A 115343-nucleotide genomic window follows, 5' to 3' on the forward strand; every position below is an offset into this window, starting at 1 on the left:
TCCTCTAACCCCTGAATTCCTTCTCTTTTATAGTGAGCTATCCACCTTTGCACAGTTGTATATCCAATCCCTAACTCTTTGGAAATTGATCTAATCCCCATATCTTCGTTTTCATATAAATGAATCGCTTTTAGCTTAATCTCTTTTGTATATGTTGTTCTAATTTTCCCCATGAAAAAATCCCCTCCATAGAAGACAGTACAATCCTTTCTTTTTACTGTCTACTATAAGGGGATAATAACAATTTGAAGATCCTTGGTAGTATTACTATAATAATTAATCAAAATAGACAGATTCTTGTGGATTATGTAAATGCTTAAAGGCTAATTTGATTTGTGATTCTGTATTTCGAGGTATTGATAATGATGGCAGTTCATTTTCAGCAAAAAACTCAACTGCACTAGTTTCTATTCCTTTTTTGGCTTGCCCACCGATTATTTCACATTGGATAAACATTTTATAAACGTGATAAGGAGAAGGAGGATGTGGATGACACTTCTTATCTAGTACCCCTAATAATTTAATCGCTTTTACATCAAATCCTGATTCTTCTTTCACTTCTTTGACTGCAACTTCACTTGGGGTTAATCCAATATCACCCCAACCGCCTGGTAACGACCAATCTCCGTCAGTATTTTCTCTAACCATTAAGATTTTATTATCTTTAAAAACAACAGACCTAATATCTACCTTAGGAGTTGCATAACCAGTTTCATTGGCAAACAGATTGTTTATAATGGTCTTGTCAATATCTGTTTGTTGTGACATTATTTCAACGCTAATATTTCTTATCAATTCAAATCGTTCCAAGTCATATACATCTTTTGAATAAGTTAATCCTGCTTGAGCAATTGATTGAAGTTGTTTTGCCCATTCAAGCCATTTAGGTTCCACTTATCATCACCACCAATTCTGTTATACCTCCAATTATCACATGAATACTCTATACAAATCTAGTTTACATAAAGTCAATTTTCGGAAGTTCCGAAACATAAAACCCCTTGGTGGTCAAGGGGTTCCGAATGGTCCATTTTTATCGGTTATACATGATTTTATACATGGTTGATGAATCAACATTTTCGGCTTCTGAAGAAGCCTGGTAGCTACATAAAAAAGGGGTGTTTTATGCAAATTCTTCTTTCACTAAAGCCCCCGATAGTTTAAGTGAAATACTTCACATACCGAATCCGATACAAATAAGGGGAGTAGTCCATCTTTAGTCCAAAACCAGAATAAGGATAAAAGGGTACCTTCCTTTTCAAAAGCAAGTCTTCCCCTTAAAGAGATCTTTCATTGAGATTTATAACAAGTTGAATAAAATTAATCCCCATCGTTACTTCCAAAGACAACATTTTATGAAGCATTTAACATGAATTAGGCTTTTAAATCAGTAACAGTCACCTAAAAGTAAGCATATTTTGTTGAAGAGAGTACACGTAGTATATCTTAATTACACATAACTGACAAAATTTCTTCCTTCAAATCTCTTGTTAGATGTCTGTTTAACCTATTTTTCTTAAATAAACAGGGGAGGTAAAAATGCTCAAAATGAACTTCAAACTTTAGGAATGGATAATTTTCAAGTTGGTCAGTTAATTCCTATGGGTCCTCAGAGTCAGGATCCGAGAATATTTGGCGGTATGCGTTGTATGCGTTGCGGTGGCATGATGTGCGGCGGTATGCGTTGTGGTGGATTCCGATGTTTCGGTTGCTTCGGCTGTGGTGGTGGTTGTGGTTGTGGTGGTTGTTATAGCGGCTACAACGATTACGACGATTGGTACAATTACTAATTCACAAAAGAAAGAATGGATATCTATTGAAATAAAGTGCCCATGCATAATTTGCGGGCAAGGGCACTTCTTTACTGATTTTCATTTTGGACAAAAAATCGTACACTAACTGATAGGGCACAATCGTAACGATCTAATAAGAATTGGGATTCCCACAGCAACCCCACTGTTCAACTAAAGCACCCATTAGTTTAATAACAAAGTATCAAACTTTATTTCATGTCACACAAACAACATTTCCTGTATCTTATGGTATTCTGGCTCGTAGCGTTTGTGAACGTGCTAGTTATGTCAGTAAACTTCGCTTCTTTTCTGGAAAAATGGGCAGTGGTAAAGTTCAATTATAGTAAATTATACAAAAAAGATTTAGATATTAATTTATTTTAGAAACTTTTCATATAAAATGCTACCCATTGAGAATGAGTAGCAAGTAATACAAGTTATTTGAAAATAATTTGTAGTTTTCCATTTACTTTGCCAGAGGAATATCCATCTTTCACATCAACATAAAATTTACCTATTTTCATACCTGTGAATAATGTCTTTCCACCTGTTAAGCTATGATAGCCTGTGCACTTTCCGGTACTAGCATTGCAGAGACGAGCCCGTAAGTTACTATAATTAGTCAATAACTTACTTCCAGACGAGGTCTTTAAATAGATTGGGGGAACTAGTTCTACCTCTAAGTCACTACCTTTGTTAGGATTTCCAATTTCACCATCCCATTTTCCATCTTCTGTTTGAAAAGAATACTGAGGAACACTTGCTTGAGCAGAAGAAGTACTTAATACCATTCCACCTACCAGAACTAACACAAAGGTACTTAAGATTGAAAATAAGCTTTTTATGTTATTTCCTCCTCCAATCTTTATCCCTTTTATAATATCAGAATAAACTGATTATTAAAATAGTTAAAAATGACCAAAGCTTCTTAGGTTCAAACATCTTTTGGTTGCGTCATCTTCATCAACCTTACTTAAATAAAGTTCATGAACCGAAAACATCTGTAATTTCGGTTTTTTCTTATTTAAGCTAAAAGGCGGTACCTCCAAAATTTATCTTATGAACAGAAAAGAAATCTTGTTGAAGGGGAGTGACTTTTGAACTTTCATAAGGACTTCTTAACCTCCCCACAAACTCTACTAAATCTTCTAAACCGATATACTTATAATCTTTGTTTACTTCCCCTAAGTAGGTGAAAAAATGTTTTAAGGAATAACAATATGTTTTTTGAGTATTAGGACTTTTTCCCGTCTTATCTAAATACTTTAAATAGTTCATAACTGGCATCACTGGAAGTCCCTTTTGATTGAGTAATATGTATCTCTTATTGTTACTCTCTAAGATAACTTCTTGAACTCTAATAGAACTTCACCTCCCGAAATATGGTAACAATCATTCTAAAGATTTCACTATGTCTCCCGTTGTGAGCTACATCCTCCCAACCCCCAAAAGAAGAACGTATGTTTTTAATTATTTTATACATAGTAGACTATAACAATATCTAATTAATAAATCTAATTTGTATGGAAAAAGAGGATATATGTCATATATTGAACATAATATCCTCTTATTATTTTAGTCTATTTAATAAAATTGTAGAAAGGCTCTTTTAAGATGTATAAATTTAAATCAATCGAAATGTGATTGTTTCAGAAATGGATAATAGAGTTGTTAATTCGTTAGACAAATCTATAAAGAATGTCCTGATATGTAATATTATTCTATTTCAATCTCAATATTTTTTACAAAAACAGCCGTACCTGAAATAGAGATGTTTAGCTGCTCTTCTTCTCCATTTACATGTACATATACTCGTCCATCTTTATTGATTTCATGTCCTTGCTCAACAATAAGTGTTGCAGGTAAACTAATATCTTTATTTACAAACTTTTTATAATACGCGCCCATCACGCCTGAAGCTGTTCCTGTAATGGCATCTTCAATTGTCCCCGAATAAGGAGATGAAAAATGACGAGCATGCATATCGTTTTCATGATCGCGCACTTCAAAACAGATAGGGTGTACAGAAACTCTTGGCATCTCTAATAAAACCTTCGGAAATGCTTCGGTGTTTGGTGTCATTTTTGAAAAGCTTGATAACTGTTTAATTGGGATAATTAATGTCCAAATGCCTGTACTTCCATAAACAATTGGAAATTCTGAATGTAAATCTTCTTCTCGTATTCCAATGGAAGCTGCTAAATCGGATTTTGAACCGCTAAATGAGTGGAACTGTGGTTTTGCATGTTGCATAGTTATAAGTAATTGATTATTTTCTTCACGAATTTGTATCGGCAATACACCTGCATTGGTTTCAATTGTGAAATTTGATTTTTCTAGTATTCCATCCATTCTTAAAGCATAAACCGTTCCCATCGTCGCATGACCGCATAAATTCATTTCGTGTCCAGGTGTGAAATATCGAATGCGAAAATCAGCAATATCCGAAGGAACAACAAAAGCTGTTTCATTAAATCCAACTGCTGCAGCAATAGCGAGCATTTGTTTTTCAGAATAATCCTCACCATTCAATACGACGCCAGCTGGGTTTCCTTTCTCTGGAATAGAACTAAAAGCATCAATATGCCTAATCTTTACTTTTGGCAAAATACGTACCTCCTTCCATCATTATCTTTGATCATACAATCGGGCGAATATGGAACAAAGGTAATCACCTTTTCTTAATAAAGTAATACAGTTTAGTTGAAGAAGGTGATAGGGATATACTAACCATCAGTGGGTGATAAAAACCACTAATGGAAGTCTTACTTTATCGATTACTTTTTACCAGCTATCCATTTCATTCCCCAACCATAAGCACGATCCATATCAGGGTGTCCATTGAAATATTCAATCAGACGCTCCACTTTAAACGTTTCGTCATTCACATTCTCAATCAAAGCTATAGCACACATAACTTTTCCGTTGCGATGTTCATCTAATTTTACTTCAATGTCAGGGCCTGCGGGATATTTCAATGTTACGATTCCATCTGTTTGTGATCAATTTGCAACCCCTTCATATATAAATGAGTAAACAAGAACTCGTTTAATATCTGAAATCTTATTTCCGTTAATACGTAGGTTTTCTCCACCAACAGCTGAACCAGTGCGGTCATCTGCATCCAATTGCATATATGGTCTATTGTTAAAATTCCCAAATGCATTCCCTAGAGCTTGAACACAGCCCTTTTCGCCGTTTTTCAGCTCATATAAACATCCTAAATCAAGATCGACATGATTGGATTTTCCTAAAAGAGCAGATAAGAACCCGCCTGATTTCTTTCCTCCGCTTTGTTGATTCCAATTCAAGTTTACTAGGATTTCACCAATTGACTGATTACTTGTTTTAGTTAGATTTATCCCGCATTAACGGGCAGTAAAACCTCTTCTCAAGGCTTAGAGGAATCGAGGAATAACTGCCCGTAAAAGCCCGATTGGTGAGATACAGTGAAACTTGCCGATGCGTGAGCAGAGGTCTAGTTGAACCAATCGGGTTCGTAGTATCGCTTTATCTCCGCGGTAGCGGGGATATTAGCGATAGTAGAACGGGACTAACAAACAGTGGGGGATGAAGAAAACCCCACTGTTGAAGTTTCACTTTATCGCTTGTCCTTTTTTCTTCAATTCAATTTTGTTCAGATTCACCATAAAAAATCACTCCCTATTCTGATAAGTATTTTCATTATAAATGAATCCTAAAAATTAGGAATAGTGAGTTTAATAGCCGCCTATAAAAAGTGGTTTTTTACAAGATCACAGAACTATTGTGTTGTAGGATCTGACTCTGTGGATGGGACATACTGTATGTCTTTTGATAATGAAATTTATGATTTTGTTACTGCAATATATTACCTATAAAAAAAAGAATCGATAGTTGTGTTTTCGAAATAAGTATGATAAATTAAATGTGTAATCGGTTACATGGTGTGAGGTGAGGCTATATGGCAACAATAAAGGATGTCGCTAAACAAGCAGGAGTCTCAGTAGCGACTGTTTCAAGAGTGTTAAATGATAATGGGTATGTTCATGAAGATACAAGAAAACTAGTAATCGAAGCCATTCAACAGCTAAGCTATAAACCTAATGAAGTTGCTCGATCACTTTTTAAAAAGAAATCTAGATTGATTGGTTTATTGCTCCCGGATATTCGAAATCCATTCTTTCCTGAGCTAGCACGCGGGATAGAGGATGAGATACAAGAGCAGGGCTATCAATTAATAATTGGCAATATAGACGAGAAATATCCGAAAGAAATGGATTATATACAAACATTTGAACAAAATAATGTAACCGGCATCATTACGGCAACGAATCTTACTGGTCGAAGCCATTATGATGATCTTTCATCACCAGTGGTTTTCCTTGACCGAACCTTTAATGACCATCCATCTGTATTTGTAGATGGAATCGAAGGTGGACGCATGGCTGCCTCGGAGTTAGTGAAAAGGGGGAGCAAACGGATTACCATTCTTAAAGGACCTGCACAATTGCAGACTGCACAAGATCGATTTAATGGAGCAATAGCAGAGCTTCGTTCCGCAAACGTAGATTTTTCTGTGATTGAGACTAGTTCATTTTCTTTTTCAGATGCAGAGATATGGGCAGAGGAATTATTTGAAAAGTATCCTGATACAGATGGTATACTTGCGAGTAACGATGTGGTTGCGGCTGCGGTTATGCATGAAGCCCTTCGATTGGGGAAGGCGATACCGGAAGATCTTCAGCTGATCGGATTTGATGACATCCCGCTCAGCAGACTGCTATTTCCACCGCTATCTACGATTAGACAGCCTGCGTATGATATGGGAAAAGAAGCGGCAAAGCTGCTTATAAGATTGATCAATAAGGAAACACATTTTGAAAAAAACATACAAATGCCTGTTATGTTTATCGAAAGGCAGACGACAAGAAAGGTTGAGGAAAATGGTTAAAATAACAGTAATCGGAAGTTCATCGATGGACTTGGTCGTAACAGCGCAGAAACGACCTGATAAAGGAGAAACGATTCTTGGAGAGTCTTTCAAAACAGTGCCAGGTGGAAAAGGGGCCAACCAAGCTGTAGCAGCTAGCCGTCTTGGAGCAGAAGTGACGATGATCGGCCGAGTTGGCGATGATGATTTTGGGAAAGAGATTATTAAGAATTTCTCAAAAAATAATGTGCTAACACAGTGTGTGGAACGGGTTACAGGTATGGAAAGCGGGACCGCTCACATAACGCTTGCTGATGGTGACAACAGCATTATCGTTGTCAAAGCTGCAAACGACATGGTAACGGCGGAGTTTATAGAACAGAAGCTAGAGGTTATTCGAGAATCCGATATCGTGCTCATTCAACAAGAGATTCCAGAAGAAACAGTAGAGTTTGTTAGTGAAACATGTTATAGCCTGGGGATTCCACTTCTATTAAATCCTGCGCCTGCAAGGCCATTAAGCCAAAAAGTAATAGAAAGAGCCACTTATATTACGCCGAATGAACTTGAAGCAGCCGTGCTATTCGGGAGCGACGATATTCATGCCGCTTTAAAGAAGTATCCAAATAAGGTTTTTATCACAGAAGGCAAAAATGGTGTGCGGTATCATGATGGGGAAAAGGAAGTTCTCATTCCATCTTATCAAGTTGAAGTTGTGGATACGACAGGTGCAGGAGATACGTTCAATGCTGCCTTTGCCGTTGCTTTAGCAGAAGGTAAAGGATTTAGTGATAGTGTTCGTTTTGCGAACAGAGCAGCCTCTCTTTCGGTTACTAAGTTTGGAGCTCAAGGTGGCATGCCAACAAGAGAAGCTGTCGAAGGGAGTCTTTAAATTGAAAAGGACCGGGATTTTAAACAGCCACATTTCAAAGATTTTAAGTGACCTCGGTCATACGGATATGATTGTAATAGCAGACGCTGGCTTGCCGGTACCGGATGGGGTCGTAAAGGTCGACCTTGCTTTAAAACGGGGGACCCCATCTTTCAAAGAAGTTGTTGATGTGATAAGAGAGGCCATGATCATTGAAAAAGTGATCATGGCCTCTGAACTTGTAGACAGAAATCCAAAAACCTTTGAATATTTGAACAAAACCTTTCTTAACACGAATGTGGAACAGGTTACACATGAACAATTTAAGACATTAACATCTCCAGCAACGAGTTCAAAGTCAACACCAGTAAGAACTTGATTCGACAATAGTAAGGGCGGAGAAATGGCAGCTGAATATATAGTAGATAAGCTTGGAAAAGATGCAGTAGTAGCTGAGCTTGAAGGGGTACCTGGTGCTTCGGCAACTCGAGAAAGAGGGAAGGGATTCCATACGATTGCCGATACGAATCTTCAGGTAATCGCTAAGCAATCAGCAGACTTCGACCGGACAAAAGGGTTAACAGTTATGGAAAACATCATTCAAGCAAATCCAACGATAAAAGCCGTGTTTGCTCATAATGATGAAATGGCATTAGGTGCCATTGAAGCAATCAATAGTTCAGGTAGAGATATTATGGTGATTGGCTTTGATGGAAATGAAGATGCCCTCAATGCGATTAAAGCAGGAAAACTTGAGGCAACTGTTGCCCAACAGCCAGATTTAATTGGAAAACTTGCTGTTGATGCTGGACGTGATGTGTTAAGTGGAAAAAAAGTTGAGAAAAATATTCCTGCTCCACTAAAGCTTGTAATAAAAGAATAACATGTAGAAGCTTAAATGGGTTCTAATGGGTAACGAAAGAGAGTAACCGCTTTATCCTGCATAAACGGGCAGCAAAGCATGAAGCAAGTTTCACCAAAAATGATGAAAATGTGTTTTTCAAGGGAGTAGAGCGGGACTAACAATCAGTGGGGGATGAAGAAATCCCCCACTGATTGAAGTTTCACTTTAATTGAAGGATTAACTGTAATTTCGATAATTAAGCCATGTATAAATTTTTGTTCTATTGGAGGTACCATAGGAAGCATATCAAGGCGTTCGTAGCTTCTCTCTTATGCTGATTTCTTTTGTTTTTGGTCTAAGCGATAACTTAGGAAAGTTAGAAGACTTGCAAAGATAGCAATAAGCCCACCGACCAAAGTCACATTCATTAAATTCCCCTGATGGTAAACAATTCCTCCTAATGCAGAACCAAATGCGATTCCGACATTGCTTGCCACCGGCATTAGTGAAGCTGCTAGTCCTGTAGCTTTTGGTTGATAAATACCGGCAAGGTCTATTAAATAAAGCTGGGTAGATGTTGTTAAAAGAATAGCCATTAAGGACATTAAGCTAATATTTACCAATCCAAAGATAAAATTATTTGTCGTCCAATATAAACTGATCAGAACCATTGCTTGCACAAGGAAAACAAACCGGAGGCGGCCGATAGCGTTGTAGCTGGCAATTTTACCAGCGAGTATGTTGCTGAAAATGGAAATAAAACCGTAGCCAAACAAGATCCAACTGATTGAACTACTTGGTGCCTCCATGCTTTTCAGGATCGGAACAAGATACGTATAAACGGCATATGTCGCTCCAAATCCAAGAGATGGAATGAAAAAAGCCATTAGGATTCGAGGGTGTGTTAACAAAGAAAATTGTTCACGCATCGAACTGCGAAATGGACTGTGCAAAGTAGGCAAAATGAAGAACGATGCCAAAAACGCAATTCCACCGAGAATAGTCGTTAACAGGAAGGTTGCATTCCAGTTGTACCATTCAGCGATGACAGTGCCTATTGGTACACCAATCACGTTTGCAAGAGTAAAACCACCGAAAACGAATGATATGGCAAGTCCACGTTTTGCGATCGGCATAGTTTCACTTGCAACAATCATGGCAAGAGAAATTAAAACTCCTGTTACAATCGCAGTCACCATCCGTAGTGCTAGGAGCATGATGTAGCTTGTCGAAATCACGCACAAAGCATTCAGAATGATGAACGAACCTATCAAAAACAACATCCATTTACGCTTTGGAAAATGACTTGTTGCCGACATCACTAGTGGTGTGGCAATGGCAAACGTAATCGCAAATGCAGAAACGAGTGTGCCTGCTTTTGCATTTGTCATATGGAGACTCGTGGAAATATCGGTTAAGATCCCAATGATAACAAATTCGCTTGTCCCGAGTACAAAAGTTAATAAAGTAAGTGTTAAGATGAGTAACCAATGTCGCTTGGTCAATTCTGTAGTGTGCATAAGTACCTCTTTTCTCAGATGAATGTAAATGTGTCACAAGGTAGAAAAACAATCTAACTATCATACCATAATACATTTTTACGAGGATACCCTTGCTTAGTTATAGTTAAATATTTCTATAAAAATTGATTAACGTTAAAAAGTACATTTTATAGAAACATCATTAAATAAAACTCAAACCTGGTTAATTACTTTGGCTGTTTTCACATACTTTGTTGCTTTTCAATCATTTTTACACTAATAACCCGGGTTGATTTCCGTTGTAGAGGCGGTCTCAGAAGCCTCCTCAGTGCTTTGCACTTGCGGGGTCTCCCTCAACACGCTTTTCCCGCAGGAGTCTCGCACCTGTAACGAAGATCAACATCTGTTCGAATTGGTTTCTTGCTAAAAACAACAATCTTTACGAAAAGAGCCATTACTTTAAAAGGAATTAACTAAATAACAAAACGTACTTATTTCAAGATACTTTTGTCGTGTAAGATAAACAATGAAGAACCGTATCATAAGTAAATGAGATATTGATTAGATAGTTAATTCATATAGTATTGACTATTATTTTAATATTGTCGAAAGCATGGATCATTATTTTAAAATATTATAATTCAGAATATAAGAGAAAATATAATGATATATAGTTTTATAAATGCTATGGTGTGTTATCGCATTATTAGTGAGCACTGCCAAAAAGAGAAAAAGTATGATTATAAATATGTTTGCTCTAGAAAGAATAACTATATATAGCTAACGATTTATCTGGAGCAATAGGCAATATCTGACTCGTTGTCATGTTCCGAGACTCCGGAAAAACACTAATTATCATATTCGGTCATACTCAATAAAAATTGAGCTTGTTCTTCACTGCTCCTGCTCGTTAAACGTGTATTTATCCAAAATTCCTACTAATTCCCTGTAATTCTCTTCCTCCAAAACTGCAGAATCTACATAACGATTATAAGGCAACTGTACTCTTATGCCTTCATTTTTTTCTTTCCTGCTCATAATTCATTTTCTTCTTCATGAAAATAATAATGCAGTTGTAAATAGCTTTTTCCCTTACCCATTTATTATGTAATAATTGTGCCAACAGCTTACATGACTGATTTAAAGTGATCCTTAAGTATGTAGGATATTTATTAATCATTCGAACTTAATCATGTTCAGGTGATTTTTTTTGAATCAGACAAATGTTCGTTTGTTGCTTTTGCTAGGAATGAAACCAACATAAAAAAATCCAGTTCTCCAATTAAGGAGACCGGATTTTTTTAAAAGTGAACGAAGAAGTTGTAAAATGCCTATTGCTTGCTTTACCTTTGTGCCATTCGGGTCCAGCGTTGATCCACTCTATTTTTCAACATTCTATAGCACACTAAATTTTTCGTCCCGCACATCACTAATAAACATATGGCCAGGGGCATGAGTAATCATAAGTGATGGTTTGCTTTGTAAGGCAACCGCTTGAGGGGTCACGCCACAAGCCCAGAAAACAGGAATCTCTCCTTCTTTGATAGTGACGGCATCGCCAAAATCAGGTTTTGAAATATCAGCAATTCCAATTTTACATGGATCACCGATATGAATCGGTGATCCATGTACTGAAGGGAAGCGACTAGTAATTTGGATAGCACGAATCGCATCTTCATGCGACATTGGACGCATACTTACAACCGTTGGCCCTTCGAATACCCCCGCTTTTTCACAAGGAATATTTGTTTTATACATGGGAACGTTGCGGTTCTCATCAATGTGTCGAACCGGGATTCCACTATCAAGAAGCGATGTTTCAAACGTAAAACTACAACCTAGTAAGAAACCTACCATATCGTCTTCCCAATATTCGGTAATATCTGTCGTTTCTTCTGTGAAAATGCCATCTTTGTAAATGCGATATTTAGGGATATCCTTTCGAATATCAGCTTCTTTAGCGATTTTACTCGGGTTAAAAGATCCAGGCTCAGTGACATCTAATAAGGGACATGGCTTCGGATTTCTCTGGCAGAATAGCAAGAAATCAAAGGCATATTCTTTCTTTAATATGACCAAATTTGCTTGTGTGAATCCTTTTGACATACCTGCAGTGGGTCCCGTAATTTCTTGTGTACGAATAAGCTCCCTTATTTCTTTTGGATCCATATATTCATAGTTTATCATGTGCCATCTCTCCTTCCGCAACAATTACTTTTTACTTAAATACTTGCGGCAGTTGTTCAATTAATGTCACAACTCCTAAATATCCCATGATGACGACGACGATTCCACCTGAAATCGTTAACCATAAAGGATGTTTGTAATTCCCCATAATATCTTTCTTATTAGCAGCTATTAATAACGTGCCTAATGCGATTGGTAAAATAAGAGCATTCAAAGCACCAACGATTAATAAAATAGTAACAGGTCGTCCAACTAATGCAAATGTTACAGTGGATACTACAATAAATAAGATAATAATCCAGTTATGATATTTTTCTATGACCGGACTGAATGAACGGATAAATGAAACAGATGTATACGCTGCACCAACTACTGACGTAATAGCAGCTGCCCACATAATCACCCCAAACATTCGTAAGCCAACTTCACCTGCAGCAAGTTGGAATACTGATGCTGGAGGATTGGATGGATCAATTGCAAGACCTTGAGAAACAACTCCAAGAACAGCTAAGAATAAAGCGACACGCATGACACCTGTAACTGAAATGCCTATTATTGAACTTTTTGTCACTTCAGGTATTGATTCAACCCCTTTTATTCCCGCATCTAATAGGCGATGACCACCAGCGAATGTGATATATCCTCCAACTGTTCCACCAACTAGTGTCACGATGGCAAATATACTAATTTTTTCTGGTACAAATGTATTTACTATGGCTTCTCCAACAGGTGGAGAAGTAATGAATGCAACATATACCATTAAGAGAATCATAACAAAACCGGCAATTTGAGCCACTTTGTCCATAGCTTTACCAGCTTCTTTAACTAGGAAAATAAAGATCGCAAATGCAGCACTAATAATTGCACCTGTTATCGGATCTAATCCGATCATTGCATTTAACCCAAGACCTGCACCTGCGACATTTCCAATATTAAAGGCAAGTCCACCTAATACAATGAGAAATGCTAGAAACACACCTAGTCCAGGTAAAACTTTATTTGCAATTTCTTGACCACGCAGGCCTGAAACAGTAATGATTCTCCATATATTCAATTGAGCAAAAACATCTAATAGTAATGAAATAAAAATAACAAATGCAAAGCTAGCTGCTAATTGCTGTGTGAATACCGTCGTTTGTGTTAAAAAGCCGGGTCCTATCGATGATGTCGCCATTAAAAAAGCAGCACCGAGCAGGATACTTGTACTAACTTTCTTTTTAGGCTGGGCATTTTCTATTTCTGCTTTTTTCGGTATCATTTAGTGTCCTCCCATTCTAGTTGTTTATTGATGAAACAATAATATTGTTTTTTTCTAATACTTCTTTTATATAACTTGCAAAAGCAAGGGCATGTACCCCATCTCCGTGAATGCAAACGGTGTCTGCTTTTAAAGAAACTTCAGTATTCTGCTGAGATGTGACTTTTCCTTCTGTCACCATTTTTATCACTTGTGATACTGAATGTTCTTGATCTGTTATTAAAGCATCAGATTGAGATCGTGAAGTTAACGTACCATCGGATTGATAGGTACGATCAGAAAAAACTTCATGTGCTGTACGTAAGCCAATCTTTTCTCCTGCTTTCGTCAACTCACTTCCGGCAAGTCCAAATAAAACTAATGATGGAGAGATGTCATATACCGCTTGAGCAATCGCTTCAGCAAGCTTAGGGTCTTTTGCAGACATATTGTACAAAGCTCCGTGCGGTTTAACGTGTTGCATCGTCTCATTACATGTTGATAAGAACCCTTGAAGTGCACCAATTTGATATACAACCATATCATAAGCCTCTTGGGGTGTAATTTTCATTTCGCGGCGTCCGAATCCATTCAAATCAGGCAGGCCAGGATGGGCACCAATTTTCACACCATTTTCAATAGCAAGCTTGACCGTTTCCCTCATCACGCTTGGATCTCCTGCATGAAAACCACACGCAATATTCGCTGATGTTACATATTTCAATATTTCTTGTTGTTCACTAAGTTTATATCGACCAAAACTTTCTCCTAAATCACAATTCAAATCTACTTTAAACATTCTTTTCTCTCCTTCGCTATTTATCTATCATGTTTACCCTAGAAAAAAAGTAAGCGTTTTCAGTGCGCAATATACATTTTTTTGTTCCGAATTAAGGAATATTAGTTTTGAAATGTAGATTTATTCTATCACAAAAGGAAATGTCTGAATAGACGTTAACTGAAAATACTGAAATGGTAAAAATTTAGAATTTATAAACTTGTTTTTTTATTTTTTGATAATTATAATTTAAGTAATCCGTTTTTAAGAACATTAGTCCCGAATTTAGAAACTACTGGAGGTGTGGAAATGAGTCATTGTTTCTCCAACGCTATCATCAAACCTTTAGGTGATTCCGCACTGATTGTACAGCTTGGTGAGGGAATAAGCCCAGCTATACATCAAAAAATTCAAGCCTTGTCATCCCTGTTAAATACTTATCCTTTTGATGGTTTCATTGAGTCCGTACCGGCTTTTAATACTATTACAATCTATTACAACCCAGTCGTTGTGCATCATGCTCAAATAAATAATCTTAGCAATCATCATTCATCATTAACCCCTTTTCAAACAGTTAGTTCAAATGTGAATAAATTAACTCAACACATTGATGAAATCCAAAGTTTGGAAGCAAGGTTAGTTGAGATACCTGTCCTATATGGCGGAGAATACGGTCCTGATTTAGATTATGTAGCATCGTATCATCAGATATCGGCAGAAGAGGTGATTCGAATACATACCCAAAGTGAATGTTTAGTATATATGATAGGATTTGCTCCGGGATTTCCATTTATGGGGGGAATGGATGAGAGAATTGCAACGCCGCGCAGACAGACTCCTAGGTTATCAATTGTACCAGGATCAGTTGGAATCGCTGGAAAACAAACGGGTGTTTATCCGTTAGAAACACCTGGAGGCTGGCAGATTATCGGACGTACTCCATTAGATTTATTCCGCCCAGATCTTTCGCCTCCGACATTGCTGCAAGCTGGAGACAAAATTAAATTTGTCCAAATTTCTCCTGAAGAATATTATAGGGATAAGGAGAGAAATCGATGACTGTTAAAGTACTTAATCAAGGACTGTTAACAAGTGTACAAGACTTAGGAAGATACGGTTCTCAACAATATGGGGTCATTGTTAGCGGAGCGATGGATAAGTATTCGCTAAGAGTTGCTAATTTACTAGTAGGGAATAAAGAAAATGAAGGTGCTTTAGAAATTACCTTGTTGGGTACGACCCTTCAATTTGAAAGAGATAGGTTGATTGCTATAACTGGCGGAGATTTACTCGCTACGATTGATGGAAAAAAAGCAGTAACATGGCGGCCTCTTTTAGTAAGAAAAGGCTCCGTATTACAATTCAAATCTCCATTAAAAGGATGCCGAGCATATATAGCTTTCGCTGGAGGGATTGCTATTCCAGAAGTAATGGGAAGCAAAAGCACCTACCTTCGTGCGGGAATCGGCGGGTTTAAAGGCAGAGCTTTGAAAAAAGAGGATGTACTCGAATTCGATGAAATGAATGAATTCAACACATCATTATTTCAGCAATTAGATCAGAGAAATGACGACTTTACGTGGACAGTAAAGTATGATGCACTTATCAATTTAGAGCAAACTCAAACGATCCGTGTCATCAAAGGTCCCGAGTTTGATAGATTTGATGAAAAAAGTAAAAAAACACTTTTTAGTGAACCATATGTATTAACCACTCAAGCCGATCGGATGGGGTATCGAATGGAAGGTCCTCCGCTCTCGTTAGCAAAGGAATTTGAATTACTGTCTGAAGGCGTCACATACGGAACCATTCAAGTACCGCCAGACGGAAATCCAATTATTTTAATGGCAGACCGTCAAACAACAGGTGGTTATCCAAAAATCGGTCAAATTATTTCCGCGGATTTACCAAGTATGGGACAGTTACAACCGAATGCCAAAATTCATTTCAAAGAAATTTCACATGAAGAAGCAGTGATGGAGTTATTAATGAAAGAACAAATTATAAATGAGATCAAAATAGGTATCCAATTTAAAGGAAGTTACTTATGAGCGGTAACTTTATTACGAATTTTCTTAAAACACATAGTTTAGATATAAAATTAATTAAAACCATCCCTATTCATTCCTGAAAAAACAGGTGAATAGAGGATGGTTATTTATGCTTTGGTGTATCCTAATTTTTCAGAAATTCGCTCAGCCGCCCACTTGATTTTTTCTGCAAAAATAGGCACATTTTCATTTTGGTAATTAGCTTCAATGCCAGCGATGCTAATACCAGCAATCACATCACCTTTATGATCGAAGATAGGAGCGGCGATCGCAGATGTATAATTCTCTAATTCAGAATGACTAATTGTGTAACCATCTTTTTGAGCTTGGTGAATCGCTTTATATAAATCTACCTTATCAGTGATCGTTCCCATCGCAAAAGGTTTTAATTCAACGGATTCAATATATTTCTCAATTTCAATAGCTGGTAAGAAAGATAAGATGACCCGAGAACAGGCCCCAGCGTATAAAGGACTTCTTCTGCCAATTGCCGTATATAAGCGAACCTTTTGATTGATATCGATTTTTTCAATATACATGGCTTCATTCCCTTGTTTAACAATTAAGTTAATGGCTTCATCTACATCATCATGCAACTCTTGCATAATGGGTAAAGCAAATTGCCGAATATCAAGCCTTGAAGAAACGAGTTGACCAAAATTAAGAAATATGAGACCTAATCGATATTTTGAATCCGTTCCCTTCTCTAAGAACCCCAGTTCCTCTAAAGAAGTTAACATGCGATAGACAGATGTTTTCGGAATGCCAGATAAATCTATAATTTCTTGGAAAGTTAATTGGGCATGATCTATAAATAAATTTAAAATATCCATAGAACGGACAACCGTTTTATTCTTACTATACATGATTTGTCTCCTTTATGTAGATATTCCTTCACCTATTGATAATTTAAAAATGAACCACTATCAAACTATCTACATAGGAAGTGGAAAAATACTCAATATAGTTTACTCCTATCATATCAAATTTTTAACAGAACAAAGTCAAAAATTATTAAACTTTTAAAAAGGAAATGGGGAAAAACTCTGTTGATTTTGGATTAAATAAAGAACGTTTATTCATGTTGATTGGAGTGGCTTTAAGGGAATTGATAGCGGAGATTAAAAAGGTGAATTCGCAGGAACAACATCGTTTAAAAGGTAGAAGAAATTAATATTTTCTTTGATAATCTAAAAGATTTAAAATCGCCTTAATGGTTTGTAAAAACTTATTGCAAAGAGGGTATTGATTTCTTATGAATTCTCTTAATTTATGGTTATGATTTCTTGGCTAAGGCTTTAATAATGGCTAAGGCTAAAAAAATAATTAATATAAAAACACTGCCTGGAACAGATGAAGAAGTACTGAACTTCTTGAGATTATCCAACTACAAAGATGTTAAAAATCTTTTAAATCACATACAACGAAGTGTAATTGTTAAAGAAGATAAGGTTGAATATGATTTGCATCGCAAAATAAAACGAGGCTTATCGACCCGTACTCTATGATGAGCAACTTATACTTTCATCATGAATTATCAAAGAAAATTAAAAAGATGAACGAAAACGCTAAGAGAAAAGAATGTATGTAAAAATTATTTCAAAAAAGAAAAGTAACAAGGAATTTCAAGTAAGAAATCCCGAAATATTCAAGAAAAAAACAACAATAAAGTTTAACATAGCCTTTAAAAAAGTGTACCTATAAATAAGTTTAGAGACATTTTGATTAATATTTTTTTCAAAAAACAGTCTCTTACTAAATCAAGAAGTATAGGCTCGATCAATAAAGCTTTATTTTTAACCTACAATTTGGCAAAGAAATATAAAAAGTGGGTGTCCCATTAAGGTCTGGCCTCGCACTCTAAATCAGTATGTAGTGTTTCATACACGTATCTTATACTGAATGTAGTTGCTGGGGGGCTGACCTTTTGCTATTGGGAGACCCTTATTGATTCAAGAATTATGAGTTTCAATTCGAGTTATCGACTTTGAAAAGCTACTTTTAAACCAAGCCCGAGATAGATCGCTCCGACGATTTTACCGCTAAAGCGACCGAGCCAAGATATCCGTTTAACCAGTCGTCCAAGTGGACGGATGCTTAAGGCAATCAGTGTCGTATATATCACACCTAAGAATACAAAGATTAGGCCGAGTGACAAGAATTGGAGAACAGATGTCCCGTGTTCAGGATGAACAAACTGTGGCAAAAATGCTAAAAAGAAGAGCGCTGTTTTTGGGTTAAGAACCTCTGTTAAAATTGCCTGTCCATACGTACTTAGAGACGAAACCGGAGAAACCTTTGGCAGCTTTGGATCGGTTGGCTTTTCTAATATCGCACGAATGCCGAGATAAATTAAGTAAGCAGCACCTGCAAACTTTACAATATTAAAAGCGAGTGCAGATGTCATTAAAATGGCAGAAAGTCCAACCGCGGCAAATATAGTGTGAATCAAATCGCCAGTTGCGAGTCCAATACCTGCAATCACACCAGCCTTACGCCCTCCTTGAACAGTACGAGTGGCTGTTAGAAGTACAGCTGGACCCGGAATTAAAAAGAGCCCAATTACGACTGCAATGAACGCGCCTAATGTAGATAATTCAAACATTGGATTTCCTCCCATTCCTTCAATATCGTCAAGTATAGTGGAGGATGTATTGTAAATCAACAACTGTTTAACATTTTTAAACAATGTTAGGATAGTATCAATTGTCTAAAAGAGAATAAGTTTAACCGTGCATAGATGCTATTTTACCGCAAAATGGTATCCATTTTTTAGAGGGAATGATTGCGCCAATTCGGTAGTATGAATATAAAGAATAGTAAGAGGAAAGTGTTGAAAGGTAAAATTCTGATCCATGTATTATTTCTATTTTTTATATTGGGAGCTTGTTCATGATAAGAGAGACTAATCTTTACGGACAAAGTGAAGCTTTAATCAATGGGGGGACTTCATCCCCGCTGATTGTACGTCCTGTTCTACTGTCGCTAAGATTCAATGAATACTAAGGACGCCGTGTCCTTTACTCTTTTGTTTGTGAGACCCACATTCTGTGGGCGCATAACTAGCCACAGGGTAAGTAGAATCACAGGTTTATAAGGAGTATTGAGGTGAAGAAGAATGGAAACGAACGTGATCATTTGTGCGGCATTGGCTTGTTGATATGGCTAAACAAATGAGTTAGAAAAACAATCATGCGCTAATGACAATCTGATCTTATATATGCTTGATATGGCTTGGCATTCACCGTTCATCTGAAGGGTTGACCCATTAAATAGAAGGTGTATATAAACAACAATTCTTGTTATCGAAAGAAATTGGTTAATAAAGAAAAAAGCTAGGGAGGGTTTGTTGATGAGTACTTTAAAAGTAGGTGTTATCGGATGTGGAAGTATATCTTACTATCGTCATTTACCCGAATATCATGCTAATAAGGAGGTTGAAATCGCTGCTGTTTGTGATATCGATGCAGAACGAGCTGAAAAAGTGGCCACGCAATATGGTGCTAAAGCATTTTCCGATTATAAAGAAGTATTGAATCTAGCCGAAATTGATGCAGTTAGCGTCTGCTTACCTAACTATTTACATGCACCTATTTCTATTGAAGCGTTGAATGCTGGAAAACATGTGCTTTGTGAGAAGCCGATGGCGACGTCAAAGGAAGAAGCAGAAGCAATGATTCGAGCTGCAAAAACAAATGGAAAAACGCTGATGATCGCACATAACCAACGATTTGTAGCCTCCCATCAAACGGCAAAAGAAATCATCGATTCAGGCAAGCTCGGAAAAATTTATAGTTTTAAAACAACATTTGGCCATCCAGGACCAGAGGAATGGAGTGCAGACGGTGCCGATAGCTGGTTTTTTAATAAAAAACAGGCTTTTATCGGTGCGATGGGCGACCTTGGCGTCCATAAATCAGATTTAATGCGTTATTTACTTGGAGAGTTTACTGAAGTTGGTGCATTCATTGAAACAAGTGCGAAGAACAATACAGAAGTGGATGACAATGCCATCTGTATTTTACGTACGAAAAGCGGAATTATCGGCACGCTTACAGCAAGCTGGGCTTATGTAACAGGTGGAGACAATTCTACGATAATCTATGGAGAAAAGGGCAATTTGCGATTAGAAGCCGACCCAGAATATTCATTAATTGAAGAATACCAGGATGGCAAAGTGATTCAGCATAAGCTTGATAAAATCCAGACGAATGAAGAGGCCGGCCAGACCAATTCACATGTTATCGACCATTTTGTAGACTGTATTTTGGAAAATAAAGAGCCACTAATCACTGGTGAAGAAGGATTGAAATCACTAAAAATCATTCTAGCTGCAATTGAGTCACAAAAAACGAAAAAAATTATTTCGTTGGACTAAGAGTGTTTGTGAGATGTGGTGGGCATAATAGTGTGCTTAGTTGAAATGAGGCAAATTGCCCCTCTTTTTTGCTGTTAAAACAGTTAGTTAGCACAATCTCTGCCGATACGATCGTTTGTCCGGGTAATAAGGAGAAGCTGAGGATCATTGGGCTATGGTTGCCTGTTAAACAGGGATAAAAATCTTCATTATGGTCATTTTGGAATATAATTTAAGTGCACATAAGTTTAAGGAGGGAAACTAATGTCTTTTAGCTTTACAGGCATTCATCATGTTCAATTGGCTGCACCACCAGGTTCTGAGGAAGTAGCAAGGAAGTTTTTTGTGGGAATATTAGGAATGGAAGAAATTGAACAGCCTGAGCCAATGAAAAACCGCGGTGGCGTCTGGTTCGGTTTTGGCAATTATCATCTACATATCGGCATTGAAAAGCCGTTCTCGCCTGCCAAAAAAGCACATCCAGCCTTCGAGGTTAAAAATTTAGAAGCTCTTAAAACCCATTTAATGAAAAATGATGTGCCGTTTAATGTGGATTATGATTACCCAGGAGTAAATAGAATTTATATCGAAGACCCTTGGGGGAATCGGGTTGAAATCTTAGAGGTGATGTAATATTGGACGACATTCTTTGTTTTGCCACTTCGAAGTGTTTGTTGCTACATTAAAAAGAAGAGCTAGACCACAACTTTTGATAATAGAAGATGTGGTCTGGCTCTTGGCTTCGCACTTTTTATAACTACATTGCCAGAGTCTAAGCATACCGTAAAAAAATTTTCTGAACCAATCGCCATTTTTTATCTAGAGGACGAAAGATTTATATAATCGGTTACTTGTATAAATGAAGTTGCGTTACAAATCATGCAATTCATTGATGTTCCCTCACATGTCATAATTCATCATTTTATCACGTTGTTCAGAAAGTAGTGCTTTATTAAAGTCAAATAATCGGCCCGCCAAGTTTCTCGATATTAGCAGAAACCTTAGAGAATTTTTTGAAATTGACTTTGAATTTCTCAGCAAGCTCGGTCGCTGTTTTTGTGTAAGCTGCTTGGTTCGACCAAGTTTTAATGGGTTGAAGAACTTCGTCTGGAACTCCTGGTACATGTAGTGGAATTTCTAGACCAAAGATATCATCTTTGATGGTTTCGATATGATTCAATTCGCCCTCAAGTGCTGCTTGAATCATCGCCCGTGTGTACGCGAGCTTCATCCGGCTACCTGTTCCATATTCTCCGCCTGTCCATCCTGTGTTTACAAGGAAGACCCTAGAGTTGTTCTCATCGATTTTTTTGCCGAGCATTTCTGCATAGCGTGTCGCTGGTAATGGTAGAAATGGTGATCCGAAACATGTTGAGAATGTTGCTTCAGGTGTTGTAACACCTCGTTCTGTTCCAGCCAATTTACTCGTGTAACCACTTAAGAAATGATACATAGCTTGTTCTTTTGAAAGCTTCGAGATTGGTGGCAGCACACCAGAGGCATCTGCTGTTAAGAAAATGATGGCATTCGGATGACCCGCTACACTCGGATGAACAATATTGCCGATTGCTTGTAGTTGGTATGCAGCGCGTGTATTTTCCGTTAATGTCCGATCATCATAATCCGCTATACGTGTGTCTGGATTCACGACCACATTTTCCAAAACAGCACCAAAGCGAATGGCATCAAAAATTTGTGGTTCTTTTTCACGTGATAGGTTGATTGTTTTGGCATAGCAGCCACCCTCGATGTTGAAAACACCATTAGAAGACCAGCCATGCTCATCATCGCCAATTAATTTTCGACTTGGATCAGCGGATAAAGTGGTTTTACCTGTTCCAGACAAACCAAAGAACAGAGCAACATCCCCTTCTCTACCGACGTTTGCTGAACAGTGCATCGGAAGAATTCCTGCTTCGGGGAGCAAGTAATTCATAATGGAAAAAACAGATTTTTTCATTTCTCCGGCATATTCAGTCCCACCGATTAGTACGGTACGTCGTTCAAATGAAATAATGATGAATGTTTCTGATCTTGTTCCGTCAACGATAGGATCCGCTTTGAAGCCAGGAGCAGAAATGACCGTAAATTCTGCTTGATGACCGAGTAACTCCTCATTATTCGGACGCACAAACAATTGATGGGCAAACAAGTTGTGCCAAGCATACTCATTGATGACCTGAATAGGAAGGCGGTGCTGAGCATCTGCGCCAGCGAATCCTTTGAATACAAAAATCTCATCTTTTTGTTTTAAATAGTTCATTACTTTATTGTAAAGGTTTGCAAAAGCATCTTCAGAAATAGGTTGATTCACCGGACCCCAGTCTATTTTGTCATTGAATGCTAATTCTTCCACTATATACTTATCTTTAGGAGACCGTCCTGTATATTTTCCGGTTTCTGCGCTAACTGCACCAGTTGATGTAAGAATGCCTTCATTTCGTTTAAGAACCTTCTCAACTAATTGAGGTACAGAAAGCTGTACGTTTACATTTGATCCGGCTAATAATTGATGTAACTCATTTGAAATGCCCACTGTATTCATATATGAGATACCTTCCTTTACTGTTATTTATAGAAGTAGTATAACACATTAGGTTTAATAGTCTATACTAATTGTAGTGTTAAACTCATTTTTTTCAGAAATAGGTAATTTACCCCGTATTATGGGCTGTAGCTCCTAACTTAAGGCTAAAAGGAATTGAAAAAGCGTATCGCATGTATTTGCGACACTAGACGGGACTAATATTCAGTGGGAATGAAGTAAAACTCCACTGATTGAAATAAAGGACCCATGGTCTCTCTTAATGGTTCCTAAGATTAAGGAAAAAATTCTTGACACTTTTCCGTGTATTACGTTATTATTTTAAATTGTACGGATTCTCTTATCCCGAGTTGGTGGAGGGACAGGCCCTAAGAAACCCAGCAACCTGCCGAAGTGTAGAAAGTTTGAGAAAGATTTATTGCAAGTAAGCAATTTTTCTTTTAATAATTTTGGCGTTGGTGCTAACCTGAGCAAGGTAAAAGACCCTTGAACGATAAGAGTGAAAGGATAGATTCAGTTAATAAACCTTTCCTCAATGACAGGGAAGGTTTTTATGTTTTTCGGGAACACTGATGAACAATGCTGAGAAGTTCTGCATCTATTATAGAAACCAATAAGGGAACGAGCTCCGTCAAAAAAAGGTGGATGAAATGGATGGGGTAAAATCCTCCGTTTGCGTACCTAACACATATTTTCAATATTTAAGGAGGAATTAAGATGTCAACAAAACGTCGTCTTTTTACTTCTGAGTCTGTTACAGAAGGCCATCCGGATAAGATTTGTGATCAGATTTCAGATTCAATTTTAGATGCTATTCTTGAAAAGGATGCTAATGCGCGTGTTGCATGTGAAACTTCAGTAACTACTGGTCTTGTATTAGTAGCTGGTGAAATTACAACATCTGCATATGTAGATATCCCGAAAATCGTTCGTGAAACAATTGCAGGAATTGGCTATACTCGTGCAAAATTTGGTTTCGATGCTGAGACATGTGCTGTTTTAAGTTCAATTGATGAGCAATCAGCAGATATCGCTTTAGGTGTTGACCAAGCGCTTGAAGCACGTGAAGGTACAATGAGCGATGCTGAAATCGAAGCAATCGGTGCAGGGGACCAAGGTTTAATGTTCGGATTTGCTTGTAATGAAACAGAAGAGCTTATGCCACTTCCGATTTCATTGGCACACAAACTTTCTCACCGTTTGACTGCTGTTCGTAAAGATGGCACGCTAGCTTACTTACGTCCAGATGGAAAAACACAAGTAACGATCGAATATGATGAGAACAATCAACCGGTTCGTGTTGATACAATCGTTATTTCAACACAACATGATGAAGAAACAACATTAGAACAAATTCAAGCAGACTTAAAAGAACATGTAATCAAAGCAGTCGTTCCTGCTGAATTAATCGATGCTGATACGAAGTACTTCATTAACCCAACGGGTCGCTTTGTTATCGGTGGACCACAAGGTGATGCTGGTCTTACAGGACGTAAAATTATCGTTGACACATACGGCGGATATGCACGTCACGGCGGTGGCGCATTCTCTGGTAAGGATGCAACGAAAGTTGACCGCTCTGCAGCCTATGCTGCTCGTTATGTTGCGAAAAACATCGTAGCTGCAGGACTTGCTGATAAAGCAGAAGTGCAATTGGCGTATGCAATTGGTGTAGCGCAACCAGTGTCAATCGCAATTGATACATTTGGAACTGGAAAAGTGAGCGAAGAGGTATTAGTTGACTTGGTGCGTGCTAACTTCGACCTACGTCCAGCTGGTATTATCAATATGCTTGACTTACGTCGCCCAATTTACAAACAAACAGCGGCTTATGGACATTTCGGCCGTACGGACATTGATCTTCCTTGGGAACGCACAGACAAAGCAGCAACATTGAAAGAACAAGCTCAATAATATCCAAAAAAAGAGGAATCCACATTGTGGGTTTCTTTTTTTTGGATAATTTACTAAGAAATACTGGGAGGTATGAGTTATTATAGAAGAGACTAGGAGAGCGTGTAAATGCGTTAAGCGATTTTCTAATTGTGAGGAGCGAGTCAATTTAAGAATAAATATGTGTAAAAGGGTGAAGGTCAGATCTCACATCTAAAAGCACTTGAACATAATATGCGATGAATAGAATATGAGGTCAGACGCACCCTTTTAATAAGATCAATCTAGAATTCGTTTCTCATTCTTGTAGTACTGCCCTTTTTCTGCGTATTCGCGGACGATGCGTTTCATGTCTTCCCGATCTGCATCGTTCAGTTCCCGCACGACTTTAGCGGGGCGCCCGAAAGCGAGTGTATGGGGTGGAATAACTTTCCCTTGTGGCACGAGGCTTCCAGCACCGATAAATGCTCCCTCGCCGATTTCTGCTTCGTCCAGAATGATTGACCCCATCCCGATAAGTGCTCCTTTGCGTAGTTTGCAACTATGTAGGGTGACTTGATGACCAACTGTCACTTCATCTTCAATAATGAGCGGGTTGTTTGGGCTTTGATGAAGAACGCTGTTATCTTGAATGTTCACTTTGTTACCAATAATGGTTGGCGCTACATCGCCGCGAATAACAGAATTGAACCAGATTGTTGTTTCCTCGCCAATCATGACATCGCCCGTTACGACAGCGTTATCAGCGAGATAGGCACTCGGTGCAATTTCTGGTTTTTTTCCTTTATAGGCGTAAAGAATCATTAATCCATCATATCCTTTCCGTTTCGTTATTTTTACTATACAATAGTTCGAGGTATTTCGTTATAATAGATTCAATCTTTATGCGATAATTAGACTGAAGTCTTAATCCGTGTACGAACAATTTTTGTAAATAGTATTATAGCCTGATAATCCGGGATAAAATAAAGAATAGCAAAGTGTAAATAAAGATTTAGCATCTTGAGGAATAGTAGGAGGAGATTTTCATATGTGGAAATGGGAGGCAGACGTTACCCCAAAAGGAGTCATCGTCATCGTTCATGGTGCTATGGAGCATCACGGACGCTATAAATGGCTATCACAAATGTGGCGGTCCGCCGGTTACCATGTGATTATGGGAGATCTTCCAGGGCAGGGTATGACAACTCGTGCATATAGAGGACATATTCAATCCTTTGATCAATATTTACTTGAAGTAAAAAAATGGATCGAGGAAGCATATCAATATTCCCTTCCGGTTTTTTTACTTGGTCACAGTATGGGTGGTTTAATTGCAATTAGACTACTCCAGCAAGAAGAGTTGGATTTAGCAGGGGTTATTCTTTCATCCCCTTGTTTAGGGTTAGTGAAACACCCATCTAAGCTAATGACTGCGATTTCGTTAGGATTGAATGTGACGTATCCGACGTTCAGAGTGGACTCAGGTTTAACCCCTGAGCTTGTCACAAGAAATAAAGAAGTAAGGGAGTCGGATTTAAACGATTCTTTATACGTAACGAAGGTTTCGGTTAGGTGGTATCGTGAGCTTACGAAAAACATGAAAGAAGCGTTTGAAGATATCCCTGAATTTCAGGATATTCCCTTGTTGTTGATGCAGGGAGGCGATGACCTCGTTGTCGATAAACGCCCAGTTCGCGAATGGTTTAATTATAATCTTTGTAGTGAAAAACAATACAAAGAATGGCCGCATTTATATCATGAAATATTTAATGAGCCGGAACGCGATGATGTATTTCAATATGCGCTAGGTTTTGTGGAAACGAGATTAAAGACGCTCGGGTATGTCCTCTGACGAAAGGATCACCCTCTTTTTTTGGCAACCATAATGAAATGTAAAAATAAAAGAATAATAAGAGTCAGGAGTAGCAGCACATGAAAAACGCAGAATTTTGGATCGAGAACTTAGCGATGATTCCTCATAAAGAAGGGGGATATTTTAAAGAAATGCTTCGCTCAGAGGGAGAAATAGTCACGGAAACTTCTAAAAAGAGACCGTATTACACGAGCATTTATTTCTTACTCCGTGCAGGAAATCCTTCTCATTTCCATCGTTTACAATCGGATGAAGTATGGTATTTCCATACTGGAGACCCATTGAATATACATATCATTCATCCAAATGGTGAATATAAAAAAGTGAAGCTCGGACTTAATGTGGAACAAGGAGAAGTTTTGCAAGCCGTTGTTCCAAAGGGAGCTATATTTGGGTCGGATGTAGCTGAAACTGCAGATTATTCATTAGTAAGTTGCATGGTCTCCCCTGGGTTCGACTATCAGGATTTTGAGTTATTTACCCAGCGTGAATTACTAGCAGATTATCCTAGTCATGAACAAATCATTAAGAAACTTGCTTATGAAGAGTTACCTGAATAAGATGTGAACGAGATTGGTTTAAAACGAGCCAATCTCGTTTTAAACCAATCCCGTTCGTATTGACTCCGTTTATTTAGTTTTCCCTTTTTCGGGTAAACCCGAGATATCTGTCACTTGAAAGTGTAAATCACCAAAATCCCCTTCGATTAATTCAAATGTAATGTAATAATGATTATAGGCCCTCTTTTCCCCTTCGCCGTGTATACTAGTTCTTTTGGCAACAACTTTAGCTGGGACCGTTAATCTAGGAGCATCATTATTGCTGCTCCAAGTTGAAATCCCCTTAATCATCGCAATGATTATAATTCCGAAAATAATGACAAAAACTATGATAAAAAAATAGGTGCGATTTCGAACAGAAAATCACTTTGTGCTCCATACATGGTGCTCGCCCCTTTAGTATTATTTTATATATACGATGGCGATTGGTAGCAGTTTCAGAAATAAGGAAATTTCCTATAAATAAAGTGCCAGACCTTACACAACATTAGAGTGTGAGGTCTGGCACTTTAAGGTACTCTATATTTTAAGATTTTACTTTCTTTTTTCAATAGCAACAATAAACGGCGGCTTATTCACCTGATTGATGAAACCGTATTGTAGAACATGAGCTTTGTCCTGGGGTAGCGACGTGGCATAATCGAGCAAGGCATTACGTTCGATTGCACCTTCTGTGTGACCATGGTAGATGACAAGAACGATGATTCCGTTGGGTGCCATGATCTCAAGTAGCTGTTCAATCGCAGCAATGGTTGTATCAGCACCGGTGACGATGGACTTGTCGCCACCTGGAAGATACCCTAAATTGAAAATGGCAGCTTTCACTTGACCATATTTGTGCTCTGGCACATTGGCTTTTATATGCTCATGCCCAGTATGAAAAAGCGTACATTGCTGCAGCAGATTTTCCGTTTGTAATTTTTCTTTCGTATTTGCTATTGCTTCCGGTTGAATATCGAAACCATACACATGTCCAGTTTCACCAACGAGTTGTGCCAGATATGCTGTATCATGTCCATTGCCACAAGTCCCATCTATTGCAATGTCACCCGGCTCAATTGTCTTCTCAAGCAGAAACCGAGCGAAGGGAAGAATTTTCATAAGTTTCATCGTTTTTCACTTCCAGTGTCATTGTTAAATTTATCCCGCTTTAACGGACAGTAAGACCCCACTTTAAAGCTAAGAGGAATCGGAGAAGCATAGGTGGGGGACAACTGTCCGTAAAAGCCCGATTGGTTCAACTAACAATCAGTTGGGGTGAAGAAAAACCCCACTGATTGAAGTTTCACTTTATCCCGCTTTAACGGGCAGTAAGACCCCTTAATGTGTCAAAGTCAAAAAATATACGTCGAATTTAAGATTTATGCTTCAAATCAGATTTGATAAAATTTCCCTTGCCAGCTGTCCCGTTTTCTTAGCTCTGCATCAATTGAATTCAACACATCCCATTTATTTACGCTCCACATTGGTCCGATCATCAAATCGATCGGACCGTCACCAGTAATTCGGTGAACAATCATTTCAGGGGGGATGATCTCCAATTGATCGACAACAAGGTTCACATAATCTTCTTGTGTTAAAAATTCGAGCATGCCTTTTTCATATTGCTTGACCATTGGCGTTCCTTTTAGTAGATGAAGTAGGTGAATCTTGATTCCTTGAACGTCCAATTTCGCTACTTCACGAGCTGTTTCCATCATCATGTCATAGTTTTCGAGTGGTAGACCGTTAATGATGTGTGTACAAACGCGGATCCCATGTTTTCTAAGCTTGGCAACGCCTTCTTGATACATTTTGTAGTCGTGAGCACGGTTAATGAGTAACGCTGTTCGTTCATGGACGGTTTGCAGCCCAAGCTCGACCCATAAATAAGTTCGTTCGTTCAGCTCAACCAAATAGTCGACAACATCGTCAGGAAGACAGTCAGGTCGGGTCGCGATCGATAATCCAACTACACCATCCTGACTTAGTACGCTTTCGTATTTTGCCCGTAATTCAGAAACAGGGGCGTGAGTGTTTGTATACGCTTGGAAGTAGGCCATATATTTTCCGTTTTTCCATTTTTGATGCATTTTTTCACTGATTTTCTTAAATTGAACATCCAACGGCTCAACTCGATCTCCAGCAAAATCACCTGAACCAGCAGCACTACAAAATGTGCAGCCACCATGTGCCACTGTGCCATCACGGTTCGGGCAGTCAAAACCGCCATCCAGTGCTACTTTAAAAACTTTATGTCCAAAATGCTTTCGCAAATGATAATTCCAAGTATGATATCGTTTATTGTCCATCGCATACATAAACGGCTTTGTTTGATTCAAATCAAAAACCTCCTAAAGCTAAGCTTTGCTTGATTATTATACTACAGTCAAGCGTTTCGAAAAGAGGAAATGGTGTAGTGATGTATTTTTGTATGAAGGACATGAGGGCGGGGCTTCGCAACTTATTAAAATAACCACTACTTAGTTTATTATAGAATGTCACTAAATCCAGCTTCACACCGCCACCATTATGATTTGGTGAGTATATTGTACTACTTGCTTGATCATTCATGATAATGACGCTTTAACGACATATTAGTTTTGTACCAAAATTACTTAGAAAATGGCATAGATAAAAATAACCTGAAACTAGTTATATTGTGGTTTTTCATGCAATTCATCTCTCCACTTCTTTTTATCCCGCAATAACGGGCAGTATAACCTCCACCTCTATAACTTAGAGGAATCGAGGAAGCTTAGGTGGGAGGGAACTGCCCGTAAAAGCCGGATTGGTGAGATACAGTGGAACTTGCCGATGCGTGAGCAAAGGTTTAGTTGAGGCCCACAGGATGTGGCGTACTTAGTCTGTGATTCATTGATCGGGTTCGTAGTTTCACTTTATCGTGATATTTGTTTCATACCGTGCATATATTCAATAGAGTAAAAAATGTGAGGTGTAGAAATGGATCAACAACGAGAGATGTTTACTCCGATGAAATCATATGTTCCTTTTCGTGGCTTATTCGATCCTTGTCCACCAATCGGAAAAAAGTATTACAGTACTCCGCCTAATTTGTATTTAGGATTTCAGCCACCAAATCTTGAACAGTTCACTCCGCAAGAGGCTTTGAGAAAAGGGACGCTTTGGAAGGTGTTCTACGATTACTATGACAATCCTTATAGGCGGGGAGGAGATAGCGGACATGGCTAATACGATGCCGATTGAGTATTATCAGCAATTGGAAGAGATCCAAGCCATTGATTTTGTCATTGATGAATTGGTGCTATACCTAGATACACATCCCACTGACCAGAATGCCATCCAACAATATAATCACTTTGCCCTATACAGCAAACAAATTAAACAGAAATTTGAAGAGTGTTATGGTCCTTTGCAAAAAGGAAGTGTGAATAATCGGCAGGATTACTGGGAATGGAGTGGTCCTTGGCCATGGCAAGTTTAAGCAGAAAGAGGTGGGGAAATCTTGTGGATTTATGAAAAAAAACTACAATATCCAGTGAAAGTAAGTACGTGTAACCCAACACTTGCTAAGTATTTAGTGGAGCAATATGGAGGGGCAGATGGTGAGCTTGCCGCTGCCCTCCGCTACTTAAATCAACGGTATACGATTCCTGATAAAGTTATTGGACTGTTAACAGACATTGGTACAGAGGAATTTGCCCATCTTGAAATGATTGCAACGATGATTTATAAACTAACGAAGGATGCGACACCTCAACAATTAAAGGAAGCAGGTCTTGGGGAACATTATGTACAACATGATAGCGCACTATTCTATAATAACTCAGCAGGTGTTCCTTTTTCTGCTACTTATTTTCAGGCGAAAGGAGACCCAATTGCTGATCTTTATGAAGATATTGCAGCAGAAGAGAAGGCAAGAGCTACTTACCAATGGATTATCGATATGTCTGATGACCCAGATTTGAATGACTCTTTACGTTATTTGAGGGAAAGAGAGATTGTACATTCCCAGCGGTTTAGAGAAGCGGTAGAAATACTGAAAGACGAAAGAGATCGCCAGAAGTTTTTTTAGGAAAAAGACGATTCTTCCGCAATTAGGAAGGTCGTTTTTTTGATGAAATGGGTGTTTAGTTCTGAACGATTCTAGTTAGATACAAAATTTCTATAGTTGAATGATATTGACAATATTAGGAATAGAAAGTATAGTTAAATCAATTTTAATACCAACTAATCCAATGTGAATAATTTAATCGTGCTTATTATTTTTTGAATAAGAAAAAATCTATTGTGAGTACTATGCCGAATCTAGCTATCGTTAGGTTTAAGGGGTAACAAAAATTCTTCTTACAGCAAGTAATGAAATAAAGTGAAACTTCATTCAGAGGAATTGTACTGCCCGTTAATAGGGGATAAGATCCAAATCCATTAAAGAAAAAGGGGAAGATGAGATGACAAATGAAAATGAATTGAAATTCGATACGATTGCACTGCATGGAGGACAAGAGATTGATCCTGTTTCACGTTCAAGAGCGGTACCAATCTATCAAACTACGTCTTACGCATTTGATGATACCGATCATGCTGCATCGCTTTTTCAAATGCAGGAAGAAGGGTACATCTATTCGAGGAACGCCAATCCAACGAATGCAGTATTGGAAAAAAGATTAGCGCAATTAGAAGGCGGTGTCGGGGCATTTGCAGTCTCCTCTGGACAAGCGGCTATTTCCATTGCGTTATTAACACTTGCAAAATCTGGTGACGAAATCGTTGCGACCAATGCTTTATATGGGGGAACTTATAATTTGTTCTCGAAAACATTGCCGCGTTTTGGAGTTACCGTTCGGTTTGTAGATGGAACGGATTTTCATGAAGTTGCGAAAGCGATAAATGAAAAAACAAAAGCTATATTTACAGAAACGATTGGGAACCCAGGATTGCAAATTGCTGATTTGAAAGTTCTTAGTAGAATCGCTCATGAACATGGTGTGCCACTAGTCGTTGATAATACATTTACGACGCCTTATTTAACAAGGCCGATTGAGTTTGGCGCTGATATTGTCGTTCATTCAATAACTAAATTTATCGGTGGTCATGGTACATCGATTGGGGGAGCTATTGTAGACTCAGGGAAATTTCCGTGGGATAACGGTAAATTTCCAGAGTTTACGAAAAGGCAAGCTAGTTTGAATCATCATTCTTTTGTGGAGCTTGGAAAGGAGCGAGCATTTATTTCTAAAGCACGATTTGAACTTGGCCATGATCTAGGTTCCTCTTTATCTCCTTTCAATAGCTGGTTATTTATTCAAGGACTAGAATCATTATCTTTACGCGTGAAACAGCATGTGAAAAATGCTGAAAAAGTTGCCGAGTATTTATCACGGCATGAGCAAGTTGAATGGGTGAATTATCCGACGCTTAAAGATGATCCGCAATACGAACTAGCCAACACTTATCTACCTAAAGGCGCCGGATCTATTTTCACGTTTGGAATAAAAGGCGGTCTAACATCAGCTAAAGCGTTTATTAACTCTGTAAAGCTTTTGTCGCATGTTGCTAATATTGGTGATTCAAAAACGCTTGTCATCCATCCTGCAAGCACGACTCATTCAAGATTGTCACCGGATGAACAGCTTGATTCTGGTGTAACCCCGGAGCAAATTCGCTTATCGATTGGTTTGGAAGATGTGGATGATATTATTGCCGATATAAATCAGGCCCTACAGGCAAGTAGAGAAAAACAAGTTAATTAAGAAAAGAGATAGTGGATTGTTTTGTTAATACAGGGCAATCTGCTATTTTTTTAAAGCCGTGAGGAGGGAAAGTAGCAATGGATTTAAGGACGATTAAAACGTTTCAAACGATTGTGAAATACGGAAGCTTCCAACGAGCAGCAGAGGAATTAAAATATGCTCAATCCACTGTTACAACTCAGATCAAAAACCTCGAATCAGCTTTAGGAGTTACTCTGCTTGAAAGAGGGAAAAATCTGCAGCTCACCGAAGCAGGCAAGTTATTAAATGAGAAAGGAGATCTCTTATTAAAAGGATTTGAAAATCTCCAGAGCGCAATGGAAGACCTAGTTAATGGGGAGTCAGGCATAATCAGAATCGGTGTGATGGAACCCACAGCTAGTTTTCGATTTCCGCAAATCTTACCTCCGTTTAAGAAAAAATTCCCAAAAATTCAATTAAGTATTCAAATACATAGTGTAAAGATTTTAAGCGAAATGGTAAAAAAGGACGAAGTGGATTTAGCGATATGCACAGCACCGGAGCAGGCATTAGGTACAATATTTGAGCCGCTTTTTACAGAAGAAGTAGCTCTTCTGACACCGGATTCTCATTATCTAAGCGAAAAGGAAACGATTTGTTTGAAGGATTTAGAAAATGAACAGTTATTGGCGACCTCATCATTCTGTCCTTTTCGGAAGAATTTAGAAAAGCAACTGATAGAAGCTGGTATTAATCCGAACTACGGAATAGAAGTGAGTAATATGTTGGCATTAAAACACTTCGTTCAAACGGATTTTGGGATAGCAGTTGTCCCAGTTATTGCGATAACACCTTTATTAGAAGGGACCGTCATTAAGCCAATTATGGATTTTGATAAGGGATTAACAGTCGGGATCATGAGAAATGAGGAGCGATCTTATCAAGGAAAAGCTATGGAGTATTTATTAGAATTACTCCACCAAGGATTAAAAAAGCCTGTAAACAGTCTAACCGAGTAGCTAAACTTGCTTATTCATTATTTTTGAATTTTCTCTTCAATTTTTTCAATTATACAAAAATTATGAACTGCGTTATAGTTAAAAATATATTAATCATATAAGTTAACTGAGGATTAAGAATAAGATTCGGAGAGGGGAACTTTTATGTTAGTCGCTGCTGTAATTGATTTGGAGGAAACGATTGTCCCATTTATAGATGGAACGGTGATACGAATTTATGATACAGAAACTGCACAATACGAGGATTTCAGAAATCCCGCCATTGATGTAAAAGAAGGACGGAGGGGAGCGGTTTTACAATTTGCTGAGGAAAAAGGAGTAACCGCATTTGTCGCACCGCCTCAAACGTTTTGTGAATTATCCTATAAGAAAGCTCAAGCGGATAAGGTGAAATTCTATCATTTAACAGCAAACGTTAAATTTGAAACGTTTCAAAAGTTATTAGTCCATCAACTAGTAAAGGTGCAGGATGCCCTTTCAGCAGATGAAATAGCTCCGAGTTATGTACCAGTAAAAAACGAAATATAGTCAAGAGTTAAAAAATGAAATCGTTACGGGGTGAATAACATGAGTGTAGAGAAAAATGGGGTTCACATAAGTATCCAACATTTAGAAAAATCATTTGGCGATATAGAGGTTTTACGAGACATTCATTTAGAAATCCAGCCTGGTGAATTTGTTGCAATCGTTGGAAAGAGCGGTTGTGGCAAAAGTACATTGCTTAGGCATGTTGCTGGGTTAGAAGTAGTGAGTGCAGGAGAAATCAAACAAGATTATCACCGAATTAATGGATTGAACCAAACAGCCAGAATCATGTTCCAAGATGCACGCTTATTACCCTGGGAAACGGTTTTAACGAATGTTGGGATAGGAATTGGGTTGAAAAAGAATTGGAAAGAACAAGCGAAGAAAGCATTGCAACAAGTGGGGTTGGAGGAACGTGCAAATGATTGGCCTTCCATCTTATCTGGCGGACAAAAACAACGGATTGCTTTAGCGAGGGCTTTGGCTGCACAGCCAAGATTGTTATTGCTAGATGAACCATTGGGTGCTTTAGATGCGTTAACAAGAATTGACATGCAAGAACTCATTACAGACCTATGGCAACAGAAAAAATTCACGGCACTTTTAGTTACACATGATGTTAGTGAAGCCATTATGTTAGCGGATCGTGTCGTACTTATTGAAAAAGGAAAGGTGCATATGGACATTCAAGTTCCGCTGCCTCGTCCTCGTAATCGTTCCAGTGCTGTCTTTGCTGAATTGGAAGAAAAAGTTCTGGCAGAAGTTTTAGGTAAGAAGGTGGGTAAAAAAGATTCCGGACAATTAAAAAGAGTCGCCAATGAATAAAGGAGGGATTTTTTATGGTTGAATTTATTACAATGGCTCCGACTTCAGGAGACGGACAGTATGTTGGCAATTCAAATGTTAATTCGCAAAGAATGGATAGTTGGACAGGAACGGATGAAAGTGCGGAACGGCTCCCTACATTGGAATATATAAAGGCAATAGCTCAGGCAGCTGAAAAAGGCGGCTTTACATCATTACTGCTACCCACTGGGGGAAATTGCCTTGATTCTTTGGTCGTTGCCTCCAACCTTATTGCACATACAGAACGTTTAAAATTTTTATTTGCTGTTCGCCCAGGTTTTACAGCACCTGCCACATTTGCGAAACAGTTTGCGACCGTTGATTATTGGTCAGGCGGCAGAGCTTTGATCAATATCGTAACAGGGGGTTCCCCTAAAGATTTAGCTAGTGATGGTGATTTCTTAGATCATGATACGAGATATAGGCGTACAAGAGAATTCATCCAAGTCTTGAAAAAATTATTTACCGAAGATTATTTTGATTACGAAGGTGAATTTTATCAGTTGGAGAATGCCTCGCTATTTCCAAAACCGGCACAAACACCGCAAATTTATTTTGGAGGAGCTTCAGAAATCGGCAAACAAGTTGCAGCTGAAGAATCCGACGTCTATATGATGTGGGGAGAAACGTATGAAAATACGAAGAAACGGATCGATGAAATAAAGGAATTAACAGCAAGGAAACAACGAGAATTAAGTTACAGTGTATCCTTTCAAGTTGTTCTCGGGAACACAGAAGAAGAGGCGTGGGAGAACGCAAACAAACTGATTAGCAAAATAGCTCCTAAAGTTTTGGAACATAAAAATGAACAAAGTGCGAACGGAGATTCTGAAGGCGTTAAACGGCTTCATCAATTGATGAAAAGCGGGAAAGATAATCAATTCAAAATTGGTCCGAATTTGTGGGCGGGGTTAACCCAAGTTCTTTCTGGCAATTCAATTGCACTAGTTGGGACTCCTGATCAAGTAGCGGATCGAATCGTCGAGTTTGTTGATCTTGGCTTTGATAAAGTACTTTTAAGAGGCTTTCCTCATCTAGAAACGATTGAACAAGTGGGAGAATTGGTTATACCGAGAGTGCGGGCAAGACTAGCTCAAAAACAGCCGATATAAAACTGTTTGATAGAGAAAAGTGAAAGATTATTAGAATCTAACGTATGATTGGAGAATCTAAATGAAACATATAAAACTAGGAAAAAGATCTTATTTGTTCATCAGCCTGATGATTGCCGTGCTGTTATTAACGGCATGCGGAAAAGTTACTGGATCAAATGCAACGAGTAAGGAACTTCGAATCGGCTACCAAAAGAATGGCACGACTTTAATGCTGAAACAAAAAAAACAATTGGAAAAGGATTTAGAGGAGTCTGGTTATAAAGTAACATGGTCCGAATTTAACACAGGATCTTCGATACTAGAAGCATTGAATGCTGGCAGTATTGACATTGCAGGAGCGGGCGATATTCCTTCGATCTTTGCCCTTTCTAAAGGCAGTGATTTCAAATATATTGCCAGTGAACCTTCTTCTCCTAAGACGGAGGGGATTTTGGTTAGTAAGGACTCTTCGATTAAATCGTTAAAGGATCTGAAAGGGAAAAAGATTGCTTTTAATAAAGCTTCAATTGCCCAGTATTTGTTAAATCAAGCTCTAGCATCTGTTGGATTAACTCTGAATGATATTGAGCCGATGTATCTTAATCCGCCTGATGCAAGTATTGCATTTGAACAAGGTCAAGTTGATGCTTGGGTCGTATGGGATCCTTATATGACGGTCTCTGAAAGTAAAGGCAATATTATTTTACAAGATGCCCAAGGGATCGTTCCTTTGAGATCGTTTTATTTTAGCAGTTCCAAGCTTGCTGAAAAAAATCCAGAAATCGTCGAGAAAATCGTCCAACATATTGCGGATACAGGAAATGGAATAAATGAAAACCCAACCGAAGCAGCTACATTATTAGAAAAAGAAACGAATATTCCACATGCAACATGGGAAAAGGTGTTAGGTAGAAAAAAATCTGATGTCCATTTTATGGATCAACAAGCAGTTAACGATTTACAGGCCGAAGCCGATGATTTATTGAAACTTAAACTAATCGATCAAGAAGTTAAAATCGCAGAACATGTATGGGATCCAGAAAAGAAGAAATGAAGGAAGACTTACGTGGGGAAGGAGTAGGAAATGAAAAAGAAAAATTGGGCAAAATCATACGATAAAGCGACTCCTTGGCTCCTGCCATTTTTATTATTAGTACTATGGCAATGGTTATCCAGTGCCGGCTGGATTTCTTCAAAAGTATTGCCGACGCCCATTGAGGTAATAGCAGCTGGAATTCAACTCTCAGCAAATGGAGAGTTGGCGGGAAATATTGGCGTAAGTTTTACACGTGCATTTATTGGCTTCATGATCGGTGGTGGAATTGGCTTGTTTTTGGGGCTTTTGAATGGTATTTTTCCAGTTGCAGAACGGTATTTAGATGCGACGATTCAGATGCTCAGAAACATTCCACACTTAGCTTTAATACCGATAGTTATTCTATGGTTTGGAGTTGGCGAAGAGGCTAAGATTTTCCTAGTGATAATCGGTGTGTTTTTCCCGATTTATATTAATACTTATCATGGGATTCGCTCTGTTGATAGAGGGTTAATCGAGATGGGGAAAGTGTATAGTCTTTCAAAGTGGAAGTTATTTTCAAAGATTATTATCAAAGGAGCATTACCTTCTATTTTGGTAGGTTTGCGCTACGCCTTAGGAGTTATGTGGTTAACCTTAATTGTAGCTGAAACGGTTGCTGCAAGTTCTGGGATTGGTTATATGGCCATGAATGCTCGGGAATTTATGCAATTAGATATTGTGGTATTAGCAATTGTTTTGTACGCATTGCTTGGTAAACTTGCCGATTCATTGGCTAAACTACTTGAAAGATATTTACTAAAATGGAATCCAGTTTATTGGAAAAAATAAAAAATATGGAAGTGTCACAAGTAAAGGAGAGTTGGTAATGGGGCAGAACATAAAATTAGGTGTATTTCTTATGGGACCCGGCCATCATATTGCATCATGGAGGCATCCCGATGTTCAAGCGGATGCCAGTGAAGATTTCCTACATTATCAAGAGATTGCTAAGATTGCAGAAAGTGGAAAGTTGGATATGCTTTTCTTAAGTGATGGGCTATCCTTTAACGGCTTATCCCATCCGGCTGAACTTGTAAGATTCGAACCGTTTACTTTGTTAGCGGCGCTTTCTGTAGTTACCACACATATTGGCTTGGCCGCAACTGCCACGACGACCTATAATGAACCGTTTCATATAGCACGGAAATTTGCTTCACTCGATCATTTAAGCCACGGACGGTCTGCATGGAATGTTGTAACCTCTTATTATCAAACAGAAGCAAGCAATTTTAATCAACAAAGCCATTTAAGTCACGGGCTTCGTTATGATCGTGCCAAAGAATTTGTCGAGGTTGTTAAAGGACTCTGGGATAGTTGGGAAGAAGATGCGCTTGTCAGGGATAAGGCATCAGGTGTCTACTTTGATCCAGATAAATTACATGCCCTCCATCATCAAGGGAACTATTTTTCTGTAAAGGGGCCGCTAAATGCTTCCCGAACACCTCAAGGACGACCGGTTATTATCCAGGCAGGGTCATCTGAAGAAGGAATCAACTTAGCGGCACAAACAGCAGATGTTATTTTTACAGCTCAACAAACGTTAGAAGAGGCACAAGCGTTTTATAAAAAGGTAAAAGAAAAAGTAATCGAGTACGGTAGATCACCAGATGATGTAAAAATTATGCCGGGTCTGTCCCCTTTTGTCGGTCACACAGAACAGGAAGCTAGAGAAAAATATCAGAAGCTTCAGGAATTAATCGTCCCTGAAGTTGGGCTAGATCTTCTATCTGAATACTTGGGCGGATTTGATCTTTCTGGCTATCCATTAGACCAGCCATTACCAGAAAATATCCCCGAAACGAATGGAAATCGGAGCCGGCGAGAACTGCTAATCAATCTCGCGAGAAGAGAGAAACTTACAATTAGGGAACTTTACAAGCATGTTGCTGGGTCTAGAGGACATCGAATCATCTATGGAGACCCGGAAGGAATTGCTGATCAGCTAGAGGAATGGGTTGCGAATAAAGGAGCCGATGGTTTTAATCTTATGCTGCCAAGCTTCCCGAACAGCCTTGCTGATTTTGTAGAATTAGTTATCCCAGTATTACAGCAAAGAGGTTTATTTAGAACGGAGTATGAAGGTAAAACATTACGAGAAAATCTCGGTTTGCCTGAACCTAAGGCCCGATATGATAAATGGCAGATCAGAGTATAGTTATGGCTTTCATATGCTGCTGGCTATTAACGTTATAGAAGCTCGGATTCTCTTTGTACAGGATGGTGAATACAATTCAATGAAGTGTGGATGTAAAATAAAGTTTGATAATTTATAACAAAGTCTGGTTGTTAATAATAATGATTGATAACTTTGAAAAGAGTTTGATCAAATCCTGTATTGATAATACAGGGTTTTCTTATTCTTATTGCACTAAAACTGCAGGGGAGCTTGGGAGGATTTCCTATCCATTAGGTAGAATATGCTAAATAAAAAAGTGTTTGATAGACTAGGCTAGAACCTGGAAATATGATTTGCTTTTGAAAAGTGCAGAAATCCAATGTAATAGTTTATTGGCACATGCTATCACAGCTACTTTTAAGGGCTTTCCTTATTCACGCTTCGTATCATAAACCTCTCATAATCTCTTGTTGCAATGAGAGGTTATGATAATACTTCAAATAAAATAACAACCAAACATACAGTTACAAATAGGCAAATCTCTACTCCTCATTGAACATGGTCACATTCCCTAATTTGAAGCAATTTAGGGAGGAGATATAAAATGGATAGACAAATAGTTGGAAATTATGTTGTGAACCTGCCAAAGATACTTGGAGTTGCGGATCCGTACATTGATACAAATGTAGATATAGGAACCATTCTTGCAATGGGGAAAGGTTTGATTGCAGGGAATTCTAAACAAATGGAAAGCTTAAGAATACCTATTAAAGATTCTTATGTTAATGAACGGGTTAACGTAGGATCCGTTCTAAAAATTGATTATGAGAAAAACAGACAAGCTTTAAAAGCGTTTTTGTCACAGGACAATGAAAGGCCCACTAGTCAAGAAAAAAAAGAATAGAGTAGTAAGTTTGTCTAATTTCATAGCGTTAGCTCGCTGAGGAATCATGGGTCAGATTTTTGTATTTCAAGGAATAATATGGGTTACTCAATAAAAATTGTTGAAGAGGCAAAAAGAGAATTCCATTTAAGTTTCTTTTTTATATACATATTTTTACGGTGTTGTGGAGATCAAGAAAATTGATGGTAAATGGGACCTAAGGGGGGGAAATTAATAGTAACAAGGGGTGTTACTGGTTACTAACCAAGGAGTTCATAAAGACTAAATTCCGACTTGAACACTTGATTCCATAGATAAGTTAGGACTTTTAGGATGGAAAACTCTTGGTTTTGGAAGTTGAGAGAAATTCGCACATGTTATTTTTCACGCATCTCATAAAGGATAATTAATCATTAACAAAAATCCTATTTATGTAGGTGATAAAGCAGTTCAATAAACTATTTGACCGCTTATAAGATACTTTATATGGTGGCTTCAGAAAGGCGTGGCAATTTATTTTGGAAGATAAAACCCTTAATGTAATTGAACATTTGGAGGAGTTGCGAAGAAGGATCATTATTTCTGCTTTATCATTCTTAGTGTTTTTGATAATAGGGCTTTTTTTTGTGAAAAAAATATATTTATTTTTTATGGGGAGTTTTGATGATCCGTTACTTATTTTAGGACCAGGGGATATTATGTGGATTTTCTTCCATATTGCTTGTGTTTTCGCTTTTGCTGGGACCACTCCAATTGTCGCTTACCAATTATGGATGTTTGTAAAGCCTGGTTTACAGCCGCAAGAAAGACGAGTAACTCTAGCGTATATACCGGGATTATTCATCCTTTTTATTGCTGGATTAGGGTTCGGCTATTATTTCGTGTTTCCTAACCTCTTGAATTTTCTAATAAATTTAGGTAAGGATATGATGGTTACTTCTTTTACAGCTGAAAAATACTTTGACTTTTTAATAAAAACCACTTTGCCATTTGGGATTGCTTTCGAATTACCTCTCGTCATGATGTTTTTAACATCAATTGGTGTTCTTAATCCACATAGCTTAACAAAGTTAAGAAAATATGCTTATTTCATTTTGGTGATTATTGCTTCTATGATCTCACCACCTGAGTTTATTTCTCATATTTCTGTAGCTGTACCTTTAATTCTCATATATGAAATTAGTATTATCCTATCAAAAGTTGTTTTCAATAGAAGAAGAAAGAGGCAAAGAGATATCAATATGAAAGGGAAATCCATATAATCTAGAAGGTAAATGACTGTCGGTATGTGTAATTCATATAGATTCCTCATCAGATTAGGAAAGCTATTGTTTATATTAAGGACACCCCGAAAGAGCCAGAGCACCTTTCCCAATTATGTTTCCTACAATATTTTTATAACTTACCTAACGTAGCACTATAATGTCTCGACCTTCTTCACCGGCCGTTCAAACAATATGGACTTTTTCTCTGTGGTGTAACGGGGGCGTGGGACTGTAATCCCATAAATAAACTGTCCGCCCCTATTTATATAAAACAGTTTTCACCTATTTAAGGAAATCAAAGAAAGAGATGATTGTATGAATTACGAATTATTTAAAAGCATCCATAATTTATCTGGTCATAGTTATGCATTGGATAATCTTATGGTCTTTATAACAAATAAAGCGATTTACATTTTTGCGTTGGCACTTTTGATTCTTTGGATATTTGGTAGTAAATCCATGAAACGTGCTGTATTATATGCCGGTGGAACAGGAGTTCTCGCGTTGATCGTAAATGTACTGATTGCGTACATTTACTTTGAGCCACGTCCATTTGTTACACATGACATCCAAACCTTGATTCCTCATGCTGCGGACTCTTCTTTTCCTAGTGATCATTCAACAGGAGCTTTTACGATTGCAATTGCTATGTGGTTCCGATATAAAAAAATCGGTATCCCTCTATTTATTTTAGCCCTATTAACTGGCTTTTCCCGCATTTGGGCGGGGCTTCATTATCCGTTTGACGTAGTAGGCAGTTTAATTGTGGCCATTGTTGTCTCGTATGTGATTGTAAAATTATCAAGATTGTTCGATCCAATTGTAAACTGGATTATTTCTATCTATGACTCGATTTTTGACAGAAGTAGCAGATCTAATAAATCTTCGCGAACTTAAAACTTCTTTTGGGAGTGCGCTATCTGCAAATTAGGGTGTCAGAGGTGACCCGGAATCTTTTGTGTAAGATGTATTAAAAAGTTCTAATGCTATTCTAATTATCATTTTACGAGTCTTTCATCTTGATTTTATTTCTCTAGGGTAAGATTCATACTATAGTAAATAATGAATAATAAAATAAAGAGTTTATTCTTTTCAACATTAGTAGCTCATGTTGTAATCGGGGGCAGTTATAGTATTGTTGCCACTGCCCAAACAAAAAGCTTCTGTTGAAACAGAAGTAAACGACACTTAAAACAAATTGCACTTTCCAGAAACAAGTAATGATTAGCAGTATATTTATTCTTATGATTGGTACTAGTAGGATCTATCTGGGTGTACACTATCCGAGCGATATTATCGGAGGGTATTTCGCCAGCGGCTTATGGCTTGCCGCCTCTATTTGGTTTTTTCAAAGATACAAAGAGAAGCAATTTGAAAGAATACATTTCTCTGAGAACAAAGGATAATATGTTGACGAGATTTTAAACAATATGGAAAGGTGTTTTTATAGAATATCTATACAGAACGAGGAGCGTTAAAATGGAAAATTGGATAACCGAAGTCATGAATACGTATGGATATATAGGAATTCTTCTCTTGATTGCTTTAGAGAATATTTTCCCACCTATTCCATCTGAGGTGATTCTAACATTTGGAGGCTTTATGACCACCACATCAACTATGAGTATTTTCGGGGTGATTGCCGTTTCAACGATTGGTTCAGTAGTTGGGGCGATTGTTCTTTATGGTATAGGTTTACTTATTGACGTAAATCGATTGGAAAAAATCGTTGATAAGTGGGGACATATTTTGCGCTTAACCTCAAAAGACATTAATAAAGCAAATGCATGGTTTCATAAATTCGGAGTTTGGGCAGTTTTCCTTGGCAGGCTTGTTCCGTTAGTTAGAAGTTTAATTTCTATTCCAGCTGGTATGGCTCATATGAATTTTGGGGTATTTTTACTGTTTACTACTGTCGGTTCCTTAATTTGGAATAGTATTTTAGTATGTGTTGGAGCGGCAGTGGGGGATTCATGGGGTACGATTGTCGGGTATATGGATACGTATTCTAATATGGTCTTACTCCTTTTGGTTGTGCTTTTTGTAGTATTTATTTTACTTTTTATTAAAAATAGAAAGAATAGAATCAACAGGCACAGTAAGTGAAACCTGCTGAAAAACTCATAGTGTTGATAAGAATTTTTCCCCCGTTCGTTAAAGTAAAAATTTACGAACGGGTTATTTTTGCTTTAAATCAGCTGTTTTTTGCGTTCGTAAAGCTCGAAAAATCATTTGCGAACGTTCGTTTATCAAGGGTGATTTATAAATAGAAGTGAGCAGAAACCATTATATTGTTAAGTATTCGTATGAAGGCGTTTAGAATTAATTGGGCTGAGCCGTATCATAAGTAAATGAGGTTTATAATATTAAATAAACTCTAACTTATACATGTTTTGTACAAATGCTAAAGATAATACAGTTATTGAAACCTATCCAAAGGGAATAGCGGGTTTTCGTCGTTATTTGGATTTGCTAAGCACTGCACCTGATGAGAAAGATAATCTAAATGCTATGGATGTTAAACATTTAAATGGAGACATTGAATACAAAGATGTAACATTCGGTTATGAAGGAAAAGGAACAGTCCTCAGTAATATTAACTTTAACGTAAAGAGAGGAGAAACAATTGCACTTGTTGGCCCATCTGAGGATAGAACAAGGAACACATAATGAGCTGATTGAAGTTGGAGGAACATATAACAAACTTCATAATACACAGTTTCAAATTTCATAACTATGTAAGGACAAAAAGGTTTCTTTTTTTAGATGGTAACCAATTCGTAAAGGCTGGTCGCCATTCAGGAGTGTTAAAGAATTGATCAACTGTTTGAGTTTCGGAATGCTAAACTATAAATAGGTTAAGCTGGGTAACTCCTCATGCCCAAATTCCGTTATTTTGGTTGAATACATTCATGATAAGGTCAATGTACCAATTAGAATGACCCAATCACTGAAACGATTGGGCCAGTTTTCCTTTGTCTATTTTTTTAAAAGCTTTATAATGATAAAGGATGTATTTTAGTTAGTATTCTCTCTTAAGGCGTTTTTATCTATCGGTTTAAGAGAAAGCTTGAAGTATAGAAGGCGGGCGGAAATTAAATGAAAAAAGTTGGATTTGATTCGGAGAAATATTTGCAAGAACAATCTGCCTACATCCTAGAACGGGTGCAGCAGTATGATAAACTTTACTTGGAATTTGGCGGAAAATTGATAGGCGACAAACATGCCAAGCGTGTCTTGCCTGGATTTGATGAAGATGCCAAGATCAAATTATTGAATACGCTGAAAGAAAATGCGGAAATCATCATCTGTGTGTACGCTGGAGACATCGAGCGGAACAAAGTCCGTGAAGATTACGGTATCACTTATGACCAAGATGTCTTGCGCTTAATTGATGAATACCGGGCATATGGCATTTCTGTCAACAGTGTCTTGCTCACTCGTTATCAAGGACAGCCAACAGCCAAAGTATTTATGACCAAGCTTGAGAGAAGCGGAATTAGCGTCTGCACCCACAGTGAAATCAAAGGGTATCCCACAAATGTGGACGCGGTCATTGGCGAGGGAGGATTTGCGATGAATCCCTATATTAAAACGACAAAGCCAATCGTGGTAGTAACGGCACCTGGCCCGGCCAGTGGAAAGCTTGCAACCTGCCTTAACCAAATGTACCATGAGAATAAACTGGGGAATAAAGTCGGCTATGCCAAGTTTGAGACTTTTCCGGTTTGGAACTTGCCGTTAAAGCACCCGGTAAACATCGCTTATGAAGCGGCTACCGTCGATTTGAAAGACGTGAATATGATTGACAATTATCACTATGAAGCATACGGGAAAGTAGCGATCAATTACAATCGTGATATTGAGACGTTTCCTGTCATCAAACGGATTATTGAAAGGATTACTGGTAAAGAGTCTGTTTACCGCTCACCGACCGATATGGGTGTTAATCGTCTGAAATCGGGTATCACCGACGATATGGTCGTGCAGGAAGCTGCCAGGCAGGAAATCATTCGGCGCAGTTTCGTCGTAGAGAACGACTATAAAAAAGGGCTTGCCGATGAAGATAGTGTGCGCCATATGCAAGTGATTTTGGAAGAGACTGACTTAAAGAAAGAGGATCGGGCACCTGTATTGCCGGCCCGTAATTATGCGAAAGCAATCCAAGAGAGAATTGACAGCACGAATTTGCAAGCCGTAATTGCGATAGAACTGCCAAATGGCGAGATGATCACCGGTCGAACGACAACTTTGATGGATGCTTCGGCAGCTGCGATTCTGAATGGGTTGAAGAAATTGGCCAATATTGCCGATGAAATTGATTTGTTGTCACCGATGATTTTGCAGACGATTCAACGGTTGAAAACCGATGATTTGAACAGCCGAGTCCCGACACTAAGCGCCAATGAAGTGCTGATTGCACTGGCAATCAGTGCGGTCACCAACCCTACTTCTGAGCTGGCTTATAAGCAACTGCCGAATTTAAAAGACACACAAGCTCATTCTACGGTTATATTGAATAGGGAAAACGAACAGACCTTTAAGAAGCTTGGAATCGACATCACCAATGATCCAGTATATCCGACTGAGAACCTGTATTACAATTAGGTTTTGGAAAACGCCTGCCTTTTTCTTCTTACATGGAAGCCTAAGGCAGATGTTTTTTCGTTTATAGAGTTTACTAAAAAGGTGTAGTCTTCTCCAAATGAGAAGACTACACCTTTTTGGATTAATGGATTAACTGCCGGAATGTCTGTTGGAACCTATTAAGGACAAGCATTAGCATACTGGAGGTCAAGCACGGGAATGAAGCCTTTTTCTAGCAGTATTGTTTTCAGCTATGATTGGAAGATATTCTAATGCTTTTCCTAATCCATAGAGAGGCATATTGCCATAAATAGATTCATAAGCACCTTTTTTTACTTGATACGTTTCATGATATATCCCAACTGCACTATTGTTCCCAACCTTTTGAGGACTTTTTCCAAGCAGTTAAATGCTTTTCATTTTTTGCATATACGAGTAAATCATCCAACGAACGCCAATAAAAGCATATGGCAAAAATCCAGCTATCACTGTTGAAAGTATAGAGATCCCTGATCCTAAACAAGGTGAAGCACTGGTAAGAATTCATGCTGCCCGGCTTTATCCCTTTGCGCTTAAAATGGCTAAAGAGGAACTGGGGCACTTCTAGCAACAATCCTTAATAGACCAAAACAACAGCCGGAACATGGACCAGATGATGAATCAAAAAGAACGAATGCCACAATGATGGCAGGGCAATAGATAGAAAAATAGATGATCTTGTCTCGATAACGAGAAAAGGTCATTTTTCATTTAGGCTATTACTAGCAGTATCTACCATATCACGTGTGTTGATCAACTAAAATTATACAATGTTAAATAGATTCAGCTGCCGATGAAATTCCAATATCTTTTCACGCTAATCCTCCATTCCAAAGGCAAGGCATCACAAAGAAAGAAACAAGCGTGTAGTCGTTTGTCAGTGAACAAATGAACTGATAAATGGACCGATACTACAAAGTTTGGACCGATTCTGGACCGATAAATGACTGATACTATAATATTCAGATTGATAGTTGTCTAATAATATAGGGGCTTAGGTCGATATTAAATTAAATAAAAACCTCATTTAGATACATTACGGTGAACCTTATCATAAGTAAATGGTGGTTTTAGTAAGAACCTTAATTATCTAATAAAATAATTACACCATCTTAAAGACAGGCGTTGATTATGACTGCCTGTCTTTAAAGGGTTATTTCAATGTTAACAAATACTTTATCAAAGCGTCTTGTTCTTGTTGAGAAAAACCTGTTGAAGCATCTACCCAATATTCATGCCCTTCCCCTGTTACATTTGATTTCCTTAGGCTTTCTGCAGATTGATTGGCTTTTATGACTTGATTTCTTAAGTTTTTGTCAACTAATGCGCGTAAACTGTTATATGGATCCGGTAAAATACTTTTATTTAATGTTCCTTCTATTCCTAATTCACTTTTAGTGTTTGCTCCAACTGCGACACCACCGTCATGGAGATATGGCGCAGACCAATAAAGGCCAATAAGACTAGGGACCTTGTAGCCCCCCATTGTATTTCCAATTCCAAATGCAAGATTAATTTGCCCAGGGTCTAATCCTTGAGTCGGAACTTTTAACAATAGCGAGCCTTTTGGTACAGGAACAGGTGTATCAGGTGAATAAATAACGGGGTCTGTCAAAAACTCGCCAACTTTTCTTAAACCAATCGCTCGTGTTGGTTCCGTACCAATTTTTTTCACAGATATAATTTGATTATTGGTATAAAACCTACCTGCATGACACGATATACAGGACCCGTTTGCAAATACCTGTTTGCCTAATTGCTTTTCCTCATCTGTTATCTTAATCGGTGTTTTCGGAGGAACAAGGGTATTTTGAAACGCTGACATTCCGTTATTTTGTTCCTCGACATTAGTTCCTGGCGAGCTGACGATTAGCCCATTCGGTGATATAAGTGAAGATCTCGGATAGGAAGGTAATGTAATCGCGTTGTTTACGCCAGGAGCATCCGGGGTAGGATCGACTTGTGCAAAAAATTCTGAAGGCTTTTTCCCTTTAGCCGGATCAAACCGATACTTAGGATTCGCCGCATTCTGCAAAATAGTTCCTAAATATACCTCTTTGTCGATTCCAAAAAGAGCTTGACTGGCTTCGGCAATTGTCGTCAAATCAGAACCTTGGGCATGAACAGCATTATTTAACGTACTTAACCCTTTAAACGGTCCAGCCATTGCAAAGCCACTCCAGCTGTAAGGATGATCCCCTAAAGTGAACGAATCCGGAATCTGCGTGGGATTACTAATAAAATCACTGGTAATATCAAAGTTTCCCTTTGGCCATTTGATTACACTTTCATCAACAGCCGCTTCCAACGCCTTGGAATCCGGTAAGGGTTCCTTTTTACCTTCACTCGTTACAACAGTTTTCTCTAAGTTTTTCACATAATCCTTTAAAGATGCGATTTCAGTTCGTGCAAAATAAGCTGCTGTGTTAGTACCTAAAGCAAGAAGAAGTCCGAAATTAGCATCCGTATTAACAGCCCCTTCGATTACTTTTTGATTAATAGGATCAACAGTGGCATGGCATGCTACACAGCTAAGTCCTACTTTTAACTTTCCCTCTGATTTTACAATCGGCAAACCAAGAACTTCATTAGAACCTTTTACCACATCAAATCCGGTATCCACTTTTGTTCCTTTTTTATATGTTTTTCCCCCGATCGTTACTGTTTCTGCTAATTCGACCTGTAAATTCGTTGTGCCCTTACCGTTTAACTCTTTTATTGCTTTCTGAAAATTTTCAATTGTGAGCGGTCCGTTAAAAGCACCAAGAATATCGGATAAAAAGACTTCATTTCCAAATGTTTCTTCGTAAAATGACTTTCTACCTAAATCTAATAGAGCTTGATCAATTTTTACAGCACCATTCTTAGGAGATAATAGCTCTCTTCCCTTGGCTGTTTGCATTAAATTATGGGCCTCTTTATGTGAGAAGGTTCTTCCCCAGAGGTCAAATGCAGGTTGATCCTGGTCCTTCTGCCATGTCACCTTATCAGGTTTTACAATTTGGTCTTCAGATGGAATAAAAGCATACACCGGTTTATTTAAAGCTAAAATGAACGCTAGAATGGCACCCAAACAAAACATCCATTTTTTTGTTTTCACCCCAACGTCCTCCTCTATGGAAATGAATTGTTAAAAGTCACCTTTATTTTCCACCTATTCAAAAAAAATATACCCTATCGAATCACTGTTTCTTTTCAACTTTAGTATTGAATCAAAAGTTCAAAAACAGTAAGACTATAAGGCATACACCTATAATCCCTTTAAGAATATGCTAAATAACACAAAACCGAAGGAGGCTTTATTATGTATCATCATTTTGGGTATGTAAAAAAGTGCGAAACAGTACCTGTTACATATCCCCCACAATTCCAGCCCCAGCAGCCAGGTATTGAATCTTTGATGATTCCAAGACCTATCTCCGAAAATTCTTATTATACTGGAAGCAACAAACTATTGAATAAAACCGCCATCATTACTGGAGGAGACAGCGGTATCGGCCGGGCTGTTGCCATTTCTTTTGCAAAAGAAGGGGCGGATGTTGTTATTGTTTATTTAAATGAGCATGGGGATGCATTCGAAACAAAAGACAGAGTTAACCAATTGGGAAGACAATGCTTGACAATCGCGGGAGATATTGGGGATGAGGAGTTTTGTCATTATGTCGTTCAGAATACAATGGATGCATTTGGCCATTTTGAAATCCTAGTCAATAATGCAGGGGAAGCACATTCACAAGCAAGTATCAGCGACATATCAGTAATGCAGCTTAAACGTACTTTTCAAACAAACATATTTTCATATTTTTATCTTACACAAGCAGCTATTCCCTATCTAAAAAAAGGAAGCTCCATTATCAATACGACCTCAATCGCTGCATACACCGGACATGAATACGCTATCGATTATGCCGCTTCCAAGGGAGCAATCGTTTCATTCACCCGCTCGTTAGCATTATCGGCCATTAATCAAGGAATTCGGGTCAATGGCGTTGCTCCAGGACCTGTATGGACCCCTCTTATCCCATCAAGCGGTCCGCCAGAAACTTATGCAACATTTGGAAGTGACACTCCAATGAAACGTGCTGCACAACCTTTTGAACTGGCACCTGCTTATGTTTATTTGGCGTCGGACGACTCCTCGTATGTAACAGGACAAATTCTTCATGTAAACGGTGGAATTATAATAAATGGATAAAAAGTGAAACTTCCATCTAATGATTTTAGCCCCTTGTTGGCTATCGATTCAATTATTCGTCTACTACCTATAGTTTAAAAATCTTAATTATTTACCATGTATATAACCCTGAAAGGATATCTACTAGTTAAAAAGGAGGGGATATAACATATCACGTGTCCTGAATATTAGTATAATTTGGTAAAGTAGAGATAATATAATCTCATTTTAAACTTGGGAGGCATTAAATTGAAAAATTATAGTTTTATTGGACCTTTAATAGCAGTTGCCTTACCGTTTGTCATATTTGAATTTTTTAGAAGTGGACTTTTTGAGAACCCTTTTTTTATAAGTAAACGTCAAGTAGCCCCAAATACACGATTAAAATTGTGTTTTCGGGACTATTTTTTTGTTTGCTTCCCTTTTTCCCGGTACCTTGCATATGGAAGGTACATCCGTTGACCGAGGTAAGACTTTGTCTAATTCTTCTTTATTCGTTACATCCATATTTGGTAGCGTTTCAAATAAATAGCGAAGATAATGATAAGGACTTAAACCGTACTCTTTTGCCGTTCCAACCACACTATACATGATGGCGCTCCCTCTGGCACCTCGCTGGGTATTCGAGAACATCCAATTTTTTCTCCCAATCACAAACGGTTCAATGAAACGTTCACTTCTATTATTATCGATTTCTAAATGGCCATCCAATAAAAAAGCTTCAAGATGATTCCATTGATTCAAACAATAAGTGATGGCTTTTCCTAGAGCCCTTTTGGGTAGAACACGATCTTTTTGTTCATTAAGCCGTTCTGAAAAAAGATCTAGAATGGGCCTGCTTTTTTCAAGTCGCTGTTGATACCGTGCCATAGAATCGACATGCTTGAGCTTTCTTTCAATTGAATTTTGGATTTTATGGAGAGTTAGAGATAAAATCTTTGAGTTATTATCCCATGTGATTGTATTAGGTTGCGGTGGAGTGTACGAGGAAAGTATAAGGGGAATTTTTCATGAACTCTCACCACTTAATCATTTGTTTACGGATCAGCTATTTTACTCTTTTCCAAGTGAACAATCATTAATGGCTCTTGTGATTTACGGGTTTGTTGTTTTTATTTTAGTACGTACAACAGGAAAAGTTTGGATTAATACATTTGTTCCTATAGCTGGACTAGTTATTTTATTTCTCACAGCGACCAGCCGTTTATTTTTGGAAGTTCAACTCCCAAGTGATGTTGCGGCAGGGTAGGTATTTGGCGGAGTATGGTTAGGAATAAATATTCTTCTGTTGGTTATTTTATGTTTAATGAGAAGCGTGGATAATCACTCGAATAGGCAGCTAGTGTAAAAGGAGAGCTATAAACAAAAGAATCACTCATCTAATTTACGCAGTTTGCTTAGAATGAGAGGACAATCTGGACCTATTGGTTGTGGGCAGATGGGATACCTAGGTGAAAAGTTTGTTTCAACCCCAACCTAGGTAGAATTCTTAAGTGATTTTAATCGTATTTTCATTAAAGTTTCATTTAAATATTGTATGATGAATTTCATTTCAGAATACTAAAGCAGGACGTTTGTTGAAATTGATTACCCGTTTTAAGTAAAAAAAGGAGATGAATTCATTGGCAAAAAATCCATCTGTTTCTGATGTAGACGTGGCTTCCCCTTCAAGAGGTCGACAAATGTTGAACAAAGTCCCAGAAGTCACGATTTTCTTCTGGATTATCAAGATTATGGCAACCACTGTGGGTGAGACGGCTGCAGACTTTCTAAACTTTAACTTGCATTGGGGATTAACTAAAACGACCTATCTCATGGCTTTTCTCTTTCTTATCACGCTATTTTTTCAGTTCAGGGCGAAGAAGTATGTGCCATGGATCTACTGGCTCACAGTCGTGCTTATAAGCGTTGTCGGTACACTAGTTACGGATAACCTTGTGGACAACTATGGGGTCGCACTGATGACGACCACCATCATCTTCGGGCTCGCGATGCTAGCAACTTTTGCGGCTTGGTACGCAAGTGAAAAGACCTTGTCCATTCACTCTATCTATACGACCAAGAGGGAAGCTTTCTACTGGTTGGCCATCCTGTTCACCTTTGCCTTGGGGACTGCAGCCGGTGACCTTATAGCAGAGGGACTCAACTTAGGTTACTTGATTTCAGCGCTAATGTTCGCTGCAGTAATCGGGTTGGTGACCATTGCCTACTACTTTTTTAAGATGAATGCAGTGCTGGCCTTCTGGATTGCCTACATCTTGACCCGTCCTTTTGGTGCCTCTCTTGGCGACTACCTGTCACAATCTCGCCATGCGGGTGGTCTTGGTCTGGGTACGACGGGAACTAGCGCAATCTTCCTCGTAGTCATCCTCATTTTGGTCATCTACTTGACCAAAACTAGAATCGACGAGAACTCGCGCTCCAGATCAGAAGACTAAAGAACAAGCTAACGTTTATAATGGTCTTTTTTATAAGAGGTTGATTCAAACAAGGATCAACTCTTTTTTATATGCGTCCAACATGGGTGCAGTCTATAAGGTGTAAATCTCAATCTATGAAGGCATAAATATTAGGTTTCATGCAAGTTTGTCCACGGTGTCTCGGAATCTGAGGTGACTGATCGGAAAACCACTAGTCTGAGGTACACAAACATCATAAAAGGATAATGATCATTAAATAAGTTTGCGTACAAAACAAATTGGTCGTTAAAACTTGACCATTTACCATGTATTTTTGTCATGTAAATAAATACCTAACAAAATGTCTCTTTATATCCTTATTAGAATTCTTAAGATTTTCACACTGTATATTCAGATTTGTTGGACACAATATACTTTGTCGGCATACAAAGAGGGGGATCTATATGAACGTCTTTCGTTTCATTCAACAATATTTCAAACATCCGCGTTTCGTAGGAGCTATGATTCCAAGTTCTAAAGAATTGGCAAAGCAGATGGTAGCACCTATCTGCTTTGAAAAAGCAACGTGTATCATTGAGTATGGACCGGGGACTGGTGTATTTACAGAAGAGATTATTAAGAATAAACATCCAGAAACGATCCTTTTAGTTATTGAGGTAAACGAATCATTTTATAGGATACTAAAAGATAAATATAAACACATGGACAAGGTGTTTATTGTTCATGGATCTGCAGAAGATGTGGCACATATCAAGGAACAGTATGCGATCTCTAAAGTGGACTATATAGTATCAGGACTACCTTTTACAAGCCTCCCCCTAATGATATCCCGCAATATTTTACAACAGACGAATAAAATCTTAACGAAAGAAGGTAAATTTATCACGTTTCAATATTCAAAAGTGAAACAAAACTTCTTCCTTACCTTTTTCGGTAACATTCAAATTAAAAAGGTATATTGGAATGTTCCACCAGCCTTTGTATTTACTTGCAGTTTCTAGTGTTTCATGAGGATTTCAAAAATAGGAAGTATAGACATAGCTGTATACATATTAGAAATTTTTAATTTTTTTATTAATCTACTTTAACTATTTTTGAAGGGGAAATTAAGAAATATGGAGTATTATTGGTTTTGTAAAGAGGACATGGGGCGGGGCTTCGCGACCTACTAATATAGACAATCTAATTAGCGTAGCGTGCTTCAGGATTAGGCCTTCATGTTAGATGGTGGAGTTTTAACGCCATTCAGGTTTTGTAAGTAGCAAGACATGCTATATAAAATGAGGAGGAAGAATAAATGATTGGAACAAAATTGTTAGCATCTGTATTAGCTTTAGGAGTTGTGGGTGGAGGAGCTGTTGGGGTACACGCAATTCAACCAACTTCAACCGTAAGCCATGAGGATACAGAAGTAGCAGAGAAGCAAGATATAAATGAACAAGCAAAATTACAAAAAGAAGCTTCTATCACTCAAGATGAAGCGACAAAAACAGTTTTGGATCAATACCAAGGTGGCACTGTAAAGCAGGTCGAATTAGAAGATGAAGATGGTTCTGTTGTATATGGTGTTGATGTAGTTTCAAAGGACGGCAAAAACTATGATGTGAAAGTGGATGCCAAAACTGGTAAAATTACAAAATCCGAAAACGATAATGAAAATGGCGACGAAGCCGAAGATCATGATAAAGAAGTCAATGATGATAACATTGACGAAAATAACTAAATTTAAATGTTAGGGTTCAAAGGTTTATTATGAATATTTGTTATCCATAATTGATCATAAGAAAGGATGTCCCATAAGTAAGGGTCAGACTATGCAACTACAAAATACAGTTTAAATAAAGTGTAAGTAGCGGTTTAAACTGTGTGGTGAGTGCTGAGTCAGATTCCCCATTAGGACATCCTCTTCATGATTTCATTTGATGAAAAAGCCTCCATGAATTTAAGGATATCAAATAAAGGATGATTATATGAATTACGAATTTTTTAAAAGCATCCATAATCTTTCTGGCCATAATCATGCATTAGATAACTTTATGGTATTTATAACGAATAATGCTATTTACATTTTTGCGTTGGCACTTTTGATTCTTTGGATATTTGGTAGTAAATCCATGAAACGTGCTGTATTATATGCCGGTGGAACAGGAGTTCTCGCGTTGATCGTAAATGTTCTGATTGCACACATTTACTTTGAGCCACGTCCATTTGTTACACATGACATTCAAACCTTGATTCCTCATGCTGCGGACTCTTCTTTTCCTAGTGATCATTCAACAGGAGCTTTTACGATTGCAATTGCTATGTGGTTCCGATATAAAAAAATCGGTATCCCCCTATTTATTTTAGCCCTATTAACTGGCTTTTCCCGCATTTGGGCGGGACTTCATTATCCATTTGACGTAGTAGGCAGTTTAATTGTGGCTATTGTTGTCTCATATGTGATTGTAAAATTATCAAGATCGTTTAATCCGTTTGTAAACTGGATTATTTCTCTCTATAAGTCGATTTTTAACAAAATGAAGCAAAACAAATAAATCTAACTCTTCTCGAAACTTCTAATGATGTGCCTGGAATGGAAGTCTAAAGGGGTATGGGGGAATCTAGTATCCTGGTAATCAAGTTTGATTGAAATAAAAAAAACTCATATTTGATTATAACGAGTTCCGTTTAGGGAGAGAAAATGGTAAAAAACACATCTATTCGTCCATCAAATCTAACCCAAAATGACACTAAAATTAGCACAAAAAAACGCTTGGTAATACAAGCTTCCTCAGTTGTTAATTTCTTATTATTTACTGTACAAAAAATCCCACTTCTTTATTATTCAAGAAATGGGATTAATCCTAGATATTTAATTGTTACTGTTAATTAATCATTTATTTTCATTTCAAAAACCAATATTCTCTTTCATAACGGAACCCGGTAATAATATATTGGTGGTTTTATTCTTAAGCTAACTATCACCGTTAAGAGGTAACGTCAGGAATTGACAATTTACAGCGTTAAGGAAAAAATAATATAAAAAAGTCCAATTTCTTAATTTAATGCTGAGAAATTGGACTTTTTTTCGTTACTCAAGAAAAGCGCCCGATTTTTGAAGTTCGTACAACAATAATTTTTAACTGAATTGCCCACAAGATAACATAATAAAAAAGTTTACAAATAAAGATGTATTGTATGTGTGTTTTTCAAAGGAGGGTGAAACAGTGGTTAAACAAGGACATCATGACATGGAATCAAAAAACCAAATGTTAATTGCTCCTGAAACTTTTGCAGCACCACCTGAATCATTAACGGAACAACTATTTATTGAGCGATCATTAGTTGAGAACAAATTTTGGTTACGAATTATGAAAGAGCATTCCTATTTTTTGGGTGAAGGGTTTAGTCGGCATGACAAGCATCTTATCCAGCAAACCGATCGTTTTTACCACTATTTTGAGGAACAGGAAAAAAGAGCGTATCAAACCCCCAATAATGTAACAGCAGTCCGTAAGTTAAATGAAGATTCAATACAGCTTGTTTTAGGATTACGGAATTTTAAACGAAATTTGCTCATCCTTATAATCAATTGTAAAGTTATGGGCTTTAACTTCCCTCTCCTTGTCGATCATACAGCACGTGAGGCTGAATATTTTATGAGGACGTTAAAAAAATTTAATGAAGGGATTTTGGACCCTATCCAGGATGCGATTATCAAGGAAAATGTATTTTGGCTAAAAATTATGATGGAGCATTCGCGATTTATCGCATCGCTGCTTGATCAATCGGAACGGAATTTAGTGAAAACTGCTTTAAAATTTGGGGATGATTTTGAAGTTCTTCTCAACCAGGCAAGGGATGTTGAATCGATGCTATATAAGAAACAACCGACCTATCCCATCATTGGAAAGCTTAATAAGGATAGTGAGAACGCAACACATGAGCTTAGGGATTTTAAACAGGCCGGGTTAGATTTCATAAAGACCTGTCAAATCAGAAATGTCATCGACCCGTTGCTGGCTGACCATGTAGTAAGAGAAGCAGATCATTTCCTTCAAATGGTCCATGTTTTAGAGGAGAGGTTAAGAGTAAAGCAACAGGAAGAAATGATGATGTAAGAGAGAAGAAGAGACTTATTCTGTAATTTTAATATCTTGTTCATAAGGGGACCTCAAAATAATGTCTTTACTATATATTCCATATAAATTAAATTTCCCTTTTTCACTACCTCAATACACAATAAGTCTTACTCCATTAAACGTTGATGTAACAATAAAAAGGCAGACCAACTCGCCATGCGAATTAGTCTGCTAGTTAAGATTCTAATTATACGGTTCCTCTCGCTTATCGGAACCCGTTAATTTAATTACCCTATATTTATAAACGATCGACAAGAGGTGGAGTAAGACGATTAGCGTTTGAATACATTAATTGTCTTGCTTTGTTGTTCTGCAGCAGGTGGGTTTTTGTTTACATAACCGATATTTTGAATTGGATTAGATAGGGGAAAACTGAATGAATGTTTCCGTATTTATCCAACTGTTATTTTAAAGCTACACTAACACAAATATATCCAAAAAATGTCTGTATTCAAAATCTCTCCATAGTATAATATGTTATAGATGAACGGTTGTAGTAAATGTTGGTTTGCCCTTTTTATTATGGGTCAACCTCATAGTTATAATAAATCTATTTTTTAGAATTTAATTGACATTTTGAATATTAAGTTATATATTAAATAAAATAAATTAATATATGGATACATTCTTATCAAGAGATGTGGAGGGACTTGGCCCTATGATACCTCGGCAACAGGTTTTTACTTTTGTAAAAATACTGTGCTAAATCCAACGAACGTAAGTTTGAAAGATAAGAAGAAGCCTTTACTAGATAATTAATAGAAGTGTATTCTTTTTTATTTGTCTAAGTAAGCCTCTTCTGTCTAATGATGGAAGAGGCTTTTTCGTGTTACAGCTTTGAAAAGAAACAACATGGGGGAGAGTAGATGATTGAATTTCAAAATGTAAAAAAGATGTATGAATCAAAGAAACAAACCGTCGAAGCTTTGAAAGGGATCGATTTAGTCGTTGAAAAAGGCGATATTTTCGGTGTTGTCGGCTATAGCGGCGCCGGAAAAAGTACGTTAATCCGGTTGGTCAATTTACTCGAGCGCCCGTCAGAAGGGCAGGTATTGGTGAATGGCAAAGCGTTGACTTCGTTAAAGCCGAAAGATTTACGAGCAGAGAAAAAGAAAATTGGGATGATTTTTCAACATTTTAATTTGCTTAACTCGAAGACGGTTTTTGATAATGTAGCGATGCCGCTCATCTTATCGGGTACACCTGCAAAAGAAATTCATACACGAGTTAATGAATTATTGGAATTTGTTGGTCTTTTGGGGAAGGCGAAAAATTATCCAGAGCAATTGTCTGGTGGTCAAAAGCAGCGAATCGGCATTGCACGTGCTCTAGCAACGAATCCTTCGATTCTGTTATGCGATGAAGCAACATCGGCGCTCGATCCACAAACGACAAGTGCTGTTTTACAGCTATTAAAGAAAGTAAACAGGGAATATAATATCACCATCTTGCTAATTACCCATGAAATGTCGGTCATTCGCGAAATTTGTAATAAGGTGGCGGTTATGGAAGGTGGGCGGATTGTTGAGCAAGGTTCTGTGTTTGACGTATTTGCCAAGCCGCAAACAGAGATTGCTCAAAACTTTGTCCGAACAGTAATTCATGACGAAATTCCGCAAAGCTATATAAGCCAGTCGGAAGGGAATCCGATTATCTGGAAAATTAATTTTATTGGAGCCAATTCAGGTAAGCCTTTATTATCAACAGTTGCTAAACGATTTGATGTTGATTTAAATGTTTTATCAGCAAATATTTCGGAAATACAGGAAACACCTTTTGGTAATTTAATTATTGAAGTGACAGGCGAAAAAAGCGAGATTAGGAAAGCATTTGACTATATTCAAGCTGAAAATATTCTTGTGCAGGAGGTGAGGATACATGAGTAACACATTGTGGGGTATGGAAATTACTGCTGATCAGCTGTTAACTGGTTTTGGCGATACGCTTTATATGGTTGCCTTATCACTATTATTTTCAGTTGTGATTGGACTTCCACTGGGAATCTTACTAGTAATAACTAGGAATGGTCACATTTTAGAGAATAAGTGGGTATTTAACGTATTAAACCCAGTTATTAATATTTTACGGTCTGTCCCGTTCATTATTTTACTAGTTGCACTGATTCCATTTACTAGATTCGTAGTCGGTACAGCAATTGGCACAAATGCAGCGATTGTTCCCTTGATTTTTTATGCGGCGCCTTATATTGCACGACTTGTGGAAAATTCACTCTTGGAAGTAGACAAAGGAATTATTGAAGCTGCGGAAGCTATGGGAGCGACGACATGGCAAATTATTTTTCGCTTTTTAATTCCGGAAGGACTTAGCTCATTGGTACTTACGTTTACAACAGCTACAATCGGTCTTGTCGGCGCTTCAGCGATGGCCGGTGCGGTTGGTGCAGGAGGAGTTGGTGACCTTGCTTTAAGTTATGGGTATCAACGTTTCGATACGATGACGATGATTGTCACGGTTGCAGCACTAGTGGTTATTGTTCAATTACTGCAATCAACTGGAAATATCGTTTCAAAAAAAATCAGAAGAAGATAATTGGAGGAATAAAAAATGAAGAAATTATTAATTGCAGTCCTAGTACTGGCACTTGCTGTCTTGTCAGCATGTGGAAAAAATGAAGTAAAAGGCAGTGCAGATGGTGAAAAAACAGTGAAAGTCGGCGTTAGTAGTGGGGATACAAGAACATGGGATTATATTGTTGACATCGCTAAAGAAGAAGGGTTGAAGATCGAGCTTGTTAAATTTAATGATTATATCCAGCCGAATCTTGCTTTAGCTGAAGGAGAAATTGATGCCAATTCTTTTCAAACGATTTCTTATTTTGACGAATTTATTAAAAAGCAAAATTTGGATTTAGAAGCAATCGGTGCGACGGTTATTGCTCCAATGGGGTTGTATTCAAAAAAATATAAGAAGCTTGAGGAACTGCCAGAAGGTGCAACAATTGCTGTACCAAATGAAGGAACGAACTTTGGACGTGCCTTGTTACTTTTACAAGAAGCGGGTTTGATTACGTTAGTTGAGGATTTTGATGGAAACGGTGCATTAAATAAAATTGCAACCAATCCGACGAACTTGAAATTTGAAGCAGTAGCAGCTGGTAATACACCGCGATTCTTAGATGATGTGGATGCGTCTGTTATTAATAATAACTTTGCCGTGGAGGCAGGCTTAAAATTAGAGGATTCTTTATTCCATGAAAATGCTACAGCTAAACCATATATTAATATTATTGCTGTGAAAAAAGGGAATGCAGACCGGCCGGAATTACAGAAATTAGTGGAGCTTTATCATTCCAAAAAGGTAGAACAATTCATAGATGATACGTATAAAGGAAGCCAGATTCCGGCATACGTTTCAGTAGACGAGCTGGTTAATTATAAAGATGCTTGGACGAAACCTGCTGCTAAATAATTTGATACAAAATAAAAGTCGAAGCCGGATAGAGATAACGAAACTTTATCTGGCTTTTTCTAATTAGAAGGGGGCAAGAAACTATGACCATTGTTAAGGACGTTCACTTGCAAATCATTGAAGAAGATCTTGAACTTCGTGCAAATACATATGTTGAAACAAGCCAAAAGATTCATGCAAAACCTGAAATAGGCAACCAAGAATATTTTGCTTCGGACACGCTAACGGCTTTACTAGCCGAAGCTGGCTTTAATGTGGAGCGAGATATCGCTGGTCATGAGACAGGTTTTATTGCGAGAAAAAAATCTTCTAAAGAAGGTCCAACAATCGCTTTTCTAGCCGAGTATGATGCATTGCCAGGGCTCGGCCATGCTTGCGGTCACAATATCATTGGTACAACAAGTGTCGCGGCTGGTATTTCACTTGCAAAGGTTCTCGATGAGACAGGTGGAGAAGTGATTGTATTTGGTACCCCGGCAGAGGAAGGCGGGCCAAATGGAAGTGCAAAAGGAAGCTATGTCAAACAAGGCTTGTTTGATGGTGTCGATGCAGCAATCATGATCCATCCGTCAGGAGAAACAGGTGTGACGAACCCATTTCTTGCTGTCGATCCGCTGGAATTTCATTTTTACGGAAAAGCAGCTCATGCAGCCGCTTCACCGGATCAAGGAATTAATGCGCTCGATAGCGTCATTCAATTGTTTAATGGCATTGGTGCTCTCAGGCAACAATTGCCCACCGATGTAAAAATTCATGGCATTATTACAAACGGTGGCGATGCCCCTAATATTATCCCTGAATATGCATCAGCTCGCTTCTTTATTCGGGCTGATACATGGAAAAAGTGCCAGAACGTATCGGAGAAAATTCAAAATATCGCTAAAGGAGCGGCCCTTTCGACTGGCAGTACTGTCAAAATTGAACGCTTTCAAAATGAAATCTATAACTTTATCATCAACCCTGTTTTAGATGACTTATTGTCAGAAGAGTTAACTCAATTGGGAGAGACGGTCATCCCTCGAAAAACAACTGGGTATGGCTCGACAGATGCAGGAAATGTCAGTCATGTTGTCCCAACGGCTCATCCATTTATTAAAATTGGCCCAGATGATTTAATTGCGCATACTAATGAATTCCGTGAATGTGCAAAGTCAGAAGAAGGAAATCGTGCCCTTCTTATCGGTGCTAAAGCTTTGGCATTTGCCGGGTACAAGTTACTTACTGATCAAGAATTACTGAATAAAGTAAAAATCGCGTTTCTTGAAGCAAAGCAACAAGAGCAATTGTAAAATACATACCGAATTTAGATCCATACATGGTTGTTGAGTACAGATACAGGGTTTAATAGCATTAATAGATTAGTTGCCCGGACTTGAATAATGACTATTGCAGTAAAAAATTCAGCTAATCAAGAGGAATGATTCGATTTTTCCCACTATTCAATCTTTAATAATAACAGAGTTAGTAGAGATAGTTTATAATAGTATAGGTAGTAAATTAATAGAGGGAAATGAGGTAATGTAATGAGTTTAACTGTTAATCCTGTTGAGAATCTTACAAGTGAAGTTGAAAAACACCGAAAAACAGATCATTCTGTTAGCCCCTTATTTTTAAATCGTTGGTCACCGAGATCCTATTCGGAACGCAAAGTTTCGGATGAGGATTTGGCAAGCATTCTTGAGGCAGCACGTTGGGCGCCATCCGCCTTTAACGATCAGCCATGGCGTTTTTTTGTAGCAAAAACGGAATCACAGTTGAAAGTCTTTCATGAATTTTTATCACCATTTAATCGCATATGGGCAGAAAAAGCCCCGGTACTTATATTAATTGCATCAAAGAAAAATAGAGACAACGGCGATCCAAATGGGTCTCATGCATTCGATACAGGTGCAGCTTGGGGCAATTTAGCAATCCAAGCAACAATGCTTGGATTGAGCACACATGCAATGACAGGGTTTGATAAAGAGACAGCTCGGCAATTGTTAAATGTTCCAGAAGAATTAGATATTCAAGCCGTCATTTCAGTTGGCTATCGTGGCGAAAAAGAAGCGCTTGATCAGAAATTACAAGAACGTGAAAATCCTAGTAGTAGAAAGCCGTTACAAGAGGTCATTTTTGAAGGAAACGAAAATGCATAACTGGTATATGAGATCAAAATAAAGGGGATCATTGCCGGATTAAATAAGCTACTTGATGTAGATTTATTAAAGTCCTGTATACGTAAGAGGTGGAGGAGAGTGTCTCAAAAGGGGTAGAACCCAATGAGACACCCTCCTCATTTTCATTCATATCGAAACTTCATTATATGAGGAAGGTTCTCAAGGTTATCAGCCCTATAGCAATACCTAAATCTTCTGATGCAAGTGCTGGAATTCATTATTACCGTCTCCAACGATGGTCACTTATGATCTTCATTTTGTAATTTCTTTTGGCATATATTATATCCTCGGGCAATAAATCTGCGAAATAACGATTAATATTAGTATCTAAAGCAATCATTTTTGCAGGTTCCTTCATGATCTCTGTTTGATTTACTCCACTAAGTCTTAATGTTTTTAAAGCTGAGGCAGTTGTTCAGGAAAGTGTGGTATTAGATAAATATGACAGTACAAACTAATAGGTATGAAATCGTTCTAATAAGGTAAATTAGTAGAGAGTTTTATCCTTATGCAACTTACTTGTATATCGCTTACTTGTATAAAACTATACAAAAAGATTGCTCTAGACCCACCTGTATTCTAGTTGTTATCATAGTCTAGTGTTTAATGGGGGGACAAATAGGATGGAAGAACAAAAGTATAATGATCTTAAATTAGGCGAACGTGGGGCAATCATTAGTATTATTGCTTACATAATTCTTTCAATTATAAAATTAGTTATTGGATATATGAGTAACTCTGCTGCTTTGAAAGCAGATGGTCTAAACAATACAACCGATATCATTGCATCTATTGCTGTACTCATCGGACTCAAGCTTTCACAAAGACCACCTGATAAAGATCACGGGTACGGGCATTGGAAAAGTGAAACCATTGCATCAATGGTCGCTTCTTTTATTATGGCAGTAGTTGGTCTTGAAGTATTGGTTGCTGCTATTACTTCTATGTTTCAAGGAGTAAAGGAGTCACCTGATATTATGGCAGCTTATGTAGGTGTTTTTTCTGCACTAGCCATGTATTTTGTTTATCGTTACAACAAAAAATTAGCTATTAAAATTAATAGTAAAGCAGTTATGGCAGCGGCAAAAGATAACATTTCAGATGCTTGGGTGAGTATAGGAACAGCGGTAGGAATATTCGGTTCGCAATTAAATATGCCTTGGCTTGATACGATAACAGCCATTATTGTAGGATTAATCATATGTAAAACAGCTTGGGATATCTTTAAACAAGCTTCTCATGAACTTTCAGATGGATTTGATGAAAATAAAATTCAACTTTATCAGGATGTAATCAGAAAAGTGGATGGAGTTAAAGGAATAAAAGAAATTAAAGGGAGAAACTACGGAAATAATGAAGTAATAGATGTTGTGATCCTTGTTAATTCTACGTTAGATATTAAAGAAGCTCATGATATAGCTACCCATGTTGAAAAAGTCATGATAAAAGATTATGGAGTATACGATGTTGTGTCCATGTAGAGCCAAATTAATATTGTAGCTTTCTTCTTTGTTCAACTATCGGGCGCGGTTCTTCAAAAAAGAAGGTCGCTTTTTTCTTATTCAGTCACCTAATCTTATTGAAGAAGGCAATTTTAACAACGATATACGTGTGTTTAATAATATAGAAACAACCATAAACGTCTACTCTCAACCCTACGATGAAAAAAGTTCAGGTTCTAAAACTTTATCACCTAATGAAGGTGGCGGTGCGGAGCCGACTCTGCGAAGCTCCGCCCCTTTTCTACAGAAAAAAGTAGATTGGTTCTTCAACTAAATGGGGGACATTATAGAAAATCGCTTAGAATGACTTTATCGCTTTACAACAATGGTATAATTATAGTTGTTCATATAAGTATATTCTTATATAATAATGAAGGAAAAAGCAGTGTTTATTTCGCTTATCATATAAGCACATAATTATTAAGTGATCTAAGGTGGGGAAATGATGCAAACTAATCAAGAATTAGACATTGAATCAACAGCAAACGTGCTTAAATTGTTAGGTGATAAGACACGTTTAACCATGATAAAAATTATGTCTGAGCATGAATGTTGTGTTTGCGAGTTTGTTGATTTGTTTGAAATGAGCCAGCCGGCTATAAGTCAACATTTACGAAAGTTGAAAGATGGTGGCATCGTGAAAGAAACAAGAAGAAGCCAATGGATTTTTTATTCGTTAAACCCATCATCTTCATTTTACTCATTTATCACTACAGTTATTAGAGACTTACCTAGCCAACAATATAAATTAGATGAGTTAGAAGTACAGGGTAAGCGAATTTGTTGTGACTAACAAGGAGGAGGCCTTTAGTGGTTATTTTAGCCAGTACGATCTTTTTATTAACATTGACCCTCGTTATATGGCAACCAAAAGGGTTATCCATAGGATGGTCAGCGTGCGGTGGAGCGTTCTTAGCTCTGATTGTTGGGGTGGTTCATTTTCATGATGTCATAGATGTAACCTCAATCGTATGGAATGCAACATTAGCATTCATAGCAATTATTATTATTTCTCTTATATTAGATGAGATTGGGTTTTTTGAATGGGCAGCACTACATATGGCTAGGGCTGCTAAGGGAAATGGCGTTAGGATGTTTGTCTACGTGAGTATATTGGGTGCTCTTGTAGCAGCTTTCTTCGCCAACGACGGGGCAGCACTGATTTTGACTCCAATCGTATTAGCGATGGTTCGAAATTTAAAGCTCAGTGAAAAAATGATTTTCCCTTTTATTATTGCGAGTGGGTTCATTGCCGATACTACTTCACTCCCTTTAGTGGTGAGTAATCTTGTTAATATCGTATCTGCGGACTTTTTTGGGATTGGATTTGCCGAATTTGCTTCACGAATGATCATACCAAACTTATTTGCTTTAACTGCAAGTATCTTGGTTTTATATCTCTTTTTTCGTAAAAGTATTCCAAAGAACTATGATCCTTCACAACTCAAGGAACCATTTGAAGCGATTCGTGATGTAAAGATGTTCCGTTTATCTTGGGGCGTGTTAGGAATCTTACTGATTGGTTACTTCACTAGTGAATTTATTGGAATACCTGTCTCTATCATCACAGGTATTGTGGCTATCTTCTTTTTAATAATGGCTAGAAGAAGTCATGCAGTCAACACTAGAACTGTCATCAAAGGAGCACCATGGAGCATTGTCTTTTTCTCCATTGGCATGTACGTAGTAGTATACGGTTTACGAAATGTGGGGTTAACGAGTGTATTGGCTGATATAATCCAATCGACAGCCAATCAAGGTCTATTTGCTACAACAGTAGGAATGGGCTTCATTGCAGCGATACTTTCATCAATTATGAATAATCTGCCAACTGTAATGATTGATGCTCTGGCCATATCCGATACAAACACAACTGGGGAAATCAGAGAAGCGTTAATTTATGCCAATGTCATTGGTTCAGACTTAGGACCAAAAATTACACCAATCGGTTCTCTAGCGACTTTACTTTGGCTACATGTATTGTCTTTAAAAGGCGTGAAAATTTCGTGGGGCACTTATTTTAAAACAGGAATTATTTTAACGATCCCAACATTGTTAATAACTCTTGTTGGTCTATATATTTGGTTACTTATCATCCATTCATAATCTAACTTAAAAGGAGCATTAAATGATGTCTAAAAAAACGATTTACTTCTTATGTACAGGAAACTCTTGCAGAAGCCAAATGGCAGAAGGCTGGGCAAAAAAACACTTAGGTGATAAGTGGGAAGTGAAAAGTGCAGGTTTAGAAGCACATGGATTAAACCCGAATGCAGTAAAAGCAATGAAAGAAACAGATATCGATATTTCTCATCAAACATCTGATGTGATTGATCCAGTAATATTAAATCATGCTGATTTAATCGTAACACTTTGCGGACATGCGGCAGACAATTGCCCCTTAACTCCTCCACATATCAAACGTGAACACTGGGGCTTTGATGATCCAGCAAAAGCTGAAGGAACAGAAGAAGAAAAATGGGCATTTTTCCAACGTGTTCGTGACGAAATTGGAGAAAGAATTGAACATTTCGCAAAAACTGGAAAATAAATATAAAGATTTACATTTAATCCTTTGGGGAAGTGTTGGCGTAAACCACTAAATTGTCTACCCCTAGCGTTCATAGTTCATAATAAGGGTTACTTATTCTTCTTAGGAGTCTGCCATGCAGGCTTCTTTTTTTGTGCATTAAATAAATATAATGATAAATCTACAATTTTATTAAAATAGGTCGATAAATATAATAATTATTCATTTAGTAAAAATTCAATCATTATTGTATTTTGGAAAAGGTATCGTCCTTGGATTTGTGTCTGTAGATATACTTTGTCTAAATTTTGTTACCAAAAAACAGAAAGAGGCCATACAATGCGTAATTTTTTTAGAAATTTCAAAACTAGGTTATTCTTTTTCTTTGCAGTTATATTAATCATTCCTGCTTTAGTAGTTGGATCATTAGCTTATTTATCAGCTAGCGAGGCGATAGAAGAAGAAATCATGAACAGTGCTGCTGAAAATATTAATTTATTGGATTCAATCATAGATAGTTCGATTAATCCCAAAATACATGATGTCACTTCATTTTCGGAATCCGTTACATCCAGTTTATTTCAGGGGGAAGACAGCCCAAAATTAAGAGAACAATTTGCTCAATATCTAACTCTGCATCCAGAGGTTTTAAGCATTTATATTGGAGCTAATGATGGATTGTTAATTCAGGAACCCCGAGTAGTGCTTGATTCAGATTTTGATCTTCGCGGGAGGGATTGGTATAAAAATGCCATTGAACGCAAAGGGGAAATTTTTATTACGGAACCATATGTGGACGTTGCTACAAAAGATCATGTAGTAACCATAGCCAAAGAGTTAAAAGATGGCTCCGGAGTTGTGGCAATCGACATAAAAATAACCTATTTACAAAAGTTAACGAATGAAGTCAAAGTCGGGAAAGATGGCTATGCTTTTCTCCTAGATCGGAATAAGCATTATATTGCACACCCTACGAAAGAAAGTGGATCAGAAGCAAAAGAAAGTTTCTTTGATACCATGTATAAAAATGAAAAGGGTACTTTTGAATATCAATTCGATGGTCAGGTCAAACAAATGGCCTTTACTACTAATAAAGTAACAGGTTGGAAATTGGGTGGTACTATGCTTGTATCTGAGGTTGACGAGTCAGCATCGCCCATTTTTAAATCTACCTTAACCGTTTTAATAATCGCCATCATTATTGGGGCGGTAGTTGTTTATTTTGTCGTGCAATCTATCATCAAACCAATTAAAAAGTTAAAGGAAAGCGTGATAACTGTAAGTAAAGGGGATTTAACAGAGCAGATTGAAATAAAGTCTAATGATGAAATTGGGCAATTAGGAGATGCATTTAATGATATGCAGGAAAGCCTTCGAACTCTCATTCAAAAAGTAGAGCTGAGTTCAGAGCAACTTGCTGCATCTGCAGAAGAACTAACGGCAAATGCGGAACAAACTGGGGTAGCTACCGAACAAGTTGCCGTATCGATTCAAGAAGTAGCAAGCAGTACAGAGAAACAAACAAGTGGTGTAGATCGAAATGCCGAATCCTTAAATGAGCTCACGCAAGGTATAGCCAATATTGCAGAAAGCTCATCCAACGTTGCTGAACTGTCCTTACAAACAACTATGCAAGCGGAGGAAGGTGGGAAAGCTGTTCAAAATACCAAGGAACAAATGAATTCGATTCATCAATCGGTTACGGAATCAAATGAAATGATACAATCCTTGTATGAACGCTCTCAAGAAATTTCGTCCATTTTGGATGTAATAACAGAAATTGCCGATCAGACCAATCTCCTTTCTTTAAATGCAGCCATTGAATCGGCGAGAGCCGGGGAACATGGCAAAGGATTTGCAGTAGTAGCTGATGAAGTGAAGAAGCTTGCTAATCAATCTCAAAGCTCTGCAAAACAAATATCTGACTTAATCCAAGATATTCAAATGGATACATTGGATTCGGTTCACAAGATGGCTCTAGTTACAAATGATGTACGAAATGGATTAACTATTTCAGACGAAGCTTTTGAGAAATTCGAAGTCATTTTAAATAGTATGAAAGAAATAACTCCCCATATGGAGGAAGTTTCAGCTACGGCAGAGCAGATGTCTGCTGGAGTTCAAGAGGTTAGCTCAATAGCGAATGAACTTGCTTTCTTGGCAAAAGGAAATGCGGCAACTTCAGAAGAAGTAGCTGCCTCAACAGAGGAACAATTGGCTTCTATGGAAGAGATTTCTGCATCAGCGAGGTCACTTTCTCAGATGGCTGAGGAGCTAAAAGAATTAATAGCAGTGTTTAAGTATTAAAACGTTTTTTAACTATTGTAGAATTAATAAAAAGATGAATGATAAAAAACGATTCCTATTTTGTATTGGAATCGTTTTTTTGTGGGTGTGAAAAAGTTTGGTTATCGCTTTTTTTACGACTACTCTGAATAAGTTCCATGTACTGTGTATCTCCTAACCCATACTCTGTGAATTTTTCCAATAGTACAGGCACTAGTTGTTTCTCTGGGACATTTTGATGTTGTTGGATATACAACATTAGATCACTATCTTTATGAAGGTAGGTCAAATACAGTTCGACTCCCTTCTTTAAAGGGGGTGGACTGATACATTTCGGCATGGTTTTATGCACTAAAACTTGCTTGTATAGCTCATAATACCCCATCGGTTCCAGCGTGAATTTTTCTAAGATCCCAAAATGATGACCAACAATATGAAGATCAATTGGCATTGAATGATTTGTTTGATCGAGCCAAGCGAGAATGGTGAGCAGATTCATTTGACAAAACATGTCGGTATCAAACCATAATCTTAGATGAGTAAAATCGTTATGAAAGAGAGGATACAATGGATTTATCGTGATTTCTTCGTATTGAATGGCTGTAATCTGATGGACCTTAGCACGCAAGGCAATGAATGTATCTGAAAATAGCTGACTAGATGTGTGTCCGAAACACATAGCCTCGTTAAAGGGAATCATCATTTCTTTATTAAGAAAATGTGTTTTTTTGAAAAAATGATACATCGATTGTCCGTTTAAAATGTTTAATGTATGGTTAGGGGACAACTGTGACAACTCCTTTTATTATAGAAGATCACGGATTACCAATTACGGCTTGTTCCTGAAGAACCTTTAGCTTTACTCCAAAAAGAAAAACGGCTCTCTAATAGAATAAAGTTAATTATAGAAGAAAGGCGTTCATAAAGTAGCCATTCTGCTTTATGAACGCTCTTCCCAATCCCTTTGAGAGCGATCACTACAAAGTTGGTTATCGCACTAATGAATTAATGAAGCGTAGGAATTAGCCGAGTTAGAAGAAATCAGAAAAAAATGGCGGCCTATTTGGAATAAGTGCTTCAAGCTGTTCAATGCACGCTTCACTACCTGAAATCAGGCCTGCTGAAACGAGTTCATTAGGGCGTTGATAGCCAAATAATATGGCAGTTAACGTATTAATAGATAAACGTATTCCAGCATCAGTATCGCGAGCGGTCAGGATTTCCCCTGCATGCAGCTGAACCGACTTTTGATTATCTAACAGCAAGTCATCTTCAATATGTAGAACCACGCCTTGCTCAATATGATTCCACTTAAAATCATATTGAGCTAAAAAGTAATCTACATCTACAATTCGAGCCATGAAATAAGGTGTTAGCTCGGCTTTGATTCGGGGTTCTTTTAGCATAAAATGCAGAGGTTCTCTTTCAAAAACGGTCAATTCAACTTGATCGACCATAGAGTCATGCTGGCAAATAAAGTTCCAAAGACTTATTCTGGCATTGCTAGTTAGTGCGATAAATTCAGTTACATTCATTTTTCGATTATGGACACTATACATGAAATATCCGTTGGCATTTCCGTGATTATCATAATAAACGGCGACGAACTGACCGCCATACACACTCTTTTGCCACCATGATTTTTCCCTAACAAGCATGCCGTTAAATTGTTCGGCATATTGTTCATAGACACTTTCTATTACAGCAGAATGATCCTCTTTCATCAGCCGTTTGATCGTACCACTAGGGTGGTTTTTCATAATAAGGTCTGATTTATTCAATATGTATTTCATTCGGTTACTAAATAGTTCCCAGCCAAATTTTCGATAAAAGGGAACGGAAAAAGGGTGAAGCATGGAAACACTCATGCCTTGGTCCTTGATTTGGAATAAAGCTTCTTTTAACAGTTCCTTTACAAACCCTTTGCGACGATATTCTGGATAAGTAGCTACACCAGCAATACCACCCATCTTCAGTTGATTCTTCCCTAGATAAATGGAAAGGGGCAAAAGATGCAATTTTGCTGCAAGCTGGTCATTTTCATTTATCCCATAAATTTGATGGTGTTGCTTCATCGTTTCGATTCGATCCGCTATTTGATCCTCGGGTACTTGATATTGAAAGGCATACTCAGAAAGCTTCATCGCTTCTTGTAATTGATCCCCACTTAATTTGAAAACAGTCATTAAAAGCCCCCCCTAAATAATTTTCTATACCTTCAGGATAACATGAACAGTTTAAGAATAAAAAAATCCTTTAACTTACTAAATTAATGGGTTGAATAAACGATATAAGTAAAGGAGCTAGTCCTATTTTTACAACTAATGAGATAGTCAAAAAAGGAGAACAAACATGAAAATAAAGAGGAAATTAATTCTTATTCTAGTAATACTTGTATCATCTATTATAACTGTGGGGGGAATCTCTAGTACGATTAAGAATCGAACAGTAGAGAAAAATGAAGATATTAGAAAGAAAATGGAGATGTAAAAGACGATTGTACATATCCAATATCGGATTACAGGTATGTCAAATGATGAGCGGGCATTTCTGTTAACGGGAGAGAATGATTATTACGAAGGGATGAAGGCGAAAGCAGAAGATGTCGAGCAGAAAATAAAAAAGTTAAAGGATTTGGATACTGATCAAAAGTATCAGCAATCAATAGAAGATTTAGCAAAAAACTTCACTCAATACTGGTCGCTAAATCAGAAAGTCCTCGAGTCTTATACGAATAATCCACAAGCAGCAAAAGAAACTCATTTTGGGGAAGAAAGAACACTAAGGAAAAACATATTAGACCCATCCATTAATCAATATGTCGAACAATTAGAAACAGAAGTTGCTTATTTAACCGAAGAGTATGATAGCACTTCACAAATTGGTAAAAGGGTTATTTTAGTGATTACAATCCTTTCATCAGTCGTTGGGTCTACACTTGGAATCATCCTATTAGTTTCGATTATAAAACCATTAACGATCTTAAACGAACAGATGCGAGACATCGCTCAAGGTGAAGCAGACTTAACCAAGGCGATCATAATCAAAAATAAAGATGAGTTCGGTGACTTTGCGGCAACATTTAATCAATTTATTACATCACTTCGCGGAATTATGCAACAAATTGGCAGGTCTTCTGAGCAGGTGGCAGCTTCATCACATGAATTCACTGCCAATGCAGAAGAATCTAAAGCTACATCAGAAATCGTTTCAACTACGATGCAGGAAATATCAGATAGCGGCAATCATCAATCAAGTATGACTGAACAAGGTTTGGACTCTGTTAAATCAGCTCTTTTAGGGATTGAAACGATTAGCTCGAATACAAAAACGGTAGCAGAAGCATCATTAGTCATGAAAAAGCAAGCAGAAAATGGTTCTCAGTCGATACAACAGGTAGGAGTGCAAATGGAAAATATTCAGGTATCTGTTGAATTTGCAGACGAAGGCGTTCATTCACTTGCAAATCGTGCACTGGAGATCAGTAATTTTACCTCCATCATTAATGATATTGCCAATCAAACAAACTTGCTTGCATTAAATGCGACGATTGAGGCAGCAAGGGCAGGTGAAGCTGGTAAGGGATTTGCAGTGGTCGCTCAGGAAGTGCAGAAGCTAGCTGAACAAGCCAATGACTCAGCAAATCAGATTAATGAGGTTGTTCATAGTATTCAGCAGGAAACTAGAGTAACTGTTGATAATATTAAGACTGTCAAACAAAATGTATTCTCTGGCTTAGAATTATCCACTGAAGCTGAAAGCCAATTTAAAGAGATTATCGACTTCATTGATCAAGTATCTTCGCAAATTCAAGAAATTGCTTCCGCTTCACAACAGTTGAGTTCTGGCTTTGGTAATGTTTCACGTTCAATCGAAGAAATTTCTAATGCGACAAAGGAATCCGCTAGTCATACAGATGAAATTGCAAAAGCAACTGAAGAACAGCTAGCGTCGATGGAGGAAATCTTAGTTGCAGCAATATCTCTATCATCTTTATCCGAAGAACTTCAAGAATTGACTTCTAGGTTTAAAGTATAATTTCATTTCCTCTAGTTTGTTAATCCTTCTTTTAGGCTGTTTTCGTATACTTTGTTGCATTTACTACTAATCTGGGTTGAATTCCGTTACAGGTATTCGCTTTCTGCGGGCGGTCTTAGGAGTCTCGCACCTGCCACTACAATCAACATCGGCTCGAATTTGTTACTTGCTAAAAACAACAAACCTTACGAAAAGAGCCTTTTTTTTAAAATCTGTTGACTCTAACGTTACGTGATATCTTATAGTCAAGATCAGAGGGAGGGAAAACAAATGATGAAAGTAAAAGAGGTAGCTGATTTAGTTGGAGTAAGTGTGCGCGCACTACATCATTATGATGAGATTGGGTTATTATCCCCGGATACGATAACCGAATCGGGGTATCGATTGTATTCCAATGAAAATCTTAGTACACTGCAGCAAATTTTGTTTTTCAAAGAGCTCGACTTCCCTTTAAAGAAAATTAAAGAAATTATCAGCAGTCCTTCATTTAATCAAGAAGAGGCACTTTCCATGCACCGTAAACTGTTACTCGAGAAGCGTAATCGGCTGGATGCGATGATCAGGACGATTGATAAAACCATTTCTTTTACAAAAGGAGAAATTCAAATGACTAATAAAGAAAAATTTGAAGGCTTTGATTTTAGTCAAAATCCGTATGAGCAAGAAGCGCGTGAACGTTGGGGCGACGAGGCAGTTGATCAATCGAAGGTGAAACTAGGCAAAATGTCAACAGAGAAACAAGCAGCGATGGGGGAAAAAATGAACGAAATCTACCGTAATCTTGCTGGATTCAGACAAGAATCACCTGCCTCACCCGATGCACAAGCAGCCATTAAAGAATGGTATGATTTGCTAAACAAGATGGGCAACTACTCACTTGAAGCTTTCAAAGGACTTGGCCAAATGTATGTGGATGATGAGCGGTTTACAAAAAATATTGATCAATTTGGCGAAGGCTTAGCAGCATTCATGCGTGACGCAATGGCTGTATATGCAGATACGAATAAATAATAAAACGAAGAACTCTTCAATATGGAAAGACTTAATAATCTGCTCCTAAAATAATTTTTTGATATTCTTTATCCATTTATTCATTTTGTAAATTCCTTTTCTTCCCGATGATAATCACAGAGAAGAAGGTCAAAATAACAGAGATGGTGAAGATCATCAATTTAGTTGTGTAGGGGGCAGGAATATGGCGACAAGACAATCGGTAGAAAATTGCCTACAGCAATGTGAAGAGGTATTACGCATTGCTTCTGACGAGTATACACAAGGTGCAAAGCAAGAGCATTATAATGATGTGTCATATGTTGAAGCACAGGCCTTACTACAAAACGCTGCAAATGAAATTGAAACACTTGCTGCCAGTGGAAATCTGCAACAAAGAGAACAATTGAAACTCATGAGAAACCAAATTCTGCAGATGCAACACAATATGATTGTGCTGAATCGCTAAAAAATGAGTCTATATTAAATTAACGAGGTCAGACCCCCAAAGAAGTGGAAGTCTGACCTCGTTTGAAAAGGGGCGGTGCTTCGCAAAATCAGTATTGCACAGCCACCTTTATTGACAAATTGAGAATCTGAACCTTTATCATAGTAGGGTTGGGATCAGATTGTATTTTAGACTTTAGTGTGGTTCATGAAGATCCCAGGCTAATTTTAATGAATCGACGATATAGTCGGCAACTTCGTCAGCCTCAAGATTGTCCGTATCTACCTTCGAATTATGAAGCGAATAAATCGGTTTTCTAGAATTAAAAAGTTCTTCAATTTCTTCAATGGAACGCCCTTGCAATACTGGCCGGCTATCGATGATAAGGCTGATTCTTTCCTTCCATGATTCCCAAGATAAATCTAAATAAATGACAATACAATGTTCTAAACAAACTTTTCGTATTTCTTCCTGTAAAAAAGCCCCTCCACCTACAGAAATGATTTTCAGCTTTTGTTTACTAAATGTGCTAATTACACTTTTCTCTTTTTCACGAAATGCTTTTTCGCCAATTTTTTGGAAGATTTCGGAAGTTGCCATATTGTATTCTTTTTCAATTTCCTGATCTATATCAATAAAATCTCGATATAATTTCTTAGCAACCATCTCACCAATCGTAGTTTTACCAACACCCATAAATCCGATCAATACAACGCTTTTTTCTCTAAAACTACTATTGTCATGATTCATTCCACTGCCCTCATTTCACCTAATCCTATTATTGTTCGACAAAAACTACATGTCACTATTGTAAAGGATTTGGTTAATGGATAACACTGTATTTTTGGAATGTTGAATAATTTTATGAAGGATATGGGGACGAGGCTTCGCGAGCCTATCTACTATGGATTAAGAATGGACTCTAAAATCTAGCTCTGCACTGTCACCATTGTGATTAGGTGAGTGTAGCGTGCTACGGGATGAATCCTTCATAGTAAATGGTGGCGTTTTAACGCTATTGTAGTTTTGTATGTAGGCAAGTGAGTGCTAGCACGCTTAGCTGAATTAACAGTCTATGATGTATCCGGTTTTGCTGCTAAAAAAGTATTGCGCCTCCCGAAGAAAACCACTAAACTAGGATAGTTGTTGAAATATATATAGAAATCAGGTGCATAATGATGCCGCGTGCTTTATGGGTTTTAATTATTGGAATGACCCTGAATGTGACTGCTTCTTCGTTTTTATGGCCTTTAAATACAATCTATCTTCATGAACATTTAGGAAAAACGCTATCGATGGCAGGACTTGTGTTGCTTGCTAATGCCCTTGCAAGTGTTGTCGGCAATCTTTGTGGCGGTGGACTGTTTGATAAGTTTGGTGGTTACCAGACTGCAATGGCTGGCGTGATTATCACATTATTGTCATCTGTTGGAATGGCTTGGAATCATGAATTTCTGCCATATTTAATCTTTTTAACGATTTCAGGATTTGGAACAGGTATCGTGTTTCCGGCTATTTTCGCAATGGCTGGTACCGTTTGGAAGGAAGGCGGCAGAAAATCGTATAATGCTGTTTATGTTGCCCAAAACTTTGGTGTCGCAGTAGGCTCAGCTCTTGGCGGAGTGATTGCTTCCTATTCATTTGAATATGTGTTTCTTGCCAATACAGTGATGTACGTATTATTTTTCTTTGTTGCTCTCGTTGGATTTAGAGGGATCCAAGGGGATGCAGCGATACAAACGTCCATCCTTCAGGAAAAACAATCGACTAAACCTTCTAATAAAATGCTTTATCCATTGCTTGTTTTATGTTTCGGTTATTTTTTGTGCTGGATTGGTTATGTTCAATGGCAATCGACAATCGCAGCATATACACAGGAAATTGGAATTTCACTTAAACAGTACAGCTTACTATGGACAGTCAATGGTGCATTTATCGTACTTGCGCAGCCGCTCTTGGCAATCGTGATTAAATGGTTTGCGAAAACATTGAAAATCCAGCTAATCTTCGGCATGATCATCTTTATTCTTTCGTTTGCGGTGGCAGCTACATCAAGCAGCTTTGCTGGGTTCATGACGGCAATGGTCATCTTAACGATTGGTGAAATGTTCGTTTGGCCCGCAGTTCCAGCTGTGGCAGGAGAGATTGCGACAAAGGGAAAAGTGGGACTTTATCAAGGCATTGTCAACAGTACGGCTACAGGTGGTCGAATGATCGGCCCGCTTCTCGGAGGTTTCCTTGTTGATACGAATGGAATGGATATGATGTTCGGTGTATTAACGATATTTGTCGTATTAGCCATCGGAACTGTTTTCATTTTTGATAAAATGCAAAAGAGAGTAAACGAAGGCAATGGCTCAGTCTTTCCTGTGAAATAAGGAACCTATTCTAAAAATCATGCATATAGTAAGAAAAACATGATCATAATAGGAAAGAGCCCTTGCTTTTCCTGTAAAAATTCACTAGAATGACTATATAACTAAATATTCTAATACAGACAGTGATAAGGAGTAGTACCGATTAGAACCTGTGTAGAGAGTTGACGGATGGTGCAAGTCAACCAGGAGTGATCGCGAACTCGCCTTTTGAGTTTCAGGCATGAAGGAATAGTAATGCTTGACGTTCATCCGCGTTACGGATTTTTAAGTGGGGCGATAGTTGTTATGTCGCCAATTTGGGTGGTACCGCGGGTTGATTAGATACATAATCCTCTCGTCCCTTTTTATAGGGATGAGGGGTTTTTTTATGGACTTTTTTTATGGGAAGGACCGATGATGGTTATTCTTAAAAATGAGGAGGAAACAAGAATGAGTTTTAAACATAGGTCGATAGAGAAGAAATGGCAAAAATATTGGGAAGAAAATAAAACGTTTAAAACGGGTGAAGAAACCGGCAAACGGAAATTTTACTCGCTTGATATGTTCCCATATCCATCTGGGGCTGGACTTCATGTTGGTCACCCAGAAGGCTACACAGCAAGCGATATTTTAGCACGGATGAAACGAATGCAAGGCTATAATGTGCTTCATCCAATCGGTTGGGATGCTTTTGGACTTCCAGCAGAGCAGTATGCACTTGATACAGGAAATGATCCAGCGGAATTCACGCAGCATAACATCAACACATTCCGCCGCCAAATTAAAGCATTAGGTTTTTCTTATGATTGGGATCGGGAAATTGATACAACAGATCCAGACTATTATAAATGGACGCAATGGATTTTCACGAAGCTTTTTGAAAAAGGGCTGGCGTACATTGATGAAGTAGCGGTCAACTGGTGTCCTGCGCTTGGCACGGTTTTGGCGAACGAAGAAGTTATCGACGGAGTAAGTGAACGTGGAGGGCATCCGGTTGAACGACGCCCGATGAGACAATGGGTGTTAAAAATCACAGCTTATGCAGACCGTTTACTTGATGATCTTGAAACAGTTGATTGGCCGGAAAATATTAAAGATATGCAGCGTAACTGGATCGGACGTTCTGAAGGAGCTGAAGTGACTTTCAATATTGACGGTCATGATGATACGTTTACCGTCTTCACGACACGTCCTGATACTTTATTCGGTGCAACCTATGCGGTGTTATCTCCTGAGCATCCGTTTGTTGACACGATTACTACACCTGAGCAAAAAGCAGCGGTAGAACAATATATTACTGAAGTGAAAAATAAAACGGATCTTGAACGTACGGATTTGGCAAAAGACAAAACAGGTGCATTTACAGGAGCGTTTGCCATCAACCCAGTTAATGGTGAAAAAATGCCAATCTGGATTGCTGATTATGTACTAATGAGCTATGGAACAGGTGCTATTATGGCGGTGCCGGCTCATGATGAACGCGATTATGAATTCGCAATGAAATTCGAATTGCCAATTAAAGAAGTCGTAGCAGGCGGGGACGTGACGAAAGAAGCGTATACAGGCGATGGTGTGCATGTGAATTCCGAATTCCTAAACGGCTTAAATAAAGAAGAAGGAATCGCAACGATGATTAAGTGGTTGGAGGAAAAAGAAATTGGTACGAAGAAAGTAACATTCCGTCTTCGCGACTGGTTATTCAGCCGTCAACGTTACTGGGGAGAACCGATTCCAATCATTCATTGGGAAGATGGTACAACAGAAGCAGTTAAAGAATCTGAGCTTCCTGTTCTATTACCGAAAACGACAGATATTAAGCCATCCGGTACAGGTGAATCGCCACTTGCGAACATCCATGATTGGGTGAATGTAACTGATGAGAATGGCAGAAAAGGTCGTCGTGAGACAAACACGATGCCACAATGGGCAGGAAGCAGCTGGTACTTCCTACGTTATATCGATCCGAACAATACAGAAGCGATTGCTGATCCGGAAAAGATAAAAGAATGGATGCCAGTTGATATGTATATTGGTGGTGCCGAGCATGCGGTCCTTCATTTATTGTACGCTCGATTCTGGCATAAATTCTTGTATGACATTGGCGTTGTTCCAACATCTGAACCGTTCCAAAACCTTTTCAACCAAGGAATGATTCTGGGAGAAAATAATGAAAAAATGAGTAAATCAAAAGGAAACGTAGTAAACCCAGATGATATCGTGGATAGCCATGGTGCCGATACTCTACGTCTATATGAAATGTTTATGGGACCTTTGGAATCATCGATTGCTTGGTCTGAAAATGGACTTGATGGCGCTCGTCGTTTCCTTGACCGTGTATGGCGTTTACTTGTTAATGACGACGACACACTGACAGATAAAATTGTCGATACAGATGATAGCGGCAAGCTTGAGAAAGTGTACCATCAAACGGTGAAGAAGGTTACAGAAAACTACGAGACTTTGAAATTCAACACAGCAATTTCGCAATTAATGGTCTTTATCAATGATGCATATAAAGCGGACACACTCCCTAGACCATATATAGAAGGTTTCGTGAAAATGTTATCACCAGTTGCTCCACATATCGCTGAAGAACTATGGGGAAGACTCGGGGCCACAGAAACAGTCACATACGAAACATGGCCTGCTTATGATGAAGCAAAAATGATCGACAACGAAGTCGAAATCGTTGTCCAAATTAATGGGAAAGTGAAAGCAAAACTAATGGTACCAACAGACACTACGAAAGAAAAACTAGAAGAAATCGCCATGGGCGAAGACGCTATTAAAGAACAAATCGACGGAAAAACCGTTCGTAAAGTCATTGCGGTACCTGGTAAATTAGTGAACATCGTTGCGAATTAAATAAAAAAACTGACTCACTCTGACTGTTTAGTCTTTAGTGGGTCAGTTTTTTTTTTGGTGCGCACACCTAGAAGAAGGAGATAGCGTGAAAAACCAAATAGATGAGGAATTGCTCTATTTCGTGGTCGATAATGTCAATAGAACTTATTTTTTAGCTGAGGGAGTATCGATCTATTTAATTGGCATCCAAACCTCAATCACATGGTCCGTTGCACTTGCTGGATACAAATACTTCTCAAAGTTAGGGGCAAATCTGAATTGAACATCTGTTTTCTCATGCAGAGCTTGGAAAGCAGGTTTGATGCCTGGAATGCCATTCTCCACAGTAGCAACAATATAGCGCCCCGATTCAATTTTTATTTTTTCTACATCAGACCGATCTACTAAATCTTGAATGCCTGCAAGATAGTGTAGTTTCCCTTCACGATCAAAATCGATACAGACACCGTAAAACGTATCCACTGAAATGTTATCGATTTTTAAGGTTGCGTTTAACTTGTCCCATATTCGCGGGATTTCAGCGGTAGTACCTACGTGTTTATAGCCTATTACCCAAAAACCTTCAATCGTTTCAATCCTCGTTTTCATCACATTCTCCTCCTTATTCCTTATGCAACTTTCCAAACTCTATGATATACTTCCCATTTTAGCATAACTTCGCGACTTACTAATATAGCCAATCGATGAATTAGGTATACTGATCTTACCTTAGAACGCATAAAAAATTCTAGCTCCGCACCGTCACCATTGTGATTAAGCGAGTGTAGCGTGCTACAGGAGGATCCTTGGTGTAATGCCATATTCGTTTTGTATGAAATGCTTTTAGGCAAGTATTGGAAATACATTTTACTTGTCATACGACAAATAATAAATCAGGATTCATTATGAGATACTAAAAATCAAAGGTGATAAAATGTATGGTTTTCCTTTTCATCTTACGAACCTTTGAGAGCAGGAGGATACCAATGAGTAAAGGGAAAATATTGATCGTGGAAGATGAAAGTAAAATTGCCCGTCTCATTCAATTAGAACTTGAGCATGAAGGATATGAAACAGGAACTGCGCGTACAGGATTAGATGGGTTCAATATGTTTCAACAAGAGAAATGGGACCTTCTTTTATTAGATGTGATGTTACCTGAATTAAATGGACTAGAGGTGTTAAGGCGTATTCGTTCAACGGATGACCAAACGCCCATTATTCTATTAACGGCACGTGATGCATTGCCCGATAAAGTAAGTGGACTCGATTTAGGTGCCAACGATTACATTACAAAGCCGTTTGAAATTGAAGAATTATTTGCACGTATACGCGTCTGGTTACGTCTCCCAGTTTCTCAAGAAGAAGGGACAACATCTTCTACTATTAAAGTTGGGGATCTAACGATAAATTCAAAAACTCGTGAAGTATATCGTGCGGATCAAATGATTGAGTTGACGCCAAAAGAATATGATTTACTTATCTATTTAATGGAAAATAAAAATCAAGTCTTAACGTTTGACCAATTGTTAACGAATGTATGGGGATTTGATTATTTCGGTGATTCCAATGTTGTCTATGTATACATTCGATATTTACGAAAAAAGATTGACGCACCATTTCAAACTCCTTATATTCACACGGTTCGTGGTGTTGGATATATGTTAAAGGAATAATATATGAAGCTACAAACGAAAATTGTTCTCACATCAACCCTTTTAATTTTTATTCTTTTGGTCGTTGCAAATAGTTCAATTTACTTTATTTTTAAAAAAACGATGACTGATAACGCAATTGAACGTCTTCAAGTAGAAAGTAAAAATATTGCAGAAGGATTAAAACCAGCAAGTAATCCAGCGAGTAATCCAGCCACTTTATTACGAGCGTATTTACCTCCTAATGGAATGATACGTATTCTTCCGCCAAAAGGTAAACCGTTGCTTATCGTTATTAGAGACCAAACTGAACTAAATGGTCTGCCATATTCATACAAGTCATTTGAACAAACGGCCGTAGAAGACATTGATGATCATTTATACGCCATTTCACACTCACCGATTATTTGGACAAATGGCGATGTCGTTTCGCTTGAAGTGACGGAACCATTAACAGATGTTGAGGAATCTTTACAAATTTTAAAAGTCATTTTACTGGTCGCTTCCCTCGTTATTTTAATTCCAACAATCTTGGGCGGGCGTGTATTAAGTCAAGTCATCTTACGACCGATTAAATCGCTTATTCAGACAATGGAAGAGATTCAGGAATCACGGACGTTTAAAAAAATCAGACGTGATACAACATCAAAGGACGAACTGGATAAAATGGCGAATACATTTAACAATATGATGGATTTATTGGAGGAAAATTATAAAAAACAGGAGCAATTCGTATCGGATGCTTCTCATGAATTAAAAACGCCGCTTACCGTTGTAGAAAGTTACGCAAATATGTTAAAACGTTGGGGGATGAAGCGCCCTGATATTTTGGAAGAAGCAATCGAAGCCATTCATTCCGAGGCCATTCGAATGAAGCAGCTAACGGAACAAATGTTACTCCTTGCTAAAGGCGATGAACAATGGGAGATGCATATAGAGGAAGTGGATATTAGTTTGGTATGCAGGGATACAGCGAAGCATCTACAGCTTGCCTTTGAGAGAACGATTTCGATTGATGTACAAACCAATAATCCGATCATTCGTGCAGATGAAAAAAAGGTCAAACAGTTACTCTATATTTTAGTGGATAATGCAATTAAATATAGCGAAAAATCTATTGATATTACAATTTCTCGCGGTACTTCTTCCATATTCATCGCTATTACGGATTATGGGATTGGGATTCCGAAAGAAGATCTAGCACATGTATATGAACGATTTTTCCGAGTAGATAAAGCAAGGACAAGAGAAACAGGCGGAACAGGATTGGGATTGCCTATCGCAACAAGAATTGTCGCTGCTCATAACGGGAAGATTCATATGGATAGTGAAGAAGGAAAAGGTACAACAGTCACAATTGAATTACCACTTTAAATTTTTAAGAGGATTCTCAGACTTCTCTAAGAATGCTCTGTTACACTATGATTCATTAACATATGGAGGTGAAAGAATGAAGAAGATAGCATTGACGATGTTATGCATTCTAATCATTGGTTTCGGTGGCTGGTACGGGGTTAAAAAAGCATTTACTGCTCCGAGTTCTCTCCTACCAGAAGAGAATGTCAGTCAGATGATCCAACAGAAATATGGAGGAACAATTGAGGATATTAGTGTTTTTCAAGAAAAGGATAAGCTCAATTATTCCATTAAATTGATAAAAGATCAGATTCCATATCAGGTAATTGTCAATGGACAGACAGGTGAAGTACTTGCCATGATAAAACAAACGACGGCACAAAAGTCTGCGGCACCAAAACCTGCGGAGCAAAAACCTGCAGAACAAAAGCCTGAAGAGCAAAAACCTGCAACTCCACAAATGAATCAGCAAGAATCAATCGCTAAATCCAATAAAAACAATCAAACAAATGCTTTTTCAAGTAGTGCGCTTCAAACGATTATTACAATTGATCAAGCAATAGGAATTGCCTTAGACAAAGCTCAAGGAACGATTGATGAAGTCGAATTAGGAGAAGAAGATGGCCAGCTTGTTTACGAAGTTGAAATCAAGCAATCGGAAAAAAAGAAATCTGAAGTAATAATTAATCCATACTCTGGGAAAGTTGAGTCCATTTCAATTGATACGCACAAGGATTCGGACGACGGTGACGATGATTAAACGTGTAGCGTTAAGCTACACGTTTTTTTATCCTTTCTTTTAACTCTTAACAGAAGATGAAATGGTTTCTAATTAAAAATCAAGCGGCGGCGATCGACAAAACTTCATTGATTCTAGATGAAGATGTTTATCAGCAACAGTTTGGCTACTATAAGACAATTAATAAGACACTAAGGATGCCGTTTTTTATAAAATCTTTTTCATTTCTAAGGGAATTCTAAGATTCTTTTACATAATCTTTAAACTTGAGACGTTAAGATATAACTAACAAATATGCAGGAGGTTTTAAACGATGAAATTAGCAGCAACGGTATTAACTGGAGTTTTAGTTGTAGGTGGATTAGGAGTGGGTGCTTATGCAATGGCAGCAAACCAACCGTCGACTAAAACTATGAATATAGTATCTAAAACAATTAGTAAAGATAAAGCAAAAGAAATAGCTTTAGGCGTATCTAAAGGTGGTCAAGTAACGGAGATTCATTTAGATCAAGATCACGGAAGAAAAGAATATGAAGTAGAGATTCTCAATCAAGATACAGAATATGACGTGGATATTGATGCAACGACAGGAAAAGTATTAGAAGTAGAAAAAGATGATCGGGATAACGCTGATATTGATGAAGAAGGTATAAGAACACTTCAAAACGAATCGCCAACAATTTCAGAAGAAAGTGCAAAGGAAACGGCGTTACAAAGTGTGAAGGGGACTGTAACTAAAACAGAATTGGGTAACGATCATAATCGATTAGTCTACGAATTTGAACTTATGACAGATAGCGGCAATAAAGCAGAGGTTAAAGTAGATGCAACTACTGGAAAAGTAATAAAAGTTGAAATTGATGGAGATATAGGCGCACTTCAAAATGTATCGTCAAGCATTTCAGTAGAAGATGCAAAGAAAACAGCGTTACAAAGAGTCAAAGGGACTGTAACTAAAACAGAATTAGATGGCGATGACCAACGTATCGTTTACGAATTTACAATAATTACTGATAACGGGCGTGAAGTAGAAGTAAAAGTAGATGCAACAAGTGGACAAGTTTTAAAAGTTGAATTTGATGATTAAATGATCCATGTGTATTCTAACCTAAATCATTTAAGGGAATATTAAAGAGATAGAATATAGAAGGGCTTCATATGCGCCGGACAAAATGCACGAATGCCATTAGTTTTCTAAGAACTATACTAGGAGATATTTGTTGAAGGTATCATCCTCAACAAGAGGGGATACCATAAGAATAGAAAAAATTTATCCTCCCAAAAGGGGGTGTCTCAAAGCAGGGGCAGACCCTTTTGAGACACCCTCTTTTTAGAGGATATGGCTTCGTTATATTAGTAATAAGAAACCTCGTTATTACAAGTTAGGGAGAACTTTCTTCGCTCCTAAGAAGATCCAAGTACTGAGTATGAAAGGCATTGTTAAGGATGGAAGTCCATAAGGTAATAGCCAGGTTGTTACACTTGCTGTGATAGGTACTGTTAAGCAAGCTGCGCTGATTCCTGATATGGTCGCAATATGTTTTCGATTTTGATTAAATACTAAAGCTACAGCTAAACTGGTTAAAATGGCATTATAGCCATAAAGACCCATGAAAATTAAGGAATGTTCTCCGCCTAGTACATATGATGTGAGCAAAGCAACGGCATTGCCTAAAATGGCAAAGAGACCAAATTTCCAACTAGCCCAAAATACGGCGATAAATAATAGGGCACCACAATAGGGATTATCCAGGAAAAAAACTTGTCCAATTCCAGTAAAGGTTCCTTCCAACCAATTTACCTTTCCTGCTGTATTTAGTTCCCAATGTGCTAAATCTTGAGGCACTAATGACGCACTTAATTGGATTGCCTCAAGTCGATAAGAAACAAGTAGCGTAAACCAAGTCACGATAATAAAGGGTAGTGTAAGAATTGGGATTCCTGTGTTTTTCATAAAGTGCATCATGGCGGCAGTTAAAATAGCTGCCACAGCTGCTCCAATTAAAACGAAAATCCATTGATTGGCTCCGGTTAATAACAATGTTAGTGCAAGCCCTGTTAGCACGGAATTATATCCAAATAAACCTTGATTCACACTATCCTCATCGGCCCCTCCCAATTTACCAATCAAGGTACCTATGATAGCGGATATTAAAGCAATCAATCCCAAATAATACGAATAAATTGTAAGGGATAGTAGAATGATTAATCCAGTAATGACATTCTCAATCAAGATAACTTGAGAAATTCCTTTCAATGATGCTGACATTAACGAAAGAAACTTTCCCTCTGTTAAAGTAGCATTTTTGTTTTTTGGCATAATACTCACCTCTCGTTGGAATTTTTGAACATTTTAAATCCACTTGAATCTTGTTCATAAATTTTTAAGAAAAACCATTATCCTCTGACACATAATATGACTCTATTATGTTCAAAAATATTAATTCAAGAGAGGGCTAATGTAAAAAAGTACTCACCTACATAAAACCGATAGTTAAATCACATTTTATTAAAGGATTTTCCCGAGCCTTTATTATAATACCAGAATAATAATCTAGCAGTCTTCCATTTGAAAAGATTTCTATATATAAAAATCTTCCATATTTCTTCGATACCTCCTTACAAAAGTCCATAATTTTTTCAAATAAATGATCAATAAAAGCACAAGCGTCTACAGAGAAGAATCGCTGAGATCTTATACTTGTATAGTACTTGAACGTTCCTTCTTCCTTCACACTCTAATGCGCTGTTGCTTGTGCGAGACATTAAAATATATAAAAAAATATATGAAACTTGATATATATATAAATTATGATATATTATTGCATCAAGGGAATCAAACATTGTATTCTTGCAAAAATACTAAAAATAGACAATAAACGACAGAAAAATCAGGTAATTTTCGAATATTTTACTTTTTAAAACCAAGAATGTATGTTATTTGGTTTTTATTTCATTTGAAAATATAGTAAAAAAGATGGAAATCTAAGGGTTTCAACAATGAGAACACAGAATTATCGGACAATATCATTAAGAATGTTCGATTCCCTTTTTTTACATCAGAACAAAAGTAGGCCTTTATTAAGGGGGTATTTTCCCTGGAATGAGTCGCTACATAATATCAAGGAGGTTTTACTATGAAATTATTACCACGTGAGATCGACAAGCTCATGATTGTGGTGGCAGGAGATCTTGCCAAGAAACGGAAAGATAGAGGATTGAAATTAAATCACCCAGAGTCTGTAGCACTTATCACATATGAAGTGCTAGAAGGTGCTAGAGATGGAAAAACCGTGGCAGAATTGATGGAATATGGTGCAACGATTTTGTCACGTGAAGATGTGATGGAAGGTATTCCAGAGATGATTCATGATATTCAAGTAGAAGCAACTTTTCCAGATGGAACAAAACTAGTAACGGTTCATAATCCAATTCGTTAAAAAGGAGGCATCATTTCATGATACCTGGACAATACATTGTAAAAGAAGAAGACATTATTATCAATGAAGGTAAAGCGATAAATACGATTTCAGTCATCAATACGGGAGATCGCCCAGTTCAAATTGGATCACATTTCCATTTTTATGAAGTGAACGAGGCTCTTCAATTTAATCGTGAGGAAGCATTTGGAAAACGCTTGAACATACCTGCAGGTGCTGCGGTTCGTTTTGAACCTGGCGATGAAAAAGAAGTAGAATTGCTTTCTTTTGCTGGGGAACAACGTGTATATGGATTTAACAATAAAGTTGATGGATCTGTTCAAGGAGGATGCAAGTAATGAGCTACAAAATGTCAAGACAACAATATTCACAAATGTACGGTCCGACTACAGGGGACTCTATTCGTTTAGCAGATACAGATTTATTCATTCAAATTGAGAAAGATTATACAACGTATGGAGAAGAAGTCGTGTTTGGCGGCGGAAAAGTAATTCGTGATGGGATGGGACAACATCCTCTTGCGACTCGCAAAGATGATAATGTTCCAGATATCGTCATTACAAATGCGGTTATCCTTGATTATACAGGGATTGTGAAAGCAGACATTGCCATCCGTGACGGAAAAATTGCCGCAATCGGGAAAGCGGGAAATCCTTTAGTACAAGATAATGTGGATATTGTGATCGGTGCATCTACAGAAATCATCGCTGGCGAAGGCTTGATTGTAACAGCTGGTGCGATTGATACCCATGTTCACTTTATTAATCCAGCACAAATTGAAACGGCATTAGCTGCTGGTACGACAACATTAATTGGTGGTGGAACAGGTCCAGCTGCTGGGTCAAAAGCGACAACGGTAACTCCTGGGGAATGGAATATTCATCGCATGCTTCTTGCTGCAGAAGGAATGCCAATCAATGTTGGGTTTACAAGTAAAGGACAAGCTGCATCTGAAGAACCACTGATCGAACAAGTAAAAGCAGGTGCAATTGGCTTAAAAGTACACGAAGACTGGGGAGCAACAGCTTCAGCTCTTGACTATGCATTACGTGTAGCAGATAAATATGATGTTCAAGTAGCAGTTCATGCTGATACGTTGAATGAAGGTGGCTTCATGGAAACGACGATGGCTGCCATTAAAGATCGAGTGATTCACATGTACCATACAGAAGGTGCGGGTGGTGGACATGCGCCAGATTTAATTAAATCAGCAGGCTATAATAATATTCTGCCATCTTCAACGAACCCAACTTTACCATTTACTGTAAATACAGTTGATGAGCATTTAGATATGTTAATGGTTTGTCATCATTTAAATCCATCGATTCCAGAAGATCTTGCGTTTGCTGATTCACGAATTCGCCGTGAAACGATCGCAGCTGAAGATATTCTTCATGATATGGGTGTCATTAGTATGGTTAGCTCAGATTCACAAGCGATGGGTCGAGTTGGCGAGGTTGTTTTACGCACATGGCAAACAGCAGACAAAATGAAAAAACAACGCGGAGTTTTAGAAGGTGATAGTGAATTTTCTGATAATAACCGTGCAAAACGATTTGTAGCTAAATATACAATCAACCCTGCCATCACACATGGTATTTCTGAATATGTTGGGTCAATTGAAGTTGGGAAAATCGCCGATTTAGTTCTTTGGTCTCCAGCATTTTTCGGTGTGAAACCTGAAATGATCCTGAAAAATGGTTTTGCGGTAGAAAGCTTAATGGGAGATGCGAATGCATCTATTCCGACACCTGAGCCAATGATTTACCGTCCAATGTATGCACAAGTTGGCAAAGCTTTATCAAAAAGTTCAATCACGTTTATTTCTCAAGCGGCTTTTGATGATAAAGTTCATGAAAAACTTGGTTTGGAAAAATTGATTCTTCCAGTTCGCGGTATCCGTAACTTAACGAAAAAAGATATGAAACATAATTCTGAAACTCCTAAGATCACTGTTGATCCACAAACATACGAAGTAACAGTGGACGGGGAGCCTATTACATGTGAACCTGTTGATACTGTACCAATGGGACAAAGATATTTCCTATTCTGAGGTGAAAGCATTGATTATCGAACAAATTGTTACGAATATTGAACAAATGGCAACAGAAGAAATAGACAAACGTCATAAAGAGAAAGTCTATCTTGAAAGTGCCGATTTAGTGAAACGAATTCAAAGAGTGACAACGGATCATGGCACGGAAATAGGGATTCGATTAAAGAATCCTCGTGATCTTGTTGCAGGTGATGTTTTATTTATGGACGATAAAAATATGATTATCATCGATGTTTTATCTGATGACTTATTAGTTATTAGCCCACGTACATTGAAAGAAATGGGAACAATTGCTCATCAATTAGGGAATCGCCATCTTCCAGCTCAATTTGAAGAAAATGAGATGCTCGTTCAATACGATTATTTAGTTGAGGAACTACTACAAGAGCTTCAAATTCCTTTCAAACGCGAAGATCGGAAAGTAAAACAGGCGTTTCGTCATATTGGACATAGCCATGAATCCTAATATTCTAGCATTATTCCAATTATGTGATTCAAACCTTCCGACAGGAGCGTTTAGTCATTCATATGGTTTGGAGACGTATATTCAAGAAGATCAAGTACATGATCAAGCTACATTTGCAAAATGGCTTCACGTATATTTACATGAGCAGCTCATCTATTCGGATGGGCTCGCTTCCCATCTCGTATATGAGGCACTTGAGAAGGAAGACTTCCAAACAGTTTGGAAGTTTGATCGAATGCTAACAGTTCAAAGCTTGCCGCGTGAAACGAGGGATGGTACCCAAAGAATGGGGGAGCGCATGTTAAGTCTTGTGGAAGCTCTGTATGATGTACCGGTCTTAACAGAATATAGAAAGCGAATTAAAGAGAAAAAATCGTTTGGACATTCAGCTATTGTTTTTACGATCATTGGGCATCATCTTGGTGTTCCTAAATCAACTACAACTCTCTATTATTTATATTCTGTTATTTCAAGCTTGATTCAAAATGCTGTTCGGGCCATTCCGCTAGGGCAGACTGCTGGTCAAAAAACGATTCAACAGTTTCAGAGTGAATTAGTGACCGCAACTGCAAAAATTGAAAATTTGGCTGAAGAGGACTTTGGTATTACTTCGCCAGGTTTAGAATTAGCGCAAATGAAACATGAACGTGTTAACATACGTATTTTTATGTCTTAATTATGAATTAAAGGAAGTGCATTACAATGGAACCAATTAAAATTGGTGTAGGTGGACCTGTTGGTGCAGGGAAAACAATGCTAGTAGAAAAGTTGACAAGACATTTTGCTGGTGAAATTAGCATGGCGGTTGTAACGAATGACATTTATACAAAAGAAGATGCGAAATTTTTAATGAATAATGGAGTACTGCCTGCTGATCGGATTATTGGTGTTGAAACAGGCGGCTGTCCTCATACAGCAATCCGTGAAGATGCATCGATGAACTTTGCGGCAATTGATGAATTAATAGAGAATCATCCAGACGTTGAACTGATTTTTGTTGAAAGTGGCGGCGATAACTTGGCAGCTACATTCAGTCCGGAACTTGTTGATTTCTCTATCTATATTATCGATGTAGCCCAAGGGGAAAAAATTCCCCGTAAAGGTGGACAAGGGATGATTAAATCTGATTTATTTATCATTAATAAAACGGATTTAGCTCCTTACGTTGGTGCAAGTTTAGAAGTAATGGAATCAGATACGAAAGTTTTCCGTGGGAATAAGCCATTTGTTTTCACGAATTTAAAAGATAATACAGGCCTTGATCAAGTGATGGATTGGATTAGGAAGAATGCACTTTTAAAAGGATTGGAATAAATGGAAAATTGGACAGGGACTTTGCGTTTAGATGTGGAAGAACGTCAAGGGAAGACCGTTGCTAAAAATGTGTATTTTCAAGGTGCATTGAAAGTGATGCGCCCTATATACCATGATAATTCTGGGCAAGCATGTTATTATATTTTGAACCCAGGCGGCGGTTATTTAGACGGGGATCGCTATAAACTGCAGTTTTCATTAAAAGAACAAGCCAAATTAACATTAACAACACAATCGGCTACAAAAGTTTATAAAACTCCTAATCAACATGCTTATCAGGAAACAGAATTTTTCTTGAAAAAAGGAAGTTATTTAGAATATATACCGGACCCGCTAATCATGTATCGCGATGCTCAATATGTACAGAAAAATGTGATTCGGATGGAAAAAGGCGCTACGCTTATTTATTCTGATATTCTTACACCAGGGTGGTCTCCTGATGGCGATCAATTCAGCTATGATCGACTTCGATTGTTGAATGAAATCTATATGGACGATGAGTTAGTGGTGTATGATCATATTAAAGTGAATCCAGCTGAACAAGATATGCAGTCAATCGGCTTTATGGAAGGATACACCCATTTAGGTTCAATGTTTGTCATTGGTGAACAAACAAACGCCGAATTGCTTGACAAATTGCATCATTTAATGGACCAAAACGAGCAAGATTATAAGTTTGGGCTCTCCATGCTATCGGTCAAAGGATTCTCTATCCGTGTGTTAGCGAACAAAACGCAAACGATAGAAAGAATATTTTCGGAATGCCATCAATTGATTAGTGAAGATTGGTTTAACACTAAACCAGCTTTTCTAAGGAAGTACTAATTTCTAGAATTCGGCAATCGTCAAGGTTGCCGAATTTTTATTAGAAATAATGCTTGTTTATCTAGGTGGGAAATGGATACTTTCTAAAAAAAGTTATACATGAACGTATTCCAATGAAAGAGCTTTATAGGTAAAATTTAGTTTCGTTCAAGATCTACTAACGATACTTACAGTAAAAAGAGTTGGGGAATCGGCAGTTTACACCCTTGTATTTGGCATAGCACGGTCAATAGGATGTGTTGTTAACAAGTACTGGGATTTTGTTTATGTTAGGCATGAAACGTATCTTAATGAATCGCACTCAGATTAACAACGGGTGTCATTCGTACTTTATTTGGTATATACTATATGTATAATTTAGGGATGCATGAAGGATTGATTAATCTCTAGATTAAAAAAAGGGATATTTGAATTGTGCAACATTAAGTTGCTCCTATTTATGGATGGGGGATATTTATGAATACTCTTGGATATGCAATTCTCAGTGCACTTGGTAGAAAACCATGCTCAGGATATGAATTAGTACAATATTTAGACGCAGTATGGCCTGCGAAACATAGTCAAATTTATCCTCGTTTATCCAAGATGGAACAGAACGGGCTTCTTGTATTTGAAGAAGTTGTACAAACTGGTAAACCGGATAAAAAGATATTTTCGATCACAGAAAAAGGAAGAGAAACGTTAGAAAAATGGGTCACGGAATCTCCATCTGATCCGATTATGCGAGATGAATTTCTCATAAAGATAAATTCTATTTGGTTGTCGGATGAGGAAAGTGCGAAAAAACTCATTCAGGATCGAATTTCGAATCTAGAACAAAAAGTTGCTTATCGAGCTGATACAATAGCAGAGTTGGAACAAAAGCATCGAGAAAATACGATGTCTAAGCATTTTGGTCGCTATCTTCTCTTTAATCGACGGAACATGATGGACAAAGAGGAGATTTCATGGTGTGAATGGGTTCTGAATTTACTGGAGAAAACAAACTTTAACATAAGCAAACTTATGTTATGGTTGATAGGTGCTGGAAAACTTAATCTAGTCATTCAAAATATGATGGCAGTCAGTGAAATCTGATAATCCAATAGTTAATTGAATCCAAACTGCTAATTTTGGGACAGTCTGCTTTTATTAACGATATGAACGAATCCAATTACCATAATGCTAACTCAAAAATCAAATAGCAAGGGTGATGCAATCGTGTATTTGGACCAAAGCCAAGTGTCTATAGAAGTCTTGGCTGCGTGTATGTTGAAAATTTTTATCAAATGAATCCTTTGATCTGCTCAAGTTACTGTTTTAGCGATCAAGGGTTTTTTTTTGAAAAAATTTTTAGACGATGCTACTTTTTTTGTTTTTGCTCTTATAAAGAGAGTGACAATATAAAAAGGAGCGAGAATAATGGAAAAATTAAACTTTGAAACCATTAAACATTATCAATCTTTCAAGACAATTGAGGAAATGGATCAATCCGTTCGAGGATTTTTGTATAAGCACAAAGCTGAATTATCAGAAGGCACCAACAAAGTCTTAACCTTCATTTGGAGACATTCCGTGAAGGTTATTGGTGTGAGTTTTGCTAAATATGACTATATTGCCAAAAACGTTCAGCTATGTCGAAGGACAGTCATTCGTGCCATTAAAAAGCTAGAGCAGTTAGGAATTATTAAAAAAATTCCGACAGCGAAAATGAATGGTAAACAAGGTGTGAATATCATAATAATCCAATCTTTTCAACAACTAGATGATTTGAAAAATAATGTGTCACCCCAGGTTGTCACTGCACCTGTCACTCCTAATAAAACAGGGAATAAACAAAGCTCACTCTGTGAGAAACAATTAAAACCTACTAACGTAACAGAGAAAAGGAATCAATTTGATCAGGCTGATGAGAGTACTACTCAAGAATTAGACGAGAGCTTTCTGCCAGAATCCGTTCACAAAGAATTTGTCCAAGCTGCCAAGCCTTTTTTGGAAGCGTTAGCGATCTATAAGCTTTGGAATCGAGTGCTTATTGCCTATAAAAAAATCAATCTCGAACGCCCGTTAGAAGATTTGATAGAAGAAGTCGTCAGTGCCTTTAAACAAACGATTTTTGCCAAACAAATAGGGAAAATTCACTCAACGTTTGAAGGTTATTTTTATAGTGTACTCTATGCAAAATGGATTGTAGAAAAAAGGAATGAAAACAGACATTTGCTGTATGATTTTTTGGAAGAAAATGTAGGAAGTTAAGCAGACATCAAGATTAACTGAACTAGGGATTCTAAAAAAATAGGTTGGGGGATATTCAATACTTATGATTCACTTTATCATTTTTCCAAGTCGAGCTAATGGTATAGCGGCGGTATAAAGCTACCTTATCTTCCGTGTTCTAGACGATTGATCAGTTGCATCCTTTTTTAGCTCTAGTCTATATTGCAGAGTAGGGGCCAATTACTAAGATATTAGCTATTTTTGACCAATTGGGCTTGGCTAAGAATGAAAAGTGGGTATTAAACCTTGCTCCGTCATAAAGTTGCGGAATAATCTATTTTGAATTGCGGTTAATCGAGCAATAATAAAACAATTTAAAAACCTATATAATGAAATAAAACCCACATTCTTTTTTTATTTTAAACTCGAAACAGCATATATAATTGTTGTATAATATATGCTAGTAATGAGTCATAAACTTCTATTAGTGTGGTTCGTCTACAATAGGAAAACGTAACGAACATCTTATCGTTTTTTTGTATAAATGTTAAAGAAGTAGCTTATTTCATACTTATAATTTTGGATAGATTCAATACGGAAAGAGAGTGTTCATTATGGGCCGTAAGTGGAACAATATTAAAGAAAAAAAAGCATCAAAGGATGCAAATACAAGTCGTATATATGCAAAGTTTGGGCGTGAAATTTATGTAGTAGCCAAGCAAGGCGAGCCGGATCCAGAATCTAATCAGGCTTTAAAAGTTGTACTCGAACGTGCAAAAACGTACAACGTACCAAAAGCGATCATTGACCGTGCGATTGAAAAAGCCAAAGGTGGTTCAGATGAAAGCTATGACGAACTTCGTTATGAAGGCTTTGGACCTAACGGCTCAATGGTAATTGTCGATGCACTGACAAATAACGTGAACCGTACTGCATCAGATGTTCGTGCTGCATTTGGTAAAAACGGAGGTAATATGGGAGTCAGCGGTTCTGTAGCCTATATGTTTGATGCAACAGCTGTCTTCGGCCTTGAAGGGAAAACAGCAGATGAAGTTCTTGAATTATTAATGGAAGCTGATGTAGACGTACGAGACATCGTAGAAGAAGATGAATCGGTTATCATTTATGCGGAACCTGATCAGTTTCATGCTGTACAAGAAGCATTGAAGAATGTTGGGATCACTGAATTCACAGTTGCAGAACTAACGATGCTGGCACAAAATGACTTAACACTAGAAGCAGACGCACAAGCGCAATTTGAAAAAATGATTGATGCGTTAGAAGATTTAGAAGACGTTCAGCAAGTCTACCATAATGTAGATTTAGGTGAATGATATATGAAAGCAGAGGCTGTCCCATAATGAAAGGTTCAGACCCCACATCTATTCAAAACCGTTAAACGGTGTATAGAATGTGAGGTCAAAACCTTTTTGGGACGTCCTCTGCTTATTTTATTTGAAGGCTATGTTAAAGCTCATTGTTGATTTTGACTCTATGTTAATTGGAGCGGAATGCGAGAGGCTCACGCGGAAAGCGAAAGCTTCTCGTTGCAATCAACTGGCAAGTTTAACAGAGCCAATTTGAGAATACTTTAATGGATAGACCTCGTTTTCAATACATGGTAAATATTGCTGAGCTCTAACCCTTTAAATGTTAGTGTAGCTTTTACATGCCTCTTTAGTAATCCTCAATTAGCCAATCAAAAACGTACAACAATGCCACTAATCTCCCGGTTTGAAAACATGCTACGAAATTAAATTTTTACACATATTTTACAATTTTTTACCTCATGTTAATGTTGCCAGCTTGGTACCAAGTTAGGATGAAACTAGGCAATCGATATGAATGGGGGAGAGGTAGAATGAAGGTTGAATTACATTGTCATACGACTATTTCAGATGGGTCTTGTTCATTCGAAGAGGTATTGGAACTTGCGGCAAAGGAAAGAATTAGTCATTTAGCGATTACGAATCATGATACAACGTATGGTTTGCTAGAGATGGTAGACAAGGGAAATAAAGCAGGGATAGAAATCATCCCTGGTATTGAAGTTTCAGGATATGATTTTGCAAGGGGCAGACGTGTGCATCTATTAGGCTATTATGTGGATTATGGACATAAGGCGCTATTAGAGCTCTGTCAGCCATTGATCGAACAGAGGCATGCAGCATCTGAAGAAATGGTCAAGCGGTTAATCTATTCTGGTTATGAAATAACTTGGAGTCAGGTTTGTAAGTATAAGGGAGGATCCGGAGTTTATAAACAACATATTATGCTGGCATTAATGGAAGCAGGCTATACGGATTCAATCTTTGGTGATTTGTATAAGCGGCTTTTCAGTCGTGGGCAAAATGGCGAAGAGCCAGGGATTGCTTTCCTTCCCATGGAGTATGTGGATGCAAGTCTTGCTGTGAAAGCGATACGTGAGGCTGGCGGTGTTCCGGTTCTTGCTCATCCTGGACAATATGATAGCTATGAAATCATTCCGGATCTTATCAAGGCAGGACTTGAAGGAATTGAAGTTCTTCATCCGCATCACAGTCGTGCGGAAGAACAAATAGCAATTCAATATGCAGAAAAATACAATCTAATCATGACTGGTGGTTCAGATTTTCATGGGGAGTATGGGGATAAACCTGCAAGGCTCGGCAGTAAAAGCCCTGGGATTGAATGTGTGGATGCCCTAAAATTAAAGAAACAGAGCACAATTAAATTATGAAAAAAATTGAAGCACTCATGAAAAAATAACGTATTCTAACTCACTCTTTGCTCATCAATTTTTACGAGGATGTACCAAAACTATGGTCTGACTTTACATCTCTTATATATCGTTTAACCGGTGTATAAAGTGTGGGGTCTGACTTTTTGGGACATCCTCAATTTTCTTTACAAAAATGTAATGATAGCTTCATAATCTCTCCTTACACTAGCACTAATAAGAAAATTGCCTTAGGTGTACATAAAGGAGGAGTGTCTGGTGACAGAAAAAGTCGTTTTAGTGGATCATTTGATTTCTGAAATAAAAAAGGGCGCGTTTCAATCCAATAAAAAATTACCTTCAGAGCATGTATTAGCTGATCAATTTAAAGTTCCAAGAATGGTTGTAAGAAAGGCATACGAACAGCTTCAAGATCTAGGTTATATCTATTCAAAGCAAGGTAAGGGCAGTTATGTCCAAGATAGTAAGATACAAATTCCATTAATTCTTTCTGGAGACGTAAGCTTCACTGAGAAAATGAAAGAATTACACTTTCCGTTTCAAACAATTACGATTTTTTGCGAGGAAGTTCCTTTTGATCAGAAGATTTTTCAAAGCTTGAATGTTGGAAATGATGAGAAGGTATTTAAAATTGGCAGGTTGAGACTAATCGACGAACTTCCTATTGCTCTTCATACTTCTTTTGTAGCACAGACGATTTTTCCTGAGATTGAAAAGGATGGCCCGAATATTTCCTCTATGTTTCTATATTATAAGCAGCGTGGCTTTTTAGAATTTGGTTCCAACAGTAGCACGCTAAATGTGATTTTCCCCACTCCAAATGAAAGAGAGATTTTACAGTGTTCCAATTTAGTGCCACTTTTACAAGTAGAATCAGAATGTGTGGATAAAAATAGTGGTCAAGTTCTTGAGCATACGGTCATTATATATCGCAGCGATTATTTTACCTATGTTATCTAAAAAGTAGATACCTTTATTATATGGCTTTTACAAATTTTATACATAGATTTACTCTTTCTTAACGTACGTTCACTTGGCAACAAGATACATTGTAGATGTAGCAAGAAACTAAAAACATTTGGAGGCCGATTGAATGAAAAGAAAGGAAAGAACAGAGATTTTGATTCAAGGCTCTTCTACCATTGCGAAAGATTTTGCCAAGGAAATTGAAATGAGATATACAGTAACCGTCATTCAACAGCCTGAGAATGGACTTGTCTTATTAAAAGCAAGAGAAACGGCTAAGAAGAGTTTATTTTATCTCGGTGAAATATTAGTGACGGAATGTAAAGTCCAAATTTACGATTCAATCGGAATTGGCATCGTGAAGGGACATCAGGAAGAGCTGGCTTACTGTCTAGCTGTCATTGATGCTGCTTATCAGGCGGATTTATTAGAAACGAGAGTGTGGTCACATATATTGGAAAAAGAGAAAGAGAATATACAGAAAAATCGTCAAGAGTTACAACAATCGATCTTAAGAACAAAAGTAAGCTTTGAAACGATGGACGTTCAATAAGGGGGGATAACGATGAAATTAGATGTAGTTCATGATCTTCAGACAGTATATAGGAAACTAGTAGATGCGACTTCAAGACCTGGGAAAGTCATGGATTTGCAGAAGGAAGTTGAAGTTTTGGATGTTCAAACGAACTGTTTATCTGCAACGATACTATTTGCACTAACGGTCCTTGATCCAGAAGTTACGTTTAAAGTTATTACCAAGCAGGAAGAGGCAGTGTCGAGAATGATTAATCAGCTTACTTATTCAAAATCTGTTGATGTATCAGACGCTGACTTCATCTTTATTTTAGAGGACGCGCTACACGAGGAAATGGAAGACGCAATGAATCAAGCGAAGGTCGGAAGCTTATCAAATCCACATGAATCAGCCATGATTATTTTAGAAGTTTCAGATGTAACGAAAGGGAAGCCTGTGAAACTTTCAGGACCTGGGATTCAAGGGGAAACCGATCTAAATATGCAAAATGTCTCAAACTGGATGGAGATGAGAAATGAAAAAAACGTAGAGTTTCCTTTGGGAATTGATATGTATTTCGTGGATCACCAGCATCAATTACTTGCTATTCCGAGAACTACGCAAATTAAAGAAAATGGGTGGGAGATTAAATGGGATATGTAGCAGTAAAGGGCGGAACACAGGCCATTGAAGAATCCATCAAACGCTTAAAGTATGAGAGACTGCAAAAAGGGACCGTTTTAGATGTACATACGATTGAAGATGGTATGAGAGGGTTAATAGATCAGGTCATGTCAGAAAGCAGTTTATATGATCAATCTTTGGCTGCAATAGCCATTAAACAAGCGGAGGGGAACCCAGAAGAAGCGGTATTTCTCTTAAGAGCTTATCGATCCACTTTGCCAAGAAAACATGTTTCACGAATTATCAGTTCCGAAGATATGCAAGTTGAGCGGAGGATTTCTGCTAGCTTTAAAGATATACCTGGTGGACAGATCTTAGGTGCTACGACCGATTACACACACAGGTTACTAGATTGGGAATTAGAGAAGGAAACGGAAGAAAGCATTCAGGATTGGTTACATGCCTATCATGCTGAGAATCGATTAACTGAATATGATCAAAAGCAGATGAGTGAGTTATCCAATTTACCAAAAGTTTTGGACTATTTAAGAAGTGAAGGGTTACTACAAAGCTGTGAAAACAATGATCTTAACCCTGAAGATGTAACAAGGAAAAGTCTAGAGTTTCCTTCGAAACGAAGTGAACGGCTGCAAATACTAACAAGAGGTCAGACAGGTGCCGTCACGTCACTAGCCTATGCTGTCATACGTGGATATGGTGCTCTACATCCAACAGTAGGAGAGTTGCGGGTAGGTCAACTTCCGGTTTATCTCGATCACCCACTTGACATAGGCCAAGAGGAAGATAGCTATTATATCGGCGATTTTCAAGCGACAGAGGTGGAAATGCTCATGCCGGTAACAGTCGAGAAAGAACGCGGAAAGAAAGAAATGGAGTTTGAAATTGGCTATGGACTCTGTTTTGGACAAAATGAAACAAAAGCAATTGCGATAGGTATTTTAGATAATTGCTTAGAAAATCCGAATACTGATTTCCCGAGTCAAAATGAAGAATTTGTTCTTTATCATATCGATTCAGTTGAATCGACGGGTTTCATTTCTCATTTGAAGATGCCTCATTATGTTACATTTCAATCCAAGCTTGATAGTATCCGGAAGACGAAAGAGAAGGCAAGTGTTGGAGCGGTAGGAGGTGGTAATGAATGAATAAATCGTATAATTTTGCATTCTTTGATGAAGGTTCGAAACGGGAAATTAGAAGGGCAACCTTAAAAGCGATTGCGATCCCCGGTTACCAAGTACCCTTTGCTTCTAGGGAAATGCCAATTGGCCGTGGGTGGGGAACAGGTGGCTTACAGCTTACCCTATCATTAATTGGAAAAGAAGATGTTCTTAAAGTGATTGACCAAGGCTCCGATGAATCCGTGAATGCCGTTAATATTAAAAAGCTCGTGTCAGACACGACTGGGGTAAGGACGACGGACAGTACAAGAGAGGCAACGTTAATCCAGTCTAGACACCGGGTGCCTGAAGTGCCGCTTGAACAAGACCAGATTTTAATACTTCAAGTTCCGTTACCTGAACCTTTAAGAAGTTTTGAACCGAGCGAACATGAAACGAAAAAGCTTCATGCTGAGAGAGAGTATAGCGGAGCATGGCTGATGTTATTTGAACAAATTATGAAATATAAAACGATGGCGACAGATGCAGATCATCCAGTTATGGTTCACGATCGGTATGTCATGGCACCAAGTCCGATACCAAGATTTGATAATCCAAAACTTGACTATAGCGAAGCGCTCATTTTGTTAGGTGCCGGTAGGGAGAAGAAAGTATATGCAGTGCCTCCTTTCACAAAAGTAACGTCTTTAGCGTTCGATGATTATGAATTTGAGATAGAGTCCTTTACGAATCATGAGTGTATTCTCTGTGGTTCCAAAGACGTATTTTTGGATGAACTCGTTGATCAAGACACGGGAGCAACGTATTTCCAATGCAATGATACAAGTAATTGTCTTGATATAGTCAATCAAGAACAATCATTGGGGGTGAAATAAATGGCTGAACTTGAAGTACCGGTGTTATCCGTTAAACAATTGAACAAACAATTTGGAAATGGCTGTTCAACATGTGAAGACAGGGAATCAGGCGACATGGTCAAAAACTATTGTCGCGAATGCGGAACGGTTTATGCATGTCGTGATGTGACGTTTGATGTGTATCAAGGTGAAGTTCTTGGAATTGTAGGAGAGAGTGGTAGTGGAAAATCTACCTTAATGAAAAGTCTGTATTTTGATCAAGAAGTGACGAATGGTGAAATGTATGTGGCAGGCTTTGAGAATGGAACAAAGAATGTATTGAATGAGTCGGCACAGAAAAAAAGATATATTCGTAATCACCTAATGGGCAAGGTTTATCAAAATCCGATACTAGGATTGAAAATGAATTTCTCCTCGATCGGTAATATTGCTGAGAAGTTAATTTCAGCTGGAAACAGACATGTCGGCAGCATGGAAACAAGGGGTGCCAGTCTTCTCGAAGAAGTAAATATTCCGATTCACCGGATGAAAGAAGAGCCAAAGAACTTTTCCGGTGGGATGCAGCAACGGGTCCAAATAGCTAAAGCATTGTCGAACAATCCACCGATACTGCTTTTAGATGAGGTCACTACTGGTTTAGATTTATCGGTTCAAGCAAGTGTGTTGGATTTAATTAAAGGCCTGCAAAGAGAATTGAATATTAGCATTGTACTAGTTTCTCATGATTTGGGTGTAATCCGAATGCTTGCAGATCGTACACTCGTCATGTTGGAAGGAAGAGTCGTCGAGCAAGGTTTAACTGATCAAATACTTGAAGATCCGCAGCATCCTTACACACAGCAATTAGTCCATTCATTGTTGTAAAAGTAAATGTCTTAGAAAAATGGGGGAAGAAACATTGTTGCTGATTAAAAATGGAAAAATTATAACGGAAGATCTGATACTAGTAGACCATGATCTCTTAATTAAGGATGATGAAATTTATAGAATTGCCCCTGCAGGAGAGATAGAAATGAGTGCAGAGATGGAAGTGTTAGACGCTTTTGGTGGCTATATATCACCAGGTTTTATTGATCTCCACTCAGACTATATTGAACATATGACTGCACCGCGCCCTACTTCTTTAATGAATTTTCCAATGAGTTTAAGAGAAACAGAAAAGGAACTGGTCACTCATGGCATTACGACGATGTTTCACTCTCTCTCTCTTTATAAATCAACGGAATACTCGTATAAGCCAATTCGGGAGCCTGAGAATGTTAGAAAGCTCATTGACTTAATCGATCAAACACATACGATGAAACACTTAGTCCGACATCGGTTTCATGCCCGATATGAAATCGATAATCTCGATGATATTGATTGTTTAAAAGAATATGTGTCGGAAAAGAAAGTCCATTTAGTCTCATTCATGGACCATACACCTGGGCAAGGACAGTACAGACATTTAGAGATTTATCGAAACACGTTAAGAGGCTATAACGATTACAGTGATGAAGCGATTGATGGGATGATTCTTACTCATCAAACAAAAGAGAAGCTAACGATAGAAAGAATGAAAGAAATTGCGCTATTAGCGAGAGAAAATAATATTGCTGTTGCCTCGCATGATGATGATTCGATTGAAAAGCTTGAACTAGTTCAAAGCTTTGGAACGAATATTAGTGAGTTTCCCATCACGCTCGAAATTGCCCGTAAAGCACATGAATCAGGAATGCACACAATAGCAGGTGCACCAAATGTACTTTTGGGAGGTTCTCACAGCGGTAACTTAAGTGCTTCTGAAGCGATTCAAGATGGCAGCATTGATATATTATGTAGCGATTATTACCCAGCAGCCCTTCTTCATGCAGTGTTTGAATTAGTGAATAACTATGGAATGGACCTTGTTGATATGTTTAAGCTAGTCACCATTAATCCTGCCAAGGCAGTCAAAATGGATCATGAATTAGGGTCCATTCGTGAAGGGAAAAAGGCTGATTTACTTATTATCGAAAAAATTCCTGATGATTTCCCTGTGATAACAAGTGTTATCGTGGATGGTAAGCTGATTCAAAGGACGAATTATCGGCTATAAAATGAAACTTTTATCAGTTGTTTATTTCATCTCCCACTGATGGTTAGTTAAACGGGATAAATCACGACTTTAGAAAGCTGGTGGCAAAATGGACAACCTATTAGAGATTAAAGATTTGTCAAAATCCTTTATTTTACATAATCTAGGCAAGAATATTCAAGCGGTCAAAGATATTACGATTCAAATTAAAAAAGGTGAATTTATTGGCATTACAGGCAAGAGTGGCAGTGGGAAATCGACAATCTTAAAATCAATTTATGGTACTTATCGGCTTCAAGAAGGTAGTATTTGGTATGATTCAACCCACTATGGTCCCATTAATCTAGCAAAAGCGACAGAAAGGGAAATGATTTACTTGCGTAAGCATGAGATTGGCTATGTTTCTCAATTTTTAAATGTGATGCCAAGAACGACAGCAAGGCAGCTCGTAACTGAGGCAATCCTTGAAATGGGACAAACAAAAGAAATTGCTCATATGGAAACAGAGAAAATCCTTGACCATTTTGAATTGGGACGTGAGCTATGGGACAGCTACCCTGCAACTTTTTCAGGTGGAGAGAAGCTTAGATTAAATATTGCAAGAGCAATGGTGAAAAGACCACGGCTTCTCTTATTAGATGAACCAACAGCAAGTTTAGATCACGAATCGAAATGGAAAGTGAAGACTTTGCTTGAACAACTAATGAAAGAAGGAACGACTATGCTCGGTATTTTTCATGACTTAGAGTTTATGAATGGGCTAGTAAATAAAGAATATAGCATGAAGAATGGACAGTTTAGTCGCACTATTCAAAAAAATATAACAATTTCTTTATGAACTCTTAACCTAAAATTCAGCAAACTTCACAGTAGATTGATATTGTCCCTGTATTGTTAACACTGTAGTGATTGGTTTATGAAATTAAAAATTAAAAAAGGAGCTATATTATGAAAAAATCGATTATGTCTATTTTGATGTTAGTAATTATGGTACTTGTTGCAGGCTGTTCTTCAAGCAGTACATCAGGAGGCACGAAAGTAGAAGAAGATGATACATTAACAATTGCTTGGCTGCCAAATGAATCTGGGGAAGATTTAGGGGAAACTCGCGATGAGATCGGACGGATTTTGGAAGAAAGCACTGGAAAAAAGGTTGAACACAAAACTACTACAGATTATATCGTTGCAATCGAGGCAATTGCTAATGGAAATGCTGACTTAGCTTTCTTAGGAGCACAAGGCTATATTGAAGCAAATAATAAAAATGATAAAGTTCAAGCTTTAGTAGTTCCAAGTGGTGAATCAGGTACATTGGATGATGCGGTCTATTATAGTTGGTTAGCTGTTCAAAAAGAAAATGGAGATACATATAAAAATAACGACGAATATGTCATAGATAATATCCAAGGTAAAAAATTCTCATTCGTATCAAATAGCTCTACTTCTGGTTTTAAAGTACCTTCCACAGGAATCGTTGATTATTTCTCTCAACAAGATGAATACAAAGACTTAACGGCTGAAGATTTATTAGAGGGTGGCAAAGTCAAATTCTTTAGTGAAGTATTATATGGTGGTTCACATCAAGGATCTGCTGTGAATTTACTGTCTGGGAAAGTAGATGTAGCGGCGTTTTGTGACACATGTGTGAATAATTATGTAGAACTAGCTGATGGGGAAGAAAATAAAGCAGGTGCTGTATACAAGGTAAAGAAGGATGCAGCAGAACCATTTAATACAGTTGTAGATAAAGAGTTTTCACTCATTTCGGTAACTCCAGTATTGAATTCACCTTTCGTTGTAAATACGGAATTAGTTAGTGATGAAACGCGTGAAAAAATTCTTGAAACGTTAACTTCTGATGAAGTCGCAAATAATGAAAAGATATTTGTACCAGAGGACACAGAGTTTTCAGGTTTATTCAAAAAGAAAAGCGGGGATGAAGGTTTAATACAAGTTGAGGATGACTGGTTCAATCCAATTCGAGAATTGTCTAAATAATGTACCTATCATAATGCAAGAAAATCAGAAGGGGAGGTTAACACATGACGACGTTATTGGAAGTGAAAAATGTCTCCAAACAATTTGGAAAGGATACAAAAGCGTTATCCAATGTTACCTTCTCTGTGAAAGAAGGAGAGTTTGTTTCAGTAATCGGACCATCTGGAGCAGGAAAATCCACTCTTCTTCGGTGCATCAACAGGATGGTTGATGCATCTAGTGGAGAAATCATTTTTGACGATGCTTATGTACACCAATTAAATAAAAAGGAATTAAAGAAAGTACGGACGAAAATCGGCATGATTTTTCAACATTATAATCTCGTAAATCGACTAAGCGTGATTGAAAATACCTTGCATGGGCGCTTAGGCTATAAATCGACTTTGGCAGGCGCTCTTGGTCTGTATAGTGAGGATGAGAAGCTTCAGGCTGCTAGAATTCTCCAAATTCTAGGTCTTGAAGAGCAAATTTATAAAAGGTCTGATCAATTAAGTGGGGGTCAGAAGCAGCGTGTAGGCATTGCTAGGGCACTTATCCAAGATCCTAAATTGCTTTTATGTGATGAACCAATTGCCTCATTAGATCCGAATTCATCCAAGATTATCATGGATCACCTAAGGAATATTTGCACATCCATGGGAATTACAGTGGTAGTTAATCTACATCAAGTCGATGTGGCCTTAAAGTACTCGGATCGAATTATTGGGGTAAATAGTGGCAAAGTTGTTTTTGATGGGACTGCAAAGAGTATAACCTCGAATGATATCCACCAGATTTACGGTTCAGACGAAGGAAAGTTGATTTTTGATTTGGGAGGTTCCCATGTCAGCTGATGTTTTTGCTAAAAAGAGAAGAAATTCACTTCTATTGTTATTAATAGTAGGGGTTGCGACGATTGTTTCCATTATCATAACAGAATACAATATGGCAAAAGGTTTTACCTCTGTTCCTAAAGCTGTGCAATGGGCATTATCGAATTTTTATCCAACAAAAGATTCTTTGGCGAAGCTGCCAGATATTTTAGTAAAGCTAAAAGAAACTCTATTAATCTCGATTGCAGCAACGACAGTCGCCGCAGTATTAGCCTTTATATTTGCCGTCTTAGGTTCAAATACGACAAAAGTGAATCGTTTTTTCGGAAGTATTAGCCGAGGAATTGCAATTATTTTTAGAAATATTGATGTCTCGGTGTGGTCGATGGTTTTGTTATTTTCATTTGGACAAAGTTCCTTTACTGGTTATTTCGCTTTGTTTTTCGGATCTTTCGGTTTTTTAACAAGAGCCTTTATCGAGACGATTGATGAAGTAAGCGGTAGTTCCGTAGAAGCATTGCAAGCAACGGGTGCGAATTATCTGACTGTCATTTCCCAGTCTGTCATCCCTTCGACAATTCCGCAAATGATTAGTTGGGTTCTTTTCATGATTGAAACAAATATAAGAAATGCAACGCTAGTCGGACTACTTACAGGATCAGGTATTGGCTTTACTTTTAATCTGTATTATAAAAGTCTGAACTATGACATTGCTAGTCTTGTCGTCATCACGATCATTATCTCGATTTTATGTATCGAATTTATTTCAAATTATGTGAGGAGGGTGATTTTATAATGCAAGCAGAAGGTCCAATCAAAACATTCTCCTTACAAACAGACAAATTCTTAGATAACCAGTTACGTGAACGATTATCTAAAAAGCCCTTTAGCAAATCCTCAATCGCTATTAGAACATGTGGACTACTGCTCATATTTCTGACCATCTATGCATTTATTAGTTTTGACTATAAGGATGTTAACTTCATTGATGCACTCCTATTGACTTTGGATAACTTGGGGAAAATGTTCTTTGAGCCGCATTTGAAGCATTTTAGCTTTTCACATGCACTTTTCCAAGTGTTAGTTACATTAGGATTAGCCTTTTTAACGACAATATTCGGTGCTATCATTGCTTTACTATTAGGCCTTTTAGCAGCTGAAAATATCTCTTCTAAACCCTTATCAGTTGTGATAAAAGGAACGGTTGCCCTAATTAGAGCGGTACCAACCGTTCTATGGGTTCTAATTTTTGCAGTCGCCGCAGGATTAGGTAGTGTTGCAGCAGTAATTGGCATGACCTTTCACTCAATCAGCTATCTTGTAAAGGCTTATTCAGAATCCTTTGAAGAACTTGATAAAGGCGCGATTGAAGCATTGCAAGCAAGTGGGGCAAATTGGTGGCAAATTGTGTTCCAAGCTGTCATTCCATCATCGATTACTTATATGGTCTCATGGACATTCTTGCGTTTTGAGATTAATTTCGCAGTGGCAGTGGCGATGGGCGCAGCAGCTGGAGCAGGAGGAATTGGCTTCGATATGTTCATGGCAAGTGGATTTTACTTTGACTTGCGTGAAATCGGTGCAATCACTTATTTTATCCTAATCGTAGCAATCTGCCTTGAGATTTTCGCAACACGCATTAAAAAGAAGCTAAAAGTGCTGTCGTGATAAAGATGAAAGACTGGTTAGAGAGACATGTTGTTTCTCTAGTTGTAGCTTTGTAAAAAAGATTGATAAAAATCACCTCTTTAGTTTTTCTTAGAGGTGATTTTTAATTAGATATTTATGTTAAAAACGATGTGAAGTTTGTGTACTTAAACTAAACCAGCCAATAGTTTGTCAATATTTTTCATTAAAAACTTAAAATATTTCATGCTATACTAAATTTGTGCATGCCAAATAACCTTCCAAAGTTCTGCACTTGGAAAGTTTTTGGTCTGTTTAGTTATAGTTTTAAACTAGGCTAGATCCTGAAAATTTGATTTACCTTTTAAACGTGCATAAACCAATGTAAGAGTTTATTGGCACACGCTATCACAAAACCCTGGGGCAAAACCAAAACGTTTCTTAAAACTACAGGTCTTTTTTTAGTGGTAAAGTTAAACTTATATAGAGTGCTTTTTTACTGATTTCGCTAGGAATCCACCTCTAAATTTTCTTGCTTCGTAAGAAATTAAAAATGCTGAGGGCTCATATTCTTGTATTATAGAAAACAACTCTTTTTCTCTACTTCGTAATGTTAAGATTTCAAGCTTATAACGTTTACTATCTTTTCCTTCTCCAACAAATAATGTGACACCAAAACCTTCTTGGCGTAAGGTTGAGATAAAATCATCATTTCTATTCGTAATATTGGCAACAATTGTGGTATACCCAATTGCAAGTCTCTCCTCTACATATCCTCCAATAGCAATTCCTACGGAAAAACCAATCGCATATACAAGCATAGCCCAAATGGTTTGCTCACCTGTAAAGACAATGGCTAAACCAAATACATACACTAATGCTTCTATAAATCCTAAAATGGAAGCAAGCCATTTTTTTTCTTTTACTAAAAAAATAATTCGTAACGTATAGACAGGTACATAAATTAATTGAAGTAAAAAGATTAACAATATCTCCATGGATGCGCTCCTTTACTAATTGAAGATTTTAGTTATGTAAAAATAGAAAAGGCTTACAGAAAAGAGAAAGGAATCTTCTGTAAGCCGAGAAAACAATAACATGAAGCAAGTTTTAATTCTAAAAATACCCTTTAATTTTTATTTCCGTTATTGCTTGCTTCACTAAGTGTAAGTGATTTAGTTTCAGGAGCCCAAGCGATTGATACAATTGCTCCAATAATAAGGACAGCTGTGAGACATAGCATTGTATATTGAATCCCTATATTAGCTATCCCGATTGGAAGCAAGAACGTACCAATTGCTGAACCTAACCTACTTACAGCTGTTGCAAGTCCAACGCCAGAAGAGCGAATTTCAGTTGGAAAGCTCTCGGCTGGAAATACCCCAACCAAGTTGCTGACAGCAGACATGATCAAGGTGAAGATGGCAAAAGAAAGTATCATTAATATTGTTGCACTGCTAGGTAGAATACTGAGAAGAGCGAGCGTAATGATTAATACGATAAAAGAGCTGATCAAAAATCCGCGACGAGAATATTTTACCGTAAACCAAATACCTAAAACGGCACCTATGATGAGAATCCCGTTTAATAGAAGATCTGTTCCAGATCCTTCGCTCATTCCGATCGCATCAAGAATGTTTGGCAAGAACGTGTAAATAGCAAAGTAAGGGATAACAAGGCAAACAAAGAATATACAATTGAAGGCAGTTCGTTTTCTTATCTCTTTACTGAATAATGTTGAAAAGCTTCCCTTAGTTTGTACAGGCGATTCATCATCAAGTACTATATTCGGTCCGACATATTTCTTGACAATTTCTCGAGCCTCTTCAATCCGCCCTTTACTAATCAACCATCTAGGTGACTCTGGTGTACCCATTCGCAAAATCAAAATAATAACAGCGGGAATCGCTGATGAAGCTAACATCCATTTCCATGCGTCAGGAGAGGTGCCGATGGCAAAAATGCCGATCAAGTTTGCTGCTACATAACCAAAAGTCCATATTACACTGAATGAACCTAATAATACTCCTCGATGTTTTCGTGGTGAAAATTCGGCTAACATTGTGTGTCCTACGCTATAATCACCGCCGAGCCCAATCCCGATCAAAATTCTGTATAATACAAGTTCTGTAGGGCTATCTGCGAAAAATTGTAAAATGGATGCAGCGGTAATGACGATAAAACTAAAGACAAATATTTTTTGCCTTCCTACATAATCGGATATCCAACCTAAAACCAAACTGCCTAAAAAAAGACCTATTAAAGCGGAGCTTCCAATTAAGCCAACCCAAAGTGGCGTTAAACCCATTTGCGGTGTCATTAGCGTAAGGGCAAATCCGATAATACCTAAAATATATCCATCAGTGAAATGAGCTCCGAACGTAAGACCTGCTATTTTAATATGGAATTTGTTCAGTGGTGCATCATCTAATTTAATTGTATTACGAGTATCATTACGTACTACGTTTTTGTTTGCCATTGAATCTCCTCCTATTCAATCTATAAATTTGTTAATAGATTAAAAGTCATGTATGAAACCATTTATAGAGGAAAACGTTTTCATTTATTAGAAAAATAAAAATATGCTCACTATACGAACTTTTTGTCCATCATTTGAATATATTTGAATTATAATCTTGTGTCTTTTCTTTGTCAATTCATTCATAGACTAAAATATTCATAGACTTATTAAAAAAAAGAACAGTAGATGTAAAAAAAGAAGGAGGTCATCATTTACTGATAGTAAATGATGACCTCCTTCTTTTTTTGTTGGATTACTCTATCTGTTCTTCGATTTCTTTTGCGGCTTCTAGCATTCGATCACTTGATAGTAAAAGGTCTTCTTTCGTAAGGCGGAAACTCGGCCCACCCAGCGTAATAAATGCGACTAAATCTTTTTTCTTGTTAAAGATAGGTGCTGAAATCGCATTTTCATTTTCATCTAGTTCACCAATCGATAATCCAACCTTTTGAACACGAATTTTTTCTAGTTCTTTACGCAGTTCTTCTGGATCGGTAATTGAATATTTGGATAGTGGTTCAAGGGGCTGCTCTAATAAAATATCCAACTCCTTTTGAGGCAGCAAACTTAATAAAATTTTCCCGTTAGATGTGCAGTGTAAAGGTGAAATAGTGTGCGTATAGTCAACTAGTCTAACACTATGATCAGTATCTATTTGATCAATAGTAAGAGTTCCATCATGCTTAGGAACACTAAGTAGAACAGTTTCGCCCATTTCTTCTTTTAATTTTAATAGTGTGTTGCGAGCTCTTCGTATGAGATAACCATATGAATCGTTTTTTGAAGTTATTTGATGAAGGGCATACCCGAGCTGATACCCTTTAGAAAAAGGATCCTTTTCTACAAACCCTTGATTTTCAAGGGTTCCAATCAAACGCCAGGCTGTAGTCCGGTTCAGCTCAGCCTGTTTAGCCAGATCACCGACCGAAATGGGTGATGGATTTTCTCCAATAAGCTTCAAAAGCAATAAAGCGCGTTCAACGGCCTGTACAGAAGAACCTTCTTTATTAAGGGGCTGTTTTGATTTAATTTGATTATTATTTTCCATCTTTTCATTATAGCTTAAGACAATGGAAGATTGCTAATCAATTCATTCTGATCAAAAAAATGATTAAATTATTGACTGTTTAATTAATTGGGTATATTATAAATTTATGTTCTCAATACGAACTTATTGTTCGCAATACGAACAAAAGAAAGCGTCATCTTTATAGAATAGAGGCTATATGGATTGCATCGCTTTTTGGAATAAAAAAGTTTTGGAGGAGGGATATCAATCATTTGGGCTGATGAGGTTGAAAAACGGACAGAGAGAGATTACTTCGGCAAAGTGGATATTCCAAAAGATGCTTTATATGGCATTCAAACAATGAGAACGGTGCAAAATCTATCTTTCTCTGGTCAACTATTAAAAAATTATCCAGAATATATTGTGTCATTAGCTATGGTTAAAAAAGCTGCAACGTTAGCTAATCAGGAGGCGGGTATTCTAGCCCCTTCAATTGGAACCGCTATCTTAAATGCTTGTGATCAAATAATTCAAGGGAACTATCATGACCACTTCATTGTTGATATTTTCCATGGAGGCGGTGGGATTGGTACGAATATGAATGTAAATGAAGTGTTAGCCAATTTGGCTAATGAATCTCTAGAAGGTACCTTAGGTGTTTATACGCCAGTTCATCCTGTAGAGCATGTAAACGCTTCCCAATCCACCTCGGATGTATGCCATACATCAATTCGTTTAGCGATTGTGCGGTGTTTTGAACGGTTGGACCATATGTTAACAAAAATGCATGCTACGATAGAAAAAAAATCACAAGAGTTTATGAGCGTAACCACAATCTCCCGGACTTGTTTACAGGATGCAATGCGCATTAGGTTAGGGGATGCTTTCAGTGGGTATGCATCTGTACTGAAAAGGCGCCATATTTCTTTAAGAGAATCCGTTATGTCGTTACTTACTATTAACCTTGGAGCTACAGTTATTGGGAATGGTGTAGGGGCTTCAGAAAAATATAAAGAAGTGGTTATCGAGAAACTGCGTGATGTATCGAATATGGATGTTTCAAAACGTGACAATTTATTTGATGCAGCGCAAAACATTGATGATTTAGGTCATATGTCAAAGGAATTGAGTTTATTAGCAACATCACTAATCAAAGTAGCCAAAGATTTAAGACTGCTTTCATCGGGACCCGAAGCAGGATTTTCAGAAATTACTTTGCCATCGGTTCAGGCAGGTTCCTCCTTTTTTCCAGGAAAAGTGAATCCAGTCATCCCTGAAACGATGATTCAAAGCTGTTTTCAAGTCCTCGGGTGTGATCGAATTGTTCAAGCTGCCTTGGAACATGGTGAACTTGACTTGAATATTTTTGAAGGAATGGCAGGCGCCAATATATTGAATGGGTTATACATGCTTACGAATACTTCTCATTCCTTTACAGAGCTATGTCTAAAGGATATAGCACCTAATGAAGAAAGATGTACTGAACTTTCAAATACATTTATTCCAGTTATTGTGGAATTGAAAGAACAAATGGGTTATTCAGCAGTTTCCAAATTAATAAAAGAACATGATCGTGAATCTATAAAAAACTTATTAAATAATGGGGGTATAGACCATGACACAAGAAACTAAACAGTTTGAAGGAATTGAGCAGCCAAAACTAGAGTGGGCTCATGAATGGCTTAAAACAACGAAAAAGCTTTATATCAATGGAGAATGGGTGGATAGCTCAGGAGAAAAAGTGATTGAATCGATCAATCCAGCCAATGGAGAGGTTTTAGGTGATTTTCAATCTGCTGAAATGCAAGATGTAGATGCAGCTATTCAAGGAGCAAGGACCGCTCTGGAACAAGGTTCATGGAAAGAGATGAGCCGTAAGGATAGAGGAAAAGTTTTACGGAAAATCAGTGCACTTATTCATGAGCATCATGCGGAGCTTGCAACATTGGAAGCGCTCGATAACGGTAAATTATATACAGAAGCGTACAATGATGATGTGCAAGAAGCAGCAGACTTATTTGAATATTACGCAGGATGGACAGATAAATATTATGGTGAAAACAATCCTGTAGAAGGTAATTTCTTAAGTGTCACAACGAGAGATCCAATCGGTGTATGCGGGCAAATTGTGCCATTTAATTTTCCAATTCAAATGGCTGTCTTAAAACTATCTCCTGCCTTATCGATGGGGAATACGGTTGTGTTAAAACCAGCTGATAAAACCTCTTACTCTGTTATTCGATTGTTTGAAATTATTGATGAAGCAGGAGTCTTGCCGAAGGGTGTTATTAATTTAGTCCTTGGTGATGGTGAGGTAGGTTCTTATATAAGTAGGCATATGGGTATTGATAAACTATCGTTTACAGGTAGTACACATGTTGGGAAACAATTAATCCATGACTCTGCTAATAGCAATTTAAAACCAGTAACTTTAGAACTGGGTGGTAAATCACCAAACATTATTTTTAGTGATTTTCCGGATTTAGATGCAGCGATTGAACGCTCCTTTTTCGGATTATTTACACATAAGGGTGAAAAATGTTCTGCTCCGACCCGGTTATTTGCACAACGTGAGATTTATGATGAAGTGGTAGAAAAAATCGCAGAGTATGCTAAAAACTACAAATGTGGTGATCCATTTGATCCAGCAAGTGATCAAGGGGCACAAGTGTCTAAGCAGCATATGGAATCCATTTTAAATTACATTGAGAGTGGCAAAGAACAAGGGGCACGAGTAGTAGTTGGAGGAGAACGAGATACAACTGGAACAAATGCGAATGGCTATTTTGTTCGACCAACTATTTTTGCTGAGGTTGATAATAAAATGAAAATTGCTCAGGAAGAGATTTTCGGACCTGTACTCTGCATCATCCCATTTGATAAAGAAGAAGAAGTTATTCAAATGGCAAATGATACGATTTATGGTCTTGGAGCAGGGTTATGGACAGGCGACACTTCCCGTGCTCATCGCGTAGCTAATCAGCTTAACGCTGGTATGGTTTTCGTTAATAGATATGGATGTTATGACTTTGCTAGTCCATTTGGAGGCATGAAGCAAAGTGGATGGGGTAAGGAATATGCCGTTCATTCATTACAAGCATTTACAAAATCAAAAGCTATTTGGTTCGCGTACTGAAAAAAATTTACTTAAAAGAGGGAATCATACAATGAAAATAAAAGCGGCTGTCATGACTGAAGTAGGTAAACCATTATCCATTCAACAAGTTGAACTTAGTGAACCAAAATCGAATGAAGTTCTTGTGAAAATAAAAGCAACTGGTGTTTGCCATAGCGATTTAAATGCTTTACATGATCAAACGACGCCAACACCGACTATTCTTGGACATGAAGGTTCAGGAATTGTTGAGGCAGTTGGCTCAAATGTTACAAGAGTCAAAGTTGGTGACAAAGTAGCCTTGAGCTGGGTCCCATATTGCGGAACGTGTGAATTTTGTATTACAGGAGCTGTGCATTTGTGTGAGTCAGCATTTGGTCCAATGTTTGAAGGGACGCTGCTTGATGGTACTTCAAGACTAAGCCAAGATGGAAAACAAATATACCACAACTCTCTATTATCTACTTTTGCAGAATTTGCGGTTGTTCCGGAGATGTCATGTGTAAAGTTGCCAGATGAAATGCCTTTGGCACAAGCTTCCTTAATCGGATGCGGAGTAGCAACGGGGTACGGAGCCGCTGTGAACGCAGCTGGTGTTACACCAGGATCTACAGTTGCCGTCTTCGGTATTGGTGGAGTAGGCGTAAATGCGATTCAAGGAGCACATATTGCCGGTGCTTCTAAAATTATTGCTTGTGATGTAAAACCTGCAAATTTGGAGATTGCTAAACAGTTTGGCGCAACGCATACGATCAATTCAGCTGAAGTTGATGTAGAAGCAGCGTTAAAAGAACTGACAAATGGTTTAGGTGTTCATTTTGCGATTGATTGTTCGGGGCATACTGCAGCGGCCGAAAGTGCTTGGAAGAGTACAAGAAAAGGGGGTACTGTCGTTCTCGTTGGTGCCTTTAATCCTGAAAAAACGTTAAATATTCCAGCTGGAGGATTCCATAGAGTTGGAAAAGTATTAAAAGGAAGTTTTTATGGAGATACGCAGCCATTCCGTGATTTTCCAATGATTGCACAAATGTATTTAGATGGGAAATTCAAATTAGATGAACTTGTGTTAAATCGTATTGAGTTAAATGATATTAATCAAGCTTTTGACTCTTTCCATGACTGCGGGTGTATCAATGTAGGACGAGCAGTAATTGAATTTAACGATTAATTGCTAAACTAAATTTCATTAAAGTGAAGGGTGTTAAAATTGCAATCATTAATCAATTTAAACACCCTTTTTTTGTCCTAACAGAAAGTAAGGGGTGATAAAAAATGCGATTAGAAAAAGATTTAATTGGAGAATTGGAAATTGATGAAGAGGTTTATTACGGGATACAAACGGTTCGGGCCTGTCAGAATTTCTCCATTTCTGGTCGAACGGTAGAATTATATCCCCACTTAATAAGAAGTATGGCCTTTATTAAAAAAGCAGCGGCATTGTCTAATCACAGTGTCGGTGTACTTGAACAAGAGAAGAAAATCGTCATTTGTCAAGCCGCAGATGAAATAATAGATGGAAAAATGACAAATCAATTTCCTGTAGAC

The 115343-nt window shown here is 37.8% G+C and carries 108 protein-coding genes, 7 pseudogenes, 2 riboswitches and 1 other annotated feature (1 of these 118 running past the window's edge); of the genes and pseudogenes, 86 read left to right on the forward strand and 29 right to left on the reverse strand.

Annotated features, from left to right (window positions below; translation table 11 throughout):
* Positions 1–173: helix-turn-helix domain-containing protein (locus HNP81_RS24550; protein ID WP_182501886.1), on the reverse strand; the 173-nt coding region annotated here is incomplete at its 3' end.
* Between the two features lie 103 nt (positions 174–276).
* Positions 277–894, reverse strand: a complete 618-nt coding sequence (locus HNP81_RS05655) for an NUDIX hydrolase (RefSeq protein ID WP_182501887.1) — start codon at positions 892–894, stop codon at positions 277–279.
* Positions 895–1568: 674 nt separating this feature from the next.
* Between HNP81_RS05655 and HNP81_RS24555 the strand changes: the two genes are divergently transcribed.
* The gene (locus HNP81_RS24555) at positions 1569–1790 is read left to right on the forward strand and encodes a heterocycloanthracin/sonorensin family bacteriocin (protein ID WP_182501888.1); all 222 of its coding nucleotides are present in this window, start codon (positions 1569–1571) and stop codon (positions 1788–1790) included.
* Positions 1738–1899, forward strand: coding sequence for a hypothetical protein (locus HNP81_RS05665; RefSeq protein WP_182502212.1), 162 nt, complete (start codon positions 1738–1740; stop codon positions 1897–1899). Before HNP81_RS24555 ends, HNP81_RS05665 begins: the two co-directional genes overlap by 53 nt.
* A gap of 331 nt (positions 1900–2230) precedes the next feature.
* On the opposite strand, the gene HNP81_RS05670 is transcribed toward HNP81_RS05665, so the two are convergent.
* The 4 genes and pseudogenes from HNP81_RS05670 to HNP81_RS23735 all read right to left on the reverse strand — a co-directional run.
* Entirely contained in the window at positions 2231–2584 is a 354-nt protein-coding gene (locus HNP81_RS05670; RefSeq protein ID WP_220478505.1) for a hypothetical protein, read from the reverse strand.
* 283 nt (positions 2585–2867) lie between these two features.
* Positions 2868–3155: pseudogene (locus tag HNP81_RS05675) on the reverse strand (site-specific integrase); the annotation flags it as partial.
* A gap of 354 nt (positions 3156–3509) precedes the next feature.
* A complete protein-coding gene (locus HNP81_RS05680; RefSeq protein ID WP_182501889.1) occupies positions 3510–4400 on the reverse strand; it encodes a PhzF family protein in 891 nt (296 codons plus the stop codon).
* Positions 4401–4570: 170 nt separating this feature from the next.
* Positions 4571–5155 (reverse strand): annotated as a pseudogene (locus HNP81_RS23735) (TerD family protein); the annotation flags it as partial.
* A 581-nt stretch (positions 5156–5736) separates the two neighbouring features.
* On the opposite strand from HNP81_RS23735, the gene HNP81_RS05690 reads away from it, so the two are divergent.
* The 4 genes and pseudogenes from HNP81_RS05690 to HNP81_RS05705 form a co-directional block, all read left to right on the forward strand.
* Positions 5737–6726 carry a LacI family DNA-binding transcriptional regulator gene (locus HNP81_RS05690; protein ID WP_182501890.1) on the forward strand — a complete coding sequence of 330 codons (990 nt, stop codon included), beginning with the start codon at positions 5737–5739 and terminating at the stop codon, positions 6724–6726.
* The gene (rbsK, locus tag HNP81_RS05695) at positions 6719–7597 is read left to right on the forward strand and encodes a ribokinase (RefSeq protein ID WP_182501891.1); all 879 of its coding nucleotides are present in this window, start codon (positions 6719–6721) and stop codon (positions 7595–7597) included. Before HNP81_RS05690 ends, rbsK begins: the two co-directional genes overlap by 8 nt.
* Before the next feature lies 1 nt (position 7598).
* Positions 7599–7955 (forward strand): D-ribose pyranase, encoded by a 357-nt coding sequence (gene rbsD / locus HNP81_RS05700; RefSeq protein ID WP_182501892.1) that lies wholly within the window; start codon positions 7599–7601, stop codon positions 7953–7955.
* A gap of 3 nt (positions 7956–7958) precedes the next feature.
* Positions 7959–8459 (forward strand): annotated as a pseudogene (locus HNP81_RS05705) (substrate-binding domain-containing protein); the annotation flags it as partial.
* Positions 8460–8749: 290 nt separating this feature from the next.
* On the opposite strand, the gene HNP81_RS05710 reads toward HNP81_RS05705, so the two are convergent.
* The 5 genes from HNP81_RS05710 to pxpA all read right to left on the reverse strand — a co-directional run bounded on the left by HNP81_RS05710 (position 8750) and on the right by pxpA (position 14124).
* Positions 8750–9940, reverse strand: coding sequence for an MFS transporter (locus HNP81_RS05710; RefSeq protein WP_182501893.1), 1191 nt, complete (start codon positions 9938–9940; stop codon positions 8750–8752).
* Positions 9941–10795: 855 nt separating this feature from the next.
* On the reverse strand, positions 10796–10939 hold the full coding sequence (locus tag HNP81_RS05715) for a hypothetical protein (RefSeq protein WP_154664013.1): 144 nt from the start codon (positions 10937–10939) through the stop codon (positions 10796–10798).
* A 357-nt stretch (positions 10940–11296) separates the two neighbouring features.
* Complete coding sequence (locus tag HNP81_RS05720) at positions 11297–12088, reverse strand: putative hydro-lyase (RefSeq protein WP_182501894.1); 792 nt, start codon at positions 12086–12088, stop codon at positions 11297–11299.
* Positions 12089–12119: 31 nt separating this feature from the next.
* Positions 12120–13346, reverse strand: coding sequence for an NRAMP family divalent metal transporter (locus tag HNP81_RS05725; RefSeq protein WP_182501895.1), 1227 nt, complete (start codon positions 13344–13346; stop codon positions 12120–12122).
* A gap of 16 nt (positions 13347–13362) precedes the next feature.
* Positions 13363–14124 (reverse strand): 5-oxoprolinase subunit PpxA, encoded by a 762-nt coding sequence (gene pxpA, locus HNP81_RS05730; RefSeq protein ID WP_028392610.1) that lies wholly within the window; start codon positions 14122–14124, stop codon positions 13363–13365.
* 288 nt (positions 14125–14412) lie between these two features.
* Between pxpA and pxpB the strand changes: the two genes are divergently transcribed.
* Together pxpB and HNP81_RS05740 are read left to right on the forward strand one after the other, a co-directional pair.
* On the forward strand, positions 14413–15162 hold the full coding sequence (pxpB, locus tag HNP81_RS05735; RefSeq protein ID WP_028392609.1) for a 5-oxoprolinase subunit PxpB: 750 nt from the start codon (positions 14413–14415) through the stop codon (positions 15160–15162).
* Entirely contained in the window at positions 15159–16154 is a 996-nt protein-coding gene (locus HNP81_RS05740) for a 5-oxoprolinase subunit C family protein (protein ID WP_182501896.1), read from the forward strand. The genes pxpB and HNP81_RS05740 overlap by 4 nt, the downstream gene beginning before the upstream one ends.
* 107 nt (positions 16155–16261) lie before the next feature.
* On the opposite strand, the gene HNP81_RS05745 is transcribed toward HNP81_RS05740, so the two are convergent.
* Positions 16262–17020, reverse strand: coding sequence for an IclR family transcriptional regulator (locus HNP81_RS05745; RefSeq protein ID WP_182501897.1), 759 nt, complete (start codon positions 17018–17020; stop codon positions 16262–16264).
* 420 nt (positions 17021–17440) lie between these two features.
* Here HNP81_RS05745 and HNP81_RS05750 point away from each other — a divergent pair, with 420 nt between their 5' ends.
* Positions 17441–17662: a hypothetical protein gene (locus HNP81_RS05750; RefSeq protein WP_182501898.1), complete on the forward strand. Its 222-nt coding sequence runs from the start codon at positions 17441–17443 to the stop codon at positions 17660–17662.
* 470 nt (positions 17663–18132) lie between these two features.
* On the opposite strand, the gene HNP81_RS05755 is transcribed toward HNP81_RS05750, so the two are convergent.
* Positions 18133–18759 (reverse strand): LysE family translocator, encoded by a 627-nt coding sequence (locus tag HNP81_RS05755; RefSeq protein ID WP_028392606.1) that lies wholly within the window; start codon positions 18757–18759, stop codon positions 18133–18135.
* Between the two features lie 747 nt (positions 18760–19506).
* Here HNP81_RS05755 and HNP81_RS05760 point away from each other — a divergent pair.
* Together HNP81_RS05760 and HNP81_RS05765 are read left to right on the forward strand one after the other, a co-directional pair.
* The gene (locus tag HNP81_RS05760) at positions 19507–20532 is read left to right on the forward strand and encodes a Gfo/Idh/MocA family protein (RefSeq protein ID WP_028392605.1); all 1026 of its coding nucleotides are present in this window, start codon (positions 19507–19509) and stop codon (positions 20530–20532) included.
* Between the two features lie 243 nt (positions 20533–20775).
* Positions 20776–21144: a VOC family protein gene (locus HNP81_RS05765; protein WP_182501899.1), complete on the forward strand. Its 369-nt coding sequence runs from the start codon at positions 20776–20778 to the stop codon at positions 21142–21144.
* Positions 21145–21469: 325 nt separating this feature from the next.
* On the opposite strand, the gene pckA is transcribed toward HNP81_RS05765, so the two are convergent.
* Positions 21470–23056 carry a phosphoenolpyruvate carboxykinase (ATP) gene (gene pckA, locus HNP81_RS05770; protein WP_182501900.1) on the reverse strand — a complete coding sequence of 529 codons (1587 nt, stop codon included), beginning with the start codon at positions 23054–23056 and terminating at the stop codon, positions 21470–21472.
* 337 nt (positions 23057–23393) lie between these two features.
* Positions 23394–23556, forward strand: a riboswitch (SAM riboswitch).
* A gap of 217 nt (positions 23557–23773) precedes the next feature.
* Here pckA and metK point away from each other — a divergent pair.
* On the forward strand, positions 23774–24970 hold the full coding sequence (gene metK / locus HNP81_RS05775) for a methionine adenosyltransferase (RefSeq protein WP_182501901.1): 1197 nt from the start codon (positions 23774–23776) through the stop codon (positions 24968–24970).
* Positions 24971–25228: 258 nt separating this feature from the next.
* Here the strand turns inward: metK and HNP81_RS05780 are convergent, their stop codons facing one another.
* Positions 25229–25750, reverse strand: coding sequence for a gamma carbonic anhydrase (locus HNP81_RS05780; RefSeq protein ID WP_182502180.1), 522 nt, complete (start codon positions 25748–25750; stop codon positions 25229–25231).
* Between the two features lie 229 nt (positions 25751–25979).
* On the opposite strand from HNP81_RS05780, the gene HNP81_RS05785 reads away from it, so the two are divergent.
* Positions 25980–26783 carry an alpha/beta hydrolase gene (locus HNP81_RS05785; RefSeq protein WP_182501902.1) on the forward strand — a complete coding sequence of 268 codons (804 nt, stop codon included), beginning with the start codon at positions 25980–25982 and terminating at the stop codon, positions 26781–26783.
* An 80-nt stretch (positions 26784–26863) separates the two neighbouring features.
* Positions 26864–27364: a cupin domain-containing protein gene (locus HNP81_RS05790; protein WP_182501903.1), complete on the forward strand. Its 501-nt coding sequence runs from the start codon at positions 26864–26866 to the stop codon at positions 27362–27364.
* A gap of 69 nt (positions 27365–27433) precedes the next feature.
* Here the strand turns inward: HNP81_RS05790 and HNP81_RS05795 are convergent, their stop codons facing one another.
* The 3 genes from HNP81_RS05795 to mnmL form a co-directional block, all read right to left on the reverse strand.
* Positions 27434–27655, reverse strand: a complete 222-nt coding sequence (locus HNP81_RS05795) for a DUF2500 domain-containing protein (RefSeq protein ID WP_246399253.1) — start codon at positions 27653–27655, stop codon at positions 27434–27436.
* Positions 27656–27898: 243 nt separating this feature from the next.
* A complete protein-coding gene (gene mnmM / locus HNP81_RS05800) occupies positions 27899–28474 on the reverse strand; it encodes a tRNA 5-(aminomethyl)-2-thiouridylate-methyltransferase MnmM (protein WP_182501904.1) in 576 nt (191 codons plus the stop codon).
* A gap of 263 nt (positions 28475–28737) precedes the next feature.
* On the reverse strand, positions 28738–29685 hold the full coding sequence (mnmL, locus tag HNP81_RS05805) for a tRNA modification radical SAM protein MnmL/YtqA (RefSeq protein ID WP_182501905.1): 948 nt from the start codon (positions 29683–29685) through the stop codon (positions 28738–28740).
* A gap of 640 nt (positions 29686–30325) precedes the next feature.
* Here mnmL and HNP81_RS05810 point away from each other — a divergent pair.
* From HNP81_RS05810 to HNP81_RS05895, 18 genes and pseudogenes are all read left to right on the forward strand, one after another.
* Entirely contained in the window at positions 30326–30556 is a 231-nt protein-coding gene (locus HNP81_RS05810; protein WP_028392595.1) for a spore coat associated protein CotJA, read from the forward strand.
* A complete protein-coding gene (locus HNP81_RS05815) occupies positions 30549–30809 on the forward strand; it encodes a spore coat protein CotJB (protein ID WP_028392594.1) in 261 nt (86 codons plus the stop codon). The genes HNP81_RS05810 and HNP81_RS05815 overlap by 8 nt, the downstream gene beginning before the upstream one ends.
* 21 nt (positions 30810–30830) lie before the next feature.
* Positions 30831–31400 (forward strand): manganese catalase family protein, encoded by a 570-nt coding sequence (locus tag HNP81_RS05820; RefSeq protein WP_028392593.1) that lies wholly within the window; start codon positions 30831–30833, stop codon positions 31398–31400.
* 376 nt (positions 31401–31776) lie between these two features.
* On the forward strand, positions 31777–33078 hold the full coding sequence (locus tag HNP81_RS05825) for an O-acetylhomoserine aminocarboxypropyltransferase/cysteine synthase family protein (RefSeq protein WP_182501906.1): 1302 nt from the start codon (positions 31777–31779) through the stop codon (positions 33076–33078).
* A gap of 77 nt (positions 33079–33155) precedes the next feature.
* Complete coding sequence (locus HNP81_RS05830; RefSeq protein WP_182501907.1) at positions 33156–34058, forward strand: LysR family transcriptional regulator; 903 nt, start codon at positions 33156–33158, stop codon at positions 34056–34058.
* A 144-nt stretch (positions 34059–34202) separates the two neighbouring features.
* Positions 34203–34586 (forward strand): hypothetical protein, encoded by a 384-nt coding sequence (locus HNP81_RS05835; protein ID WP_182501908.1) that lies wholly within the window; start codon positions 34203–34205, stop codon positions 34584–34586.
* Positions 34587–34625: 39 nt separating this feature from the next.
* Positions 34626–35408: an ATP-binding cassette domain-containing protein gene (locus HNP81_RS05840; RefSeq protein ID WP_182501909.1), complete on the forward strand. Its 783-nt coding sequence runs from the start codon at positions 34626–34628 to the stop codon at positions 35406–35408.
* Between the two features lie 14 nt (positions 35409–35422).
* Positions 35423–36541 carry an LLM class flavin-dependent oxidoreductase gene (locus HNP81_RS05845; RefSeq protein ID WP_182501910.1) on the forward strand — a complete coding sequence of 373 codons (1119 nt, stop codon included), beginning with the start codon at positions 35423–35425 and terminating at the stop codon, positions 36539–36541.
* Positions 36542–36602: 61 nt separating this feature from the next.
* A complete protein-coding gene (locus HNP81_RS05850; protein ID WP_182501911.1) occupies positions 36603–37577 on the forward strand; it encodes an aliphatic sulfonate ABC transporter substrate-binding protein in 975 nt (324 codons plus the stop codon).
* A 30-nt stretch (positions 37578–37607) separates the two neighbouring features.
* Positions 37608–38390 carry an aliphatic sulfonate ABC transporter permease SsuC gene (gene ssuC / locus HNP81_RS05855; RefSeq protein ID WP_182501912.1) on the forward strand — a complete coding sequence of 261 codons (783 nt, stop codon included), beginning with the start codon at positions 37608–37610 and terminating at the stop codon, positions 38388–38390.
* Positions 38391–38427: 37 nt separating this feature from the next.
* Positions 38428–39756, forward strand: a complete 1329-nt coding sequence (locus HNP81_RS05860; protein WP_182501913.1) for an LLM class flavin-dependent oxidoreductase — start codon at positions 38428–38430, stop codon at positions 39754–39756.
* Between the two features lie 565 nt (positions 39757–40321).
* Positions 40322–40621 carry an LCP family glycopolymer transferase gene (locus HNP81_RS05865; protein WP_182501914.1) on the forward strand — a complete coding sequence of 100 codons (300 nt, stop codon included), beginning with the start codon at positions 40322–40324 and terminating at the stop codon, positions 40619–40621.
* 530 nt (positions 40622–41151) lie between these two features.
* A complete protein-coding gene (gene tatC, locus HNP81_RS05870; RefSeq protein ID WP_312859656.1) occupies positions 41152–41862 on the forward strand; it encodes a twin-arginine translocase subunit TatC in 711 nt (236 codons plus the stop codon).
* 318 nt (positions 41863–42180) lie between these two features.
* Positions 42181–42762 carry an undecaprenyl-diphosphatase gene (locus HNP81_RS05875; protein WP_182501916.1) on the forward strand — a complete coding sequence of 194 codons (582 nt, stop codon included), beginning with the start codon at positions 42181–42183 and terminating at the stop codon, positions 42760–42762.
* A gap of 320 nt (positions 42763–43082) precedes the next feature.
* A pseudogene (locus HNP81_RS05880) lies at positions 43083–43271 on the forward strand (phosphatase PAP2 family protein); the annotation flags it as partial.
* A 73-nt stretch (positions 43272–43344) separates the two neighbouring features.
* Positions 43345–43971, forward strand: coding sequence for a DedA family protein (locus tag HNP81_RS05885; RefSeq protein ID WP_028392575.1), 627 nt, complete (start codon positions 43345–43347; stop codon positions 43969–43971).
* A gap of 357 nt (positions 43972–44328) precedes the next feature.
* Entirely contained in the window at positions 44329–44535 is a 207-nt protein-coding gene (locus tag HNP81_RS05890; RefSeq protein WP_152534752.1) for a hypothetical protein, read from the forward strand.
* A gap of 429 nt (positions 44536–44964) precedes the next feature.
* Positions 44965–46473 carry a DUF1846 domain-containing protein gene (locus HNP81_RS05895; RefSeq protein WP_028392573.1) on the forward strand — a complete coding sequence of 503 codons (1509 nt, stop codon included), beginning with the start codon at positions 44965–44967 and terminating at the stop codon, positions 46471–46473.
* Between the two features lie 186 nt (positions 46474–46659).
* On the opposite strand, the pseudogene HNP81_RS24560 reads toward HNP81_RS05895, so the two are convergent.
* Positions 46660–46999, reverse strand: a pseudogene (locus tag HNP81_RS24560) (monooxygenase family protein).
* 645 nt (positions 47000–47644) lie between these two features.
* Positions 47645–49573, reverse strand: a complete 1929-nt coding sequence (locus HNP81_RS05905; RefSeq protein ID WP_182502181.1) for an electron transport protein — start codon at positions 49571–49573, stop codon at positions 47645–47647.
* Positions 49574–49795: 222 nt separating this feature from the next.
* On the opposite strand from HNP81_RS05905, the gene HNP81_RS05910 reads away from it, so the two are divergent.
* Entirely contained in the window at positions 49796–50686 is an 891-nt protein-coding gene (locus tag HNP81_RS05910; RefSeq protein WP_182501918.1) for an SDR family oxidoreductase, read from the forward strand.
* Between the two features lie 360 nt (positions 50687–51046).
* Here the strand turns inward: HNP81_RS05910 and HNP81_RS05915 are convergent.
* Positions 51047–51568: pseudogene (locus tag HNP81_RS05915) on the reverse strand (IS66 family transposase); the annotation flags it as partial.
* A 76-nt stretch (positions 51569–51644) separates the two neighbouring features.
* On the opposite strand from HNP81_RS05915, the gene HNP81_RS23745 reads away from it, so the two are divergent.
* The 16 genes and pseudogenes from HNP81_RS23745 to HNP81_RS05995 all read left to right on the forward strand — a co-directional run bounded on the left by HNP81_RS23745 (position 51645) and on the right by HNP81_RS05995 (position 69136).
* Positions 51645–51914 (forward strand): phosphatase PAP2 family protein, encoded by a 270-nt coding sequence (locus HNP81_RS23745; protein ID WP_182501919.1) that lies wholly within the window; start codon positions 51645–51647, stop codon positions 51912–51914.
* Between the two features lie 433 nt (positions 51915–52347).
* Positions 52348–53103 (forward strand): COG4705 family protein, encoded by a 756-nt coding sequence (locus HNP81_RS05925; protein WP_376766722.1) that lies wholly within the window; start codon positions 52348–52350, stop codon positions 53101–53103.
* 425 nt (positions 53104–53528) lie between these two features.
* Positions 53529–54086 carry a class I SAM-dependent methyltransferase gene (locus tag HNP81_RS05930; RefSeq protein WP_182501921.1) on the forward strand — a complete coding sequence of 186 codons (558 nt, stop codon included), beginning with the start codon at positions 53529–53531 and terminating at the stop codon, positions 54084–54086.
* A gap of 296 nt (positions 54087–54382) precedes the next feature.
* Positions 54383–54808, forward strand: a complete 426-nt coding sequence (locus HNP81_RS05935) for a PepSY domain-containing protein (protein WP_182501922.1) — start codon at positions 54383–54385, stop codon at positions 54806–54808.
* Between the two features lie 247 nt (positions 54809–55055).
* Complete coding sequence (locus HNP81_RS05940; protein WP_182501923.1) at positions 55056–55622, forward strand: undecaprenyl-diphosphatase; 567 nt, start codon at positions 55056–55058, stop codon at positions 55620–55622.
* Between the two features lie 696 nt (positions 55623–56318).
* Positions 56319–57188, forward strand: a complete 870-nt coding sequence (locus HNP81_RS05945) for a DUF2935 domain-containing protein (RefSeq protein ID WP_034301785.1) — start codon at positions 56319–56321, stop codon at positions 57186–57188.
* A gap of 646 nt (positions 57189–57834) precedes the next feature.
* Positions 57835–57946: riboswitch (SAM riboswitch) on the forward strand.
* Between the two features lie 129 nt (positions 57947–58075).
* A complete protein-coding gene (locus HNP81_RS05950; protein WP_182501924.1) occupies positions 58076–59095 on the forward strand; it encodes a methionine ABC transporter ATP-binding protein in 1020 nt (339 codons plus the stop codon).
* Positions 59096–59108: 13 nt separating this feature from the next.
* Positions 59109–59759 carry a methionine ABC transporter permease gene (locus HNP81_RS05955; protein WP_028392564.1) on the forward strand — a complete coding sequence of 217 codons (651 nt, stop codon included), beginning with the start codon at positions 59109–59111 and terminating at the stop codon, positions 59757–59759.
* Positions 59760–59774: 15 nt separating this feature from the next.
* On the forward strand, positions 59775–60638 hold the full coding sequence (locus tag HNP81_RS05960) for a MetQ/NlpA family ABC transporter substrate-binding protein (RefSeq protein ID WP_182501925.1): 864 nt from the start codon (positions 59775–59777) through the stop codon (positions 60636–60638).
* Between the two features lie 83 nt (positions 60639–60721).
* Complete coding sequence (locus HNP81_RS05965; protein ID WP_182501926.1) at positions 60722–61927, forward strand: M20 family metallopeptidase; 1206 nt, start codon at positions 60722–60724, stop codon at positions 61925–61927.
* Between the two features lie 234 nt (positions 61928–62161).
* Complete coding sequence (locus tag HNP81_RS05970) at positions 62162–62776, forward strand: nitroreductase family protein (RefSeq protein WP_028392561.1); 615 nt, start codon at positions 62162–62164, stop codon at positions 62774–62776.
* A 644-nt stretch (positions 62777–63420) separates the two neighbouring features.
* Positions 63421–64289, forward strand: a pseudogene (locus HNP81_RS05975) (cation diffusion facilitator family transporter).
* Positions 64290–64741: 452 nt separating this feature from the next.
* Positions 64742–65092: an ArsR/SmtB family transcription factor gene (locus tag HNP81_RS05980; RefSeq protein ID WP_182501928.1), complete on the forward strand. Its 351-nt coding sequence runs from the start codon at positions 64742–64744 to the stop codon at positions 65090–65092.
* A gap of 17 nt (positions 65093–65109) precedes the next feature.
* The gene (locus HNP81_RS05985; protein ID WP_182501929.1) at positions 65110–66405 is read left to right on the forward strand and encodes an arsenic transporter; all 1296 of its coding nucleotides are present in this window, start codon (positions 65110–65112) and stop codon (positions 66403–66405) included.
* A 25-nt stretch (positions 66406–66430) separates the two neighbouring features.
* On the forward strand, positions 66431–66850 hold the full coding sequence (gene arsC / locus HNP81_RS05990) for an arsenate reductase (thioredoxin) (RefSeq protein ID WP_182502182.1): 420 nt from the start codon (positions 66431–66433) through the stop codon (positions 66848–66850).
* A gap of 318 nt (positions 66851–67168) precedes the next feature.
* Positions 67169–69136 carry a methyl-accepting chemotaxis protein gene (locus HNP81_RS05995; RefSeq protein WP_182501930.1) on the forward strand — a complete coding sequence of 656 codons (1968 nt, stop codon included), beginning with the start codon at positions 67169–67171 and terminating at the stop codon, positions 69134–69136.
* Positions 69137–69191: 55 nt separating this feature from the next.
* Here HNP81_RS05995 and HNP81_RS06000 read toward each other — a convergent pair whose 3' ends face one another.
* The gene (locus tag HNP81_RS06000; RefSeq protein ID WP_182501931.1) at positions 69192–69902 is read right to left on the reverse strand and encodes an AraC family transcriptional regulator; all 711 of its coding nucleotides are present in this window, start codon (positions 69900–69902) and stop codon (positions 69192–69194) included.
* 244 nt (positions 69903–70146) lie between these two features.
* A complete protein-coding gene (locus HNP81_RS06005; protein ID WP_182501932.1) occupies positions 70147–71301 on the reverse strand; it encodes a GNAT family N-acetyltransferase in 1155 nt (384 codons plus the stop codon).
* A gap of 166 nt (positions 71302–71467) precedes the next feature.
* Between HNP81_RS06005 and HNP81_RS06010 the strand changes: the two genes are divergently transcribed.
* From HNP81_RS06010 to HNP81_RS06025, 4 genes are all read left to right on the forward strand, one after another.
* Positions 71468–71605: a hypothetical protein gene (locus tag HNP81_RS06010; protein WP_182501933.1), complete on the forward strand. Its 138-nt coding sequence runs from the start codon at positions 71468–71470 to the stop codon at positions 71603–71605.
* 27 nt (positions 71606–71632) lie between these two features.
* Positions 71633–73153, forward strand: coding sequence for a methyl-accepting chemotaxis protein (locus HNP81_RS06015; protein ID WP_376766723.1), 1521 nt, complete (start codon positions 71633–71635; stop codon positions 73151–73153).
* Positions 73154–73426: 273 nt separating this feature from the next.
* Entirely contained in the window at positions 73427–74164 is a 738-nt protein-coding gene (locus tag HNP81_RS06020) for a MerR family transcriptional regulator (protein ID WP_182502183.1), read from the forward strand.
* A gap of 184 nt (positions 74165–74348) precedes the next feature.
* Positions 74349–74612: a YtzC family protein gene (locus HNP81_RS06025; protein WP_182501935.1), complete on the forward strand. Its 264-nt coding sequence runs from the start codon at positions 74349–74351 to the stop codon at positions 74610–74612.
* A 174-nt stretch (positions 74613–74786) separates the two neighbouring features.
* Here the strand turns inward: HNP81_RS06025 and HNP81_RS06030 are convergent, their stop codons facing one another.
* On the reverse strand, positions 74787–75341 hold the full coding sequence (locus HNP81_RS06030) for a shikimate kinase (RefSeq protein ID WP_182501936.1): 555 nt from the start codon (positions 75339–75341) through the stop codon (positions 74787–74789).
* Between the two features lie 428 nt (positions 75342–75769).
* Here HNP81_RS06030 and HNP81_RS06035 point away from each other — a divergent pair, with 428 nt between their 5' ends.
* Positions 75770–76969 carry an MDR family MFS transporter gene (locus HNP81_RS06035; RefSeq protein WP_182501937.1) on the forward strand — a complete coding sequence of 400 codons (1200 nt, stop codon included), beginning with the start codon at positions 75770–75772 and terminating at the stop codon, positions 76967–76969.
* Between the two features lie 113 nt (positions 76970–77082).
* Positions 77083–77314, forward strand: a binding site (T-box leader).
* 84 nt (positions 77315–77398) lie between these two features.
* Positions 77399–79813, forward strand: coding sequence for a leucine--tRNA ligase (leuS, locus tag HNP81_RS06040; protein WP_182501938.1), 2415 nt, complete (start codon positions 77399–77401; stop codon positions 79811–79813).
* 171 nt (positions 79814–79984) lie between these two features.
* Here leuS and HNP81_RS06045 read toward each other — a convergent pair whose 3' ends face one another.
* The gene (locus HNP81_RS06045; RefSeq protein ID WP_182501939.1) at positions 79985–80401 is read right to left on the reverse strand and encodes a GyrI-like domain-containing protein; all 417 of its coding nucleotides are present in this window, start codon (positions 80399–80401) and stop codon (positions 79985–79987) included.
* A 377-nt stretch (positions 80402–80778) separates the two neighbouring features.
* On the opposite strand from HNP81_RS06045, the gene HNP81_RS06050 reads away from it, so the two are divergent.
* The 4 genes from HNP81_RS06050 (at position 80779) to HNP81_RS06065 (ending at position 84629) form a co-directional block, all read left to right on the forward strand.
* Positions 80779–81468 carry a response regulator transcription factor gene (locus HNP81_RS06050; protein ID WP_028392547.1) on the forward strand — a complete coding sequence of 230 codons (690 nt, stop codon included), beginning with the start codon at positions 80779–80781 and terminating at the stop codon, positions 81466–81468.
* A 3-nt stretch (positions 81469–81471) separates the two neighbouring features.
* On the forward strand, positions 81472–82821 hold the full coding sequence (locus HNP81_RS06055; RefSeq protein ID WP_182501940.1) for a HAMP domain-containing sensor histidine kinase: 1350 nt from the start codon (positions 81472–81474) through the stop codon (positions 82819–82821).
* Positions 82822–82897: 76 nt separating this feature from the next.
* A complete protein-coding gene (locus HNP81_RS06060; protein WP_182501941.1) occupies positions 82898–83563 on the forward strand; it encodes a PepSY domain-containing protein in 666 nt (221 codons plus the stop codon).
* Positions 83564–83855: 292 nt separating this feature from the next.
* The gene (locus HNP81_RS06065; RefSeq protein WP_182501942.1) at positions 83856–84629 is read left to right on the forward strand and encodes a PepSY domain-containing protein; all 774 of its coding nucleotides are present in this window, start codon (positions 83856–83858) and stop codon (positions 84627–84629) included.
* A 288-nt stretch (positions 84630–84917) separates the two neighbouring features.
* Here HNP81_RS06065 and HNP81_RS06070 read toward each other — a convergent pair whose 3' ends face one another.
* Positions 84918–85862: an urea transporter gene (locus tag HNP81_RS06070; RefSeq protein WP_182501943.1), complete on the reverse strand. Its 945-nt coding sequence runs from the start codon at positions 85860–85862 to the stop codon at positions 84918–84920.
* 817 nt (positions 85863–86679) lie between these two features.
* On the opposite strand from HNP81_RS06070, the gene HNP81_RS06075 reads away from it, so the two are divergent.
* The 23 genes from HNP81_RS06075 (at position 86680) to HNP81_RS06185 (ending at position 107195) form a co-directional block, all read left to right on the forward strand.
* Positions 86680–86982 (forward strand): urease subunit gamma, encoded by a 303-nt coding sequence (locus tag HNP81_RS06075; RefSeq protein ID WP_028392544.1) that lies wholly within the window; start codon positions 86680–86682, stop codon positions 86980–86982.
* 17 nt (positions 86983–86999) lie between these two features.
* Positions 87000–87320 carry an urease subunit beta gene (ureB, locus tag HNP81_RS06080; RefSeq protein ID WP_028392543.1) on the forward strand — a complete coding sequence of 107 codons (321 nt, stop codon included), beginning with the start codon at positions 87000–87002 and terminating at the stop codon, positions 87318–87320.
* A complete protein-coding gene (gene ureC, locus HNP81_RS06085; protein WP_182501944.1) occupies positions 87320–89035 on the forward strand; it encodes an urease subunit alpha in 1716 nt (571 codons plus the stop codon). The genes ureB and ureC overlap by 1 nt, the downstream gene beginning before the upstream one ends.
* A 10-nt stretch (positions 89036–89045) precedes the next feature.
* A complete protein-coding gene (ureE, locus tag HNP81_RS06090; RefSeq protein WP_028392541.1) occupies positions 89046–89504 on the forward strand; it encodes an urease accessory protein UreE in 459 nt (152 codons plus the stop codon).
* Positions 89494–90180 (forward strand): urease accessory protein UreF, encoded by a 687-nt coding sequence (locus HNP81_RS06095; protein ID WP_028392540.1) that lies wholly within the window; start codon positions 89494–89496, stop codon positions 90178–90180. Before ureE ends, HNP81_RS06095 begins: the two co-directional genes overlap by 11 nt.
* Positions 90181–90206: 26 nt before the next feature.
* A complete protein-coding gene (gene ureG, locus HNP81_RS06100) occupies positions 90207–90818 on the forward strand; it encodes an urease accessory protein UreG (RefSeq protein ID WP_028392539.1) in 612 nt (203 codons plus the stop codon).
* Positions 90819–91643 (forward strand): urease accessory protein UreD, encoded by an 825-nt coding sequence (locus HNP81_RS06105; RefSeq protein WP_182501945.1) that lies wholly within the window; start codon positions 90819–90821, stop codon positions 91641–91643.
* A 456-nt stretch (positions 91644–92099) separates the two neighbouring features.
* Positions 92100–92720: a PadR family transcriptional regulator gene (locus HNP81_RS06110; protein WP_051404997.1), complete on the forward strand. Its 621-nt coding sequence runs from the start codon at positions 92100–92102 to the stop codon at positions 92718–92720.
* A 324-nt stretch (positions 92721–93044) separates the two neighbouring features.
* The gene (locus HNP81_RS06115) at positions 93045–93878 is read left to right on the forward strand and encodes a helix-turn-helix domain-containing protein (RefSeq protein WP_182501946.1); all 834 of its coding nucleotides are present in this window, start codon (positions 93045–93047) and stop codon (positions 93876–93878) included.
* Between the two features lie 575 nt (positions 93879–94453).
* Positions 94454–95173, forward strand: a complete 720-nt coding sequence (locus HNP81_RS06120; RefSeq protein ID WP_028392537.1) for a YebC/PmpR family DNA-binding transcriptional regulator — start codon at positions 94454–94456, stop codon at positions 95171–95173.
* Between the two features lie 527 nt (positions 95174–95700).
* Positions 95701–96558: a PHP domain-containing protein gene (locus HNP81_RS06125; RefSeq protein ID WP_182501947.1), complete on the forward strand. Its 858-nt coding sequence runs from the start codon at positions 95701–95703 to the stop codon at positions 96556–96558.
* 258 nt (positions 96559–96816) lie between these two features.
* The gene (locus HNP81_RS06130) at positions 96817–97518 is read left to right on the forward strand and encodes a GntR family transcriptional regulator (RefSeq protein ID WP_182501948.1); all 702 of its coding nucleotides are present in this window, start codon (positions 96817–96819) and stop codon (positions 97516–97518) included.
* A 133-nt stretch (positions 97519–97651) separates the two neighbouring features.
* Positions 97652–98077 (forward strand): phosphonate C-P lyase system protein PhnG, encoded by a 426-nt coding sequence (phnG, locus tag HNP81_RS06135; RefSeq protein ID WP_182501949.1) that lies wholly within the window; start codon positions 97652–97654, stop codon positions 98075–98077.
* A 12-nt stretch (positions 98078–98089) separates the two neighbouring features.
* Positions 98090–98701, forward strand: a complete 612-nt coding sequence (gene phnH, locus HNP81_RS06140) for a phosphonate C-P lyase system protein PhnH (protein ID WP_182501950.1) — start codon at positions 98090–98092, stop codon at positions 98699–98701.
* Positions 98689–99828, forward strand: a complete 1140-nt coding sequence (locus tag HNP81_RS06145; protein ID WP_182501951.1) for a carbon-phosphorus lyase complex subunit PhnI — start codon at positions 98689–98691, stop codon at positions 99826–99828. Before phnH ends, HNP81_RS06145 begins: the two co-directional genes overlap by 13 nt.
* Entirely contained in the window at positions 99825–100679 is an 855-nt protein-coding gene (locus HNP81_RS06150) for an alpha-D-ribose 1-methylphosphonate 5-phosphate C-P-lyase PhnJ (RefSeq protein ID WP_182501952.1), read from the forward strand. The genes HNP81_RS06145 and HNP81_RS06150 overlap by 4 nt, the downstream gene beginning before the upstream one ends.
* On the forward strand, positions 100680–101525 hold the full coding sequence (locus HNP81_RS06155) for an ATP-binding cassette domain-containing protein (RefSeq protein WP_182501953.1): 846 nt from the start codon (positions 100680–100682) through the stop codon (positions 101523–101525).
* 34 nt (positions 101526–101559) lie between these two features.
* Entirely contained in the window at positions 101560–102738 is a 1179-nt protein-coding gene (gene phnM, locus HNP81_RS06160; protein ID WP_182501954.1) for a phosphonate metabolism protein PhnM, read from the forward strand.
* 88 nt (positions 102739–102826) lie between these two features.
* On the forward strand, positions 102827–103555 hold the full coding sequence (locus HNP81_RS06165) for a phosphonate C-P lyase system protein PhnL (RefSeq protein ID WP_182501955.1): 729 nt from the start codon (positions 102827–102829) through the stop codon (positions 103553–103555).
* Between the two features lie 110 nt (positions 103556–103665).
* Positions 103666–104715, forward strand: coding sequence for a phosphate/phosphite/phosphonate ABC transporter substrate-binding protein (phnD, locus tag HNP81_RS06170; RefSeq protein ID WP_182501956.1), 1050 nt, complete (start codon positions 103666–103668; stop codon positions 104713–104715).
* A gap of 44 nt (positions 104716–104759) precedes the next feature.
* Complete coding sequence (gene phnC / locus HNP81_RS06175) at positions 104760–105548, forward strand: phosphonate ABC transporter ATP-binding protein (RefSeq protein WP_182501957.1); 789 nt, start codon at positions 104760–104762, stop codon at positions 105546–105548.
* Entirely contained in the window at positions 105538–106323 is a 786-nt protein-coding gene (locus HNP81_RS06180; RefSeq protein ID WP_182501958.1) for a PhnE/PtxC family ABC transporter permease, read from the forward strand. The genes phnC and HNP81_RS06180 overlap by 11 nt, the downstream gene beginning before the upstream one ends.
* Positions 106323–107195 carry a PhnE/PtxC family ABC transporter permease gene (locus tag HNP81_RS06185; RefSeq protein WP_182501959.1) on the forward strand — a complete coding sequence of 291 codons (873 nt, stop codon included), beginning with the start codon at positions 106323–106325 and terminating at the stop codon, positions 107193–107195. The genes HNP81_RS06180 and HNP81_RS06185 overlap by 1 nt, the downstream gene beginning before the upstream one ends.
* Before the next feature lie 437 nt (positions 107196–107632).
* On the opposite strand, the gene HNP81_RS06190 is transcribed toward HNP81_RS06185, so the two are convergent.
* The 3 genes from HNP81_RS06190 to HNP81_RS06200 all read right to left on the reverse strand — a co-directional run bounded on the left by HNP81_RS06190 (position 107633) and on the right by HNP81_RS06200 (position 110722).
* Positions 107633–108151, reverse strand: coding sequence for a DUF2179 domain-containing protein (locus HNP81_RS06190; protein WP_028392523.1), 519 nt, complete (start codon positions 108149–108151; stop codon positions 107633–107635).
* A gap of 131 nt (positions 108152–108282) precedes the next feature.
* Positions 108283–109632, reverse strand: a complete 1350-nt coding sequence (locus HNP81_RS06195; protein WP_182501960.1) for an MFS transporter — start codon at positions 109630–109632, stop codon at positions 108283–108285.
* Between the two features lie 295 nt (positions 109633–109927).
* Positions 109928–110722, reverse strand: a complete 795-nt coding sequence (locus HNP81_RS06200; protein WP_182501961.1) for an IclR family transcriptional regulator — start codon at positions 110720–110722, stop codon at positions 109928–109930.
* Positions 110723–111004: 282 nt separating this feature from the next.
* On the opposite strand from HNP81_RS06200, the gene HNP81_RS06205 reads away from it, so the two are divergent.
* From HNP81_RS06205 to HNP81_RS06220, 4 genes are all read left to right on the forward strand, one after another.
* A complete protein-coding gene (locus tag HNP81_RS06205; protein WP_182501962.1) occupies positions 111005–112315 on the forward strand; it encodes a lyase family protein in 1311 nt (436 codons plus the stop codon).
* Complete coding sequence (locus HNP81_RS06210) at positions 112299–113819, forward strand: aldehyde dehydrogenase family protein (RefSeq protein ID WP_182501963.1); 1521 nt, start codon at positions 112299–112301, stop codon at positions 113817–113819. Before HNP81_RS06205 ends, HNP81_RS06210 begins: the two co-directional genes overlap by 17 nt.
* A 31-nt stretch (positions 113820–113850) precedes the next feature.
* Positions 113851–114966 (forward strand): Zn-dependent alcohol dehydrogenase, encoded by a 1116-nt coding sequence (locus HNP81_RS06215; RefSeq protein WP_182501964.1) that lies wholly within the window; start codon positions 113851–113853, stop codon positions 114964–114966.
* Between the two features lie 104 nt (positions 114967–115070).
* A protein-coding gene (locus tag HNP81_RS06220) for an aspartate ammonia-lyase (RefSeq protein ID WP_182501965.1) crosses the window boundary here: on the forward strand, positions 115071–115343 show its 5' portion. 1146 nt of this gene lie beyond the right edge of the window; 273 of the gene's 1419 nt are visible here — the first part of the coding sequence; the start codon lies at positions 115071–115073; the stop codon falls past the right edge of the window.

This window comes from Peribacillus huizhouensis, assembly GCF_014138605.1.
In the GTDB taxonomy this organism is placed as follows: domain Bacteria; phylum Bacillota; class Bacilli; order Bacillales; family DSM-1321; genus Peribacillus; species Peribacillus huizhouensis.

What these genes read in the sequence shown, in the direction of transcription:
- HNP81_RS06155 (WP_182501953.1), top strand. Translation starts at nt 100,680, where the DNA reads ATGGCTGAACTTGAAGTACCGGTGTTATCCGTTAAACAATTGAACAAA.
- HNP81_RS06105 (WP_182501945.1), top strand. Translation starts at nt 90,819, where the DNA reads ATGGAAAATTGGACAGGGACTTTGCGTTTAGATGTGGAAGAACGTCAA.
- HNP81_RS05925 (WP_376766722.1), top strand. Translation starts at nt 52,348, where the DNA reads ATGTTGAACAAAGTCCCAGAAGTCACGATTTTCTTCTGGATTATCAAG.
- HNP81_RS05825 (WP_182501906.1), top strand. Translation starts at nt 31,777, where the DNA reads ATGACAAATGAAAATGAATTGAAATTCGATACGATTGCACTGCATGGA.
- HNP81_RS06060 (WP_182501941.1), top strand. Translation starts at nt 82,898, where the DNA reads ATGAAGAAGATAGCATTGACGATGTTATGCATTCTAATCATTGGTTTC.
- HNP81_RS05850 (WP_182501911.1), top strand. Translation starts at nt 36,603, where the DNA reads ATGAAACATATAAAACTAGGAAAAAGATCTTATTTGTTCATCAGCCTG.
- HNP81_RS05905 (WP_182502181.1), bottom strand. Translation starts at nt 49,573, where the DNA reads ATGTTTTGTTTGGGTGCCATTCTAGCGTTCATTTTAGCTTTAAATAAA.
- HNP81_RS06185 (WP_182501959.1), top strand. Translation starts at nt 106,323, where the DNA reads ATGCAAGCAGAAGGTCCAATCAAAACATTCTCCTTACAAACAGACAAA.
- HNP81_RS05785 (WP_182501902.1), top strand. Translation starts at nt 25,980, where the DNA reads ATGTGGAAATGGGAGGCAGACGTTACCCCAAAAGGAGTCATCGTCATC.
- HNP81_RS05790 (WP_182501903.1), top strand. Translation starts at nt 26,864, where the DNA reads ATGAAAAACGCAGAATTTTGGATCGAGAACTTAGCGATGATTCCTCAT.
- HNP81_RS05840 (WP_182501909.1), top strand. Translation starts at nt 34,626, where the DNA reads ATGAGTGTAGAGAAAAATGGGGTTCACATAAGTATCCAACATTTAGAA.
- pxpA (WP_028392610.1), bottom strand. Translation starts at nt 14,124, where the DNA reads ATGTTTAAAGTAGATTTGAATTGTGATTTAGGAGAAAGTTTTGGTCGA.
- HNP81_RS06200 (WP_182501961.1), bottom strand. Translation starts at nt 110,722, where the DNA reads ATGGAAAATAATAATCAAATTAAATCAAAACAGCCCCTTAATAAAGAA.
- metK (WP_182501901.1), top strand. Translation starts at nt 23,774, where the DNA reads ATGTCAACAAAACGTCGTCTTTTTACTTCTGAGTCTGTTACAGAAGGC.
- HNP81_RS06030 (WP_182501936.1), bottom strand. Translation starts at nt 75,341, where the DNA reads ATGAATCATGACAATAGTAGTTTTAGAGAAAAAAGCGTTGTATTGATC.
- HNP81_RS05815 (WP_028392594.1), top strand. Translation starts at nt 30,549, where the DNA reads ATGGCTAATACGATGCCGATTGAGTATTATCAGCAATTGGAAGAGATC.
- HNP81_RS06215 (WP_182501964.1), top strand. Translation starts at nt 113,851, where the DNA reads ATGAAAATAAAAGCGGCTGTCATGACTGAAGTAGGTAAACCATTATCC.
- HNP81_RS05970 (WP_028392561.1), top strand. Translation starts at nt 62,162, where the DNA reads ATGAGTTTAACTGTTAATCCTGTTGAGAATCTTACAAGTGAAGTTGAA.
- HNP81_RS06020 (WP_182502183.1), top strand. Translation starts at nt 73,427, where the DNA reads ATGAAAGTAAAAGAGGTAGCTGATTTAGTTGGAGTAAGTGTGCGCGCA.
- HNP81_RS05875 (WP_182501916.1), top strand. Translation starts at nt 42,181, where the DNA reads ATGAATTACGAATTATTTAAAAGCATCCATAATTTATCTGGTCATAGT.
- HNP81_RS05960 (WP_182501925.1), top strand. Translation starts at nt 59,775, where the DNA reads ATGAAGAAATTATTAATTGCAGTCCTAGTACTGGCACTTGCTGTCTTG.
- HNP81_RS06050 (WP_028392547.1), top strand. Translation starts at nt 80,779, where the DNA reads ATGAGTAAAGGGAAAATATTGATCGTGGAAGATGAAAGTAAAATTGCC.
- HNP81_RS05860 (WP_182501913.1), top strand. Translation starts at nt 38,428, where the DNA reads ATGGGGCAGAACATAAAATTAGGTGTATTTCTTATGGGACCCGGCCAT.
- ureB (WP_028392543.1), top strand. Translation starts at nt 87,000, where the DNA reads ATGATACCTGGACAATACATTGTAAAAGAAGAAGACATTATTATCAAT.
- HNP81_RS06125 (WP_182501947.1), top strand. Translation starts at nt 95,701, where the DNA reads ATGAAGGTTGAATTACATTGTCATACGACTATTTCAGATGGGTCTTGT.
- HNP81_RS05795 (WP_246399253.1), bottom strand. Translation starts at nt 27,655, where the DNA reads ATGATTAAGGGGATTTCAACTTGGAGCAGCAATAATGATGCTCCTAGA.
- HNP81_RS05725 (WP_182501895.1), bottom strand. Translation starts at nt 13,346, where the DNA reads ATGATACCGAAAAAAGCAGAAATAGAAAATGCCCAGCCTAAAAAGAAA.
- HNP81_RS06075 (WP_028392544.1), top strand. Translation starts at nt 86,680, where the DNA reads ATGAAATTATTACCACGTGAGATCGACAAGCTCATGATTGTGGTGGCA.
- HNP81_RS06045 (WP_182501939.1), bottom strand. Translation starts at nt 80,401, where the DNA reads ATGAAAACGAGGATTGAAACGATTGAAGGTTTTTGGGTAATAGGCTAT.
- HNP81_RS05740 (WP_182501896.1), top strand. Translation starts at nt 15,159, where the DNA reads ATGACTGTTAAAGTACTTAATCAAGGACTGTTAACAAGTGTACAAGAC.
- HNP81_RS06065 (WP_182501942.1), top strand. Translation starts at nt 83,856, where the DNA reads ATGAAATTAGCAGCAACGGTATTAACTGGAGTTTTAGTTGTAGGTGGA.
- pxpB (WP_028392609.1), top strand. Translation starts at nt 14,413, where the DNA reads ATGAGTCATTGTTTCTCCAACGCTATCATCAAACCTTTAGGTGATTCC.
- HNP81_RS05670 (WP_220478505.1), bottom strand. Translation starts at nt 2,584, where the DNA reads ATGGTATTAAGTACTTCTTCTGCTCAAGCAAGTGTTCCTCAGTATTCT.
- HNP81_RS05940 (WP_182501923.1), top strand. Translation starts at nt 55,056, where the DNA reads ATGAATTACGAATTTTTTAAAAGCATCCATAATCTTTCTGGCCATAAT.
- HNP81_RS05835 (WP_182501908.1), top strand. Translation starts at nt 34,203, where the DNA reads ATGTTAGTCGCTGCTGTAATTGATTTGGAGGAAACGATTGTCCCATTT.
- HNP81_RS06120 (WP_028392537.1), top strand. Translation starts at nt 94,454, where the DNA reads ATGGGCCGTAAGTGGAACAATATTAAAGAAAAAAAAGCATCAAAGGAT.
- HNP81_RS06150 (WP_182501952.1), top strand. Translation starts at nt 99,825, where the DNA reads ATGAATAAATCGTATAATTTTGCATTCTTTGATGAAGGTTCGAAACGG.
- HNP81_RS05950 (WP_182501924.1), top strand. Translation starts at nt 58,076, where the DNA reads ATGATTGAATTTCAAAATGTAAAAAAGATGTATGAATCAAAGAAACAA.
- HNP81_RS05955 (WP_028392564.1), top strand. Translation starts at nt 59,109, where the DNA reads ATGGAAATTACTGCTGATCAGCTGTTAACTGGTTTTGGCGATACGCTT.
- HNP81_RS24555 (WP_182501888.1), top strand. Translation starts at nt 1,569, where the DNA reads ATGGATAATTTTCAAGTTGGTCAGTTAATTCCTATGGGTCCTCAGAGT.
- HNP81_RS05710 (WP_182501893.1), bottom strand. Translation starts at nt 9,940, where the DNA reads ATGCACACTACAGAATTGACCAAGCGACATTGGTTACTCATCTTAACA.
- mnmM (WP_182501904.1), bottom strand. Translation starts at nt 28,474, where the DNA reads ATGAAACTTATGAAAATTCTTCCCTTCGCTCGGTTTCTGCTTGAGAAG.
- HNP81_RS05755 (WP_028392606.1), bottom strand. Translation starts at nt 18,759, where the DNA reads ATGTTTGAATTATCTACATTAGGCGCGTTCATTGCAGTCGTAATTGGG.
- HNP81_RS06190 (WP_028392523.1), bottom strand. Translation starts at nt 108,151, where the DNA reads ATGGAGATATTGTTAATCTTTTTACTTCAATTAATTTATGTACCTGTC.
- HNP81_RS05885 (WP_028392575.1), top strand. Translation starts at nt 43,345, where the DNA reads ATGGAAAATTGGATAACCGAAGTCATGAATACGTATGGATATATAGGA.
- HNP81_RS06110 (WP_051404997.1), top strand. Translation starts at nt 92,100, where the DNA reads ATGAATACTCTTGGATATGCAATTCTCAGTGCACTTGGTAGAAAACCA.
- HNP81_RS05895 (WP_028392573.1), top strand. Translation starts at nt 44,965, where the DNA reads ATGAAAAAAGTTGGATTTGATTCGGAGAAATATTTGCAAGAACAATCT.
- arsC (WP_182502182.1), top strand. Translation starts at nt 66,431, where the DNA reads ATGTCTAAAAAAACGATTTACTTCTTATGTACAGGAAACTCTTGCAGA.
- HNP81_RS06145 (WP_182501951.1), top strand. Translation starts at nt 98,689, where the DNA reads ATGGGATATGTAGCAGTAAAGGGCGGAACACAGGCCATTGAAGAATCC.
- HNP81_RS06055 (WP_182501940.1), top strand. Translation starts at nt 81,472, where the DNA reads ATGAAGCTACAAACGAAAATTGTTCTCACATCAACCCTTTTAATTTTT.
- ureG (WP_028392539.1), top strand. Translation starts at nt 90,207, where the DNA reads ATGGAACCAATTAAAATTGGTGTAGGTGGACCTGTTGGTGCAGGGAAA.
- HNP81_RS05690 (WP_182501890.1), top strand. Translation starts at nt 5,737, where the DNA reads ATGGCAACAATAAAGGATGTCGCTAAACAAGCAGGAGTCTCAGTAGCG.
- phnH (WP_182501950.1), top strand. Translation starts at nt 98,090, where the DNA reads ATGAAATTAGATGTAGTTCATGATCTTCAGACAGTATATAGGAAACTA.
- HNP81_RS05945 (WP_034301785.1), top strand. Translation starts at nt 56,319, where the DNA reads ATGGAATCAAAAAACCAAATGTTAATTGCTCCTGAAACTTTTGCAGCA.
- leuS (WP_182501938.1), top strand. Translation starts at nt 77,399, where the DNA reads ATGAGTTTTAAACATAGGTCGATAGAGAAGAAATGGCAAAAATATTGG.
- HNP81_RS06025 (WP_182501935.1), top strand. Translation starts at nt 74,349, where the DNA reads ATGGCGACAAGACAATCGGTAGAAAATTGCCTACAGCAATGTGAAGAG.
- HNP81_RS05720 (WP_182501894.1), bottom strand. Translation starts at nt 12,088, where the DNA reads ATGATAAACTATGAATATATGGATCCAAAAGAAATAAGGGAGCTTATT.
- HNP81_RS05980 (WP_182501928.1), top strand. Translation starts at nt 64,742, where the DNA reads ATGATGCAAACTAATCAAGAATTAGACATTGAATCAACAGCAAACGTG.
- HNP81_RS05810 (WP_028392595.1), top strand. Translation starts at nt 30,326, where the DNA reads ATGTTTACTCCGATGAAATCATATGTTCCTTTTCGTGGCTTATTCGAT.
- HNP81_RS05930 (WP_182501921.1), top strand. Translation starts at nt 53,529, where the DNA reads ATGAACGTCTTTCGTTTCATTCAACAATATTTCAAACATCCGCGTTTC.
- HNP81_RS06115 (WP_182501946.1), top strand. Translation starts at nt 93,045, where the DNA reads ATGGAAAAATTAAACTTTGAAACCATTAAACATTATCAATCTTTCAAG.
- HNP81_RS05745 (WP_182501897.1), bottom strand. Translation starts at nt 17,020, where the DNA reads ATGTATAGTAAGAATAAAACGGTTGTCCGTTCTATGGATATTTTAAAT.
- HNP81_RS06095 (WP_028392540.1), top strand. Translation starts at nt 89,494, where the DNA reads ATGAATCCTAATATTCTAGCATTATTCCAATTATGTGATTCAAACCTT.
- HNP81_RS05995 (WP_182501930.1), top strand. Translation starts at nt 67,169, where the DNA reads ATGCGTAATTTTTTTAGAAATTTCAAAACTAGGTTATTCTTTTTCTTT.
- HNP81_RS06035 (WP_182501937.1), top strand. Translation starts at nt 75,770, where the DNA reads ATGCCGCGTGCTTTATGGGTTTTAATTATTGGAATGACCCTGAATGTG.
- phnC (WP_182501957.1), top strand. Translation starts at nt 104,760, where the DNA reads ATGACGACGTTATTGGAAGTGAAAAATGTCTCCAAACAATTTGGAAAG.
- HNP81_RS06005 (WP_182501932.1), bottom strand. Translation starts at nt 71,301, where the DNA reads ATGACTGTTTTCAAATTAAGTGGGGATCAATTACAAGAAGCGATGAAG.
- HNP81_RS05765 (WP_182501899.1), top strand. Translation starts at nt 20,776, where the DNA reads ATGTCTTTTAGCTTTACAGGCATTCATCATGTTCAATTGGCTGCACCA.
- HNP81_RS05845 (WP_182501910.1), top strand. Translation starts at nt 35,423, where the DNA reads ATGGTTGAATTTATTACAATGGCTCCGACTTCAGGAGACGGACAGTAT.
- ureC (WP_182501944.1), top strand. Translation starts at nt 87,320, where the DNA reads ATGAGCTACAAAATGTCAAGACAACAATATTCACAAATGTACGGTCCG.
- HNP81_RS05965 (WP_182501926.1), top strand. Translation starts at nt 60,722, where the DNA reads ATGACCATTGTTAAGGACGTTCACTTGCAAATCATTGAAGAAGATCTT.
- HNP81_RS05865 (WP_182501914.1), top strand. Translation starts at nt 40,322, where the DNA reads ATGGATAGACAAATAGTTGGAAATTATGTTGTGAACCTGCCAAAGATA.
- HNP81_RS05715 (WP_154664013.1), bottom strand. Translation starts at nt 10,939, where the DNA reads ATGAGCAGGAAAGAAAAAAATGAAGGCATAAGAGTACAGTTGCCTTAT.
- phnD (WP_182501956.1), top strand. Translation starts at nt 103,666, where the DNA reads ATGAAAAAATCGATTATGTCTATTTTGATGTTAGTAATTATGGTACTT.
- HNP81_RS05935 (WP_182501922.1), top strand. Translation starts at nt 54,383, where the DNA reads ATGATTGGAACAAAATTGTTAGCATCTGTATTAGCTTTAGGAGTTGTG.
- ssuC (WP_182501912.1), top strand. Translation starts at nt 37,608, where the DNA reads ATGAAAAAGAAAAATTGGGCAAAATCATACGATAAAGCGACTCCTTGG.
- HNP81_RS06210 (WP_182501963.1), top strand. Translation starts at nt 112,299, where the DNA reads ATGACACAAGAAACTAAACAGTTTGAAGGAATTGAGCAGCCAAAACTA.
- rbsK (WP_182501891.1), top strand. Translation starts at nt 6,719, where the DNA reads ATGGTTAAAATAACAGTAATCGGAAGTTCATCGATGGACTTGGTCGTA.
- HNP81_RS06165 (WP_182501955.1), top strand. Translation starts at nt 102,827, where the DNA reads ATGGACAACCTATTAGAGATTAAAGATTTGTCAAAATCCTTTATTTTA.
- HNP81_RS05830 (WP_182501907.1), top strand. Translation starts at nt 33,156, where the DNA reads ATGGATTTAAGGACGATTAAAACGTTTCAAACGATTGTGAAATACGGA.
- pckA (WP_182501900.1), bottom strand. Translation starts at nt 23,056, where the DNA reads ATGAATACAGTGGGCATTTCAAATGAGTTACATCAATTATTAGCCGGA.
- HNP81_RS05760 (WP_028392605.1), top strand. Translation starts at nt 19,507, where the DNA reads ATGAGTACTTTAAAAGTAGGTGTTATCGGATGTGGAAGTATATCTTAC.
- HNP81_RS06010 (WP_182501933.1), top strand. Translation starts at nt 71,468, where the DNA reads ATGAAAATAAAGAGGAAATTAATTCTTATTCTAGTAATACTTGTATCA.
- phnG (WP_182501949.1), top strand. Translation starts at nt 97,652, where the DNA reads ATGAAAAGAAAGGAAAGAACAGAGATTTTGATTCAAGGCTCTTCTACC.
- HNP81_RS05910 (WP_182501918.1), top strand. Translation starts at nt 49,796, where the DNA reads ATGTATCATCATTTTGGGTATGTAAAAAAGTGCGAAACAGTACCTGTT.
- HNP81_RS06070 (WP_182501943.1), bottom strand. Translation starts at nt 85,862, where the DNA reads ATGCCAAAAAACAAAAATGCTACTTTAACAGAGGGAAAGTTTCTTTCG.
- HNP81_RS06180 (WP_182501958.1), top strand. Translation starts at nt 105,538, where the DNA reads ATGTCAGCTGATGTTTTTGCTAAAAAGAGAAGAAATTCACTTCTATTG.
- HNP81_RS06195 (WP_182501960.1), bottom strand. Translation starts at nt 109,632, where the DNA reads ATGGCAAACAAAAACGTAGTACGTAATGATACTCGTAATACAATTAAA.